This is a genomic window from Maribacter sp. MMG018 (assembly GCF_018100785.1).
GTDB lineage: Bacteria > Bacteroidota > Bacteroidia > Flavobacteriales > Flavobacteriaceae > Maribacter.
Window position 1 is genome coordinate 1384115 of record NZ_JAGJEC010000001.1, and the last position, 115343, is coordinate 1499457.

Consider the following 115343-nt stretch of genomic DNA (forward strand, 5'->3'; position numbering starts at 1 on the left):
TTTAATGTATCTGCCGCAGGGGTAAAGGGGGATGAGTTTATTTCTCGAAATGGAGATTATTGGGACGATAGTTGGAATCCTATTTGGTATACTGCCGCTAATATAGATGATGAAGGTTGGACGGCTGAAATGAAAATTCCCTTTAGTCAGTTGAAATTCGGTAAAAAGCAAGAACAGGTATGGGGGCTGCAATTAAATAGAAGATATTTTAGGGGTGAAGAGCGTTCGTTATGGCAGCCTATGCAAAGGGACGCCCCTGGGTGGGTAAGCGAATTCGGAATGTTGAAGGGGCTGATCGATATACAGCCACAAAAGCAGTTGGAGATTCAGCCATTTGTGGTAAATCAGTTCGATACCTATCCGGCGGAAGAAAATAATCCTTTTAGGGATGGTGATGATTTTCGGTTGAATGGAGGTTTAGATGCCAAAATAGGTATTACCAACGACCTTACGTTAGATTTGACCGTGAATCCCGATTTTGGACAGGTAGATGCCGACCCGGGAGCCATTGCTTTAGACGGGTTTCAAATTTTCTTTGAAGAAAGGCGCCCTTTTTTTATTGAGAACAAGAATATTTTCGATTACGAGTTCGCCGATGGTAACGATAATCTTTTTTATAGTAGACGAATTGGTAGGGATCCCCAAGGTTTTGTAGTTGGCAATGATGTTGGTTTTGTTGATCAACCCAAAAATTCCACTATTTTGGGTGCTGCCAAATTTTCGGGAAAAACAAAAAATGGATGGTCGTTAGGTTTGCTAGAAAGCGTAACGGGCAATATGTATGCGGAGGTACAAGATACTTTGGGGGGTAGAAGAAAGGAGTTGGTAGAGCCTTTGACCAATTATTTGGTGGGCAGGGTGCAGAAAGATTTTAACGACCGTAATTCTTTCGTTGGAGGCATTTTTACCGCTACCAATAGAAATTTGCCGGATAATTTAGACTTCTTAAGAAAGGAGGCTTATTCCGGCGGATTCGATTTTAGGCATAGTTGGAAAGAAAGAAATTATTATTTGGAAGGTAATTTGGTCGGAAGCCATATTGTTGGTAGTGAAGAAGCCATTGAACGAACACAAAAAAGCATAACCCATTTGTTTCAAAGGGTAGATGCCGGCCATGTGGAAGTTGATTCGAACAGAACGTCGCTTTCCGGTACCGGGGGCAAATTGGAAGCTGGCAAGGCCGGAGGGGGAAATTGGCGCTATAATGGAGGCGTTATTTGGCGTTCTCCGGAATTGGAACTCAACGATGTAGGTTTTTTGAGACAGGCCGATGAAATTAAGCAATATGCTAGTCTTAGGCGATTGTTTTTAAGGCCTACCAATTTTTTTAGAACGGCGCAAATGGAATTGGAGCAGTATACCACCTATGATTTTGAGGGGAACTATAATAGAATTCAATACGAGTTTCAGGGTTTTATAAACTATAAGAACAATTGGTGGACAGAGGTGGGTGCGGCCCATAAACCCAGAATATACTCTAATACGGTACTAAGGGGAGGACCTCGATGGCGATGGTCCGAAGAGAATTTTTGGTATTTGTTTTTTGGTTCCGATGCGAGAAAAAAATTCAATTTCACCCTTGGTTATGTAAATAGTCAAGCGGCGGAAGATAACTTTTCGTTGGTTCGTTATGTATTGCGTTTTAATTATCAGCCATTTGATGCTTTTAGTCTTTCTGTTTCTTCCGAGTATGAAGAGAATCCGAATAAGACCCAATATGTAATGGAGGCTAGTTTTAATAATACGCCAAGGTACGTTACGGCCAATATAGATCAGCGAACCTTTAATACTTCCATACGGTTCAATTATAGTTTAAACTCCAATCTGTCTATTCAGTATTATGGTGAACCATTTATATCAAGGGGAACCTATACCGATTTTAATTATGTGGAAGATCCTATTGCCGAAAAACTTAAAGACAGGGTCACGTTGTATTCCGATGGCCAAATCTCTAGAATAAATGGGGGAAGTTCATATATGGTCGATGAAGATATAGATGGTGTTACCGATTATGAAATAGAGGATCCTGATTTTTCATATGTTCAATTTAGGTCTAATTTGGTTTTAAGGTGGGAATATGTTCCCGGATCCGAGATTTTCTTGGTCTGGTCACAAGGCGTGGTCGGTTTCGGGGATCCTACAGAGACTTTGGGGAGAAATCTGGACAATCAGATTCTTGGGCAAAAAAAGGAGAACACCTTTCTTTTAAAGGCTACCTATCGTTTTATACTTTAAGCCTTCTTTACCTGTAATGGAAGCATGGTTTTATCATGATAGAATAATTGCATGGTGCGGTTCTAGAAAATATAACGGCTCTTTTTTCGTTGTATCTATTTAATAACCAAAACTTACGATTATGAAATTCAACATATTTTTGTTTTTAACGACGGTATTCTTTCTGAGTTCTTGTAGTTCTGATAAAGACGAAACCCCCGAGATAGATTCTTCTACACAAATTGAAGGAACTTGGGATGCGACCGCATTAAGAATAGACGAAGACAATGCTAGTGACGATGCAAAGTTCGGTCAGCAGATTCTTGAGTTTTTGACCAATAAAGATTGTTATATAATTACCCTTACCTTTAATGGGGATATGGCCGTTACAGCTGAAAATTCATCTAATTATTTAGAAATAAACGCTACCGATTCCGGTTTAGATGTTCCGTGCCCAACAGAATCGGACACAGAGTCCAGCGTCTACACTTATGATGGTAGTATATTGACTATTGTAGATGAAGATGGTGAAACTGTGGAAGTGAATGTTAGTATAGACGGTGATATTATGGTCGTTGATGCGGCAGATTTGGATATACCTAATTTTGACGATAGCGGAGAACTCATATTTATGAGAAGATAAGCGTTCTAGAGCGTTCCGACCCTTTTTAAGTCAAACTTTAAGTGTTTATTTTTTTATGAACTTTTTGCGTATAGATTGTTCCTCTGAATGGATGGTAAGCATATAAACACCGTTGTCTATATGGGCTATGGGTATGTTCAATGCATTGTTTTTTATTTCCCAATGATAATTTAAAATGGGTTTGCCGTAAGCATCTGAAATTAAAATGGAAGCTTTGGGGGTATTTTGAAGTCCCAGAACATTAATTACTGTGGTGGCAGGGTTCGGAAAAAGTTTTACGTTTTCTGTTAGGGTAGAATTGGATAGGGCTCCGTTGGATTGTGAATTGGCAAGCGTTATTATGCCAATCATAAAAACCACTAAGACCGTTATCTTTTTCATTGTATCTCACTTAACCGTAAAGGCTTATTAATACAACGTTGAGTTTTTTCGTTTTAGTCTGGCTTTGGCAACGATTTAACATTTTTCTGAAAAAATTGAGGAAAAATTTGGTTTCCGGCAAAAACAAAAAGGCACCTTTTTAGGTGCCTTTTTTAGGTTATGGAATGCTTAGTTTTTCTAATATTCAAATACCTTAAGGCTTGTAGAGGTATTGTTGTTATTGTCGCGAGAAATTACTTTAACGGTGTACTCGGTTCCGCTGGTTATAGCATAGCTATTAATGGACGTATCTTCCGTGTTTTCTAGTAAAAGCTCCAAGTTGTCACTTTTTCCGACATAAACATCGTAGTTTTTTAGGTCGTTGTCCAGATCTTCGGCCGTCCATGAAATCTTAACGGTATTATCGTTGTTGTCTTCAATGGTAATGTTGGCCGGAAAAGGAGCATAGTTGTCCACTGCGATACCCTCTGAGTAAAAATTCCATTGCTCGCTCTTTTTGCTCTGATCTCCGAAAATGGCGGTCACTGTCCATGAAAATTGTGTGTTCTTTGGCAGTGTTACCGTTTTTTCGGTGGTTGTACTAGAGGTGTTTATAACATTTCCTGAGTCCTGATTTGTAATCTGGATCTCGTAAGAGGTGGCATTTTTCGCTGTTGACCATAAAAACTCGATAGAGGTTTCACTGGTGCCTACGTCGGTGCCTTCCGTACAAACTAAGTTGTTATCGGGAAAAATAAGGTTAAAGTCGCCTAGCTCGTTTGTTCCATTGTTGGGTTCTGGAGAATCGCTATCGCTACCGCCACATGAACTTAACAAGATGAGGCCTATAAATAATTTTATCGCTGTTTTCATTTTTTGATAAGTTTTGTTTGAACGTCTTGTTCCTTAGATTTAATATTGATGTAGTAAAGGCCTGTGGGCAACTCTGTAACGGGTACTTTAAGACTTCCGTTTTCTATAGGAAGTGTAAGTGACTTCAATAGATTGCCGCCCGTATTGGTTATAGAAATAGTTGCTTTGTCAGAATTCTTCAGTCCGATAATATTGGCCTCGTCCGCAGTTACCGGGTTCGGGGAAACCATTGCATGGTTTAGAACGTACGTTTCTTCATATTCTCCTTGGCAACTTTTATCGGTTTTGGCAAGAATGGTATTCACTCCTTTTTCTAGTTCAAAGGTTAATTCATGAATACCCGTATCGTTAAAAGAGTAATTGAGTTCTTTATTGTTTACCCTAACGGTGTAATTTTTGCTTCCAGATACAACAAGCTTTGCAGTTTTGTTCTTTTCGTTTACAACTGCCTTACCAGAGGTAAAAGCTTCCGGACTATTTATATTTACCGAAGAGCAACGTTCAAAATTAGGAGTATTGGGCATGTAGACACATACGTTATAGGTGCCTTGGGCCAAGCCTGATATTTTAAGGCCTTCGGTGGTGTCAATGTCGGAGAAGGTCTCGTTAAAAGAATCTCCTTCGACTACAACTTGGTAATCATATGCCTTATCAAAAGAGATGGTTATTTCCCCGTTGTCGGTATCTTCACATGAAGTACTGGTAGTCAAAATCTGAATATCGTCGTTCTGTGAAACTAGAATGTTGACTGCGTTTGTTTCTAGGGTAAGCCCAGGCACATTAGGGTTGGTGATCGTGCATATGTACGATCCAGAATCATCTTCTGAAATATCGCTTAGGTTTAATGTGTTTGAATCTTGTCCGCTTAAAATGGACCCGTCTTTTTTCCATTGGTATATGTTATTTTCACTTTCGGTATTGGTAACCTGAAGTTGAAAATTTGACCCTTTGTCTACAATAAAAGATTCTCCTAGGTCTATATTTCTTTGTGGGTCATAATCTAAATCTACACTGTTTGTGTCGTAAGTGGCAATTACATTTTCAATGTTCTTAAAGTTGAAATTGTTACCATAGATATTTACGTCCGCCCCGGTGACACTGATCACGGGTATGTCTCCTGATAGATAGTTATAGCTTAGACCTAGAACAAGCAAGTTTGTTAGGCTTTCGAAAGACGCGGGTATCTGTCCGCTGATTTTATTGTCATGGGCCTGGAATATGGTAAGTTCTGTAAGAGCGTCAAAAACATCTGGAAGCGCCCCCGTAATATTCCCGTTTCTGGCTTCGAAAACCTTTAGTTTGGTCAGGTTTTGAATTTCTGTAGGTATAGGCCAAGGATCGAGTGATGTTAGTTTTTCTACTTTCAGGGTAGTTAAATTAGTAAGATTCCATATTTCGGAAGGAAACGAGCCACTGAAATCGTTAGAATCTAGATAAAGGGTTTTAAGATTCGTTAGATTTCCTATTTGCGATGAAATCTGTCCCGAAAATTCATTGTGGGATAGGGTTAAATTTTCCAAAGAAGTAATATCCCATAATACATCTGGCAGTTCTCCCGAAAAATTGTTGTAACCCAAACTTAAGGTTTTTAGATTGGTGAGTCCGCTGAAAGAACTGGGTATTGTGCCAGTAATATCATTGGATGATACGTTCAGTTCGTTCAATGTAAAAAGGTTTCCCAGCTCTTGGGGAATTTCACCTGAAATACTATTATTTGACAAGTTTATTGATTTGATAGATGCTAGATCCCCCAGTTCTTTTGGAATACTGCCATTAAGCTGATTGTCCCTAAGATTAATAGTTTCCAAGGTGTTTAAATTGCTTATCGAAGACGGAATGGATCCTGTAAACTGGTTGCCGTCAAGGAATATTTCTCTTATCGAGGTTAACTGATCTATGTTGTTGGAAATTTCTCCTGATAAATCGTTCTGTTTTAGATTGATGACCTCTAGGTTGGTTAATTCAAAAAGCGCTTCTGGAATCTCCCCCTCAATAGCATTTGCAGGAAGGTTAAAGTCTTCTAAATAAGTAAGGTCACCAATTTCGGATGGTATTGTTCCAGTAAGATTATTGTCTGGTAATACCAAATAGCGGACCCTGTTTTCTGAGTTTAGCGTTACACCGAACCAAGTGCTCATATCAGCGCTTAGGTCCCAAGGGGTAGTCCAATTGTCGCCGTTCGTAGCATTGTAAAATGCCACCAAGGCGTCTCTGTCCGTATTGGTACTGGTAGTTTTTTCGGTAATAACGGCATTGTCCAAAATAATCTCCGCACTTGCAGAAGCGCCTGTTATGGTAATGTCAAAATTATGGGTAGCGTCATAAGAGGATGTAAATTCATAGCTTAAAGTCAGCCATTCACCCGAATTTAAGTTAGATGCAAACTCTTCGTCTTCAAGATAAAAGTCATCTCTTAGAAGGGTTGCCTTAATTTTTGTGATCGATCCTGTTACAATCTTGTAATCAAATGAAATGGAGTAGGTTTTGTCCTTTTCAAAAGTAAGGTCGTTCGATGGTGTTGCGGCGCTCAATTGAGCAAAGTACCCACTACTACCACTTCTGTTGGTCTGTAGTTTTACCGCATAGTCGCCATCAGTGGCGTCTGTAACCTTGGCTCTGGTTGTTTGGTAATGAATATACCAATCATCAAAATTTTCTGAAGCAACCGTAAATGAGCTTTCAAAACTGGGATTCTTTAAAAGATTGGTCTGTGCGTAACCGAATAAAGAAAACAGTAAGAAAATTAGGGGAACTAAGTAAATTTTCTTCATAAAAAGTATGTTGTTGATTAAATTATGTGGGATAAATATAATTGGTCAAATAATTTTTTTAACAAAATTTTCGATGAAATTTAAAAAATTATTTGGTCTTGTTATTAATTTTTAAATACCAAGATCTATATTTAAAAAAGTGCTAAATACGTTGTTTTCTTATCCTAAAAGTTTGAAAATAGGTGGTAAAATAGTATGTGTAAAAAGATGGGGTGCCGACTTATGGCCCTTCGTTTTGTTCGCTGCCGTAAAACCTATTGAAGATGAGGCAGGCGGTTAGGTCTCCAGTGACGTTCACCGAAGTTCTGAACATTCCTAAAATGCGGTCTATACCTATGATGACGATGAGGCCGTCTACAGGAATTCCCGAGCTCTGTAGTACCGAGGCAAGAACAATGACCCCACCACCGGGAATGGCCGGTGTTCCTATAGAGGCCGCCACAACCGTAAAAGTAATCAGCAATAGGTTCATTATGGTCAGTTCTATGCCGTAGGCCTGGGCCATGAACAACGTGGTTACACATTGGAACAGGGCTGTGCCGTCCATATTTATAGTGGCACCGACGGGGATAACAAAATCGCGGATATGGGAAGAAATCCCTAATTTTTCATCTGCCGTTTTCATCGATAAGGGCATCACAGCGGCCGAACTGGCTGTGGAGAAGGCCAGTAGTTGGGGTTCTTTAATTGCTTTTAGAAACTTTAGTGGACTCTGTTTGCCGACTACCAAGACCATAAGCAAATAGAATAGCAATAAGAGTAACAACCCCAAGATTACAACGCCCATGTAGTATCCGAGTCCCAAAAATATTTCGAAACCCGTTCTGGACAATAAGGCGGCAATTAAACCAAAAACTGCATAAGGCACCAGTGCCATGGCCCATGACACGACGATCATACATATTTTCTGTACCGCTTCGGAAAAACGGATAATGGGCCTTGCGATGTCGTCTTGTAGTTGGGTAATGGCGACGCCGATTATAATGGTAAAGATCACTACGCCGAGCATCTCTCCCGTTAAAATGGACTCCAATGGATTGTTGGGGATGAGATTAGAGATGGTATTCGGAATATTATCCATAAGGTTGGTCTGTTCTACGGGGATGGTTCCGCTTTCATTGCTGTTTGGAAAACCGCCCAACGATAAAACATATTGGCCAGGTTTTAGTATTAGGGTTACGAACAAACCTAAGATTATGGCTACTGCCGTGGTGAAGATGAAATAGAGCAATAAACGAAGTCCGAAAGATTTTAGGTTTTCCGAGGTATTGCTTACGATTCCCGTCAATATCGATGTAAATATCAACGGAATCATGATCATCTGAACCAGACGCATGAAGATTTGGCCGGGCAGATCTAGCCAATCGGCCAACCGAAGACTGACTTCCTCCGTTAATAGTCCCGTTGACGGATTAAGTAATACACCGGCTCCCGCCCCCAAAACGAGTCCCACGATTACCTTGAGCCATAGTTGTCCCTTTATAAGACGGTCCAAGTGCTCAGATAAATGGTTGATAGGCCTAAATTCTATCATGACGTTTACGCTGTTTAAGACGTGGGTATATGATTAATGGGCCTCGAGCCAATTATGGCCTATGCCTACCTCTACATCCAAGGGGACCGATAGTTCAAAGGCATTTTGCATTTCAGACTGTATCATTGTCTTAAGTTCGTCCAGTTCGGGCTTAAAAATGTCAAAGACCAATTCATCATGTACTTGTAAGAGCATTTTAGATTTAAAGTTGCCCTCGCTAAGCTTTTTATGAATGTTGATCATAGCTATTTTTATGATGTCGGCGGCACTTCCTTGAATAGGGGCGTTGACGGCATTTCGTTCGGCCGCTCCGCGTACAATGGCATTGCTGCCGTTAATGTCCTTTAAATACCTGCGTCTGCCCAAAACCGTTTGCACATACCCATGTTCACGGGCAAAATCGATTTGCTCACTGATGTAGTTCCTCAGTTTGGGGTAGGTTTTGTAATAGGTGTCTATGAGTTCCTTGGCTTCCGAACGCGAGAGGTCGGTTTGGTTGCTGAGGCCAAAGGCCGAAACTCCGTAAATGATACCGAAATTAACGGTTTTGGCATTGCTTCGCTGTTCGCGGGTCACTTCCTCAAGGGGTACGTTGAATACTTTTGAGGCGGTAGAGGCGTGAATGTCCTCGCCATTTTTAAACGCCTCGATCATGGTAGTCTCCTCACTTAGGGCGGCAATGATCCGCAATTCTATCTGGGAGTAATCCGCGGCCAATAAAACATAGTTTTCATCCTTAGGTACAAAGGCCTTACGTACCTGTCTACCCCGTTCCGTTCGTATCGGAATGTTTTGAAGGTTGGGGTTGTTGCTGCTCAGACGGCCCGTTGCGGCAACGGTCTGCATGTAATCGGTATGTATGCGTCCGGTGGCCGGTTGTACCTGCTCCGGCAACGCATCTATATAGGTGCTCTTAAGTTTTGCCAGTCCCCGGTACTCCAATACGTCCCTAATGATCTCATGGTCTTTGGCCAAATACGAAAGTACGTCCTCTGAGGTAGAATACTGTCCGGTTTTGGTCTTCTTGGGTTTGTCCACCAATTTCATTTTGTTGAAGAGGATCTCTCCCAATTGTTTTGGAGACCCGATATTGAATTCCTCACCGGCGGCTTCGTAAATTTTTCCTTCTAGGTTTTTAATGTCATTGTTCAGGTCTTCGGACAGGGAGTTCAGAAACTTTTCGTCAAGTTTGATCCCCTCCAGTTCCATATCGGCAAGAACCCTCAGTAGCGGAATTTCTATAGTGTTGAAAAGGTCTTCCGTTTTTGCTTCGGCAAGTTCGGGTCTAAAATGTTCTGCCAATTGAAGGGTGATATCCGCATCTTCTACTGCATATTCGGTTTGTTGCTCCAAAGGAACATCGCGCATATTCAATTGGTTCTTTCCTTTTTTACCTATCAGCTCGGTAATGGAGACCGGTGTATAATTGAGGTAGGTTTCCGATAGCACATCCATATTGTGGCGCATATCGGGGTTGATCAAATAATGGGCCAACATGGTATCAAAGAGTTTTCCCTTAACCTGTATATTGTATTTGTGCAGTACCTTGATGTCGTACTTTAGGTTTTGTCCGATCTTTTCGATGTCCTCCGATTCAAAAAAAGGCCGTAGTTGCTCAATCAGTTGTTGGGCCTCTTCTTTGTCCTCTGGAAAAGGGAGGTAGAAACCTTTAGTGGCTTCCCAAGAAAAGGCAATACCGACCAATTGGGCTTCCAAAGGATTCAATGAAGTGGTTTCAGTGTCGAAACATACCGATGTTTGCTTCATTAAATTCTGAAGAAAAAGTTTCATGGCCATTCCCGGGGTCACACTTTGATAGGCGTGCGCTACGTCTTTAATCGTTTTTCTGCTAGAGCTGTCTTTCATGGTGGCAGGTGATGCCCCGTCGCCACCAAATAACGAAAACTGGCCACTACCAGCTGATGAAGACGATTTTTTTGGGGTCGGTGTGCCATTTTCTTGGGATGCGTCAGCTGCTGCTTCCTTTGAGAATAATTTTATGAATTGGTCCTTGAGTCTTCTAAATTCGAGCTCCTCAAAAATTTCCTGCACTTTTTCGGCGTCGGGTACAGACATTTCATAGTCTTTGGCGTCAAAGGTAACGTCGCATTCGGTACAGATGGTAGCCAGTTTTTTGGAAAGCAGACCGAGTTCTTTGTGTTCTTCCACCTTTTCCTTCATCTTGCCTTTTAGCTGGTCGGTATTTTCAAGAAGTCCTTCCATAGATCCGAACTGGGCAATGAATTTTTTGGCGGTCTTGTCCCCCACACCGGGTAACCCGGGAATGTTATCACTGGCGTCTCCCATCATGCCCAAATAGTCGATTACCTGCTCGGGGCGTTCCACTCCAAAACGCTTCTGGACTTCGGGAATACCCCAAATTTCAATACCATTGCCCATTCTTGCCGGGCGGTACATGAAAATATTCTCGGAGACCAACTGGCCAAAATCCTTATCAGGGGTTACCATATATACTTTATAATCTTCTTTCTCGGCCTGTTTGGCCAAAGTGCCTATGATGTCATCTGCTTCCCAGCCTTCCAATACCACCGAGGGAATATGCATGGCCTTGAGAATATCTTGAATGTAGGGCACCGCGATACGGATGGCGTCGGGTGTTTCGTCTCTGTTGGCCTTGTATTCGGGAAAAAGTTCGGTGCGTTCCGCACTGCCACCTTTGTCGAAACATACGGCGAGGTGATCGGGTTTTTCACGTCTGATCACATCAAAAAGAGAATTCATAAAACCCATAATGGCACTGGTGTCCATTCCTTTGGAATTTATTCTGGGGTTCTTAATAAGTGCGTAATATCCTCGGAAAATCAGTGCATATGCGTCTAGTAGAAAAAGTCTTTTTTGTTCTGCCATTTTTAATGATTAAAAGTGCGACGATAAAAGTACGAAGTTTGATTCGAAAGCGCGTAGAAATGCTCGAATTGTACTATGATCACCTATGTTTTTAAGCCTTTAAATAACTGTTCGCCGGATTGTTTGTATGTCCGTCATTAGTATAGGTGCGGTAAGAGAAGCCTGGGTGAATGCAATAAGCGCCCGTTTCGCCCTTTTTGTTTACTGCTATAAAGCCAATTTGAAAATCTTGTTTGTCCTTGTTCTTGGCAATGATTCTTTTTACACCTTCTTCACATGCTTCTTGTGGTGACTTGCCTTGTCTCATTAACTCTACGATCAAGAAACTGCCCACGGTCCGTACTACTTCTTCGCCAACACCGGTAGCGGTGGCACCGCCTACTTCATTGTCTACAAATAAACCGGCGCCTATTATTGGGGAGTCGCCAACTCTGCCGGCCATTTTGTACGCCATACCACTAGTAGTACAGGCCCCAGAAATATCTCCGTTTTTGTCAATGGCCAACATACCTATGGTGTCATGGTTTTCTATATTTATTATGGGTTTGTATTTCGATGTCTTTTTCCATTCCAACCATTCTTGTTTTGACTTTTCTGTCAGTAGGTCTGTCTTTTTAAATCCTTGTTCATAGGCAAACTGTTCGGCACCTTTTCCTACCAACATCACATGCGGTGTTTCTTCCATGACCTTTCTTGCTACCGATATGGGGTTGGCAATATTTTCAATGGCCAATACCGCACCGCAGTTGGCATCTTTGTCCATGATACAGGCGTCTAAGGTTACGTTGCCGTCCCTATCCGGCCTACCCCCGTTACCAACGGTTTGGTTGTCCAAATTGTTTTCTTCTACCATGACCCCTTGGTGAACGGCATCTAAAGAATTTCCACCTTCTTTTAGCACTTCCCAGGCCTTGGCCGTCGCATTCCCGAAATCCCAGGTGCAAATAGCTATCGGAATATTTTCTTTGTCGGTCTCCGGTTTGTCCGTTTTGCTGGGGGCGGTTTCATTGCAAGAAGCTAATATGGGGGCAGATAATATTCCTGCGGTTATGGTACTCGAATTTTTAAGAAATTTTCTTCTTTTCATAGACATGGTTCTTTACTTTTAATGAAATCTAAATATAATAATATGCTTGTAGAAGTATGTGCCAATTCTTTGGAATCTGCGTTGAATGCGCAAAAGGCCGGTGCTGATAGAATTGAACTTTGTTCAGAGCTGGCAGTGGGCGGTATTACCCCCTCTTACGGATTATTGAAATTGATAAGAGAGCAAATTTCTATACCTGTTCATGTTTTAATACGGCCAAGAAGTGGTGATTTTACCTATTCGGACCTTGAGTTTGAAATTATGATGAGAGATATTTCTTTGTGTGTAGAAATGGGGTTTGATGGTGTTGTTTCTGGAGTTTTACATAAAGATTATAGCTTGGATGGGAAGAGGACCGAGGATTTAGTGAGGGCTTCCGCTAATTTGAATTTTACGTTTCATAGGGCTTTTGATTGGGTGCGCCAACCATTGCATACGCTTCGTTCACTAGAGGATATGGGGGTGAGTTATGTGCTTACCTCTGGTCAAAAGAAATCGGCATTAGCAGGTATCGAATTGTTGCAAGAGCTCAATGGGCGTGCTTCTAATATTGTGGTCATGCCCGGAAGTGGAATTAACGATAACAATGCGGCAGTGTTTAAAGAAAAGGGCTTTAAGGCCGTGCATTTATCGGGAACCAAATTACAACAGACGTTGTTGGAGGATCCTTTGGTTTCAATGAATTCCTCTTCGTTTATGAACGATGATAAAATAGCGATAACCAGCACAGAAACTATTAAAGCTGTTGTAGATAAGGTTAAATAAAAACCAAAAGCAACGTATGGTAGCATTTCAAAAAATATCTTTGTAAAAAAAAGAAGTATGCTTCGTTGGATCATCTTTGTAGTAGTATATCTAGGGTTAAGTTTTTATATAGTGCAAGCACTTAGGTCTCTCTTTAGGCAGCCTTGGGTATATCTTTTATATATAGTGGTGTCACTTGCTATATTGATAAATTTTATATATCAATTTACAGCAGGCGAAGAGGCAGGTCGGGTATTAAGTAGACCTAAGAGTTATGCCTTTGGTCTATTATTGACGATGTTGTCCTTTAAAGTGGTAATTATCCTTTTTCTTTTTTCCGAAGACATTTTTAGAATTTTTACAGGAGCATATCATAAAATATTTGGAGCGGACAAGGAGTTCAGCCTACCGGAACGAAGACGTTTTTTAAGTATGATAGGTCTGGGCATCGCGGCTCTTCCCTTTGGTGCTTTATTGTATGGTATGTACAAGGGTAAGTACAATTATAAAGTATTGAAGTATACGTTGGAATTTGATGATTTGCCAGAGAGTTTTGACGGGTATCGTATAACCCAGATTTCTGATATACATAGTGGAAGTTTTGATAACCGTAAAAAGATAGAATACGGTGTAAAACTTATAAATAGACAAAATAGCGACTTGCTGCTTTTTACCGGGGACATGGTGAACAATAAGACGGAAGAGATGTTGCCTTGGGCAGAGCTTTTTAGTACATTAAAAGCAAAGGACGGTAAATTCTCCATTTTGGGAAATCATGATTATGGGGATTATATAGATTGGGAAACCGAAGAATTGAAGAGGCAGAATCTAGAAGACTTAAAAAAACTACAAAAAGATATGGGGTTCGATCTTTTGTTGAACGAGCATAGGTACCTTAAAAAGGGAGCGGATAAAATTGCCTTGGTTGGAGTTGAGAACTGGGGTAGGGGCGGTTTTAAAAAAGCTGGAGACCTTAAGAAGGCCATTTCGAATATTGCCAAGGACGATTTTACGATTTTAATGAGCCATGATCCGTCGCATTGGGAAGATGAAGTGTTGCATGATGATAAGCATTTTCATTTGACCTTGAGTGGTCATACACATGGTATGCAGTTTGGTATAGAAATACCGGGATGGGTTAAATGGAGTCCGATAAAATGGCGTTACAAGTATTGGGCCGGAGTATATAAAGAGTTGGGGCAATTTATTAATGTGAACAGGGGGTTTGGGTTTTTAGGCTATCCCGGTAGAGTAGGAATTTGGCCCGAAATAACCGTGATTACCTTAAAAAAGAAGTCGTTAACATGATTTTAACTCGTGTTGAACGCCACAATAATAAGCCCTTAGATTGTATTTTAACATTTTTTACTACATTTGGCGAATAACGTAAAGCCGATTATATGTCTAAATTTGGTGAACTTATAGATTTGAATGTGCCAGTACTCTTGGATTTTTATGCGGAGTGGAACGAGCAATCAACCGCTATGCATCCTGTATTAAGAGAGGTGGCTGCTGCTATTGGTGACAAGGGCAAGGTGATTAAAATAGATGTCGACAAGAATAAAGAACTGTCACAGGCATTACGTGTCAAAGGTTTGCCCACGCTAATGATCTACAAAAAAGGCGAGATGGTCTGGCGCCAAAGTGGTGAGCAAGACGCCAATACGCTTATAGGTATTCTGAACGAATATATATAAGCGCCTTAACTTTCTTTTGTTTTTTATGAAATAGGAGTGTTTTTATGACCTGTTTATGGTCGAACACTATCATTGCTGGTATTAATAGTGTCCGACATTGATACGGTGTCTACCATATCCGGATCGTTCTCCAATTCGGTTTCTGGCATTTCTAAACTGGCATCGTCTTTATAGAAGTGTTGAAACTTGTCTATATATTCGTTGAATATTAGGGTTTCTTTCTCTGCCATGTCCTTCTCATCATTGGCTATGACCATATCTATATTTCTTCTATATGCTTCCATATCTGCAATAATATCGTCAATATGGCCATACTGCTCATCTATGCTGGTAAGGGAGTAATACTCTAACCTTTCTTGGTATTTTTTCTTTAGAAGGCTAAAAAGTTCTCTTGCCTTTTCGGTTTCTCCTACTTTGTAATATCCATCTATAAATGGTTCTACCAATGAGTAATATCCAAATTTCTCTACAGGCATATTCTTCAGCGAAATTTCGATAATATCTTTTGCCTTGTCCATCTTGTTCTCTTTGATGAGAGCTTCCATCAATCGGGCCAAATTACCTCTAAAAGATACACTCTGTATTCTTGTTTGTGTGTCGTGATAGATGTCTCCACCGGCATTTCCCCAATCCCAGTTGGTGACAATATCGTACATCAAGTCGGTATCTATTCTTCCCATTTCAAAAGAATTGGGTCTTTCTGTTCTTATAGGGACCAGTTTATAGGCAAGACCATCCAATTGTAGGTAATCTTTCATCCAAATGTATTCCGCATCGTCGAAACTTCCTCCAGAAAAATATAAAGGCCTTTTCCAGTCATTATTGGCCAAAATATCCAACATCATCATACTTTTTTTGGTGATTGCACCAGGTAGGTCTATGTCTATATAATCTACGATGAGGGCAGAATCTTTTGGTTTTACCAGACCGCTTTCCAATACATTTTTCTTGTTAACGGGCACCCTTATTTTATTGGTAGGGTAGTACACTATGTTCTGGGTGTTTTCAGAATAAGCACTTAAATCCGCCCCCTGCTGTTCAAAAAGGTACTTTAATTTGGTCCTGGGCTTGTCGCTGTCGATCCAGTTGATAAAATCTTTTATGTTCCATCTGTTTTCTGTAATACCTTGGTGGTATAGCACATCGCGATTACCCCAGCGGTATTTCTCGTGCTCTATTTGAGAAGGTATAGGGTCGCTCTCGTAGGCTTTTTTCTTCATTTGATCTACATACCAGTCGGTCTCGAACAAACTGGTACAAACTATTCTTACATCTGTACGGTAGCCCTCTATTTCTTGTGCATACCAAAGGGGAAAGGTGTCGTTGTCGCCGATCGTAAACAAAATAGCTCCTGCATCTTCTTGGCAAGAATCCAAATATGCTTTGGCAGATGAATTTGCCGTAAAGCGGTTAGATCGGTCGTGGTCGTCCCAATTTTGTACCGCCATAACCGTAGGCACGGCTAAAAGGCAGATGACAACTACTACAGGGGCCAAGACTTTTGGGGTCAACCAATCTTTAAATCCGTCATAAAGACCGTAAACACCAATACCGATCCAAATGGCAAAAATGTAAAACGATCCTACCAAAGAATAATCTCTTTCCCTAGGCTGAAAAATACCGGGGTTGGTGTAAAACTGAATTGCCAGTCCCGTGAAAAGGAAGAACACCAGTAAGACCCAAAATTGTTTCGGGTTTTTTGATACTTGGAAAACAATACCGATAATACCCAATATTAAAGGTAAAAAGAAATAGGTATTGCGGCCTGGGTTGTTTTTTATGTCGCTTGGTAGGTTGTCTTGACTTCCCAACCTTGCGCTGTCGATAAAATTAATACCGCTTAACCAGTTTCCGTTATCGTTGTACCGTCCTTGTACGTCGTTCTGTTTGCCGACAAAATTCCACATAAAATAACGTAGGTACATGTAGTTGAACTGGAACTCCACCATGTATTTAATGTTATCCCATACAGATGGTGGCTCTACCTCTATGTAATCACTAAAGCGTTTTAGAAAACTAATGTATTGTTCCGCATCTATTTCTCCATTGGCGAAACCTGTTTTTACTTGATTGGCAGCTTCCCTGAGCTCTGCATTGGATTCTGTCAACCTAAAATCCAATGGACCAAAATAACGCATATAATTTGCTGCATTTTGCGAACTCCACATTCTTGGAAGAAAACCTTGGTGCTTAGGGTTGGGGCCCTGTTCCGATTTTTTGTATTTGTTTACGATGATGTATTTCCCCAGGGTATAGTCTTTTTCGTACTTGGGCTTACCGTCCCTGTCCTCTCCCGGAGGGGCGAACATGTCAGAGTAATAGGTTCCGTAAATTGGGCTGTCTACCCCAGGGTATTGTTCCCTGTTGTAGTAGGCCAATAGGGCACGGGCATCCTCAGGGTTGTTTTCGTTGATGACTACTTTGGCGTTCGCACGTATAGGTAACATTAACCATGAAGAAAATCCTAAAAACAAGAACATTAAACAAAGAACTATTGTGTTTCCTGTTTTGTAATTGTTTTTTCGGGTGTAGTTTAACCCGAAGTAAAAAGCCGCTATAAATAAAATACCTATAATAATGGATCCAGAATTAAAGGGAAGTCCGATACTATTGACAAAAAATACTTCTCCCCACCCGAATAATTTTAATACGTAGGTCAATGAGAATTTATAGACCAACATTAAAATGGCTATAACAGCGATGTTTGCCAATAAAAAGTTCTTTATGGTCGTTTTTTTATACGTTTTAAAGTAATAAAGTAGACCTACCGATGGGATAGCCAAAAAGCCCATAAATTGAACCCCGAAGGTTAAGCCTATTACGAAAGATATAAGTATGAGCCATCTGTTTCCTCTAGGGTCGTCTAGGTTATCCGTCCATTTTAATCCAAGCCATAACAATAATGCCATTATAAAACTTGCCATGGCGTATACCTCTGTTTCTACGGCATTGAACCAAAAACTGTCGGAATAGGTAAATGCCAAAGAACCTATTAAGCCACTTCCTAGAACGGCAATAGCTTTGCTATTGGTCAATTCACCTTCTTTGTCTATTAATTTTCGGGTAATATTGGTAATGGTCCAAAACATGAACAAGATTGTAAATGCACTGGAGACACCAGAAACAAGGTTTACCATCATCGCAACCTGACTGGGGTCGAAAGCGAACATGGCAAAAAAGGCTCCGATCATTTGTAGTAAAGGAGCTCCCGGTGGGTGGCCTACCTGAAGTTTGGCCGCCGTAGCGATATATTCACCGGCATCCCAAAAACTGTTGGTCGGTTCAACGGTTATGAAATATGTAACAAGTGCTATAAAAAATACGGCCCACCCAAGAAGGGTATTCCATTTGTTGAAGTTCTTTGAAAACATGTAACCTAGGTTAAAGCTATCTGGCGAATTTAATAATTTAAATATAGATCGCCCCATTATTTTTATAAACCTTTAACAGGTGATTTTGATCAATTTTAATTTTTGCTCAAAAAAATATTTGTGCAAACCAAACTTTGTTTTAAATTTGCACGCTCTTAGAGGTATTGGCCCATGGTGTAATGGTAACACTCCGGTTTTTGGTACCGTCATTCTAGGTTCGAGTCCTAGTGGGCCAACTAAGAAGTTTTAAAGCCCGGTCGTCTGATGATGACCGGGCTTTTTTGTTCGCTGCAGTTGATTAGGATTCACTGTTTTAGTCATTATGATAGTGTCTTTGTAAAATGTTATTTGTCGGAAGAATATCAATTTAAACGGAGATTTATCACTCTAAAAACCGATATTTTGTACATTGCCGGTCGAATGAGTTAAGGATTTAGTGAAAATAGTACTTGGTTCATTCGGGTCTCTGTTAGTTTTGCCCCCACTCTATAAACTAATTTAATATGAAGTTAACCGAAAAAAAATTAAAGATAATCTTGGTGGTTGTGCTGCTAGGTTTTGGAGTTGGATTTTATCTTCAAGATCTACAACATCAAAAAAGCACACAACATGCTTGGAAAGCGAATAGGTATAACCTTTCCAGGTTCGAAAAGATTACTGAATACAATAAGCAGATGAATTCCGGTAACTGGAGGGTGATGAGGGACAGTATTCAGGACCAATTGGATACCTTGATGATCTTAAGGTTTAGAAAAGAGGTTGACAGTATTAACTCTATAACGCAGAAAGAAGGCGGTGTTAACAAAGCTGGCTTTTTTAGCGATGAAATTTTAAGTGAACGCTAGTATGTCGTTCTTTATGGAATAGTATCCTCGTTGTCCGGGATCTTATCTTCCGTTGATTCGATGCCGTTCGAATTTATTTTTTCCTTTAGGATGTCTTCGGCGGTGTTTCTTTCTTCATATTGTTCGTCTATTTCATCCAATAAAGAACCTATTTTACGTTTATCCTTTATCATGGCCCAAGTCATAATTAAACTGGTCGCTATAATTACGAATAATAGTATGCCCGATTCAAATTCCGCTACCTGTGCTTCTTTAGGTATTGCGTAAAATAGTAAAATGGTGATGAGTCCTCTTGGGGCAATAAATAACTGGGGGAAAATATCTCTGCCGATCAACACTCTTAATATTAAAAAACGAATCAGGTATATAGATACAATGATAAGAAGGCTTATTAGGGTAACTTTAAAACTTAACAATGAGCTAAGTACAATGGTGATGCCGAATATGACGAAGAAAAATGTGCGTATTACAAAAGCCGTCTCCAAAGTTATTATATGGAGTTCGTGGTAGATCTGTTTTATTTTATCGGTATCTAGAAAAACTTTTGCCTTGCCAGGGAAAAACAAATGGGCATTTTTAACAATAAGTCCAAAGACGAGGATGATTATGAGCGACGATAAATGTAATTTTTTTCCAATGGCATACAATAATAGCAATACCGCTATTAGTAAAAATAATTTGGCTTGGCTCTTTATTTTTTGAAATATTAAAATTATGGCATAACTCGCTACAATGGCGATTGCTATGGTCAGGGCTATGTTTCCGATGAAGCCAACGGCACCTGCATCTTCGCTCGGATTCAGTCCTTCGATAAGGAAATAGAACATCATTATGCCCATTATATCGGAGAAGGTGCTTTCGTATATGTGGAACTCTTTCTTTTTTTCGGACAAACCCCCGACGCTCGGTATAATTATGGCGCTCGACAGTATGGATAGTGGTGTGGCGTAGATCAATGCCGATTGCATGCTCATTTCAGCAATAAACAGCTGAAGAATAAAGGCGGCCGTATAGGCGGATGCCAGTAACCCGATAAGCGCAATGGACATAGATTTTAATATAGGTACTATTTTGTCTTTCTTAAGTTCCAATTCCAATGCCGCTTCGAGAACGATCATGATCAACCCTACCGTTCCGAGTATTTTTAGGCTTTCAAGAAAATCAGGTACACTTCCGAAGAAATAACTAAGGGTCAGGTTCAGAAAGATACCTAAGACTATAAGCATAAGTACAGAGGGTATGTTGGTTCTTTTGCTGATGACATTGAACCAAAAGGAAATGATAACGATTATTGAGGCGGTGATGATAAAATCGTACGTGGTAAGTGCTTCCATAAATTTAAGTTCCAAGTTGCTAAAGGTAAAAAAAGAAGGGTGGTTTTAATTTTTGTTTTTTTAATTTTTTTTGAAAATGGTATAATTTTTGCTACCTTTTTGAAGGAAAAAGATTACGTTATTTAAATTTATTTTTATGAGAAAAGTTATACTCCCCGTTTTTATTGTTAGTTTTCTTTTGATAGGCTTTGCTCCTTATCCCTCAACATCTCCTGATCCTCAGAAGATCGATCAATTAATGCAGAAGCTTAAGTATTATGGTCTTTTGGCGAATGAACGTACTGTAATTCATACCGATAAGGATTATTATGAGAAAGGGGAAACTATTTGGTTTCGGGTTTATTTGACAAACGGTCTTAATAATGTGTTGAAGCCTTATAGTGGTGTCGTTTATGTAGAGGTTTTGGATGAAAAAGGTGATGTGGTAGAGAAGAGGAAATTGAGTGTGTCCGATTATGGTGCCTTTGGTGATTTGTCCATAAAGAATAATTGGGATTCTGGAAAATATTATATCAGGGCTTTTACAAAATTGATGTTGAACAATGATGAGCCTAGGGCACACGTGAAGTCTATTCTGGTTGAAAATTCTGGACAATCAAGCTTAAGAAACGAGATTGAAAGAGGTGTGAATGTTTCTCCGGATATTCAAATTGCACAAGAAGGAGGTTCTTATGTCGATGGTGTTATGGCTACCCTTGGTGTTAAGGCTGTTAATGGGCAGGGGGAAATGATTGGTCGTGTTGGGGAGATTGTTGATGATAGGAATAATGTTGTGACCAGTTTCGAATTTGTTTCGCCTGGGTATGGAAAGGCATATTTTACGCCACAGGCTGATCGTAAGTATAGGCTTAAAATTGACTCGGGTAGTAAGGTTTTTGAAAAAGAATTACCCGATGTGGAGAAGAAAGGGTATTCTCTGAATTTAAAAGAAAGACCAGATTATATAGTTGTAAGTATGGCCAATACAAATGAAGACGGTTTAAATGGTTGTGTTCTTTTGGCTCATTCTGGAGAAACGCCTCTGGCAGTTTATAACTTGGATGCCAAAGAAAAAGAGGTTTCTAAATTTATAAGAATCAATAAGGCTGAGCTTGGCGATGGTGTGGTCTCTTTTTCTCTTTTTGATCAAGCGGGTAATGCAAAATGTCAAAGATCATTGAGGTTGGGTGATGATGTAGCGTCTTTCGTTGGGTTGCAGGCTGATAAAGATGTGTATAAAAAAGGAGAGACCATTGTGTTGAAAATCAAGAATGGGAAAAATATAATGGGCGATGTTTCGATGTCTGTGGTGTCTAAGGAAAGAACCATTGGTGTTGATGGGCAAAAAGATTTTCTATTAGAAGGTGATGCTTTTGTGGGTTCTGCAATGCCTTTGGGGTTAAAGGATGAGAATTCCGTTAGAAGAAAAGAAATGCTGGATGCAATGATGATTTTGGACAGTGTTCATGTGGTGAATTGGGAAAAAATAAATCATTTTGAATTAGATGAAGTTGTTCATAAACCAGAATTGGGTATTATGGTTTCTGGTACTGTCGATCCTGAAAATAAAGGTAAGGCATCGGAAACAAGTGTTTTGATGACCGTTGGCGGAGGGCGGCCTTTTCAAGAAGCGACAAAAACAAACGATAAGGGTGGTTTTGAATTCGGTCCTTATGAATTCTACGACTCTTTGGATGTTTTGGTTCATGTGAAGAAAACTGGGGCAAGACAACTTTCTGAAGATGTTGATATTGATGTTTTTGACAAATGGCCCAAATTTGAGCAATCAGGGGCTGTAACTAATAAGAGAAATGTCAATGCTGTTTCTTCTTTAGGTGGCAAACAACTTTCTAAAAATGAGCTTTCTGGTCTAAGTGGAGAAGTAACCCTTTTGGACGAGGTAGTTGTACAATCGGAATTTGCGTCCGATATGGAAGTATTGAACAAAGAATTGGATAAGTTGACGCCGTATTATTCTTACAGCAAGCGCATAGTGGCCGATTCTTCAAAATTCAGGTCTGGGGCTATAAGTGCGATGGATTTGTTGGTGCAGACTCCGGGAGTGGTTGTCAATGGTGCTTATCCAAACCAAAGAGTATTGATTAGAGGTGTAGGTAGTATTAATGAGTCGATTGGTCCTCTTTTTCTTGTAAATGGAGCTCCTACTTCTGATGAAGTTGTAAAACAGATGATGGCCGATGAGGTTATGTTCGTGGACGTTATCAAGGGAGCTGGTGCTGCGGCTTTCGGGGCTAGAGGAGGTAACGGTGTGGTTGCTTTTTATACAAAAAGAGGAAATATGTCCAAGGTTGGTTCCAATGGTCCTGTAAATTGGGTCAACGCTACTATTCCGGGTTTTTCTAGAGCTCGTTCGTTTGAAGATTATGTGAAATCAAGCTTAAGTGAAGAGGGTGATAGCAATAGGTCGTTGTTGTATTGGAATCCTGCTATCGCTCTTGATGAGGATTCTATAGTTAGGGTGGATACCGAACAAGCTGTCGGAACTTACTCGGTGGTGTTAAAAGGTTTAGATAAAAATGGCGACCCGATACATGTTGAAAAAACCATTGAGATTATTGAATGATTGTCTTTGGAAATTAGGAGATTAATCTTAAAAAAGATATATTTGCATCACTGAAAGGATAGAAAGTATTCATGAGGGGACAATTTGTCCCCTCTTTTATTACTTCGTTTTTATGCTAAAGGATAAGGTTAGAGAGCTTCTGGAAATAGGATTGGCCGAGGATAAGACTCTTTTTTTAATAGATTTTACTGTTTCTACAGATAATAAGATCAAGGTGATCATAGATGGTGACAATGGTGTTACCGTAAGTGATTGTATTAAGATTAGTAGGGCCATTGAGCATAATTTAGATAGGGAAGAGCAAGATTTTTCCCTTGAGGTGGCCTCTGCTGGTGCTACGGAGCCTTTGGTGCTACCAAGACAATACAAAAAAAATATTGGTAGAAAATTGGCGGTTGAAACCGCAGACAAGTCTTATGAAGGTGGGCTGGTTGAAGTAAATGAAGACTGGATAGCATTGGAGTGGAAAGCACGAGAACCCAAGCCTGTTGGCAAAGGAAAGGTGACGGTGCAGAAAAGAAAGGAAATTAATTTTTCTGATATAAAAAAAGCAAAAGTTGTATTAAAATTTTAATAGTAGGTATAGATGGAAAATATTGCGTTAATAGAATCTTTCTCGGAATTTAAAGATGATAAATTCATTGACCGAGTAACGCTTATGGCAATTTTGGAGGATGTTTTCAGAAATGCTTTGAAAAAGAAGTTCGGGTCCGACGATAATTTTGATATTATTATCAACCCGGACAAAGGCGATTTGGAGATTTGGCGTAATCGAGTGGTGGTGGAAGATGGAGAGGTCGAAGAGCCCAACGAAGAAATTTCTTTGTCAGAGGCCCGTAAAATAGAACCGGATTTTGAAGTAGGTGAAGATGTTTCCGAAGAGGTTAAGCTGGTAGATTTGGGTAGAAGGGCAATTTTGGCACTTCGTCAAAACTTGATTTCGAAAATACACGAACACGACAATACCACTATTTACAAGCAATTTAAAGACTTGGAAGGAGAGATTTATACTGCTGAAGTACATCATATTCGTCATAAGGCGGTTATTTTGTTGGATGATGAGGGCAATGAGATCATACTTCCAAAAGATAGACAGATACCATCCGATTTCTTTAGAAAGGGTGATAATGTCAGGGGTATTATAGAAAGTGTGGAGTTGAAAGGTGCAAAACCAACGATTATCATGTCAAGAAGTTCCCCTAAGTTTTTAGAGCAGTTGTTCTTCCAGGAAATTCCAGAGGTTTTCGATGGTTTGATCACTATCAAAAAAGCAGTGAGAATACCTGGGGAAAAAGCGAAGGTTGCCGTTGATTCCTATGATGATAGAATTGATCCGGTAGGTGCTTGTGTTGGTATGAAAGGGTCTCGTATTCATGGTATCGTAAGAGAGTTGGGCAATGAGAATATAGATGTTATTAACTGGACCTCGAATCCTCAATTGTTAGTGACCAGGGCTTTAAGTCCGGCGAGAGTTTCTTCCGTAAAGTTGAACGATGAGAAAATGACCGCCCAGGTATATCTGAAACCAGAAGAGGTTTCGAAAGCTATTGGTCGTGGAGGACATAATATTCGTCTTGCTGGTCAATTAACTGGTTATGAGATAGATGTGTTCCGTGAGGGGGTAGAGGAAGATGTGGAGTTGACTGAATTTTCCGATGAAATAGACGGATGGATCATCGAAGAATTTAAGAAGATAGGTATGGATACGGCCAGAAGTGTATTGGAGCAAGATGTAAACGATCTAGTGAAACGTACAGATTTGGAAGAAGAAACAATTTTAGAAGTTGTACGTATCCTAAAAGAAGAATTAGAAGATTAGCTATATATTAGCACTTAAATAATAGAACGGGAATCAGTATTTATGGCAGATAATGCAAAAATAAGACTTAATAAAGTTCTTCGTGAGCTTAATATTTCCTTGGATAGGGCGGTAGACTACCTTAATAGTAAGGGGCATAATGTGGAGGCAAGGCCGACCACAAAAATTTCTGATGAGGTTTATCAGGTTTTGCTAGATGAGTTTCAGACAGATAAGAGTAAGAAAGTTGCGTCTAAGGAAGTCGGTGAGGAAAAACGTAAGGAGAAGGAAGCCATAAGGGTTCAACTGGAGCGAGAGCAAGAGGAGCGTCGTATTGCGCGTGAGAAAAGAAATGCTGCAATAGAGGAAACCAAGTTTGTGGGTAAGGTTGAATTGGCGGGGCCGAAAACTGTCGGTAAAATAGACCTGAACCCTAAGAAAAAAGCAGATCCTGCTCCCAAAAAAGAGGTAGTAGAGGAGAAGAAGCCAGAGGTAGTAGAGGAGAAAAAAGAAGTGGTTGAGCCACCTAAGGTTGATGTGCCGGTCAAGGAAGAGAAGAAGCCTGTAGAAAAGGAACCTGTTAAGGCGAAAGAAGAGGAGAAACCTGTCAAAGAAGAAAAACCCGTTGAAGTAAAAGAGGAAAAACCTGAAGAGCCGGCGACCATAGAGACCAAGTATAAAAAGTTGACTGGTCCTAAAATTACCGGAGATAAGATAGATCTTTCTAAATTTCAGAAACCTAAGAAAAAGAAAGAGGATAAAAAACCTGCAGAGAGTACAGATCGTAAAAAGCGTAGAAAACGTATCGTTAGCAAGAATACCTCTGGTCATGGTCAAAATTCTAGAGGGGGTAATTCATCTGACCGTAAAGGAAACAGGCGTTTTGCCGCTCCTAAGGTAGAGCCTACCGAAGAAGATGTTCAAAAGCAGGTAAGGGAAACCTTAGAGAAATTACAAGGTAAATCCAAAAAAGGAAAAGGTGCCAAGTATAGAAGAGACAAAAGGGATCAACACCGTCAGCAAACCGAGAAGGATCTAGAGCAACAACAGCTAGAGAGTAAAATACTTAAGGTTACAGAGTTTGTTACTGCCAGTGAGGTGGCAACGATGATGGAGGTTTCCACTACAGAGATTATATCTGCCTGTATGTCTTTGGGTATAATGGTGACCATGAACCAAAGGTTGGATGCCGAGACATTATCTATAGTTGCTGATGAATTTGGATATGAGGTAGAGTTTGTTACCGCAGATATTGAAGAAAGTATAGTTGAGCAAGAAGATGCTCCTGAAGATTTAGAGCCAAGAGCACCGATCGTTACCGTAATGGGGCATGTTGATCATGGTAAAACTTCGTTGCTGGATTATATCAGGCAAGAAAATGTAATTGCTGGTGAAAGCGGTGGTATTACCCAGCATATTGGGGCTTATGCCGTTACTTTGGATAATGGTCAGAAAATATCGTTTTTAGATACTCCGGGTCACGAGGCATTTACCGCCATGCGTGCAAGGGGGGCCCAGGTTACTGATATTGCGATAATCGTAATTGCTGCGGATGATGATATTATGCCTCAGACCAAAGAGGCGATTAGTCATGCCCAGGCAGCTGGAGTACCGATAGTTTTTGCGATAAACAAGATAGATAGGCCAACTGCAAACCCTGATAAGATCAAAGAGGGGCTGGCCCAGATGAATTTGCTTGTAGAAGATTGGGGAGGTAAGATACAGTCTCATGATATTTCTGCAAAGACAGGTGAAGGGGTGAAAGAGTTGTTGGAAAAAGTACTTTTAGAAGCGGAATTGCTTGAGCTGAAAGCGAATCCAAATAAATTGGCCACGGGTACTGTTGTAGAGGCATTCTTGGATAAAGGAAAAGGATATGTTTCCACAATTCTTGTTCAGGCCGGTACATTGTCGATCGGTGATTATGTGCTTGCAGGTACCACTAGTGGTAAGGTAAAGGCGATGCATGATGAGAGAGGCAATAATGTTGATAAGGTGGGGCCTTCTCAGCCGATATCCATTTTAGGGTTGGATGGTGCTCCGCAAGCCGGTGATAAGTTTCATGTTTTAGAGGATGAGAGAGAGGCGAAGCAAATTGCGGCAAGAAGAGCTCAACTGCAACGAGAGCAGTCTGTAAGAACGCAACGTCATATTACCTTGGATGAAATAGGTAGGCGTATAGCATTAGGAGAGTTCAAAGAACTGAATATTGTATTGAAAGGTGATGTGGATGGATCTGTAGAGGCGTTGACCGATTCTTTCCAGAAACTTTCAACCGATGAAATACAAGTGAATATTATCTATAAGGCTGTAGGGCCTATTACAGAGTCGGATGTATTGCTTGCTTCAGCGTCTGATGCGGTTATAATCGGATTTAATGTCAGGCCAATGGGTAATGCCAAGGCTATGGCGGAGAATGAGGAGATAGATATTAGAATGTATTCTATCATCTATGATGCCATCAATGATCTTAAGGATGCAATGGAAGGTATGCTTTCTCCAGAAATGAAAGAGGAGATTACCGGTACTGCTGAGATTAGGGAAACGTTCAAGATTTCTAAAATAGGAACGATTGCCGGTTGTATGGTAACCAGTGGTAAAATTTATAGGAACTCCAATATTCGTTTAATTAGGGATGGTGTGGTTATATATACCGGTGAGTTAGCTTCTTTGAAGAGGTTTAAGGATGATGTGAAAGAGGTGTCAAAAGGATACGATTGTGGTCTTCAGATTAAGAACTATAATGATATTCATGTGAATGACATTGTAGAGGCCTTCCAGGAGGTAGCTGTTAAGAAGAAACTTAAATAAACAGTTAAACGTTATAAGAAAAAAAAATCGACCTGATCAGGTCGATTTTTTTGGTTTTAAAAGCATTGCGTTCGGATACTTCTTTCGAACTTCGTTAAATTTCCGTTCGGCCTCTAGTTTAGATTTAAAACGCCCGACCCGTATTCTGTATGTGGGGGAGTCAAAATCTATTCTGGAAGGAAGTTCCGGAAAATCTATTTCTACATTGTTTTTTATTTCACGAGCTTTTCTGTCGTCGCTAACAAAGCCTACTTGTATTCTATAATATTCGGTTTTGTTCAAGGCTTTTTTGTACAGGTCCAGTAGTTGAGTTATTTGCTGGTCTTGTGAAATAGTGATTTTTCCTTCTTGAGCAACTAACGAATTGGTGCTATATATAATAAATAGGGTATAAATTATTTTTTTCATTTGAAAATAATAAGGTGAATATTCATGTTCTGCAAATGTAATTTTTTAAGGTATAAACGATTACAGATTTAACTTATTTAGAACAGATATAAATTATAAGTTATAAATACATTAACGTTTTTTCAAATAAAGTCTATGTCGTATTTTTGGCATCGATTTAAGGCATTGTTGTTGTTTTCTGTTTGTTTACAGGCCAAAATCATGCCAAGATTCCGATTGAAATATTCTATTATATGAAAAAGGTTCTATACCGCAATCAGTTTTCTAAAGTCTTTGTTTTTAGTTTAGTTTTAATGCTACTCTTCTCAGTTTCGCTTATGGCTCAAGATGCTGTTGCGGAATCTGGTGATGGTGCTGCTTCGGGAGGTGATGCCGCGGCAGGTAAAGCGTTGTTTAATCAGAATTGTGCTGCGTGTCACTCGTTGGATCGTAAGATGACCGGTCCTGCCTTGGCAAATGTTGAAAGTCGTTTGGCTGAAGACGAGGGTCTTGATAGGGAGTGGTTGTATGCATGGATTAAAAACAGTCCTGGTGTAATCAAGTCGGGTGATGCTTATGCTAATAAAATATATGCAGAGTATAACCAAGCGGCAATGACTCCGTTTCCGACCTTGACGAATGCTGACATCGATAATATCTTGGCGTACACCGCTGCACCGCCTCCGGCACCTGCAGCTGCTGCGGCAACCGATGCTTCGGCAGGCGATGCTTCTTCGGGAGGTTCTTCGGGTATATCCAATGAGGTTATCTTAGGTGCGTTGGTTTTGATCTTTGCCTTGTTGGTGGTGATGTTGTTCTTGGTGAACAGTACACTTCGTCGCATTGCAGAGGCTAACGGTATATCTATCGAGAAAGAGAATGCCGAGAAAAGAGTTCCTGTTTGGAAGGCTTTTGCCCAAAATCAGTTCTTGGTTTTGGTGACGGTTATTTTCTTGTTGCTCGGAAGTGCATATTTTGCCTATGGTTGGATGATGCAGGTGGGTGTTGATCAAGGGTATGCTCCAATACAGCCTATACATTATTCGCATAAAATTCATGCGGGTGATAATAAAATTGAATGTAAATACTGTCACTCTTCTGCAAGGGTATCCAAAACTTCGGGTATTCCATCATTGAATGTGTGTATGAACTGTCATAAATCTATTTATGAGTATAAAGGTAATCCAGAAGGTCCTTCTAAAGAAGATTTGGCCAATGGGTACACCAACGAGTTTTACACGAACGAAATAAAGAAATTATATAAAGCAGTTGGTTGGGACGAGGAAAACCAGAAGTATACTGGCGAGACTCAGCCTGTAGAGTGGGTAAGGGTTCATAATCTTCCTGACTTTGCTTACTTTAATCACTCTCAACATGTTTCTGTTGCAGGTGTCGAATGTCAGACTTGTCATGGGCCTGTAGAGGAGATGGAAGTTATGTATCAGTATTCTCCTTTAACAATGGGGTGGTGTGTAAATTGTCACCGTGAGACCAATGTTAAGGTAGAGGGTAACGAGTATTATGAAAAAATCCATGCAGAGCTTTCCAAAAAATATGGTGTGGAGAATTTGACGGCCGCTCAAATGGGTGGACTGGAATGTGGAAAGTGTCACTATTAATAATAATAAGAAGCTAATTACAGATAATACGTATGGCATCAAACAAGAAATATTGGAAAAGCGAGGCGGAGTTAAATCCTAACGATTCCATTGTTGAGGCGCTAAAACAAAACGAATTTGTAGAGGAGATTCCCGTGGATGATTTTTTGGGTGACAAGGAAACCTTGTCCTCGACAAATACCAATAGAAGGGATTTTCTTAAATATGTTGGTTTTAGTACGGCGGCGGCTTCTTTGGCGGCCTGTGAAGGACCTGTTGTAAAGTCTATTCCTTATGTGGTTCAGCCAGAAAACATTGTACCTGGTGTGGCTAATTACTATGCTACATCTATAGCAAATGGCTTTGACTTTGCCAGTATTCTTATAAAAACCCGTGAGGGTCGTCCTATCAAGGTTGAGAATAATAACTTGGCCAAGGTTGGGGGTAGTGCAAATGCAAGGGTTCAGGCTTCTGTGTTGTCTTTGTACGACAGTACAAGGTTGCAAGGGCCGATGGCAAATGGTGAGCCTGTTGAGTGGGATGCCCTTAATGCTGCGGTGAAGGCTAAAATGGGAAGTTTGGCCGGTTCTTCAAAAAAGATTGTTTTGTTGACCCAGACGTATGCGAGTCCTTCTACCAATAGATTGATTTCTGAGCTTAAGGAAGCCAACGAAAATGTTGAGCATGTTGTTTACGATGCTATTTCTGAAGATGCTGCTTTAACAGCTTTTGAGAAAATGTATGGTGAGCGTGCCTTGGCGGATTATGATTTTGAAAAAGCCGATTTGATCGTTTCTTTCGGTGCTGATTTCTTGTCAGATTGGCAAGGTGGTGGTTATGACAGTGGTTATGCGAAAGGAAGGGTGCCTAAGAACGGTAAAATGTCTAGGCATGTTCAGTTGGAGGCCAATATGTCTTTGACCGGAGCTAATGCCGATAAAAGATTTCCGTTGACGCCCAGTGCCCAAAAAGTTGTGTTGGCAAAATTATACGGAAAATTGAACGGTACCTCTGTAGGGGGTAACACTTCTGAGTATGATGCTATCGTGGATAAGGTAGCCGCTGAAATCAAAAAAGCCGGTTCAAATGCCGTTGTGGTTACCGGAATTGATGATGTGGATGCTCAAATGGTGGTTTTGGCTATTAATAAAATGTTGGGAAGTAAGGCATTTGATGTTGCTTCTCCTCGATATATTAGACAAGGGAATGTTAAGGCGTTAAAGGCGTTGATCTCGGATATGAATTCTGGAAGGGTCGGTGCTTTGATAATGGATGGTGTTAATCCTTTGTATTCATTACCTAATGCTTCCGATTTTAAAGAAGGGCTTGGTAAAGTTGATTTGTCGGTTGCTTTTACGACCAATTGGAACGAAACTGCGGAAGCGGTGCAGTATGTAGCTGCGGCTAATCATTATTTAGAGTCTTGGGGTGATGTAGAGTTTAAGAAAGGGCATTATAGTTTAATGCAGCCTACGATAAAAGAATTGTTTGATACCAAACAGTTTCAAGATGCAGTTCTTGACTGGATGGGTAGTGAGAGTTCTTACTATGATTATGTTAGAGAGACTTGGGCCAGTGGTATCTTGAACGGTGCAAGTTGGAACCAAGCGTTGCAGGATGGTGTGTTCGTTGTAAATAATTCTGGTGAAGAAGAAATTGCTGGTGTTAAGGTCGATGAAGGTGAATCTGGTGAAGATACGGTAAGTGTATCGATAGCTTCGGCTGTTCGTAACCTTGCCAATGTTACTGCTGGTGGAATGGAACTTACCCTGTATTCTAAAGTTGGAATGGGTGACGGGCAACAAGCTAGCAACCCATGGTTACAAGAGTTTCCTGATCCTATTACAAGGGTTTCTTGGGATAATTATGTCACCGTTTCTAGAGCTGATGCAGAGGCATTGGGTGTTAAGAACGTGAACGTTGCAAATGGTGGTATGGATGGTAATTATGTCAATGTTACCGTTGATGGAGTTACTATAGAAAAAGTGCCGGTTGTTGTTCAGCCAGGTCAGGCAAAAGGTTCTATTGGGCTTTCTTTTGGTTATGGAAAGAAGGTGGGGATGAAAGAAGCCATGCAAACAGGTGTTAACGCATTTGTTTTATATAAGGATTTTAACGCCAATCAGACCGTTAGTATAGAAAAGGCCGCCGGTAACCATGAGTTCGCCTGTGTGCAGTTGCACAAGACGTTAATGGGTAGAGGCGATATTATCAAAGAAACAACATTAGAGATATTCAATACCAAAGATCATGCGGAATGGAACCATGTTCCTCAGGTTTCGCTGAACCATCAGGAAGTTCCTGTAACTTCTGTGGACCTTTGGGATAGTTTTGATCGCTCTATAGGTCATCACTTTAATCTCTCTATCGATTTAAACGCCTGTACTGGTTGTGGGGCATGTGTTATAGCGTGTCATGCGGAAAATAACGTTCCTGTAGTAGGTAAGGCGGAAGTTAGAAAATCTAGGGATATGCACTGGTTGCGTATCGATAGGTATTACTCTTCGGAAGATACTTTTGAAGGGGATAATATCAAAAAAGATGAGTTTGACGGCCTTTGGGGTGAAAAAGGTTCTTTGGGAGGTTTTGGAGAAATGGAACATCCCGCCGATAATCCTCAAGTAGCTTTTCAACCTGTAATGTGCCAGCACTGTAACCATGCTCCATGTGAGACTGTTTGTCCGGTTGCGGCAACATCCCATGGTAGGCAAGGGCAAAACCAAATGGCTTACAACAGATGTGTGGGTACAAGATATTGTGCTAACAACTGTCCTTATAAAGTAAGAAGATTTAACTGGTTCTTATATAACAACAACGATGAGTTTGATTTCCATATGAACAATGATTTGGGCAAAATGGTATTAAACCCAGACGTTAATGTCCGATCAAGAGGTGTGATAGAAAAATGTTCTATGTGTATTCAGAAGACGCAAAAAACAATTCTTGACGCTAAGAGAGATGGAAGGGTTATCGAAGATGGAGAGTTCCAGACAGCTTGTTCTTCTGCATGTAGTTCAGGTGCCATGGTTTTTGGTGATGTGAACGATGAGAAGAGTAAAGTTTCAGAATTAAAAGAAAGTGACCGTATGTACCACTTGTTGGAGCATATAGGTACTCAACCAAATGTATTCTACCATGTAAAGGTTAGGAATACCAACGAAGCATAACAATACAAGAAAGTAATTATAACAGAAGTCTATGGCGTCGCATTACGAAGCACCTATACGAAAACCCCTAGTTGTTGGAGACAAAGGTTACCACGATGTAACAGTTGATATTGCCGCTCCTGTGGAAGGAAGGGCCAATAAGCATTGGTGGATTGTTTTCTCTATTGCCCTAGTGGCATTTCTTTGGGGATTAGGTTGTATAATTTATACGGTTTCTACCGGTATCGGAACATGGGGATTGAACAAGTCTGTTAACTGGGCTTGGGATATTACCAACTTTGTATGGTGGGTTGGTATTGGACACGCAGGAACACTTATTTCTGCCGTTCTATTACTATTCCGTCAAAAATGGAGAATGGCTATCAACCGTTCCGCAGAAGCAATGACAATCTTCTCGGTTGTGCAAGCGGGATTGTTCCCTATCATACACATGGGGAGACCTTGGTTGGCCTATTGGGTATTGCCTATACCTAACCAATTTGGTTCTTTGTGGGTAAACTTTAACTCACCGCTACTTTGGGATGTATTCGCGATATCTACTTATTTATCGGTATCATTGGTTTTCTGGTGGACAGGATTGTTGCCTGATTTTGCCATGATTCGTGATAGGGCGGTTCTTCCTTTTCAAAAGAAAATTTATAGTCTATTAAGCTTCGGATGGAGTGGTCGTGCCAAAGATTGGCAACGATTTGAAGAGGTGTCATTGGTATTGGCCGGTTTGGCAACACCATTGGTACTTTCAGTACACACGATCGTATCTTTTGACTTTGCCACATCGGTAATACCAGGATGGCATACAACAATATTTCCACCTTATTTTGTGGCAGGGGCGATTTTCTCTGGGTTTGCCATGGTGAACACGCTGTTGATCATAATGAGGAAGGTATGTAACTTGGAAGCTTATATCACAGTTCAGCATATAGAGTTGATGAACATCGTAATTATGCTTACAGGTTCTATCGTGGGCTGTGCGTATATTACAGAGTTGTTTATGGCATGGTACTCTGGTGTAGAGTACGAACAATATGCTTTCTTGAACAGGGCAACAGGGCCTTATTGGTGGGCTTACTGGTCAATGATGACCTGTAATGTGTTCTCTCCACAGTTTATGTGGTTCAAGAAATTACGTACCAGTATTATGTTCTCTTTCTTTATTTCTATTGTAGTGAACATAGGTATGTGGTTTGAGCGTTTTGTGATCATAGTTACATCGTTGCACAGAGATTATTTGCCATCTTCATGGACAATGTTCTCGCCAACATTTGTTGATATAGGAATATTTATAGGTACCATAGGGTTCTTCTTTGTTCTCTTCTTGTTGTACTCAAGAACATTCCCAGTAATTGCTCAGGCAGAGGTTAAGTCTATATTGAAATCCTCTGGTGAGCGTTATAAAAAACTTAGGGATGCCGGTCAGCCTTTATATCAGATTTCATCTGAAAGACCGGTGGTTAAAGAAGAGGTTTCCGATAACGCTGTTGTAGAGGAAGTGAAACCGATTAAGGATGGTGCCGGTGTAGACGAGCTGTTAAGTTCTATTGGTACTTTTGATGCGGCAAAGGAAAGCCCCGACGACTTAAAACAAGTTAAGGGTATAGGTCCGCAAATGGAGGCTACCTTAAATGAAATAGGTATTTACACTTTTGCCCAAGTAGCTAGAATGACGAAAAAGGAATATGATTTATTGGACTCAATTACAGGTTCTTTTCCTGGAAGGGCACAACGAGATGATTGGGCTGGTCAAGCAAAAGTATTAAACAACAAAAAGTAGATTATGGCATCTAAAGTTATACAAGCGTTTTATAATGATGATGACGTGCTGATGCATGCCGTAAAGAAGGTAAAGGCAGCCAAACATCATATTGAAGAGGTTTATTGTCCCTTTCCGGTTCACGGTTTGGATAAGGCTATGGGCTTGGCCCCTACAAGAATTGCGATTACGTCTTTCTTGTATGGTTGTGTGGGCTTAACGGTCGCAGTGGTTATGATGAACTATATCATGATCGAGGATTGGCCTCAGGATATCGGTGGTAAACCAAGTTTTAGTTACTTGGAGAATATGCCGGCCTTTGTTCCTATTATGTTTGAGCTTACCGTGTTTTTTGCAGCTCACTTAATGGTGATTACCTTTTACCTTAGAAGTAGGTTGTGGCCTTTTAAAAAAGCTGAAAATCCGGATGTAAGAACAACCGATGATCACTTTTTAATGGAGATAGAGATCCATGACAACGAGCAAGAATTGAAGGATTTATTGGCCGATACTGGAGCTGTGGAGATTAATATATCAGAAAAAAACAGTCATTAAATATGAACAGTTTTATTAAAATAGGAGTTGTAATATGTTTATTGGTGGTGGTGAGTGCTTGTCATGATAAAAACAAGCCCAATTACCAATATATGCCAAACATGTATGAGCCTGTAGGCTATGAGGCTTATGGCGAGGTAGATTTTTTACCCGCAGGTCAAGAGGCTATGGCGCCACCCGCGAATACAGTTAATAGAGGTTGGTTGCCTTACGAGTTCGAAAATACTCCAGAAGGTAAAGAATTAGCTAGGTTGAATACGAGTCCGTTAGATTCTATGGCACGTGATGAAAACTTGGCCAAAGGTGCAGAGTTGTACAATATTTATTGTGCTATTTGTCATGGTTCAAAAGGAGATGGCCAAGGTACTTTGGTAAAACGGGAGAAAATATTAGGTGTACCTAGTTATGCTGACCCTGCTCGTGATATTACTGTTGGAACTGCTTATCATACTCAAATATATGGATTGAATTCTATGGGGTCTTACGCATCTCAGATGAACAATACAGAGATGTGGCAAGTGGCCGAATATGTAATGAAGCTCAAAGAAGATTTAACCAAATAATTTAGGTAGACAATACTATGTATACGTTTTCAAATAGACTTAAGATAGGTTCCATTATTCTAATGGCAGTTGGGCTGTTGGGTATAATAGGTGGTTTTGTCATGGCGCCCGGAACTGTAGAGGAAGCAAAAGCTATGGTAGCTAGTCATGATGGTGGTCACGGTGAATCTGCAGATGCACATGCTGCAGTAGTGGAGCATGGCGATGGACACGACGCAGCCCATGATGAGCATTTATTACATCAATTACAAAATAAACCTTGGGCGGCACTTTATGTGGCGGCATTCTTTTTTATGATGATAGCTTTGGGCGTACTTGCTTTTTATGCTATACAACGAGCGGCACAGGCTGGCTGGTCTCCCTTGTTGTTTAGGGTGATGGAAGGTATTACGGCCTATTTGGTTCCAGGGGGGATAATAGTATTTGTTATCCTGCTTCTTTCGGTACTGCATATGAACCATCTTTTTGTATGGATGGATTCTGATGTAGTGGCCCATGATGCGCTGTTGCAGGGTAAATCAGGATATTTAAATCCAACATTTTTCTTAATACGCGCAGCGGTTTTCTTAGGAGGATGGATAGCGTATCGTGAGTATTCTAGAAAGTTGTCATTACAACAAGATGAATCTTCTGATAACTCTAAGTTTGTGTTGAACTTTAGAATATCTGCGGCCTTCTTGGTGTTTTACCTTATATCTGAATCTATTATGTCTTGGGACTGGATTATGAGTGTTGATCCACATTGGTTCAGTACCTTGTTCGGATGGTATATTTTTGCCAGTATGTTCGTATCTGGTATAACCGTTATTGCAATGGTGACCATTTATTTGAAATCAAAAGGCTTGTTGCCAGATGTAAATGATAGTCATATACATGATTTGGCCAAGTTTATGTTCGGTATCAGTATTTTTTGGACGTACCTATGGTTCTCGCAGTTCATGTTAATATGGTATTCTAATATACCTGAAGAGGTAACTTATTATGTGACCAGGATCGAGGATTATAAACTTCCGTTCTTTGGTATGATAGCCATGAATTTCGTGTTCCCGCTATTATTATTGATGAATAGTGATTTTAAACGGGTAAATTGGTTCGTCGTGTTGGCCGGTATCGTTATTTTGGCGGGTCATTATTTAGATATATTTAATGCCATTATGCCTGCAACGGTAGGTGACCAATGGTATATAGGATTGTCAGAGATAAGTTCTGTATTGTTTTTTGCAGGTTTCTTTATTTTCTGGGTCTTTAGGGCTCTTGCTACGGCACCATTACAGCCTAAGAGAAATCCTTTTATTGAGGAAAGTAAGCACTTCCATTATTAGTGAGTTTTAAAGTATAATATCAAATCATACAATGACTACATTATTGACTTTAGCTGTTTTAGTTCTCGTGGCAATTGCTATTTGGCAAATGACCAAAATATTTGAATTGTCACAGCTTAAAACAGATGTTTCTGAAATAGCAACCGATAAGGATAACAAGTATAACGGTTATCTGTTGTTCGCATTTCTGATCTTTATTTATGGTATAACTATATTTAGTTTTTATAACTATGGTAAGGCCTTATTGCCAGAAGCTGCTTCTGAGCACGGTGGTCAGTATGATAAATTGATGTTGGTTTCAATGGCCATCATCTTTTTTGTACAGACGATTACGCAAGCTCTTTTACATTATTTTGGTTTTAAATATAGAGGTGAAAAAGGAAAAAGGGCATTGTTCTATGCAGACAATGATCGATTGGAGTTTATTTGGACCATTATACCTGTAATTGTTTTGGCAGGTCTTATTTTATGGGGACTTTATTCGTGGACCAATATTATGGATGTTAATGATGAGGACGATCCTTTGGTTGTTGAGCTTTATGCACAACAGTTTAATTGGACCGCTAGATATGCCGGTGCCGATAATACCTTGGGAAATGCCAATGTTAGAATGATAGATATTGACAAAGCCAATGTTTTAGGTTTGGATGAATCCGATACTTACGCACACGATGATGTTATCGTAAAGGAACTTCACTTGCCTGTTGGTAGAAAGGTCAATTTTAAGATGCGAAGCCAAGATGTTTTGCATTCTGCCTATATGCCTCATTTTAGGGCTCAAATGAATTGTGTTCCAGGTATGATAACGGAGTTTTCTTTTACTCCAATCTATACCACAGAAGAAATGAGGCAAAATCCGGATGTTGCCGAAAAAGTAAAGCGTACCAATAAACTTAGAGCGGAAAAAGCTGCCGAAAGTGGAGAAACAATTGATCCATGGGAGTTTGATTATGTTTTGTTGTGTAACAAAATTTGTGGTAAGTCTCATTACAATATGCAGATGAAGATCATTGTAGAGACCGAAGAAGAGTTTAATGAATGGATGGCTAGCCAACAGACATTCAAGAATACGGTGATGGCAAGCGCTCAGTAATAAGCAGAAAAAGAAATTAAAAAAAACGAAATTCGATTATGTCATTAGCAACAGCACATGCACAGGTAGATGATCACTCACATGATGATCATGGACATCATCATAAAGAAACCTTTGTAACAAAATATATCTTTAGCCAAGACCATAAAATGATTTCAAAGCAGTACTTGATTACTGGTTTGATCATGGGGGTTATTGGTATTGCCATGTCATTATTGTTTAGAATGCAATTGGCTTGGCCAGGTGAATCAAATGCCATTTTTGGGGCTTTGTTGGGTAAATGGGCTCCTGATGGGGTTATGGATGCCGATGTGTATCTTGCATTGGTTACCATACACGGTACTTTGATGGTGTTTTTTGTACTTACCCAAGGATTGAGTGGTACTTTCAGTAACCTGTTAATTCCATTACAGATCGGTGCTAGGGATATGGCCTCTGGTTTTATGAACATGGTTTCTTACTGGATGTTCTTTGTGTCTAGTGTTATAATGATTATCTCTTTGTTCGTAGAAGCAGGTCCGGCAGCAGCCGGATGGACGGTCTATCCACCATTAAGTGCCTTACCGATGGCGCAGCCAGGTTCAGGAATGGGGATGACATTATGGTTGGTTTCAATGGCAATATTTATTGCTTCATCGCTTTTAGGTTCGTTGAACTATATCACTACCGTAATAAACTTAAGAACTAAAGGGATGTCTATGACTAGACTTCCATTGACTATTTGGGCGTTTTTTGTAACAGCCATTATCGGTGTTGTTTCTTTCCCTGTTTTATTATCTGCAGCATTGTTGTTGATAATGGATAGAAGTTTTGGTACATCGTTCTTTTTGTCAGATATATTTATTCAAGGTGAGGTATTACACTATCAAGGTGGTTCACCGGTACTATATGAGCATTTGTTCTGGTTCTTGGGTCACCCTGAGGTTTATATTGTAATTCTACCGGCTATGGGTATCGTATCCGAAGTCATGGCGGTAAATGCTAGAAAACCAATTTTTGGTTACAGGGCAATGATCGCTTCTATATTGGCGATTGCATTTTTATCTACGATAGTTTGGGGTCACCATATGTTCGTATCCGGTATGAATCCATTTTTAGGGTCTGTGTTTACATTTACAACCTTGTTGATCGCAATACCATCGGCGGTAAAAGCTTTTAACTGGATTACCACATTATGGAAGGGTAACCTGCAAATGAACCCGGGTATGTTGTTCTCTATTGGTATGGTATCTACCTTTATAACAGGTGGTCTTACGGGAATTATACTTGGAGACAGTACTTTGGATATTAACGTTCATGATACGTATTTTGTAGTAGCTCACTTCCATTTGGTAATGGGTATCTCGGCACTCTACGGAATGTTCGCTGGAATTTACCACTGGTTCCCTAAAATGTTCCATGGTAGAATGATGAACAAAAACTTAGGGTATGTACACTTTTGGATTACAGCTATAGGTTCTTATGGAATTTTCTTCCCAATGCATTTTGTGGGTATGGCCGGTGTTCCAAGAAGGTATTACGAGAACACGGCATTTCCAATGTTCGATGAGCTTACCGATGTTCAGGTGTTAATGACGGTGTTTGCTATTATCACTGCCGGCGCACAATTGTTCTTTGCCTTTAATTTTATAAGAAGTATTTTTTACGGAAAAAAAGGAGGACAAAACCCTTGGAAGGCAACCACATTGGAATGGACAACCCCAGAAGAGCATATTCACGGAAACTGGCCTGGTGCTATTCCTGAAGTACACAGATGGGCGTATGATTACAGTAAAGTTGATGAAAACAATGAGTATATTATTCCAGAGCAGGATTATATACAACAGCATACTCCTCTGTTTGACGGAGAAGAGGAACTTCAACACTAGTTCAGAATAATATTTGTAAAAAATGCCCAACTTACATAGTTGGGCATTTTTTTTGCTGTTATGTTTAAAATCACGTTGTTCTAATTTGTAATATCTTTGATTTATTGTTTAGAACACTACACTTTAATGAAATGAGAATGAAAAATATATTGATTCTGGGTCTTACATTGTTTATTGGATTACAAAGTTTTGCCCAAAGAAAACCTAAAATAAAAGGAAATAAGAATGTTGTAGAGGTTAAGGAAGAACTGCCACCCTTTTATGCTATTGATCTTGCGGATGATTTAGAAGTGGTGTTGGAAAAGGCCAACAAAGAGGGCTATGCTTTAGAAATAGACGATAATTTGATAGATGTATTGAAGTTTAAAGTAGAGGACAATACATTAAAAATATCTTCATTTTATAATATTACCTCTAAGAAAAAGTTGAATATAACCGTTTATTATACCGAACTGGCGGCCTTGTCTATGAGCAATGGGGAAATTAGTATGAAAGATGTTATATCTGGAGAACAGTTGGATGTGCATACCTCTGGCCCCTCACGATTAGAACTTAATGCCACTGCCGATGTTATTAATATAAATATGGATGGTATTAGTTCTGGAGATTTCAATGTAGCCAGTGATTCATTGGTTATGACCTTAAAAGATCGTATAGATGTAAAGGTGTACACGACTGTGGCAAATAGCTCTGTGTATATGTATAAGAACGCTTCGGCCAAAATGGAAGGGGCTACTGACTTTTTGATGGCAAAATTGTATGGTAATACCAACCTTAAGGCAGAAATGCTCGAGGCCAAGTCCACAATGCTTATTATGGAGGATTCTCCTCAGGCCAAGGTAAATGTATTAGAAGACTTTCAGTTATCGTCAAGGGGTTCTGCAAAAACTAGTCTGTACGGTAATCCAAAGATTAATATCATAGACTTTTTAGATACATCACAATTGGATAAGGAAAAGAACTAAGAGGCTATCGGGGCGGTCATACAATGTTCGGGTATGTCGAAACCATTTACCAATACATTCACATGTGGCCTAAGTTCTGTGCATAGTCTTTCTACACGCTGCCTGATTGCTTTCGATTTTGTGCTGCCTATATACCCCTGTTCAAGGTACCATGAGGCATCTTTTCTTATTTCTGATAGCGCATATAGGTTTCCTAACTTTTGAAATAGTAATTTGGTTTTATCGTCGGCAATGTTCTCTATAAAATCCATATAAGTGGAATAGGCGAGTTGTATGCTATATGCTTTGCCCAGTGCAAGTAAATGCGTCTGTACTTTTAAGAAAGCTTGGTAAGACGGTATCCCTTTTTTGATGTAATCCCTAATTCTCATGGCCAGTGTATACGTAAGGCGACGTGTTCTGTATTCAAAGGCATGTTTGTGAAATTTAGGATCGTAAAGATGTTCTGGGTCAATTTTATTCGAATATAAAGGGTTTACGGTGGCTAGCTTGTCGCTTAGTTGCTGGCTGAGGATTTTCAACACTGAAGAAAAGCCGGCGCTATTGAATTCTGATTTAAAATCCGACAAAACTCCCTTTGCCGCCAATTGAAGCAATACGTTATTGTCTCCTTCAAAAGTGGTAAATATATCTACGTCGCCCTTAAGGTCGGCAATACGGTTTTCTAGCAAATAACCTTTTCCTCCGCATGCTTCACGACATTCTTGAATAGTGTCATTTGCGTACCAAGTTATTATAGATTTTAAACCTGCCACTTGTGTTTCTACCTTGCGTTTGTCCGGTTGGGTTTCATCACAATAAACCGACATCATTTTTTCTAAGGTGGCATGGTAAACATAAGCACTCGCTATTAAGGGGATAAGGCGTAGTTGATGAGTCGGGTAATCCATCAACAGATCTTCCTGTATTTTTACGCTGTCATTGAACTGTCTTCTTTTCAAGGCGTGTTTTATGGCAATGGTCAAAGCCATTTTAGCACCGCCAAGTCCTGCCCTTGCCACACAGATACGACCACCTACCAATGTGCCCAACATTGTAAAAAAGCGTTTATTGGGGTTTTTAATTTCTGAAGCGTATGTGCCGTCGTCCATAATGGAGCCATACTTGTTCAATAGGTTGGTACGGGGAACTTTAACTTGGTTGAACCATATTTTTCCGTTATCTACGCCATTCAGTCCTAATTTGTATCCGTTGTCCTCAATTTTAATTCCTTCTAGTACTTCGTGGTCTTCATTTCTTAGGGGAACTAAAATTGCATGTACCCCCTCGTTTTTTCCGTTTACTATGAGTTGGGCAAAAACGGTTGCAATTTTAGAATGTAGGGCATTGCCTATATATTCTTTGTTATCGTTCTTTCCCGGGGTATGAATGGTTATGGTGTCGGTTTTTTTATCGTAAGTGGCCGTAGTTTTTATTCCTCTGACATTAGATCCATGTCCGGTTTCGGTCATGGCAAAACATCCCAATAGATTGGCTTGTCCTGCTTCAATTAGATACTTGTCATGATGTGGTTTCGTGCCTAATTTTTGAATACTACCGCCGAAGAGACCAAATTGAACGCCGAATTTTATGGCAAGGCTTCCGTCGACAAACATCAAGTTTTCGAAAATTGATGCATAGCCCCTCATATTGTCCGTGCCCCCATAAGCCTTTGGGTATGCCATGGCCCCATAACCATGTTCGGCTAAAAAAACAACCTGTCGCAAAACATTTTGTCTGTAATTCTCTTTGTCTCTATAAATGTCCCATTTGAAAATAGGGTCTTTTAATAGTTCTTGAAAATTATGTAGAACCTCGGAGTGTTCCCCTTTTAGAAGTGTCGATATTTCCTCTGAACTATATAGGTCCGACGATGGGCTGTGGTCTACTTCTACCTCGAACAGGTGGTTGTAGTGATTGGGCTGTATACCAAGGTTGATTTCAATGTGCTTTAAATGGTTGTTAAAGTCGCAATTGCCATAATAATGGGTAGCTACGTTTTGACTAAAAGTGGATAAAGGGTATGTTTCGCTTTCCACTAATTTTGCATGTGAGTTGTATATGGTTTGCTTCCATTTCTTAAACTCGTTATTTGTGGGTGGACGGTCTGCGATCAACCAAGATTTTAATAATTGTTTTTCTTGATCGTTTAAACTAGGGTCTAGTTGAATGGCCTTTTCTACAACGTTCACTTCAGAGGCGGAAACTAGATCATCTGACCAGATGACATAAAAAAAAGGAATGTATTGTAGAATTCCGACGGTATATGTATACTTTTTCATTATTTGAAATTACGAATTTATATCAGAAGAATTATGGGATAAACCGTGTGGAGAGTGAAAATAAATTACGTGTGTTTACCTATCTTTGTTAGTATATGAATGAGTATCTAGATCCATCCACAGAAGGTTTTTCCGATGCTGAGCTTGATATTGAGAAAGCGCTGAGGCCTGTTAGCTTTGACGATTTCACAGGTCAAGAGCAGGTTTTGGAAAATTTAAAGGTGTTTGTTGAAGCGGCCAACCAAAGAGGGGAGGCATTGGACCACACACTATTTCATGGCCCTCCAGGTCTTGGAAAAACTACCTTGGCAAATATTTTGGCCAATGAATTAGGGGTGGGTATCAAAATTACCTCAGGACCCGTGTTGGATAAGCCGGGAGATTTGGCGGGACTTTTGACCAATTTGGACGAACGGGATGTTTTGTTCATCGATGAGATCCATAGGCTTAGTCCGATAGTGGAAGAATACCTTTATTCGGCCATGGAGGATTATAAGATCGATATAATGATAGAGACCGGTCCGAATGCCAGAACGGTTCAGATCAACCTTAATCCGTTTACCCTGATCGGGGCTACAACGAGGTCAGGTCTATTGACCGCCCCTATGCGAGCGCGATTCGGAATACAGAGCCGATTGCAATATTATGATACAGAATTGCTTTCTACCATTGTGCAGCGTAGTGCCGATATTTTAAAAGTGCCTATTACCAATGAGGCCTCTATAGAAATTGCCGGTAGAAGTAGGGGAACCCCGAGAATTTGTAATGCGTTGTTAAGAAGGGTCCGTGATTTTGCTCAGATAAAAGGGAACGGGTCTATAGATATAGAAATTTCAAAATTTGCCCTTAAGGCGTTGAACGTGGATGCACATGGCCTTGATGAGATGGACAATAAAATACTTTCTACGATAATAGATAAGTTTAAAGGCGGTCCGGTAGGTATAACAACGTTGGCTACGGCCGTTTCGGAAAGCGCCGAGACTATAGAGGAGGTTTACGAACCGTTTTTGATCCAGCAAGGTTTTATTATGCGTACTCCTAGGGGGCGAGAAGTAACAGAGTTGGCCTATAAACATTTAGGCAGGGTAAAAGGAGGAATACAACCGGGATTGTTTTGAGTATTTCCAAAAAGATAAAATGGACGAACCTTGTTAAAACCGAAGCAAAACGCCTCGGTTTTTTATCATGTGGCATATCCAAGGCGGAGTTTTTGGAAGAAGAAGCTCCAAGGCTGGAGAAATGGCTCAAAAAAGAAATGCATGGAGAAATGGGGTATATGGAAAACCATTTCGATAAACGTTTGGATCCGCGTTTGTTGGTGGATGGCGCCAAGTCCGTTATTTCGTTGTTATTAAACTACTACCCAGAAAAAGAACAGGTTGGGGAAAGTTATAAAATCTCTAAATATGCTTACGGCCAAGATTACCATCATGTCATAAAGGCCAAATTACGGCAGCTGCAAGAGTTTATCTCAAACGAAATCGGAGAGGTCAATGGTCGCGCCTTTGTAGATTCCGCTCCTGTTTTGGATAAGGCGTGGGCTGCAAAAAGTGGATTGGGCTGGATCGGTAAAAACAGCAATTTGTTGACGCAACAAGTAGGGTCTTTCTACTTCATTGCAGAACTAATAGTGGATTTGGAATTTGAATACGATCATACGGTTACCGATCACTGCGGTACTTGTACTGCTTGTATAGATGCTTGCCCAACACAGGCCATTGTGGAACCTTACGTAGTGGATGGCAGTAAGTGTATTTCGTATTTTACCATAGAGTTAAAGAATGAGATCCCGGATGAATTTCAAGGTAAATTCGATGATTGGATGTTCGGTTGCGACGTATGTCAAGATGTGTGTCCGTGGAACAGATTTTCGAAGCCACATCAAGAACCTTTGTTACAACCCGTTCCAGAGCTGCTCTCGATGACAAAAAGTGATTGGGAAGAAATTACCGAGGAGGTCTTTAGAAAAGTGTTCAAAAAATCCGCTGTAAAAAGAACCAAATTTTCTGGTCTTACCCGTAATATAGAATTCTTAAAAAAATGATTGGGGAGTCGCCCCGTGTGTCATAACAATATCTATGTTGCCTTTGGTTCGATATTTTTGTTGGAACACGTAATTTCTTTGGATAAAACTTTGATCTTTTAATTGTGTTTTCAGGAATACGGTTAAATTTGTTTCCTTAAACTTGAGAATATGAGCAATGAAAAGCAAAGAAGAGAAGCCCTTGTATACCATGCAAAACCACAGCCTGGAAAAATAAAAATTGTTCCTACCAAGCCATATAGTACACAAAGAGATCTTGGTCTGGCATACTCGCCAGGTGTTGCCGAGCCTTGTTTGGAGATAGCAAAGGATAAGGACAATGCATATAAATACACCTCTAAAGGAAACATGGTGGCCATAATATCTAATGGTACTGCGGTGTTGGGTCTTGGTAATATTGGGCCAGAAGCTTCTAAGCCCGTGATGGAAGGTAAAGGTTTGTTGTTCAAGATTTTTGCAGATATAGACGGTATCGATATTGAGGTAGATACCGAAGATGTGGACAAGTTTATAGAAACCGTAAAAATGATAGCCCCTACTTTCGGGGGAATTAATCTTGAGGATATAAAAGCACCCGAAGCCTTTGAGATAGAAAGAAGGTTAAAAGAAGAACTTGATATTCCCGTGATGCACGATGATCAGCACGGAACGGCCATAATTTCTGCAGCGGCATTTTTAAATGCCCTCGAATTGGCCGATAAAAAGATAGAGGATGTAAAAATCGTGGTTAGTGGGGCCGGTGCCGCAGCTGTTTCCTGTACAAAGTTGTACAAGGCTTTTGGGGCGAAGGCAGAGAATATTGTAATGCTGGATAGTAAAGGTGTTATAAGAAAGGATGCAGAAAATTTGTCGGCTTCCAAACTTGAATTTGCTACAGATCGGAAAATAGATACATTGGAAGAAGCTTTAGACGGTGCAGATGTGTTTATAGGTCTTTCTGTGGCCAATATAGTTACGCCAGAGATGTTGAAGTCAATGGCCGATAATCCCATTGTATTTGCAATGGCCAATCCTGATCCCGAGATAAGTTACGAAACAGCCATCGCTACCCGTAAGGATATTATCATGGCCACCGGTAGGTCAGATCATCCTAACCAGGTAAATAATGTGCTCGGTTTTCCATTTATTTTTAGGGGAGCTCTGGATGTACGGGCTACATCTATCAACGAAGAGATGAAAATGGCGGCCGTTAAGGCGCTTGCAGAGCTAACAAAACAACCTGTACCTGAACAGGTGAACATCGCTTACGGAGAAACAAGGCTTACCTTTGGTAGAGATTATATTATTCCAAAACCTTTTGATCAGCGTTTGATCTATGAGATACCGCCAGCAGTGGCAAAGGCCGCAATGGATAGCGGTGTGGCAAAACTTCCGATAGAGGATTGGGACAAGTATAGGGAGGAATTGATGTTGCGTTCGGGCAACGACAATAAGGTCGTGCGATTGCTGCATAGTAGGGCGCGTTCCAATACCAAGCGTATCGTATTTGCGGAAGCCGACCATTTAGATGTTCTTAAAGCCGCTCAAATAGTATACGAAGAAGGTATTGCCGAGCCTATTTTGTTGGGAAGAAAGGACATTATATTGGAACTTAAGAAAGAGTTGGAATTTGATGCCGATATCCCCATAGTAGATCCTTTGTCGGGAGATTTTGATGAAAGGCATATTAGATATGCAACCAAATATTGGGAAAGTAGAAAACGTAAAGGAACTACTTTGTACAGTGCTAAAATAAAAATGCGCGAGCGTAATTATTTTGGTGCGATGATGGTTATGGAAGGTGACGCGGATGGTATGATATCTGGCTACTCACGAGCTTATCCAACGGTTGTAAAACCTATTTTGGAAGTAATTGGAAGGGCTAATGGGGTTAAAAAGGTAGCGACGGTGAATATAATGATCACCGAAAGAGGGCCATTGTTCTTGGCCGATACCTCTATTAATATCGACCCCAATGCTGAAGAAATAGCAGAAATAGCCCAGATGACGGCCAATGTTGCTTCTACCTTTGGTTTTGATCCCGTAATCGCTCTTTTGAGCTATGCTAATTTTGGGTCATCATCACACCCCCATGCAGTAAAAGTTAGAAAAGCTGTTGAGATTCTGCATGAGGTTAATCCAGAATTGGTAGTAGATGGTGAAATCCAAACCGATTTTGCCCTAAACAGAGAGTTGCATGAAAGTAATTTCCCTTTTTCTAGATTGGCGGGGAGAAAAGTGAATACATTGGTGTTCCCGAATTTGGAATCTGCAAACATTACCTATAAATTGTTGAAAGAATTGAATAAGGCCGATTCTATTGGTCCTATTATGATGGGGCTAAGAAAAGCTGTCCATATAATGCAATTGGGGGCAAGTGTAGATGAGATCGTGAACATGACGGCCGTTGCGGTTATAGATGCCCAAGAAAGGGAAAAACGTAAAAAGGCAAAAGGAGGAGCTTAAATTCGAAAAGAATTTTAGCTCCCTTCCCATTGTTGTCACAACTAAACGAAATTAATTTTATGATTCACCATCTTAAAGGTAAACTGATAGAGAAAAACCCCACCCACATTATTGTAGAATGTGGGGGTGTGGGATATTTTATAAATATATCGTTGCATACTTTTTCGAAACTGACAGATAGTGAATTGGTACATGTTTATACCCACCTTCAAATTAAAGAAGATTCCCATACACTTTTTGGGTTTGCCGAAAAATCGGAACGCGAAATATTTCGTCTTTTGTTGTCGGTTTCGGGTATAGGTTCTAGTACCGCAAGAACTATGCTTTCCTCAATGTCTCCTCTACAGATCAGGGACGCTATAGCAAATGATGATGTTCCCGCAATACAAGCCATAAAAGGTATAGGGGCCAAAACCGCCCAAAGGGTTATTTTGGATCTTCGAGATAAGGTTCTAAAAATTTATGATATTGACGAAGTTTCGACCCCTCCAAACAATACAAATAAAGATGAAGCGTTATCTGCTTTAGAGGTTCTAGGGTTTGCCAGAAAACAGGCCGAAAAAGTAGTTGATAAGGTTATTTCCCAAGACACCTCTTTAAGCGTGGAGAACATTATAAAACTAGCGCTCAAAAATTTGTAGCAAGTTTGAAACAAGGGGCATTTAGATTTCTTAAAAATTCTTTTAAGTACAATATTCTATTCATTGTTTTTTTAGGCTTCATGGACTATTCCATGGCCCAAGAAACAGATGAGCAGGAGATTGACTCGGTAAAGACAGGTTTTGATCTAGGACGGATAGTTCTGGAGAACCCAGATAGTATCGTGTCTAAATATATATATGATCCGGGCCTAGATCGGTATATCTATAATGAGAGTGTAGGTGATTTTAATATAGGGTATCCTATCATTCTTACTCCCGAACAGTATTACGACCTTATCAAAAAAGAGGGTATTAAATCTTACTTTAAAGAGAAGTCGGATGCATACTCGGGAAAAAAGGCGGGTAGTGAGGAAGCTAGAAAAAATCTGTTGCCCAACTTTTATGTCAATAACGACTTCTTTCAATCCATATTTGGGGGCAATACTATAGAGGTAATACCCCAGGGTTCTGTAGCCATGGATCTAGGTGTTATATGGCAGAAGAACGATAACCCTTCCTTATCCCCAAGAAATAGAACCAATTTGTCCTTTGATTTTGATCAACGTATTAGTCTTAGTATGTTGGGTAAGATTGGTGAAAGATTGCAGGTGACCGCGAATTATGATACGGAGGCCACTTTCGATTTTCAAAATATTGTTAAGTTGGATTATACGCCCACCGAGGATGATATACTCCAAAATATTGAAGTAGGTAATGTAAGTATGCCCTTAAATAGCTCTTTGATACAAGGTGCGCAAAGCCTATTTGGGGTAAAAACGCAACTACAGTTCGGAAAAACAAAAGTAACCGCCGTTTTTTCAGAACAACGTTCGCAAAGCAATACGGTCGTAGCCCAAGGTGGGGGTACGGTAAATGAGTTCAATATTACTGCGCTGGACTATGATGAAGATAGGCATTTCTTTTTATCACAATACTTTAGGGACAATTACGATCAAGCCCTATCTAGTTATCCGTATATACAAAGCCAAGTTCAGATTACGAGACTGGAGGTTTGGATAACCAATAGAACCCAACAAACGCTCAATGTTAGAAATGTTGTGGCGTTACAGGATTTGGGGGAAGCGGATGCCTCTAAAACCAGAATAGGTCAAAATGGAGGTGATGCCGCTGGTTTCTTTAATAACCCTGGAGATTTAAGACCGCGTAACAATGCCAATGACCTTGATCCGTCATTAATAGGTAGTGGAGGCGCCCTGACAGAAAATATTAGGGAAATAGCTACTGTAGAGAGTGGGTTCGATGCATCAAAGTTCACCCCTGGTTATACTCTTAACCAAGGGTTTGATTATGCAATCTTGGAGAATGCGAGAAAACTGACCGAAGGTACCGACTATACATATAATTCTCAATTGGGTTATATCTCTTTAAATCAGAGTTTAAGTAATGACGAAGTGTTGGCCGTGGCCTATCAATATACGTATCAAGGAGAAGTGTTTCAGGTAGGGGAGTTTGCCAATGGGGGAATTGATGCCACTACGGTGTCGCAAGATGTTAACCCCGTTGTAGAGAACAATACTTTGGTGTTAAAGCTATTAAAAAGTAATATAACGAATATCAATGACCCTATTTGGGACTTGATGATGAAGAATATTTACTCCACTGGGGCATATAATTTAAGTGAGGACGACTTTAAGATGAATATTCTCTATTCGGATCCTACCTCACGAAATTATATTACTCCTGTTGACGATGGTCCGGGTAGTGGATGGCCAGAAGGTTTGGAAGAAAGAATTCTGCTGGATGTGTTTAATTTGGACAGGTTAAATATATATAATGATGTTCAGCCTGGGGGTGACGGTTTCTTTGATTTTTATTCGGGAATAACTGTGGACACCCAATCTGGACGCATAATTTTTACAACGGTAGAGCCTTTTGGAGAGTATCTTTATGAGATTTTGGAAAACGGAAATTCTGGAGGGTACGATAATGAATCGGTCTATAACGAGAACCAAAAGAAATATGTATTCAGGGATATGTATGCCCTTACCAAAGCTGCAGCTTTACAAGAATCTGAAAAAAATAAGTTTCTATTAAAGGGTAGTTATAAATCTGAAAGTAGCAATGGTATTTCTATTGGGGCCTTTAATGTGCCACAGGGTTCTGTTGTTGTTACGGCCGGGGGAAGGCAATTGCAGGAGGGTATCGATTATACGGTAAATTATCAAGCCGGAACAGTACAGATACTGGATCCAAGTTTGGAAGCTTCCAATACCCCCATCAATATTTCTGTAGAAAACAATGCCGTGTTCGGGCAACAAACAAAACGTTTTGCGGGTGTTAACGTTGAACATCAATTGAACAAGAACTTTGTTTTAGGAGGTACTTTTTTGAATCTTAATGAACGTCCGTTGACACAAAAATCAAATTATGGGGTAGAGCCCGTGAACAATACCATTTTTGGTTTAAACGGTAATTTCTCTACAGAAGTGCCATGGTTGACCAGAATGGTGAACAAACTGCCGAACATTGATACGGATGTACCTTCAAACTTATCGCTTAGGGCCGAGGTGGCATGGTTGAAGCCAAATTCTCCTAAAAATGCTGATTTTGAAGGGGAAACAACAACGTATTTGGATGATTTTGAAGGGGCGCAAGCCTTGATAGATATCAGTGGGTATTTAGGTTGGTCATTGGCGAGTACTCCTTTAGAGTTTATGCCAGGGGGGCAATTGGCCGGTGGTTCTCCAGACGATCCCACCAATCTAGAAAATGGTTATGGAAGGGCAAAGGTTGCATGGTATACCATAGATCCTATTTTCTACACCAATCAAAGACCGTCGACTATCAGCGATAACGATGTGTCTACAAATGCTACGCGTAGGGTGTATGTAGACGAAGTTTTTCCTCAAACCGATATTGCGCAAGGTCAAACAACCGTACAGTCAACGTTGGATTTAGCATACTATCCCAATTTAAAAGGGCCTTATAACAACAACCCGAATTTTGAGACCGAACAGCCCGAAGAAAAATGGGCAGGTATCATGAGGTCATTGAGTAGTACCGATTTTGAGCAGTCAAATGTGGAGTTTGTTCAGTTTTGGGTATTGGACCCATATGTAGACGGAGAAGCAACAACATCAGGAGAACTGGTGCTTAACCTAGGTAATATATCGGAGGATATATTAAAGGATGGTAAAAAGCAATATGAGAATGGTTTACCGGGTGTAGATAGTAATGATTTTGTTTCCGAAACTTCTTGGGGACAAGTGCCCGCCACCCAATCTTTGGTATATGCCTTTGATGCAAGTGAAGAAAACAGAACGTTGCAGGATCTTGGGTTTGATGGGTTGACAGATGAGGCCGAGGCGGCTATTTACGATGCCAATCCAAGTGATGACCCAGCTTTGGATAACTATCAATATTATTTGAATAGGGATGGTGGAATTTTAGAGCGTTATTTAGATTTTAATAACCCGCAAGGTAACTCGCCCGTAGAGGTGACAAATACCAATAGGGGGTCTACCACTTTACCCGATGTAGAGGATATAGATCGTGATCTTACCATGAATACGGTAAATAGTTATTATGAGTACCGTATTCCTATTAAGCCCAATACAACAATAGACGATAAATATGTAACCGATATACAAGAAGGGGTAACGCCAGAATTGCCAAATGGCGATCAGTTGAACAGAAGATGGATCCAGTATAAGATTCCTTTAAGTGATTTCTCCGATGCCGTCGGTGGCATTACAGATTTTAGGTCCATTAGTTTTATGCGTATGTACATGACCGGTTTTTCTTCTCCTACGGTATTGCGTTTTGCGACTTTAGATCTTGTGAGGGGAGACTGGCGTACCTATACCAAGAATTTGCAAGACGAGGACCTTGACAGTGATCCTTCGGACGATGGAACAACGGTAGATGTGAACACTGTGAATATTGAGGAAAATAGTAGTAGACTTCCGATTCCGTATGTGTTACCTCCAGGGGTTGTTAGGGAGCAGTTGAACAATAACAATACTATTATTAGGCAAAATGAACAATCGCTCTCTTTGTTGATCGAAGGTCTGGAGTCTAAAGATTCTAGAGGGGTTTATAAAAATTTGAATATTGATATTAGGCAATACGAGAAAATAAAAATGTTCATGCATGCCGAAAAGATAGCCGACGGTGATTATGGGGACAATGAAACCCCCTTGGTCGGTTTCTTGCGAATCGGAACTGATTTTACCCAAAATTACTATCAGCTAGAACTTCCTTTGCAGTTTACACCATTTTCAGCGGTATCGGATACCGAAATCTGGCCAGAGGATAATCAGTTGGAAATTGCTCTCAGTGATCTGAACAAAGTAAAATCTTCATGGATCCAAGGGGATGATTTAAGCGAGATGCGCTTCTTTGAAGTGGTAAACGGCGAAGTAATCGGGGTTAATGAATTTGATGAAAGAACACCGGGTAGGGTTCGTATAGGTATAAAAGGTAACCCTTCGTTAGGAAGTATAAGAAGTATGATGGTCGGGGTAAAGAATCAAGATGATTTACCTGCAAGGGGAGAGGTTTGGTTCAATGAACTTCGTCTGGCCGGACTGGAAAATAGTGGAGGTTGGGCCGCCACAGGGGCGCTAGATGCCAATATTGCGGATTTTGCTAACATATCCGCCACCGGTAGCACCAGTACATCCGGGTTTGGTACCATAGATCAAACACCTACCGAAAGGTCTATGGAAGATGCCATTTCCTATGATGTGGTGACCAATGTAAATGCCGGACAGTTACTGCCTAAACAGTGGAACATACAATTGCCATTTAATTATAGTGTATCCGAAGAACTGATAACACCAGAGTTCGATCCTGTTTATGACGATTTAAGATTAGATGACCTAATTGCGGCAGCTCCTACCAAAGAGGCCGCGGACAATATAAAGGAACAGGCCGAAGATTATACAAAAAGAACCAGTATTAACTTGATCGGGGTTCGAAAGAATAGGGGAGAGGAAGCCGATGCCAATTTCTACGACATAGAGAATTTTACATTTAACTATTCCTATAACGAAACAGAACATCGAGATTTTGAAATTGCCGAGCTAAGAGATCAAACGGTAAATACAGGTTTTGTCTATAACCATAGTTTTGACCCGGTGGAGGTAGCACCATTTGCCAAAAAAGATTCACTTTTCAATGGTGCATACTGGAAATGGTTGAAAGACCTGAACTTAAATCTACTGCCGGCAAGTGTATCTTTAAACTCTAATATAAATAGGCAGTTTAACGCTCAGCGATTTAGGGATGTGTACGAAGAGGGTGAAGATCGTTTAGATCTTCCCGAATTGCAGCAACGTAATTACTTGTTTAACTGGCAATATGCCGTTAATTATAATTTGACCAAATCGTTGCGTTTGAACTTTACGGGTTCTAACAATAATATTGTGCGTAATTATTATAACGAGGATGAACCTGTGAATTCTGCCGATGCCATAAATAAGGCACTTGATGTTTGGGATGGTTTCTTTGATATCGGTGAACCAAATAGGCATTCACAGCAAATGCAGTTAAATTACGAGATACCCTTTAATAAGATTCCCGCACTCGACTTTATAAACGCACAGTATAGTTATACCAGTAACTTTGATTGGCAACGTGGAGGTGATGCCTTGGCTGAGGTTGCGCAGGTTGCTTTAAATGACCCCAATGCACAGATAAATACCATTCAAAATGCCAATACACATGCTCTTACGGCTTCGTTGACCATGCAAAAATTCTATGATTTGATAGGGTTAAAGAAACGCGAATCTGCCGGTAAGGCTAACAATTCTCCTGTACGTAGAGACAAGGCTGGGGTAGCTGCTGGTAAAGATGAAAAAGTGAAGCCGAAGACAAGTGGACTGTTCAATGCCTTTGTTGATGTGGCCACTATGGTGAAAAGGGTAAACGTAAACTATAATGAGAACAATGGTACCGTATTGCCAGGGTATACACAATCGGTCGGGTTTATCGGTACCACCAGACCATCTGTTGGGTTCATTTTTGGTAGTCAGTCAGATGTACGGTACGAAGCGGCGAAAAATGGTTGGTTGACGCCTTACTCCGATTTTAACGATCAGTTTATAAAGAGAAATAATAAGCAGTTGAGTATTACGGCAACAGCTCAGCCAACAAAAGATTTCACCATAGATTTAACTGCAGATAGGCAGTATTCTAGCAGTGTACAGGAAAATTACGATCTAGAGGCTTTGTTGGATAATAGAAACGGTCTTCAGAACCAATATGGTAGCTTTAGTATTTCTACTGTTATGATCGGTACCGCTTTTGGTAAAAGTGACGAGTTCGATTCAGAAACTTTTGCCAAGTTTAAAGAAAATAGAATTACCGTTGCCAATAGGTTGGAAGCCGATAGGGGGTATCAGTCTCTAGGCGAAGTTGACGAAGATGGTTATCCACAGCGTTATAGCAAAACCCAACCAGAGGTATTGTTGCCTGCTTTTTTTGCGGCATATACCGGCCAAGATGTTAACCGTGTAAATTTAGATGCTTTTAGAAAAATTCCGATTCCCAATTGGAATATTAAGTATACGGGGCTTATGAGGAACAAGTGGTTTAAAAAGAAATTTAAGCGTTTTTCTTTAAGCCATGGTTATAGGGCCTCCTATAGTATCAATTCATTTCAGACGAATCTGGAAAAAGAAAATGGGCAATTTGATGAAAACGGAGACATATTGCCAGATCTGATATTGAACAATGTGGTTCTTACGGATCAATTTAATCCGTTGTTGCGCGTAGATTTTGAAATGAAAAATTCATTGAGCGTTTTGGCGGAAGTTCGTACAGATAGGGCGTTGTCGTTAAGTTTTGATAACAACCTGTTGACGGAGATCAATGGAAAGGAATATACCGTAGGTCTGGGGTATCGTATTAAAGATGTAAAGTTGGTTACCAATATTGGCGGCAATAAAACTAGATTAAAAGGTGATTTGAACCTTAAGGCAGATGTAAGCTTAAGGGATAATGTTACTATAATTAGGTATTTGGATTTGGATAACAACCAAGTTACTTCTGGTCAAAACCTTTTGTCTATTAAGTTTACGGCGGATTATGCGTTGAGCAAACAATTGAACGCATTGTTTTTCTACGATCATTCGTTCTCAAAATTTGCCGTTTCTACCGCATATCCTCAGACTACTATAAATGCCGGATTTACCCTGCGTTATAACTTTGGTAACTAATAAAATCTATTTTTATATAAGTTGAAGATATTTTTTGAATTCCGTTCAAGAATAATTTACATTTGCCTCTATCAAAAACAATGAAATGAATATACCATCAGAATTAAAGTATACAAAAGACCACGAGTGGGTAAAAATTGAAGGAGATGTAGCTACTGTTGGCATTACCGATTTTGCACAAGGCGAGTTGGGTGATATTGTCTATGTAGAGGTAGATACCCTAGATGAAAGCTTGGACAAGGAAGAGGTTTTTGGAACGGTAGAAGCCGTAAAGACCGTTTCCGATTTATTTTTGCCATTGTCGGGTGAGATTATAGAGTTCAACGAATCGTTGGAGGATGAACCCGAAAAGGTGAACACAGATCCCTATGGTGAAGGTTGGATGGTAAAGGTTAAGTTAAGCAATTTGGATGAAATAGCCGAGTTGTTGAGCGATTCGGATTACAAAACATTAGTGGGTGCCTAAATCCATTTTTTTTAGAATATCTTTTATAAGCTGGATAGTGCTCGTCACTTTTTCCAGCTTATTTTCGTTTTCAGAGGTAGATACCGGAGGTATCGATATTCCCCATTTTGATAAAATCGTTCATTTTGCATTTTACTTTGGTATGGTGGTCTTGGGGGTACTTGCTTCCAGAGAACAGCTAAAGCAACGTTTTGTGCTGAAAAAGGCGCTTTTGGGTGTTCTGGTGTTCGCTGTATTGTATGGTATGATTATTGAGGTGTTACAATATAGTATTACGGTCGATAGGGAAGGTGATATTTTAGACGTTTTCGCTAATACATTCGGTGCTCTTGTAGGAATGTTTTTAGTTAGATGGCTTGTTTATCGCATTTGGCCGTTAAAATGAAAATTTTAATTGCGTATTTAAGTATTTATTATTTAAATTAGCAAACAACTAAATTGAATAGATATGGAACCGAAAAAGAATCCAAAGGCGGATTTAACCAAAAACAGTAGCCTCTATTTTGTTATAGGGTTGTTCGCTGTGATGCTGCTCACGTATTTCGCATTTGAATGGAAAACGTATGACGAGGTAAATGATTATGACATCTCCATGAATGTGGATGATATGTTGGATGAAGAAGTTCCTATGACGGAGCAAATTAAAACGCCACCGCCACCACCGCCACCAGCTGCACCTGAAATCATAGAAGTTGTAGAGGATGAGGTAGAGGTAGAGGAAACTGTAATCGAGTCTACGGAAACTAGTCAGGAAGAGGAAATAATCGAGGTAGAGGATGTTGTAGTTGAAGAAGAGGTAGAAGATGTTGACGTTCCTTTTGCGGTAATTGAAGATGTTCCGGTTTTTCCAGGTTGTGAAAACGAAAGTGATAAGAGGGCTTGTTTTAACAAGATGATGCAAAAGCATATTAGTAAGAACTTCCGTTACCCAGAAATTGCCCAAGAAATGGGTGTGCAAGGTAGGGTAAGTGTAATGTTCGTAATTCAAAAAGATGGTAGCATCGGTAACGTTAGAATGCGTGGTCCGGATAAGAACTTGGAAAAAGAGGCTGCAAGAATTATCAGTAAACTTCCTAAAATGATACCAGGGAAGCAAAGAGGTAGAGCGGTACGTGTTCCTTTTAGTATTCCAATTACATTTAAATTGCAATAATATATATTCCAATAATATTTTAGTAAGCCCGAATAGTGATATTCGGGCTTTTTTGTGCCGTTAATTTAGGTTCTTTAACATAGAAAGTAGGTTTTACTTATGTCGGTTATTCATTATGACTATAAATAAAACCGTTTTGGTTGCAGAAATATGGGCTGAGGGTTATCTTTGCATCCCAATTTTGAGTAAAGATGAAGACCGCGGTTGGTATGGCAAAAGACAACATAGTAGCATTGATTTTTGCTGATTTTAAGGAAATTACCAAAGCAAGACTTGCGGTCAGTGTTGTTTTCTCTTCCATTGCGGGCTATCTTCTAGGAGCTTACGAGATCAATCCTTCTTCCATTTTATTATTGGCTTTTGGCGGTTACTGTATGGTAGGGGCCAGTAATGCATATAATCAGGTAATAGAAAAAGACTTGGATGCGTTGATGAAACGTACCCAGAATAGGCCTATACCTTCTGGTAGAATGACGGTGCGTACTGCTATGACCATCGCAATACTCTTAACTGTTTTAGGGGTTGTTGCCTTGTATTTGTTGAATCCAAAGACGGCCATGTTCGGTGCTATCTCAATTTTTTTGTACACGAGTGTTTATACGCCGTTAAAGACAAAAACACCATTGTCGGTGTTTGTAGGGGCCTTTCCTGGAGCAATTCCTTTTATGCTTGGTTGGGTTGCCGCGACCAATGAGTTTGGCATAGAACCCGGCACCCTGTTCATGATTCAGTTTTTTTGGCAATTCCCCCATTTTTGGGCTTTGGGGTGGATGTTGGACGATGATTATAAAAGGGGAGGTTTTAAAATGTTGCCTACCGGTAAAAAGGATGCAGGTACGGCATTGCAAATAATAATGTACACCATTTGGATGATGGCTGTTTCGATAATACCCGTTTTTGGCATAACGGGCAGGTTAGAGCTTTCTGTTCCTGCCGCAGTGGTAATTTTGCTAATGGGTGCGGTAATGTTGTTTTTTGCTTTTAGGTTGTACTCGGAAAGAAGCAATGTTACGGCCAGAAAATTAATGTTGGCAAGTGTAAGTTATATTACATTAATGCAAGTTGTTTATGTGGTTGACAAATATATTTAAAGAAGAATGGATTTAACACAAGGTACTGAAAAAGAAAAAATAGACAGGTCGAAGAAGATGATTCTTTGGTTTGGTATTGTTAGTCTGTTAATGGGCTTTGCCGGGTGGACAAGTGCATATATTGTAAGTAGTACGAGAGAAGATTGGGTGAGTGATATTAACTTGCCAAACTCCTTTTATATAAGTACCGCCGTTATCATTATTAGTAGTATAACCTATATTTTGGCTAAAAAGGCCATAAAGGAAGGTAATCATAAACTTTGTACTACTTGGTTGTGGACAACCATGGGGCTTGGTTTGCTGTTTGTAGCGTTGCAGTTCAATGGTTTTTCGCAAATGGTGAACGAGGGCTTTTATTTTACAGGACCTACCAGTAATATAAAAACATCTTATGTGTTTTTAATAGCAATGGTGCATATAATACATGTTGTGGCCGGTTTGCTATCGTTATCATTGGTGCTCTTTAACCATAGTAGAAGAAAATATACGAAAGAAGATTATTTAGGGGTGACATTAGGAGCCACATTTTGGCACTTTTTGGATCTTTTATGGGTCTATTTGTTATTGTTTATGACCTTTGTTAAATAATAATATCGAACAAAAATAGTTTTGAATAAATTCAGCTTTCATATAGTTGAAAAAAATGTAAATTTGCTAAAGTTTTATTAAAGAGATAAATTAATCTATGGATACGACGGTTACAACGGGAGTAAAAGAAAACGTTTGGGGGGGTGGAAACAGACCTTTAGGCGCTAGCTATGGTAAATTAATGATGTGGTTTTTCCTTGTTTCGGATGCCCTGACTTTTTCAGGTTTTTTGGCTGCTTATGGTTTTTCCAGGTTTAAGTTTATGGATATATGGCCTATTGCGGATGAGGTTTTTACTCACGTGCCTTTTTTTCATGGAAATTATCCGATGATATATGTGGCCTTTATGACCTTTATTTTGATCATGTCTTCGGTTACTATGGTATTGGCGGTTGATGCCGGTCATAAAATGAAACAAAAAGCGGTTATTTGGTATATGTTCGCTACCATTATTGGTGGTGCTATATTCGTTGGTTCTCAGGCATGGGAATGGGCTACTTTTATAAAGGGTGATTATGGTGCTATTGAGACAAAAGGTGGAAGAATATTGCAGTTTGTAAATGCGGAGACAGGAGAAAGGGTTGCATTGGCCGATTTTGCCAAAACTATACCCAGCGAAAGGGTTGATCATGAAAGAAAAAATGGAATTTGGTTCTATGGGGAAACAGCTTTACCTAGCTTCTCTGTTAATGAAGTGGTAGCTGGCTTTAAGGCCAATCCCGATATATTGATCAGAACGGAAACCATTGGTGAGGATGGTCATAAAACCTTGTTGACGAGACAAGAGTCCTTAGATAAACTTTCAGATGCAAGTCAGGTTGTTGAAGGGGCAAACCTTATACATAATGAATACGGAAGCCGTCTTTTTGCTGACTTTTTCTTTTTTATAACAGGGTTTCACGGTTTTCACGTGTTTTCTGGTGTGGTGATCAACTTAATTATTTTCTTTAATGTTGTATTAGGAACTTATGAGAAAAGAGGTCACTACGAAATGGTAGAAAAAGTAGGGCTATATTGGCACTTTGTAGATTTAGTGTGGGTATTCGTATTTACCTTCTTCTATTTGGTATAAGGTTAATCAAGTTTAAATTTCTTTAAGAATAAAGATTAGATAATATATATTATGGCAGACGGACATAAATTAGAGATTTTTAGAGGGCTAGTAAAGTTTAAATCAAACACCCAAAAGATTTGGGGCGTTTTGGCCTTTCTGACATTTGTAACGGCAATAGAGGTAGTTTTGGGTATCTATAAACCAGCTGGGCTTGTAGAGACACATGTGCTAGGTATGAAATTGTTAAATTGGATTTTTATCATATTAACGCTGGTAAAGGCCTATTATATTGCTTGGGACTTTATGCACCTTCGTGACGAAAAAAGTTCATTGAGAAGAGCTATCGTATGGACACCGGTATTTTTGGTCATATACCTTTCTTTTATACTTCTTGTGGAAGGGGACTATATTTATAATGTCTATAAAGATGGTTTTATGGCCTGGAATTTTTAATAGCTTATAAGGTAGAATTAACAGAATTAAAAGACGGTTTAAACACCGTCTTTTTTATTTTTGTAAGGTACGGTCAAGTACGGTATATGGGCTTTTCATATTTTTTGAATAACCTATGTTTTATAAGGAGAAAATATTAAAATGAAAAAAACTTTTGTACTGGTAGTTTTGTTTGTATTGCCTATTGTGGCCTACTTGTTCTTTGCATCGGGAGTAAATAACTTTGGCAAGTTGCCGGTACTTACAGAAGGGGTGAACGAACTGGATGTAGAGGGCGATAATGTACTGTTCCAAAATAATATTACCGTTCTTGGTTTTCTTGGAAACGATGTAGAGCATAAGAAGGGGAACACTTTTAATTTGAACCAAAAAATATACAAACGGTTTTATGGGTTCAAAGACTTTCAGTGTGTGATGGTCTTACCGATCGGAACCGAGCAAAAAGTAGATGAATTGGAAAAAGAACTTGCTAACCTTGCGGATACCGGTAAGTGGAAGTTTCTTTTCATGGAGGAAACCGATATCAAAAACTTATTTAATAGTCTTAAGACAGATATTAAGTTAGGGTCGGATCTAGGAACACCATATGTTTTTATAATCGATAAAGAAGGAAACCTCAGAGGTAGGGACAATGACGAGGATGAAGGTACCAAATATGGTTTTAACACCAATTCTGTGGCAGAGCTCAATAATAAGATGGTAGACGATGTTAAGATTATATTGGCGGAATATAGATTGGCACTGAAAAAAAACAACAATAGAAATACCGATTAATGAATAAAAAATATACATACGTATGGGTGTCCCTGATCGTACTGATATTCGGTATCATCGTAATACCTATGATAGTAGAAAAAATTACTAAGGGTGAAGTTGTAGATAAGGATAGGATGGTGCCATATTCCGAAAGAGACAGCTTGGCCTACATCACCATTAACGGTAACAAAAGAAAAGTGCCTTCTTTTGAGTTTATAGACCAAGACAGTTTGGTAGTTACCGATAAGGATTATCTGGGAAAAGTTTTTGTGGTAGAATTTTTCTTTACTTCCTGCCCAAGTATATGCCCTATCATGACAGAAAATTTGGTCGTATTGCAAAATGAGTTTGCTGATGAGGATTTTGGTATAGCCTCTTTTACGATAACACCACAATATGATACACCGTCCGTTTTAAAGAAATATGCCGAAGATAAAGGGGTGACCGATATGGATTGGCATTTAATGACTGGAGATAGGGACGTAATATATGAGTTGGCAAATTCCGGATTTAATATTTTTGCCGCGGAAGTGCCGGATGCCCCGGGAGGATTTGAACACTCTGGGTTATTTGCCTTGGTAGACAAACAAGGGTATATAAGATCAAGAAAAGATGAATTTGGAAACCCTATTGTATACTATCGAGGGGCCATTACACAAGAGATGGGGGTGAATAGCGAAGGAGAAAAAGAACAGATAAGTATATTAAAGGAGGATATCAGAAAATTATTGCAAGAGTAGTATGGAAGAAAGTACACTGACAAAGGAAAAACGTTTTAGTAAACTGATTACTGTAGTTTCGGTGATTATTCCCGTGGTAGTGGCTATATTGTTTGGCGTTAAAATTCCGAACGTGGCGCCGTTGTCTTTTTTGCCACCTATCTACGCGACTATAAATGGACTGACCGCTATTTTATTGTTGGTGGCCGTGTGGGCCATTAAGAATGGAAATGAATCGTTGCATAAAAAACTTATGACAACGAACATTGTTCTGTCCTTGTTGTTTTTGGTAATGTATATTGCCTATCATATGACATCCGATTCAACTCCGTTTGGTGGAGATGGTGTAATACGATATGTTTATTACTTTATATTGATAACACATATTATCTTGTCCATAGCATTGATACCTCTAGTTCTTAGAACCTATGCAAGGGCTTATCTCAAGGATTATGTAGGCCATAGGGCCTTGGCAAGGTATACTTTTCCTATTTGGCTATATGTAGCCGTAACGGGAGTCGTAGTTTATATAATGATAGCACCCTATTATGCACACTAAAATAAAATTAAAAAAACACCTGAATAGTTTAATCGGCTTTTTATGGCCAAAAAGGATAAGCCCAAAATTCTTAATAGGTTTATTGGTCATGGGTTTAATGCTAATGCCATCCTTATCAAATGCACAATGTGCCATGTGTAGGGCCGTTTTAGAGAGTGAGGCGTCCGGCAATGCTGCTGAGGGTATAAATAATGGTATTGTTTACCTTATGTCCATACCGTACATTTTAGTGGCAGGTCTTTTCTATTTTATATATAGAAGAATGCGTTCTTAACACAATTTTATAGATTTAACACTTTTTTTCTATTGATTTTGTAACATTATAGATAATGCATAGTCTTATCTACAAGTAATACTTGTATTGCATTCATCAATCAAAATCAATCAACATGTTCGACCTAGAACGATGGCAAGAAATTTTCGATACTATTCGAAAAAATAAATTGCGAACTTTCCTTACCGGGCTTTCCGTTGCTTCGGGGATTTTTATTTTGGTAATCTTATTGGGTTTTGGTCAAGGAATGCAGAATGGTATTGCCAATGAATTTGAAGAAGATGCGGCTACCAGTGTTTGGGTTTGGCCGGGTGTGACCACCAAAGAGTACAAAGGTTTAAACCCTGGTCGACGTATTCAATTAAGAAACGAAAACTACGAATTTGCAGCAAATCTGTTGGGGGATAAAATAGAGAACAAGTCCCCGAGATACTTTGTGCGTAATGTGCAGGTAAATTATGGGAAAGAATCGTTGGCTTATGGCATACAGGGCGTGTCTTCCCAGTTTCAGTTTATTGAGAACGAGTATATGTCCAAAGGTCGCTTTCTAAACTACTCCGATGAGAAAGAAAAGGCCAAGGTGGCGGTCATCGGTAACAAAATCAAAAGAGACATTTTTAAAGATACATCTGATCCCGTAGGTCAGTTTATAGATATATCCGGTATCCCGTTTAAAATTATTGGGGTATATGGCGATGTGGGCGGAGAACGAGAAGAGGAAAGAATCTTTATTCCTGTTTCTACGGCACAGCAGGTTTTCAATGGTGCGGATCATATAAACAATATGGCCTATACACTTCCTCCGGCCGATGATTTTGAGACTGCGGTGGCCCAATCCATTCAATTTACCAATCAACTACGATCTTATTTGCTTCAGGCCCACACGGTAGCCCCGGACGATACGAGTGCCATTCAAATTTGGAATCCTATGGAAGAGGCAAAACGCTTTTATACTCTAATGTCCGGTATAAAGTTTTTCTTTTGGTTTGTAGGTGTGTGCACCATTATAGCCGGCGTGGTGGGTGTCAGCAATATTATGTTGATCGTGGTAAAGGAGCGTACTAGGGAAATAGGAATTAGAAAAGCTTTGGGAGCCAAACCATGGTCCATTGTGGGGATGATACTGCACGAATCTATTTTTGTAACCGCCATTGCCGGGTTTGCCGGACTCATATTCAGTATGGGGTTATTGGAATTGGTGGGACCACATATAGAGGTGGATTATATAATGAATCCGTCCGTAGACTTCAATGTTGCCGTTACCACCGTATTCGTGCTCATTTTTGCTGGGGCCGTAGCGGGTTTTTTTCCGGCTTGGCGGGCAGCAAGGGTTCATGTAATTAAAGCTTTGAAAGATGAATAGGGGTATAATAACTTTCTTAATCGCGAAGTATGCTAAATAAGGATCGTTGGAAAGAGATTATAGAGGTGTTGTCTCGTAATGTGTTCCGCACATTGGCTACGGCGTTCGGGGTAGGTTGGGGTATTTTTATTCTGATCATTCTTTTGGCCGCTGGAAAGGGACTGGAAAATGGTATCCGTGCTGATTTTGGGGATATTGCCACCAATACCATGTTCATGTGGTCTAGAAGCACAACCAAGGCATATAAAGGGTTGCCCAAGGGTAGGCGTTATAATTTTAAATTAGAAGACGTACAAGCTATAAATGACAAAGTGCCCAATCTCCGGTTTATATCACCAAGAAACCAATTGGGAGGCTTTGGTGGGGGCAATAATGTCGTTAGGGGGCTGAAAACGGGAGCTTTTAATGTATATGGTGATTATCCTGAAATAATAAAGCAAGAGCCAATGACCATTACCCAAGGTAGGTTCATAAACCACAACGATATTGAGGCGAAAAGAAAAGTAGCCATAATTGGAGAAGGGGTAAAAAATGAACTCTATGATAAAGGTGAACCTATTTTAGGTACCTATATTAAAATTCAGGGGGTGAATTTTATGGTCGTAGGTAGTTATAAAAAGAAAAATAATGATGGAGATGGTGAAGAGGGGCAAAAAGAAATATTTATTCCCTTTACTTCTTTTTCTCAGGCATTTAATATGGGCAATAATGTTGGTTGGATGGCGATTACCGCCAAAGATGGAAGTTCTATATCCAATCTAAAGGAACGAATAGTAAATGTTGTAAAGGAAAATAGAAAGATACACCCCGAAGATAAAAGAGCCGTTGGTTACTTTGATCTATACGAACAGTTCAATAGGGTAGAGAGCTTGTTCGGGGCTTTGCGTTGGGTTGCCTATTTTGTTGGTATTTTGGTCCTGCTCTCCGGTATAATAGGCGTAAGTAATATTATGCTGATCGTTATTAAGGAAAGGACAAAGGAAATTGGAATCCGTAGGGCATTGGGCGAAAATCCGTGGTCCATAAAAAAGCAAATTTTAATGGAATCCATTTTTTTGACCATAATTTCCGGCATGACAGGAATAATTTTTGGTGCGGCCTTTATCTATGGCATCAATGCAGTTCTCGACTCTGTAGGGCCGGTAGATATGTTCGTTAACCCGAGTGTGGGCATAGGGGTGGTAGCGGTCGCTTTAATGATATTGATAGTATCCGGATTATTGGCAGGTTTTATTCCGGCACAAAGTGCTATAAAGGTAAGGCCCATAGAAGCATTAAGAACAGAATAAGATTCATCGATTATAAAAATTAAATCAATCAAAAAAATGAAAAAGTCAGGAACGGTCATCATCTTACTGGTCATAGTTTTAGCCTTTGGGGGGTCTATGTATTACTTGTATCAAAAAAATGAGGAAGACCCAGTGGTCTATCAGACGGAACAGCCGTCAAAGCAAACGATCATAAAAAAAACCATGGCAACGGGTAGTATTCTTCCTTTGGAAGAAGTATTGATAAAGCCCAATATTTCAGGGGTTATAGAGGAAATATATGTGGAAGGTGGCGATTTTGTAAAGTCGGGAGATTTGATCTGTAAGATAAAGGTAGTGCCCAACTTAAGTGCTCTAAACGATGCGAGAAACAATATAGAAGAGGCGAAAATTGGATTGGACGATCAAATAAGAAACCTACAACGACAGAAATCACTTTTTGAAAAAGGGGTTATCTCACAGGTGGATCTAGAACGGGCCCAAGTGAGTCACGATCAAGCAAAACAGTCGTATGCGGCAGCCAATAAGAGGTACGATATTGTAAAGACCGGAACCACAAAGGGGTATGGAAACGCTGCCAATACCCAAATTCGTGCTACGGTAAGCGGAATGGTCTTAGAGGTGCCGGTGGAAGTGGGTAATCAGGTAATAGAGAGCAACAACTTTAATGAAGGTACTACCATAGCAGCCATTGCCGATGTAGAGAAAATGATATTCGAGGGAAAGGTAGACGAGTCGGAAGTAGGTAAGATCAAAGAGAATCTTCCTTTAGAGATCACGGTCGGTGCTATAGAAGATCAAGTTTTTGATGCTGTTCTTGATTATATAGCCCCAAAGGGAAAAGAGGAGAACGGTGCCATTCAGTTCGAGATCAAAGGCACCTTGAAAAAACAGGACAGTGTATTTATACGGGCAGGATTAAGCGCCAACGCATCCATTATTCTGGCCAAGGCCGACAGTGTTCTTGCGTTGAAGGAAGCGCTGGTACAGTTTGATAGTGAAACTAAAAAGCCATATGTAGAAATCGAAACCGCAGATCAAGAATTTGAACGAAGGGATATCGAACTCGGTATTAGTGACGGAATTTATGTGGAGGTTAAATCGGGAATCGCTGAAAATGAAAGAGTTAAAGTCTGGAACGAAGTAAAACCGGACGAATTGGCGCAGAACTAAAAAAATATCTGTGATTTGATGTAACAATTTAAAAAGATCATAGTCTAACACATAGGCATTACAAGTTAATTGTCTAAAACAACAACCAACATGATTGAAATTAAGAATCTTCATAAGTCCTATCAAATGGGCAAAAATTCCTTACATGTACTAAAAGGAATTAATTTTTCTGTAGAGGAAGGAGAATTGGTAGCTATAATGGGGTCTTCTGGCTCCGGAAAATCTACATTGCTTAACATTCTGGGAATGTTGGATGAATTGGATGAAGGGAGCTATACTTTAGATGGTGTACCAATTAAAAATTTAAACGAAACAAAAGCGGCGCAGTACCGAAATAAGTTCTTAGGTTTTATTTTTCAGTCGTTTAACTTGATCAATTATAAGACCGCCGCAGAGAATGTTGCTTTGCCCTTGTATTACCAAAGGGTAGGTAGAAAAGAACGCCAAGAAAAGGCCTTAAAATATCTGGAGCAAGTGGGACTTAAGGAATGGGCTACCCATTTACCCAGCGAGCTTTCCGGGGGGCAGAAACAAAGGGTTGCCATTGCCCGTGCAATGGCCGCAGAGCCTAAGGTATTATTAGCTGATGAGCCCACCGGGGCATTGGATAGTAAAACATCGTATGAGGTAATGGATTTGATCCAAAAGATCAATGATCAAGGAAATACCATTTTGTTGGTGACCCATGAAGAGGATATTGCGCATATGTGTAAACGAATTGTGCACCTTAAAGATGGGGTGATCGTAGAGGATAAAAAAGTGGATCAAGTAAGGGCGGAACAATATGTTTAGTAGAGATAGTTGGAAGGAGATATTCGAAACTATTCAAAAAAATAAGTTAAGGACTTTCCTTTCTGGTTTTACGGTAGCGCTCGGTATCTTGATATTTGTTGTATTATATGGTTTTGGCAATGGCCTCATCAATACTTTCAGCGAATTTTTTGAAGACGACGCCACCAATACATTCTTTGTTTTTCCAGGTAGAACCTCAAAACCCTTTAAAGGCTATAAGTCTAACAGACAAATAGAATTCGATAATTCAGATTTGGCCGATATAGAAGAGAGCTTCCCGCTGTTCTTGGAATATATTTCCCCAAGGGTAGATAGAAGCGGATTGGTAAAATATAAGAACGAATCCAATAATTATACGACAAGGGGTGTTAGCGAGGCGTATCAGTTTGCCGAAAAGACCATTATAATGAAGGGGCGGTACCTGAACAAACAAGACATTAAAGACAAAACAAAATATGCCGTTATCGGTAGACTTGTAGAGAAAGACCTTTTTAAGAACGAGGACGCCCTTGGTAAGTATATAGATATTACGGGCAGTGTATTTAAGGTTATAGGAGTTTTTCAAGACGAGGCCGGTGACGATGAGGAACGTAGAATTTACATCCCATATACGACAAGGCAGCTGATCGAGAAAAATACCGATAAGATCAATCAGATCGTAATCGGTTTTAAACCGGAAATAGGATATGCCGGGGCAATGGCTTTCGAAAGAAAGTTGGGAGATTTTATTAGGGAGAAAAAATATATAGACCCCAATGACCAACGTGGGTTTTTTATCCGAAATGTTGCGGATCAGTTAAAGCAGAACCAACAGTTTGCAGGGGTATTGCAAATTATTGTGGGCTTTGTGGCATTCGGGACCATTATTGCCGGAATCATCGGTATTAGCAATATTATGGTTTTTGTGGTGAAGGAACGAACCAAAGAGATCGGCATACGTAAAGCCTTGGGGGCAACACCTAAATCCGTAATTAGTACCATACTTTTAGAATCTGTTTTTATTACAACGGTTTCTGGTATTGTAGGTATGGTCTTGGGGGTAGCAATGCTAAGTTCTTTAGGTGATTCTTTAAAGGACTACTTTATTACCAATCCTTTTATAAATATGGGCACCGCCATTTTTGCAACGGTAGTGTTGATATTCTTTGGCGGTTTAGCCGGATATATACCCGCACGTAGGGCGGCAAGAATAAAACCAATTGTAGCTTTAAGAGACGAATGATATGAAATTTATTTTTGATAGAAATACATGGCAAGAGATATTCGGTTCTATAAGTAAGAATAAGACCAGAACCATTATAACCATTGTAGGGGTGCTTTGGGGAATCTTTATATATATAGCCTTGTCAGGTGCTGCAAAGGGCATGGACAACGGTTTTGAAAAGGTTTTTGAAAGCGTATCAATGAACAGTATGTTCGTTTGGGGGCAGAGTACAAGTATGCCTTATGAAGGTTTTAAAACGGGCCGTCCCATGCAGTTAAAATTGAGTGATGTTACTACTTTGGAAAATAGAATTCCTGAAATACAGAATATCGCGCCCCGTATTACATTGGGCAATTTTGGTTCTGATCCCGTCTTTACCGTAAGAGGACAAAAATCTGGATCTTATCCCGTAAATGGGGACTATCCGGTTTATACGAGAATAGCCACCAAGAAAATATTCGATGGTGGACGGTTTATCAACGATGAGGATATCGCCCAGGCAAGAAAAGTGTGCGTGATCGGTGAAAGAAATCTGCAAGAGCTTTTTGAAAAGGATGAAGACCCTATAGGTCAGTTTATACGAATAGGTGATGTGTATTTTCAGGTGGTCGGGGTTCATAAACTGTCTCAAGGTGTCAGTTTCGACAATGATAACGCCATTTTTATTCCTTTTACCACCTTTCGGAAATTATACAATACGGGAGAGAACGTAGATTACTTTTGTATTGCCGCTTATGATGATGTTGATGTAGTACAGGTAGAAAAGGATGTAAAATCCCTATTAAGAAATATTCACCGCGTAAACCCTGAAGATGAAAGGGCATTTGGATCTTTCAACCTAGGTGAAATGTTCACTAAGGTTTCTGGTTTTGCAAAGGGTATGACCTTTTTAAGTTTGGTGGTAGGTATCGCCACGATTTTGGCAGGGGTCATTGGTATCGGTAATATTTTATTGATATCGGTCAAAGAACGTACCAAGGAACTGGGGGTAAGAAGGGCTTTGGGAGCCACACCAAAAGAGGTGCGGTCACAGATTATTTTAGAATCTGTCTTTTTAACCATGATTGCCGGGGTTATGGGAATTATATTGGGTGCGGGCGTATTGTCCATTATCAATAGCTTGACCAAAGATCTCGATTTTCCGTATACCAATCCAACTGTGCCCATACCCTATGTGTTGGGAGCACTTTTAATTATGGTAGTATTGGGCACTTTGATAGGGTTGATACCTGCACAAAGAGCCGTAAGCATAAAACCTATTGACGCATTAAGAGAAGAGTAACAACCAATTTAATAAACATTTAAAATGAATAAGATCGTAAAGTATATTTTAATAGGAGTACTGGTGCTAGGAGCACTATGGGCAGCTGTGTTCTTTATAAAATCAAACAGTAAATCTGCTATTACGTACGAAACAAGTCAACCTTTTATATCTAGTATAGAAAAGAAAACAGTGGCCACTGGTAAGGTTGTTCCAGAGGACGAGATAGAGATAAAACCTCAGATTTCAGGTATCATAGAAAAGATTTATTTAGAAGAGGGTGCAAAGGTAAAGGCCGGAGACTTGATCGCCGTTATTAAAGTGGTGCCTAACGAGCAATCATTAAACCAGGCGAGCGGTCGTGTAAGAAATGCCGAATTGGCCCTTAACAATGCCAAAATTGAATTTGATAGAAACAAAAAATTGTTTGATAAAGGAGTAATATCGAGTCAAGATTTTAACAATATTCAGTTGACCTACAATCAAGCAGAACAAGAGCTTAAAAACGCGAAGGCCGATTATCAGATTATTAAAAGAGGTTCTGCCGGCGGTTCTACTAGTGCCAATACCAATATTAGGGCTACCGTAGATGGTACTATTTTAGAAATCCCTGTAGAAGAAGGTTTTCAGGTAATACAAAGTAACAACTTTAATGATGGTACTACGATCGCAACTATTGCAGATTTGAGTAAAATGATATTCGAAGGAAAAGTGGATGAAGGCGAAGTTGGAAAACTTAAGGTCGGTACACCTTTAAAGATAAGTTTAGGTGCTATGGAAGGGGTAGAGTTAGATGCTAAACTAAGGTTTATAGCACCAAAGGGTATTGAGGAGACCGGTGCCGTACAATTCAAGATAGAGGCTGATGTTGAGGTAACCGACGATATTTTTATTCGTGCCGGATATAGTGCAAACGCTTCTATGGTCTTAGAAAAGAAAGAGGATATATTGGTAATACCAGAAGCCTTATTGCAGTTTGACAGAGAAACAGATAAGCCCTATGTAGAAGTGGCCGTTGGGTCTGTAGATGAACAAAAGTTTGAGAGAAGAGATGTAGAAACGGGTATTTCCGATGGTGTAAACGTTGAGATTATTTCTGGTCTTTCAGAAGAAGACAAAGTAAAGCATTGGAATAAAACGGAGCCCATTAAAAAAGGTGACGAAGAAACAGAGGAAGAATAATCATCATCAATCAAAATAAATAAAACATGAAACTTAAGATAACCATAATGTTACTGCTATTTGCAGTTGGCACTACACTGGCCCAAAATAAGAAGTGGACTTTGGAAGAATGTGTTAACTACGCGGTGGAAAACAACCTATCGGTTGAGCAGTATGAGCTGGACCTAGAAAGTGTAAAGATAGATGAGAAGGATGCTTTTGGCGATCTTTTACCGAATCTTAATGCCACTGCGTCGGTTTCCAGTAATACCGGTTTTTCTATAAACCCTACCAATAACTTGCCTACGAACAGTACGGCGAACAATGTGAATGCAGGGTTTTCCTCTAACGTTACGTTGTTCGATGGTTTACGAAATATAAAAAGGTTGCAAAGGGCAAAATTGGCGACATTATCCAATCAATATCGTTTAGATGACCTTAAAGATGATATTCGACTGAACGTGGTAAATGCCTATTTGCAAATACTTTCGAACAAAGAGGCGTTAAAAGTATCAAAGGCCCAATATGCCGTTACGGAACAGGATTTAAAAAGAACCAAGGAGTTGGTGGAGTCCGGAGTGGTGCCAAGGGGAGACTTATTGGAAATAGAAGCTACTGCGGCAAATCAAGAACAACAAATCGTAAACAATGAGGGCTTGGTGTTGATCTCTAGAATTAATCTTGCCCAATTATTGCAGATTACGGATTATGAAAATTTTGATATTGCGGACGAGTCCTTTGATGTGCCATTATCCGATGTTTTGAACAACACACCAAAAACCATTTTTTCAAAAGCGCTGGAATTTAGAAATGATATCAAGTTTTCCGAGTCAAATGTAGACTTGGCGGAAAAAGATCTGGAAATTGCAAAAGGTGCTTATGCACCAACACTTTCGGCATTTTTTCAATATGGTACCAGATATTCTGACGTAACACAGATCCCTGATGCTACCGGCATGCCTTATACTCCCAGTTTCACGGATCAAATGTGGATTTTTGATGGTATATCCTATGGTGCGCAGCTTAACATACCAATATTCAATGGTTGGAGTACGCGCAACAATGTTAAACGTTCGCAGATCAGTTTAGAGAAGTCAAAATTACAGTTAGAACAAGATAAACTTGCCTTGGAGTCAACAGTGAACCAAGCTTATATAGATGTTACTACATTTCGTAAATCTTATGAGGCGGCAGAAAAAACACTGGAGGCAAGAAAACTGGCGTATGAATATTCTAAAGAAAGGTTTGATGTGGGCTTAATGAATTCTTTTGATTTTAGTCAGGCGCAGGCTAGGGTAGATGATGCCGCCGCCCAAGTGATAAGAACTAAATATGAATATATTTTTAGATTAAAGTTGTTGGAGTTCTATTTCGGAATTCCAATTACCTTAGATTAGTTTTAATAGGTGTAATTAAAAACCTGCAAATATATATTTGCAGGTTTTTTTATGGCTATTCAATACCTTTGAACCATGGGATTGATTTTAAACTTAGAAACGGCAACTACCAATTGTTCCGTTAGCCTTGCTCTTAATGGTGTTATTATTGCTATTAGGGAAAACGATACGCCGAATTACTCGCATGCCGAACAGTTGCATGTGTTTATACAAGAATGTCTAGAAGAGGCCGGAAAATCGCCCGGTGATCTAGATGCAGTTGCGGTGAGCAAGGGGCCAGGGTCTTATACGGGTTTGCGTATAGGTGTATCGGCGGCAAAAGGGTTGTGTTTTGCTTTAGGGGTTCCGCTGATTTCCATTGCGACGCTAAAGAGCATGGCTTCGCAATTGAACATTGAAAAGGATGCTGTTGTCGTTCCTGTGTTGGATGCCAGGAGAATGGAGGTGTATTCGGCGGTATTTGATGCCCAATTAAATGAGATAAGGGAGACACGTGCAGAGATTATAGACGAAGATTCTTTTAAAGAATATACTTCGGGCGGTACCATTTATTTTATTGGTAGTGGAGCGCAAAAAATAGAATCGACTTTAGAGGGTGATAATTTGGTTTTTAAGACCAAGGCGGTACCTTCTTCAAAAGAAATGGCAGTGTTGTCATATCAAAAATTCTCTTCAAAAGATTTTGAGGACGTAGCCTATTTTGAGCCTTATTATCTAAAAGATTTTTTAGTTACCAAGAAAAAAGGGTAGACTTACTTTTTAACGATAAGAAAAACCCCTTAGGTGTTAACCTAAAGGGGTTTTTGTTTTTTGAGCTTAGGTGTTATTCTTTCCCTTGGTGCACAACTCTTTGTGGAAAGGGAATTTCAATACCTTCGGCATCGAACCTGTATTTAATTTCTTCCATTACGTAAAAATGGGCTTTCCAAAAGGTGTCGTTATGGGCCCAAAACCTAAGGGTCAGGTTTACGGAACTATCCGCCAATTCGCCCACATATACTTCGGGCGCCGGATCTTTGTATATGTCCTTCTGGTCGTTACAAATTTGAAGTAGAATGTCTTTCGCCTTTTTGATGTTGGAATCATAGCCTATACCTACGTCAATTTTGTCTCTTCTAGAGTCTTCGGCATTATAGTTAATAATATTGTTGTTCGACAGTTGTCCGTTTGGAATTATAGCTATTTGGTTGCCAAAGGTTTTTAACTTAGTAGTGAATATGGATATTTCCTTCACCGTCCCATCTACCCCTTGTGCAGAAATAAAGTCACCGACCTTAAAGGGTTTAAAAAGTAATATAAGCACACCCCCTGCAAAATTGGCCAAAGAGCCTTGTAGGGCCAGGCCAACAGCAAGACCTGCGGCACCTATTATGGCAACTAACGATGATGACTGTACCCCCAATTGGGTTATTACCAGCACAAAAAGTAAGATTTTAAGTGCTATGGATATTAAGCTCTGCAAGAACGTTTCTAAAGAGGGGTCGTAGTCCTTTTTAGCAAAGAACTTGCGTATCAATTTGTTTATGACCCTTATAATATACGTGCCCACTACTAATAATAAAATAGCCAATAATAAATTTGGTAGGGCGTCCCAGAACCATTTAATGGCTTTGTCTACATGTTCTTGATAGTTCATTATCTCTTCCATAAATATGATTGAATTTTAAGGGGCGAACTTATATGTTCTGAATACTTTGAACAAGTATATTTATTTAAACAATTGTTAATGCGGGCTATTTTTAAGTAGTTGCGTCAAAGCTTTGCTCGTATGAGTCAAAGGCAACTGGCAGGCGCCATGGCTACAGATGTATATTTGGGTGCTATTTTCAATATATCTATCCTTTAATAAAGAGATGTTTCCCTCTTTTTTTGTTCCACAAATAACGGTATTAGGTAGATAGTTTTTATTGATTTCCACGGCTTTTTCTACATAGTCGTCGCCAACAATGGCAATTTCGTAAAAAGGCAATTGTTCGTTTAGTACCAGATCTAACCAATTGGCATAGCTCTGTGTATTTTGCGAAAAATTATCCTGCACGTTTTTTAGCATTTTCATATAAATGTCCTTATAACCCAGTTCGGGGTAATACTTGGATAATTTCAGCAGGTTTTTTGCCATTATGGAATTGGAAGAGGGTATGACGTTGTCGGCAACTTCTAAGGTTCTTCGTATTACATAGCTGTCTTTTTTTGAGGTAAAGAAGAACAGTCCACTTTCCTCATCCATAAAATTGGAGAGACAATAAGATGTTAAATTACTGGCCTGTTGGATCCAATGTTCGTTAAAGGTTGTTTCGTATAGGCCAATAAAGGCATCTATAACGGCCGCATAGTCCTCAAGGTATCCATTAATGGAACTTTTTCCATTTTTATGATTGTGGTACAATTCACCGTCTTTTCTAAAGATATTCTTGATTAGAAAGTTGGCGTTTTTTAAGGCAAGGTCTAAATAGACCTCTTTTTGTATATACCTGTAAGCGTCTGTAAGGCCCTTTAGCATTAAACCGTTCCAAGAGGTTAATATCTTATCGTCCAACCTTGGTTTGGGTCTTTTGTTTCTTTCCTTTTTTAAAGTGGTTAGACATCGTTTTAAAAGGGTTTCCAGTTCTTCTTGGGACAATGAATGCTTTTTTATGAAGTCTTCATCTGCGGTGTCCCGTATCAAAACATAGTTGCCTTCTTCCCAATGTCCGTAAGAATTTATATTGTAGTACTCTTTAAATAGTTTATAGTCTTTTTTTAGAAGTGATCGCAACTCCTGTTCTTTCCAGACATAGTAGGCCCCTTCTTCCAATACTCCTTTTTCGTTCAGGCTGTCGGCATCTAAAGAAGAATAGAAGGCATGGTCCTTAGACATGAGCTCATCGGTTACAAATGCAATGGTCTTTTCTACGGTTTGTTTATAAAGCTTGTTTTTTGTCGCGGCATATGCTTTTGCATATAGGCTTGTTAAGAGGCCGTTGTCGTATAACATTTTTTCAAAATGGGGTACATGCCATTTTGTGTCAACCGCGTACCTAGAGAATCCTCCCCCAACATGGTCAAAAATACCTCCGTAGGCCATTCTGGTCAAAGTGGTGTTCACGTAATCCATTAGGGTTTCGTCTTTTAACGATGTTGCATAATGAAGTAAAAACTCCATGTTTACAGGCATCATAAACTTTGGTGCCCTTTTGTAACCTCCTAAGAAAGTATCAAAGTAACCGGACCAATTTTGTGTATCTTCCTTTAGGTTTTCAATAGAATAGTTAAACGAGTCTTGTTGATCTTCAATAATGTTTATTTGTTGTATTCCTTCGGCCATTCGCTGGGCATAGCCCAATACTTTCTCGGTATCGGATCTGTATAGGTCCGATAGGTCTTTAAGTACTTTAGTCCAGTCTTCTTTTCGTAGGTAGGTGGCTCCCCAAAAAGGACGTCCATCGGGTAGGGCGACCATATTAAGTGGCCAACCGCCACTACCGGTCATCATCTGAAGGGCATCCATGTATATATGATCAATATCCGGACGCTCTTCACGATCTATTTTAATATTTACATAGTGTTGGTTCATTACTTTGGCCACCTCTTCGTCTTCAAAGCATTCATGTTCCATTACATGGCACCAATGGCAGGCCGCGTAGCCAATACTGATTAAGATCAGTTTGTTTTGCTCTTTTGCCATTTCCAAGGTCTGGGGATTCCAAGCATGCCAGTTAACGGGGTTATGGGCATGCTGTAATAAATATGGGCTTGTTTCTTTTATGAGGTCGTTCGTGAATTTTGGGGCCATATCATATTTGGTTTAAAACCGTAATTGTTGTTTTGCGGAGCGCATTCTTTCTCAAAGATAATCTTTGGTACTTAGTAATAAAAAAAGCACCCTAGGGGTGCTTTTCTTAAACTTATTTCAAAATAAGGTTTATTTAACCTCAAATGTAATTTTTACATTAACGCGGTAATTTACCATTTTGCCATCCTCGACCATTGCACTCTGCTCGTTGATGTAGACAGAACGAATGTTCTTAACTGATTTTGATGCTTGTTCTACCGCATTTTTTGCGGCATCTTCCCAACTTTTGTCGGAATTAGCCAATACTTCTATAACTTTTAATACTGCCATAATTAGTGTTTTTAATGTTCTCTACAATTTAACGAATAATCATGGCTTCTTTGACTGATTTGCAATTTTTTTTAGCCGTTCAGCGCAACCACTTCATTTATCTTATCGCCCATCATGTTCTTTAACATGGTTTCTATACCATTCTTTAATGTAAATGTAGAAGAAGGACATCCGCTACAGGCACCTTGCAGAATTACGTTTACAGTGCGACTTTCCGCGTTATACGATTTAAAAAGAATGTTTCCGCCGTCACTGGCCACAGCAGGCTTCACATACTCTTCTAAGATATCTATTATTTCTAAAGAGGTATCGTCTAGGTCCTCTGGTATTTCGTTATTGGTAACATTAGGGGCTGGGGCGCCACCTACCGGTTTCGCATTGTCGTTTACGATTTCTTTTCCTTCGGCAATAAAGTTTCTTATCAGCTCTCTTAGCTCAATGGTAATATCTTCCCATTCGGCCACTTCGTATTTGGAAATGGAAACATAATTTTCATCGATAAAAACTTCCTTTACGAACGGAAACTGGAACAACTCCATAGCCAAAGGTGACTCTCTGGCCTCGTCAATGTTTTTAAACTCAAAAGTAGATCCCACAATTTTTTTACTGGCCACAAATTTCATGGTGGCAGGGTTCGGGGTTACTTCAGCGTAGACCGTTACGGCTATTGGCTTGTCGCTATCTTCTTCTATAACAATAGGCTCTCCGGCATTTAAATACTCCACTAATTGTTGTGCCACTTCATCTTTTACGTCTTGCCATTCTACAATATCATATCTTTCCAAACCGATAAAATTACCGGAGATATAAACCGTTTTTATAAACGGAAGGTGAAAAAGTTGTTGTGCCAGAGGTGAATTTTTGGCCTCATCAATATTTTTGTACTCGTAGTTTTTGCGTTTTACGAGCATATGGTTAGATTCGAACTTTAGTATGGTAGGGTTATTCGTTTTTACTACAGTGATAGAATACTCTTTCATCTCATTTTAATTTGTATGCAAAAATACAAAGGAAATCTAAGTTAAGGGCTATATAATAATGTTACCTATATATCGTTATACTATATATTTAAAGCAATTTGAACCTATACCCTCATTTCCCGCAGATGAAATTTAAGCTGATACTTTTGTTTTCTTTCCTGGTTTTTGGAATGAAATCCAATGCTCAGGAAGGAATACCTGTTTATTTTGATTATTTATCTGATAACTATTATTTGGTTTTTCCATCGATGGCAGGTATTAGTCAGGGAGGAAAAATCAGGGCAACCGTAAGGAAGCAATGGTTCGATGTGGACGATGCGCCTAACTTGCAGACCATAAATGCCCATTTTAGATTGGGCGATAGTCCTAGTGGTATCGGGGCGATCGTTTTTAACGATGCAAACGGTTACCACTCTCAAACGGGACTCAAAACAACGTATGCCCATCATCTAAGAATGGGTAGCCAAGATATAAGGGTGCTGAACCAATTGTCTTTTGGTCTTAGTGCTACGGTATTGCAAAGTAGCTTGGATGAGACCGAATTTAGGTCCGCTACTCCCGACCCGGCCATTTCCGGTATAAAATTGAGTTCTACCTATTTTAACGTAGACCTTGGGGTGTCTTATAGTTATCAAGAATTCTATGCTCATTTTGCGGTTACCAATGCCCTTACGGGTAGTAAAAGAAATGTTTATTATAGAGACAGGCAAGATAATCCGGATGCATTGGTAATAGATAACATTAGAAGATTTTTGATCTCTACGGGGTATGTATTCGGTAAAAGCGAATGGCAGGTAGAGCCTTCGGTACTTTTTCAATTGACCGATTTTACCAAGGAAAAAACAATGGATGTAAACGCCAAAGTATATAAAGATGTAGATTTTGGACGTATTTGGGGAGGGCTTTCCTATAGAAGAAGTTTTGATGGGGCGCAATTTCAAACGACCGATAGTTTTGGGGAGCAGCGTTTACAGTTGATTACTCCTATTATTGGTGCCAACATCAAAAATTTCTTGGTCTCCTATAATTATTCGTATCAAATGGGAGATATCCGTTTTGATAATGGCGGGTTTCACCAAATTACCTTAGGGTACGATTTTGGGCAAAAAGAACGCAAGTACGATTGTTACTGCCCTGCGGCCAACTAATTGTTAAGAGGCCTTTTCGTTATAAGAAAAGACCCCTTTTTATAAATTACTCCCAAGTATAATTTTTTACGGAGGCTTGTCTTTTGATAGCTTTTAACATAGCGCTTTCCAGCTCGCCGTTATTTTTGTCATCCTGTTTTTCTGAAATATAGAGTTCCCTTTTTTTGTTGAGCTCGGCAATCTCATTTTGTATGTTTTCCCGCTCGGCTTGTTTGTCTTTGATATAAGCTTCTATTTCTTTTTTAGATTTGTCTTGTAGGTGTTCGGGTAGTTCGTTCTTCGGTAGCTTCTCAAGTTCAAATTCTTCGTCTGCATAGGCATCTACCAGGTCCCATTTTTTATTATTGTACAATCTAGAACTTTTACTGACGGCCCTTTTTACGGCCACCGTTTCTTCCATGGCCATTGCGTTTTGGTCTTGGGTGCGTTGCATTTCCATTTTAGAAGCCCCCAAACTACCATAAGAAATATAGGTCTTGTTCAGTTTTGAGTTTAATCGTATAATGATGTCGTCATAGGGGGTTTTAATGTGTACCACTTCTCTATTGTGGTCAATGGCCATATATTCTCCCCCTGTCAAAACAGCCCCGTTTTTCCATTTGGTCCGGATGCCTTGTTCGTAATTGCCACAGAAAATAGTGTTTACTACAATGTCCTTTTCCTTGGCATTGGTAACTGCATCCTTATAATTTAATTTACCTTGTGTAAAGGGTTCGTTACCGGCAATGAATATCATTTTTAGGTTATCCGGATTTTTGCCCCATTCCAATTGTTTTATAGAGGTTTGTATCACTTCTCCACAGAATTCTTCACCCCCGTTGGTGCTCAGTGAGAATAATTTTTCCGAAATCTCATCTAGGTCGTTACTGAAATTCAATACTTGTTGTATGTATCCTTCCCTAGAGGAGAGATTATCGTTGCCGTATTGATAAATGGCAATTTGAAGTTCTGGTCGCGTTTCGTTTCCGCATCTGGCATGGGTGAATTCGTTGACAATGTCCCAAAGTTGCGATTTGGCCTGGTTTATTAAACCGTCCATACTATTGCTGGTATCTAATAGCAATGCTATTTTGACCGTATTTTTATCAGCAGTTTTTGTTGATGGTGTAGCTTGAGCCAATAACACTTTTTTGTTGGTGTCCTTTCTCGTCTCACACCCATAACCCATGGCCATTGTTAAGACCAGGAAACTTAGAACACCTATTTTTTGATACTTTTTCATAACATGTTTTTAAAGGTTTATGAGATAAATCTATAGGGAAACTTTAGGTTAAAATAGGGGCTGTGAGCGAAACGGCCGTTTAAATGAGTAAAGTGTGGCTTTGCCTGCGTAAAGGCCTTAAAAGCGTTTCGATTAACAGGTAATATGAAACATACCGATTTTTTAGTGCGCTATAAATCAGCTAAGTTTACGGTAATTATAAACGATGCATAAACAGGGTTTTTACATAGTAGTTTTATTTCTTTTGGTAGGCTTCACCGGTTTGTCGCAGCAGGGTCAGGTACCCCGTTTTACCATTAAGGGCAGCGTGGAAGCCAAAGCGACCCATGATCCTATTTCGGGGGTGTCGGTTACTACCAGTGCCGGTGCGCAGACCTTTACCAATGCATTGGGAGAGTTTAAGATCGTTACGGCCATCGGCGAAGAATTGGTTATTGAGCATTCCGGTTTTCAAACAGTGAGGTATCGTATTACGGGCAAAGACGATATTAAGGTGCAGGTAGAGGGGTATGCGAACAGGCAGAAAAGAAGTTCCGATACCCAATACTCTTCTAGAAAATCTGTAGCAAATAGCTCATATTTAGATTCGGCACAGGTTTATAAAAAAAATGACATTGCCAAGAGTATCGATTATGTGGCCAGATATATAGAAAGTCTGGGCAGTAATGGTAGTAGGCGAGAATTGGCCAAGTCGTTGACGACCTTGGGCGAGATTTATCTTTTTCATAAACAGTACGATCTGGCCATCGATAATTTTGAAGATGCTTTGGAAGCCAATAAAACCATAGCTACTTCTTTGCTTTTGGCGGAGACCTATATGTTCACGGATCAATTGGAAAAGGCCGAAGAGACCCTAAAACCGATACAGGAAATTCGTAGTATGGTGCCTTTTCAAAGAGTTGAGCTCTACGAAATACTGGGCGATATCAAAAAGAAAAAGAATGATATAGATACGGCCGTAAAATTTTATGACGAAGGATTAACAGTGGCCACCAAAAATCAGATTACCCCCAAAATGACGGATTTGACCTCTAAGATCGCAGATGCCTATGCTCAGGGCAATCAGTTAAGGGAGGCGGAGGCCTATTATGACAACTCTGTAGAACTTGCCTCTAAAATGGCGCCGAAAAGGGCCCTGCAAGAAAAAGAGAAAGTGGCTGATTTCTACAATAAAAAAAGTGAATATCAAGAGGAGATAGCCATTCGTAAAAACAGCTTGGCCGAATTGGACAAAATAAATAAAGTACAAGGGCAAACTTCAGAAGTTGGAGCGGGCGATACCATTACCGCTCAAAGAATAAACTATAAAATCGCCAATGCCTACATTGCCCAGGACAAGTATACCGAAGCGATTCCCTATTTGGAAAAAAGTATCGTTGAGGCAGATTCCAGCAATGATCTGGTGGTGCAAAAAGATGCAACTAAAAAACTATCGGAAGTATATGGGTATAGGGGAGATTACAACAAGGCGTTGGAAACCTATCAAACGTACGTTGCCCTGGTAGACACCTTGTACAAGCGTAAAGAGCAGGAAATTTCAAGGGCGGCACGTTTTAATAGAGAGATAGCAAGTACTCAAAGTAGAATTACCGGGCTGGAGCAAGAAAGGGAGCTTTCGCAGAGTAAATATGATTTGGCATTGACCCAACAAGAGTTGGCGGAGGAAAGTTATAAAAGGCAACGTTGGATTATCTATTCGCTCATATTTGGGTTGTTACTAACAATTTTGGCTGCTTTCTTTTTTTATAGAAGCAACCAACAACAAAAACTGGCCAACAACCTATTGGCATTAAAATCTTTGCGTTCGCAAATGAATCCCCATTTTATTTTTAATGCCCTTAACTCTGTCAATAACTATATCTCAAAAAGTGATGAACGTAGCGCTAATAGGTATTTGAGCGATTTTTCTAAACTGATGCGTTCCGTTTTGGAAAACTCGGAGGAAGATTTTATTCCCCTGACCAAAGAGCTAGAGCTTTTGGAGTTGTATATAAAGTTGGAGCATTCCCGTTTTCCCGATAAGTTCGACTATACCATAACGGTAGACGAACATTTGGATGTCTCCTCCTTCCAAATTCCTCCCATGTTATTACAGCCCTATATCGAAAATGCAATTTGGCACGGACTTAGATACAAAGAGGAGAAAGGCCTCTTGGAGGTAAAAGTAGGTTCTGGTAACGAAAAGGAATTGAAGATCGTTATTACGGATAACGGTATCGGACGTACAAAATCGGCAGCCTTAAAGACCAAGAACCAAAAGAATCAGAAATCTAAGGGAATGGGGAATATAAAACAACGATTGGCGATTTTAAACGATATGTACAAAGACAAGGTCGATGTCTCCATTTCCGATGTAACCGCTAATGGTGAAGGAACAAAGGTTGTCTTCACGCTAAAAAAAGATAAATGAAATTAAAGGCCATTTTAATAGAGGACGAAGCCAACAGCCGAGAGATTTTAAGGAATTATCTTAAGAAATATTGCGCCAACGTTGAGCTTTTAGCAGAGGCAGCCTCGATAAAGGAAGGGTTGGGGTTAATAGAAAAAAATAAACCGGACCTTGTTTTTTTAGATGTGGAAATGCCTTTTGGAAATGCCTTTGATCTGTTGGACCAAGTGCCCGATCGTACTTTCGAAACCGTTTTCGTTACCGCTTATGACCATTACGCCAAAGATGCCCTAAACCATCATGCGGCATATTATTTAACCAAACCCATCAATATAGATGAGTTGATAATGGCGGTGGAATATGTAGGGGAGATCAAGGCCAAAGAAGATAACTTACAGGAGAAAGTTTTAAATACAAATTCAAAAAATATACAGGGTAAGTTAACTTTGCCACAGCAAGACGGTTTTCAGGTCTTGAATGTGGAAGATATTCTGTATTGTAAGGCAGATGATAATTACACAGAGATATATCTAGAGAACAAAAAGATATTGGTGAGCAAGACCCTTAAGTATTTTGAGGATGCCCTGATTGATTTTCCGTTCGCACGTATCCATAAATCATATTTGGTAAACGTAAACGAAGTGGTCAAATATAAAAAGGGAAAAGGAGGTAGCGTAGTGGTCTCAAACGGAAAGGAACTGCTTGTTTCGGCCTCCAAAAAGAAAGAGTTTCTTTCGTTTTTTGATTAAGTCGAGTTTAATAGAGAATAAAAGCATAATGATTAAAGAAGTTAGGGGCAAAATGCCCAAGATCGGTGAAGATTGTTTTATTGCCGAAAATGCGACCATAGTAGGGGAAGTTGTTATGGGCGATCAATGTAGTGTATGGTTCAATGCTGTTTTAAGGGGAGATGTGCATTACATAAAAATGGGTGATAAGGTGAATGTGCAAGACGGTGCTGTCATACATTGTACCTATAAAAAATCACCCACGAATATTGGTGACAATGTTTCTATAGGGCACAATGCCATTGTACACGGTTGTACCATAAAAGACAATGTACTTATAGGTATGGGAAGTATCGTGATGGACGATTGCGTGGTAGAGAGCAATAGCATCATAGCGGCAGGTGCCGTACTTACCAAAGGCACACATGTGCCTTCGGGCAGTGTATTTGCAGGAACACCGGCAAAAAAAATCAAGGATATTAGTCCAGAGTTGAGCTCGGGCGAAATAAATAGGATCGCAGAGGCGTATACCATGTATTCTGGATGGTTTAAAGAAAATGATTAACCTGTTCCGATAACGTAAATTGCGCTTACATTCAATATTATTACTTTTGCACACTTAAAATTTAGAAAATATGAACGCATATATATTTCCCGGACAAGGGGCTCAGTTTGTAGGTATGGGGTTGGATCTTTACGAAAAATATCCAATTGCCAAAGAGATGTTCGAAAAGGCCAATGATATTCTTGGCTTTAAGATTACCGATATTATGTTCAATGGCACCAAAGAGGGCTTAAAGGAAACCAAGGTAACCCAGCCCGCTATATTTTTACACTCCGTAATATTGGGCAAGGTAATGGGCGATAGCTTTAGGCCAGATATGGTCGCAGGCCATTCTTTAGGTGAATTTTCTGCTTTGGTCGCCAACGGCACCTTGAATTTTGAAGATGGTCTTAAGTTGGTTTCAAAGAGAGCCTTGGCCATGCAAAAGGCCTGTGAAATACAATCGAGCACCATGGCCGCCGTATTGGGCTTGGACGATGCCGTGGTAGAAAAAATATGTGAAGAGACCGAAGGTATCGTGGTAGCCGCAAATTATAATTGTCCCGGGCAATTGGTTATTTCGGGAGAGGTGGAAGCGATAAACACCGCTTGTGAGAAATTAAAGGAAGCAGGTGCCAGAAGAGCTTTGGTACTGCCCGTTGGTGGTGCTTTCCATTCACCGTTAATGGAACCTGCCCGTGAAGAGTTGGCTTCCGCTATTGAGAATACGGTATTTGCAGAACCTAGTTGTCCCGTTTATCAAAATGTGACTACGACACCTGTGAAGGATTCTACCGAGATAAAGAAAAATTTGATGCTGCAATTGACGGCTCCCGTAAAATGGACACAAAGTGTTAAGAACATGGTGGCCGACGGAGCTACCATATTTACCGAAATAGGGCCTGGAAAGGTATTACAGGGCTTGGTCAGGAAAATAGATTCTAGTGTTGAAACACAACAGCCTACATTATAATGTAGGTATTTTCGGCACAACCGGTATTTTATCAGGAAAATATTCTTTTTAATCTGTTAATTAAGAGATTAGGAATATTTTTTTAGTATTATTGACCCCCATTTATCCATGGTGCCTTTAGTGTGCGTAGAACACCGCTAGAGTGCTTTTAAAGGGAATGCTATGAAGTTGAAAAATTATCCTGTATTGCTTAGTGGTTTGCAAAAAAGCAACGTAAAAAAATCGCTATCGGTTTTTGTGTTTTTGTTTTTTGCGGTTACACTGTTCGGTGTTTATGGTCAGACCGTTTCCATTTCGGCATCCCAACCCAATGCCGATGAAAATGGCCCTGTTGATGGCGAATATACTATAGCGGTCACAGGAGGAGGTGGGGTTACTGGTACAATTGATGTTTTCTTAGCTGTTAGTGGTGGAAGTGCGGATTCAGGTGATGATTTTACGCCGTTACCAACTATTGTTACCGTTGGTTTGTTTTTGGGTGATGGTACAGCAGCCGTACCGCTTGAGGTTATCGATGATAATTTTGTAGAAACTACGGAAAATGTAGAATGGTCTATCGTTAATAATGTAGGTTATACAGTTGTACCGGGCAGTGGTACTGCAGTCGTTACCATCGCCGATAATGATGTCGCTGGGGTAAATGTAAGTGCCATAAGCGGTAATACTACCGAAGCAGGTGGTACGGCCACGTTTAATGTATCCCTTACCAGCCAACCTACCGCAGCTGTTACGATGGTACTTTCTAGTAGTGATCCTAATGAAGGTACCGTTCCAGGGTCTGTGACCATACCTGTAGCAAGTTGGAATATAGGGGTACCGGTTACCGTAACGGGGGCAAACGACAATATTATTGATGGAAATCAAACTTATAATATCGTAACAGGAAATGTAACTTCTGGCGATCCTAATTACAATGCTTTGAACGGTGGGGCAGTGGCCAATGTTACGGGCATAATCAACGAAGATGATGATGTCGCCGGGGTAAATGTAAGTGCCATAAGCGGTAATACCACCGAAGATGGTGGTGCGGCCACATTTAATGTATCGCTTACCAGCCAACCTACCGCAGCTGTCACGATAGCCCTTTCTAGCAGTGATACAAGTGAAGGTACCGTTCCGCCGAATGTAACCATACCTGTCGCCAATTGGAATACGGGAGTGGACGTTACCGTAACCGGTGCGGATGATGCTATAGCCGATGGTGATCAAACATATAATATTATAACAGGAAATGTAACTTCATCAGATCCCAATTACAATGCTTTGAACGGTGGGGCGGTTGCTAATGTGGTGGGCATAATAAATGAAGATAATGAGTTTACGGCAACCATTACGGCTAGTGACGGGGCTGCGGCAGAGACCGCCGCAGGTAATAACAACGGAATCTTTACTGTTAGTCTAGATGAGGTAAATACCACGGGTGGCGGTGTGGTCGTAGATTATGACATTACAGGTACGGCAGATAATGGGGTAGATTATACGACCATTGGTACTAGTGTCACTATACCCAACAACCAACAGAGCGCTACTATTACCATTGCACCTATAGATGATGTAATCCAAGAAGAAACAGAGACCGTAATAGTTACTTTGAACGCAGGTACGAACTATGGTCTGGGAGCACCTGCAACAAGGTCGGCGACCGTAAATATTACAGATAATGACCAAGCAAGTTTAAGTGTTGCGGATCAAGCGGTCAATGAAAATGTTGCTTCAGGGAATATGCAGTTCGATGTTGTATTGGATATTGCCGTGGACGGCGGTACTTCGGTAGGCTATTCCTTTTCTGATGATACTGCCACCGGTGGAGGGGTAGATTATACCGCTACTAACGGAACCCTTAATTTTAATGGTACCGCCAATGAGGTGCAAACCATTACGGTAGGTATTGTAAATGACCAAATTTTAGAAGATACCGAAACCTTTACAGTGCAATTGGCAACACCTTCAAATAATGTGAATCTGACCAATGGGGGCACGGCCAAGGGTACTATAAACGATGATGACAATTGTGTAGCGGCTCCTATTTTAAATACAGATATAGAGACTGTTTTTTGTGGCGCCCCAGGTGATCCTATTTTCGCAAATAGTTCTGTAACCAGTCTAAACGATTATACCGATTCTACGCCACCCGCCGGAACAACATTGATGTGGAGTAGGGATTCCGACCCGTTAAATGAAGGTTCTTATTTAGAGCCTGCGGAGCTGTCAGATCCGGGAAATACAGGGTCTTATTTTGGATTTTTCTTGGATGATAATGGTACACCGGACGATTATTCAGATGACTGTGCCAGTAGTGTAATAGAAGTGGAGTTGGTGTTGAATATAACTCCCGATAATCCCGAAGCGGAAGACGTTGAGCGTTGTGGTCCGGGAACGGTACTTTTGTCCGCTACCAGTACAAGCCCTACGGCTACGATCAATTGGTATGCTTCAGAAGATGCCGATACGCCATTAGGGTCGGGTAGTAATTTTACGACCCCTAGTCTAAATGCTACTACTTCTTTTTATGTGGAAGCTGTGGAGAACGATTGCCCTTCCGAAAGGGTCGAGGTGGTTGCGAATATAGCTTTTCAGCCTTCGGCCGGTACCGCGACCGATATTTCTTTATGTAGCACGGCATTAGATGCCGGTTCTGCCATTTTAGATTTGGACGACAGGTTAACAGGGCAAGATGAAGGGGTGTGGACCATTAAGACAGATCCTTCCAATTCTATTGAAATAAATGATGAAAATGAAGTCGATTTCTCGGGGCTACAAGATGGCAACTATGTATTTACCTATACCACGGTAGGGGCCGAAGCATCTTGTGTAAACGAATCTGTAGATGTGACGGTTTTATTGAATACCAGTGAGACCGATGATGATAACGATGGTCTTACCGGTTGTGAGGAAGCCACAATAGGTACGGATCCAAATGAAGCCGATAGCGATGGTGATGGTATTGACGATGGTGATGAGGTTGGGGATGATGTTACTGACCCGTTGGATGAGGATGGTGACGGAATTATAGATGCCTTGGATTCTAATACTTTAGATTCTGATGGAGACGGGGTGAACGATCAACAAGACCCTGCCAATTTAAATTCGTGTATTCCCGATAATTCCAGTCCCGATTGCCCTGTGGATCTAGCGATTACAAAAGATGCTGATTTGTTTGATGCCACACCTGGTGATACGGTAGTGTTTACCGTTACGGTCAGTAATTTAACCGATAAGGTGACCGACGAAGCTACGATCGGTGAGCTTTTAGAAACAGGTTTTGCATATATATCACATACGGAGTCTTTGGGTACGTATGATAATGAAACAGGTATATGGACCATTGAGGACCTACCGGCGTTAGGGGAGGCGACCTTGGAAATTACCGTAGAGGTACTGGATGATGGGGTGTATACCAACACCGCAGAATTGTTGAGCTCCACGCCGTTGGATGAAAATCCGGATAATGATACTGCCACGGTAACCATAGAAACCGAAGTGCCAGAGGGTATTGATATTGCCATAATCAAAAAAGCAAGTTCTGAGGCTCCGCTTGTGGGTGAAACGATAACGTTTACCATAACGGCCGTCAACAACTCACAAGATGATTATGTATTGTCGAACATAGTTATCGCAGATTCTATTCCCAACGGGGTAAATGCCGGTTTTGTATACCAAAGCCATGAGGCTAGCGTAGGTGCCTATGACCCCAATACCGGATTGTGGACCATAGAGTCTTTAGCGACAGGTGAAGCTAATGCCGCTACCTTAAAAATAACGGTGCAGGTGCCTGTAGAAGGGGAGTTTACGAATACGGCAAGCTTAGTGCGCTCCTCACCTAGAGATAACACTAATTTAGATGATAACGAAGATTCTGTTACGGTAACCGTAAGTGCCCCAACAAAGGCAGATCCTGGCTTTTTGTACAATCAGTTTTCGCCGAATGGAGATGGTACGAACGATGTGCTTAGGATAAACATGACCAATTTTGATTTGGATGAAACAGTATCTGTAAGCTATAATATTAAAATATTCGATAGGTATGGCAATAAGGTATTTGAAGCTAAAAAAGTAAACGATCCTAATATTTGGGACGGTACCTATGAAGGAAAAGAGGCGCCTAGGGGAACGTATTTCTACTTACTTAACTACAGTGTCAACGGAGGAGAGCCAATATTGGATAAAGGATGGATTCAGTTGATTAGATAAAACAGGTATGAGTTACAAAATATTCAAATTGAAAACATATATAGGCCTTTCTTTTATGATGTTGGCTACTGTTTATTTTAGCGTTGTTTACGGCCAAAAAGAACCGCAGTATACCCAATATATGTATAATATAGGAAGTTTTAATCCTGGTTATGTGGGGTCTGTAGAGACGCCGGAGATCATAGGGTTGTATAGGGCACAGTGGATAGATATTCCCGGAGCACCAAGAACGATCCGTTTTGGTGCGAATTTGCCCTTTAAGAACGAAAAGATGGGTATGGGCCTTAACGTCGTCAACGACCAATTGGGGCCTTCGTCACAGACCTATGTGGATGTATCGTATTCATACCAAATAAATATTTCAGATGAGACCCTGTTATCTTTTGGGATGGACGCTGGAGGTTCTTTTTTAAACGTCGATTTTTCTAAAGGTACTTTTGAAAATCCTGGAGAGCCGCTTAATGAAGAGATGATCAACAAGTTTTATCCAACAATAGGGGCAGGATTGTTCTTATATAGCGATAATTGGTACTTTGGAACATCGATTCCCAATTTTTTGACAGAAGGTATTTATAATGACGATGTTGCCTCTATAGTCGAGGATAAATTGCAGTTTAATTTTATAGGGGGCTATGTGTTCGAACTCTCCGATAAGCTTAAATTTAAACCTGCGTTTTTAATAAATTCATTGAAAGGGGCTCCGGTTAATATCAATGTTTCCACAAATTTTTTAATTTCAGATGTGTTTACGGCAGGTGTTTCTTACCGAGTGGATAATGCATTTAGCGGTCTGGCAGGTTTTCAGGTTTCGAACAGCACGTTTATAGGTTATTCTTACGATTATAATACCAATATATTGGGAGAATATAATAATGGCTCCCATGAGATAATATTGAAGTTTTTCTTAGGAAAGGGTAGTGGTAAAAGCTCCAAGGATTCGAAAGACAAAAATGCAAAGGGAAAACCAAAACAAATTGATACACCAAGATTTTTCTAAAGCGGACATGTATGAAATTTAAAGTATTCGTCTTATTTCTTCTAATGGTACCATCGCTGATGCTGTCTCAGGATAAAAAATCCAAGGGCGATATTTATTTCTATGGGTATCAATACGAGAAGGCCATAGAACAATATAGAAAAGAGATGGCGAAAGGTCCGTTGACCAATCGTCAGCTTTTAAACCTGGCCGATTCTTATTTTAAAGTAGGTAGCTACAGCGATGCTTCCGAACTTTATATGGAAGTAAATAAGAACGACACCATAATGTCTGTTCATCAGTTTAATAAACTGTTGCAAAGTCTATCCAAAAGTATGAAAGAAGAAAGGGTAGAGAGCTTTTTGCGCTCCAAGTCATCTTTGTTGTCAAAAGAACTTATGGAGAATGCTGAGTTTAACTATAAACTTTTAAAAGAACATGGTGCTTCTGGTACTACCATAGTAAAAAATCTTTCAGTGAACACCCCACAGGCCGATTTTTCTCCGGCATTTTATAAAAACAAAATTCTTTTTAGTAGTAGTAGACCGCTAAAATCAAAAGAATTATACGAGCCATCCGGGGAATCGTATTTAGATATTTTTGAAGCTACGGTAGATAAAAACGGAAACCTTTCAAATGCAACGGTTTTTAGTAAGATTCCAGATTCGAAATTTCATAAATCTACACCATTCTATTCGAGCAAGTTAAACAGGTTCTTTTATATTTTATCGAATACGGAAGAAGGTAATCTGGCATTTGACGATAATGGTAAAAATGCATTGGCCGTGGGAATGTTGTATGATTCGGGCCAGTTTAGGTTTCTCTTAAAAGATTTAAGTACCTCTTTTTACTATCCCTTTTTTGATGAGAATACCGATAGGTTATATTTTTCCGCAAATTTTGATGATAGTTATGGCGGTACCGATCTGTACTATGTTATGACCAATAACGGGCAAATTATGTCCGCACCAATAAATTTAGGGCCAAGGATCAATTCTCCCGGAAATGAAATAGCTCCATATATATTCAACAATAGTCTTTACTTTTCTTCCGATGTTTTTTATGGTCTTGGTGGTATGGATGTTTACAAATCCAATATACTAGGTAACAACAGCTATAGTATACCTGTAAATATTGGGGAAGGAATAAATTCTGAAGATGATGATTTCGGTTTTATCATTAAAGAAAATGAAGGGAATGAATACATTGGTTTTTTCGCATCTAACAGAAGTGGGGGAAAAGGGGGCGATGATCTATACAGTTTTAAAATGAACAAACTTCCGGGTCTAAAAACCTTTATTTTAAAAGGAAGTGTTGTTAACTTGTCTTCAAAGACTAGTATTTCTAAAGCACAGGTTTTATTATTGAATGCTAAGGGAGAAGTTTTAAAAGAGGTGTACGCATCGGAAGATGGGTCTTTTTCGGCAGAGATACCTTGGGAAGAACAAATAACGGTCAAGGCGACAAAAGAGTCCTTTTCCATTTTTTCAAAGACCTATTCGGAAAAGGAAATGGAAGAGGTTCAAAAATCTACCTACGATATAGGGTTGGTGCTATTAGACGATCTGGTAGAGGAGGTAGAAGGCAAGCGTGTGCTAAAATTGAGAAAATTCTATTTTGATAAAAACAAAAGCGAGGTAACCGAATCTGTTGCTTCTGAATTGAAAAAAGTAATAGAGGCCGTTGCCAGTTTTCCAGATCTTAGGCTTAGAATAGAAACACATACCAACAGTAAAGGTAGCAGTGCATATAACAAAAAGCTATCGCAGCAAAGATCCGACGCCATTAAAAGTTACCTTCTTAAGAACGGCTTGTCTTCAGAAAATATATTGGAAGCTGTTGGCTATGGAGAAGAAAAGATAATAAACAATTGTACCAACGGTGTTTATTGTCTAGACTTTTTGCATAAGCAGAACGAGCGTACTTTAATAGAGGTCGTAAATAGGTGAAATTCTATCTGGTAAGAATGCATTTGTGGCAATCTTTTGTTTTACCGTAATAGGTTTCCCTATACTTATGTAAGGTTTTAATAGGTAGGCCCAACACTGTTTTCCTGATATAGGTGACATTGGTATAGAGAATCCCCATTTTTTTGGCATACCTTTTTTCTTTTTTGGTTTTTCTTTCAACAGTAATCAATTTCATAGAACCCTTTTTTGTTTGTGCAAAGATTTATAACACAGAAACCAATCACAAATTGAAACTGTTAAGTATAATATAAAGTCCTTTTTTTTGTGTTTTTATTTAAAAATAACGATCCAGAAATAGTAGATAGAAAACAGGGATAAAAAAATAATGCCTAAATAAGTAAGTATCTGTAGGTTGGTTTTAGGTCTATAGGATGGAGGAATATCCTCGCTCATTACATTCTTTAAATTCATGTATCCTATAATCGGTGCAACTACAAAAGAGACAAAGGTCGCAAGGGCTACCAAATCTCCCATATTGGCAGAAAATAATGCAATTACCAAATAGTTAATGACCGCGAGTAGCAGAACTATGACCGCAAAATTAAATTTTGTCTGTCTTGTGGTGTTCGATGGAAATAATAGGTCAATGATGTCTAGACTCACTCGGCTTATGGCGTCATGGGCCGTCATACAGGTGCTGAACATGGTGGCAAAGGCAGAAACGGCAATAAAAACATAGGCCCAAGAACCAATGTGAGTGGTAAATAGGGTTACTACCTGATCGGCAAAACTAACGGCATTGTTACTGAGTTCCGTATTGGTGCCGTAGAGGGTAAACAGGCCAATAAGCATAAAAAAAATGGCCAACAGGCCGGTTATGAAATAACCGATCTTAAATTCTTGTAACGACTCTTTTAAGGTAGGTTTCTTTTTCGTTTTCCATTTTTCTATACTCCATAGGCTTACCCAACTAGAAGCTTCTACGGTCGTAGGCATCCAACCCATAAGGCCAATTAAAAAAAGGATGCCTACTTCGTTAAAAACGGAAGGTGCTTCAAAATTGTCTACCGGAGCTGTAGGACCTTGAAGCAATACCAATGCGGTGGTGACCAATAAGGCGATGAATAGAATACTGACCACAAATTTTAGGCTAATTTCCAAAAACCTATATTTTCCCACGATCAGTAACATACTGATCAAGACAAAAAGCCAAAGAGTAATCGTGCTAATGGATGTTCCCGTTATATTGAACAGGTTAATAAAAAGACCTGCGGTGACGGTATAGAGGGCCGCCAATATGGTAAAGGTCGAAAATAGGGTTATAAATGCGTAAAACCATAGATAGCCCTTTCCCCTATTTAAATAACCTTCAATAAGCGTTTTGTTCGTAACACTGGTATACCTGACCCCAAATTCAAAAAAAGGATATTTAAGTATGTTCGCCAGTACAATGGGTATGATCATGAGCCAACCGTATTGGGCGCCGGCCTTGGTAGAAAGTACTAGATGTGATGTGCCTATGGCCATACTGGCAAAAAGTAATCCAGGGCCCAGATTTTTGAACAATATTTTTAGTTTGGTCATGGTCGGTGGTCATAAAGACTTCATTGACACTAAAATAATCATTCAATTTTAATTTTGTCACCTATAAATTTCGGGCGTGTTTTAAGTATCAGGTCGATAAAAACTTTGACCCTGGCAAAATATTCCCTGAATTGCACCTTTAAGCCCGATTCCAATGATATGTCCTCTGCATTAAAACCAATTGCTTTAAGGTCGTTTTTGTAGGCAAGGTATATGGCCCGTTCGTTATGGAATTTTTGGGATATCACCGTTAGTTCGTTCAGGCCGAACACCTCTTTTGCCCTTACCATAGAATCTAAAGTTCTAAAGCCCGCATAATCTAGAAAGATCTTTTCAGAAGGTATGCCTTGATCTACAAGGTCGTTTTTGATAGTGGTGGGCTCGTTGTAGTAAATGCTGCCATTATCGCCACTTACCAGAATATAGTCTATTTTACCAGCTTTGTACAGGGCAACGGTGGCCGTAATTCTATTGGCATAATAAGGGTTGGAAGCCCCTCCCTTTATTTTTTTTGCCGTGCCCAAAATCAACCCCACTTTGTTCTTCGGTACCTCTTGTACAGAACTATATGTTTTTCCTTCACCAAAAGAATTTATTATATAGTTGCATAGTATCAAAGCCAATAAAGGAAAGCTTAGTGCTACGATCGTAAATTTTAATATTTTACTTTTCATTGTAGAGAGCTGGTCCTTTAGGTTTCTAACGATATATAATTTGTGTCATATGGGTAAGGATATGACAGTCGGGTTACGGAAGAATCTAACCACATCACCTGCTGAAAACACTTCTTCTGTCTCCTTTCAAAAATAGTCAATCTTTTTTATTGGTCTTTGTTTTATCGCTAGAACTGGGCGTGAATTTTAAGGTGCGATGTATGGTATTGATATACTGCAAATTAGAATGTGTAAGGTGAATCGTGTAATAGGTCGTTGGTCATGTAAGTGAAAATAAAGGCACTTAATTTGCGGACAAAACAAAAAGGAAAGCCTAATGCCTTCCTTTTTGTTTAGATCGTTTTTTATGATAATTGGGAAATTTAACGGCTATATATACCGCCCAAAAATAAAAATAGATTTATGGGTTGTTATATATCTTATCCAATAGCTCGTAACGGGCATCGTTTTGTGCCTCTATCAGCTTGCTTTGGGTGTCTATGACCATTACAGGTGGAGTTTTGTCCTTAGAACTGGCGGGATCCCATGTCGGTAGGCCTTCACCATTAGGGTTTCCTGTTTTTATAAAATTGGCAAAATAGGTCATCATGTCTTTTGATACTTTGTAGTCATCGGTGGTCCAAGCATAATCTTTTACCAAATGAAGGTTGCCCATACAATATTCGATCTCACAAGCATGTGGGGCTCCGATGGGTTCTGGCATTTTTGGTGCTTCGGAACCCTTTTCTATGGTGCCTCCGGCAAGACCCGAAGCTAAGGAGTTATCTACTAGGGGAGGCCTGAGTTTACTGTATAGATAGCGATAAACAGGTTGGTCGCTATTTTTTCTGTGTAGATCAAACCATTTCCAGGTACTATACGATATAAAGCGATCGGAAGCTAGATCGGTAGCGGATCTTTCAATTTCTTTTGTAGACCCATAAGGGTATAGCTTTAAAATTTTATCGTGGTATTGAGGAAATGCTTCTTTTACCTTTTCAACGTAGTTTTCTTTGGTATAGGGACCTTGGGTAAAGGCCATGCCCGGAATTTCGGCCGAGTTCCAACCTAGTAACAGGGGAACCATGGCCTGTTCTTTGTTCTCGAAAATTTCTGGAAGATTTTTCGGTAAAAAGTAACCGTCTAAAACGGCAGGGAAACCAAATCTTTTAGATTCGTTATATATTTCGTATACATCCCTTGTGCTTAATTTTCTTAGTTCGGCCAACGATGTATATCCTGCCTTTTTGGCAAATTCCAATCCTATACTTTCCGCTTCTTTTAAGCTAACCGCGGCCATAGTTGGGTTAATGGCAGCGCCACTTTCACCTATTGCCCCTGAAATTAAATCTTTCGATAAAGGAGATGCCATCTGTTGGCTTACTCCTATGGATCCGGCGGACTCGCCCGCAATGGTTACCTTTTTTGGGTCGCCACCGAAGGCCGTTATATTTTCGTTTACCCATTTAAGGGCGGCATTTTGGTCTAACAAGCCATAATTGCCGGAAGCTTTGTACGGGGCTTCGGCACTTAATTCAGGATGCGCAAAAAAACCAAAGATATTAAGGCGATAGTTTGCGGTTACAACAACAATACCTTCTTTGGCCATGCTTTCGCCATCATAGCGGGGCTCCGATGCATCACCTGCAACATTGCCGCCACCATAAAAATATACGAGAACGGGTAGGTCTTTGGTGTTTCTTTTTGCCGGAGTCCAAACATTAAGATAAAGGCAATCTTCACTGACCCCGTTGGATCTAGATTTCATGTCCCCAAAGACTATGGTTTGCATAGGTCTAGGACCAAAGGCCTTTGTTTCTTTAATGCCATCCCAATTGGCAACAGGTTGGGGAGCTTTCCAACGTAGTTCACCGACTGGAGGTTGTGCAAATGGAATACCAAAGTACTTTTGAATACCGGTATGTGTATCATAATTACCCTCTATGGTTCCATTTTTGATGGTTACCTGTACGGGGAAAGAGTTCGTTTCTTGGGCATGACCGTTATATTGTGATAATATCAATAGGGAAAGTATAATTTTTAATATTTTCATTTTATGTATTATTGTCTCAATTTGTGACAATAATACAATATTTTTTTGAATTTTGACAATATGATAAATGTTGCAGGTTAAAAAAGTGTAATCTTAAAAAATTTACAGTTTTGGGTGTAGAAATGAAAAACATGTTATGAGGAGTATCGGGTCGCTTTTGTAAAAGCGATTCCCTTGTTGTCCGGAAGTTTATTATTGGGTCAGGTGTTTTGGTAAATCTTCGACACGTTCGCAACAAAGTTGGTCCATAACCTGTTTAAACTGGGTCTTTAGCATGCTGATGGTATGATCGCCTCCCTTGTTTCCCAGAGCTCCTACACCATACATGAAAGATCTGCCCATAAAAGTGAATTTTGCGCCACTGGCCATGGTTCTTGCTATGTCTGGACCCGAACGCAACCCGCTATCGATCATAATTTCTATTTGGTCGCCATACTTTTGTGCTATATTTTGAAGTGTGGCAATAGTGGATTGTGCAGCATCCAACTGTCTGCCTCCATGGTTGGATAGGATAATGCCGTCGAAACCCATTTTTATGGCATCTTGTGTGTCTTTTTCAGAGGCGACTCCCTTCAGTACCAATTTGCCTTTCCATTTATCCCTTATCGGTTTTATTTTCTCTTCGTTCAACCTACCGGAAAAAGTCCTGTCCATAAAAGCACCCAGTTGCTTTAGGTTCAATCCTTCTGGGGTGTAGGGCTTTAGGTTTTCAAATGTGGGTTGGCCATATTTAAGGGTGTTGTACGCCCAGGTTGGTTTTCCTAAAATTTGTAAAATGTTGGACATTGTCATTTTTGGGGGCAAGGCCAATCCGTTTTTAAAATCTCTTGGTCTAAACCCGAATGTGGGAACATCGCAAAGTAAAACCAGTACAGGGCATTCAGCTGCATCGGCTCTTTCTATGATATTATCGCGAATACTATCGTCCGCAGGATTGTATAGTTGAAACCATGCATTGCCTTTCGTTAGTTCGCAGGCCTTTTCGATATTCATAGTGGTGACCGTGCTAAGAATAAAGGGGATATTGTGTTTATGGGACGCTTTTGCAAGAATAGCGGGAGAATTGGGCCACATTAGTCCTTGCAATCCTACTGGGGCAATGCCGAACGGTGCATCGAATTCCATACCCAAAATTTTTGTCTTGGTCGTACTGGTGCCGTAATTCTGAAGGTACCGGGGCTCTAGCTGTACCTTTCTAATGTCTTCCGTATTTCTGGTAAGGCTTACATCTTCATTACATCCGCCATCGAGGTATTCAAATGCAAATCGTGGCATTCTTGATTTGGCCTTTTTTCTTAGGTCTTCTACAGAAGGGTAATTCGTGTTAAATTGTTGCATTGAAAGGAAATGTTTGGTAACAAAAGGTACATATTTTTTTTGCAAAAAAACCTTGGTTTTTGACTGGTTTGTTGTGGCTACTATCGCGCATAGGTAAAATATGGCAAACCACGATTGTTCAAAAGAAGAACGATCACCTTGCCTACATACCTAACTGGCTTTTATGATCAATGAGATGGGGGTATTCTCATTATTGGTCACTTCCCTTAGATCTATTATGTGTAGACCTGCTACGTTAATTACTTTTGTCCAATCCTCAAATGTACGGGCGTACCAATCATGGCCATCCGTAAAATTTCCGGGGAGGCCTTTCCATGAATCCGATATTGATCTACTTTGATAATTTCCTCCGTTGGCTATTAAAAAATAGGGGTGAAGTGTCTGTATTATAATTGTACCATTGGACGTTAGAAGTTCTTTTACCTTCTTTAGCAGTGTTTCAAGTCCTTTTTCTTGGTACAGGCTAAAGTTGAAAATGGCCGTATCAAACGGTGCAAGTGGGTGGGCCTTTCCATTTACGATTTCATCATAGGTTATATTGTAATATTCTTCACTACCTTTTTTTCGGGCATTTTTCAATAATGCTTCCGTGGCGTCGAAACCAACGGCATGTTTGCCCATATTCGAAATGCTTCGTGTTAGCCAACCTTCTCCACAACCTATATCCAAAATTTTTTCGCCACTATCTTTTTCTATTGCTTTGATGATGGCTTTATTCGTAAAGACTCTTGAAGGTATTTTGTCATTATCGATAATTTTGATCCATTCTTCTGCGTTTTTGTTCCATGAATCTAAAATGGGTTTGTCCATAGGGCTATTGATTACTTTTGATATACAATTAAAAAAGGCCTGTCAATAAATATAACAAGCCTTTTTTTTAGTTTAAAATCACTTACGCTTTTTTATATGCTAGGGTCATCGGGAGTGTTAGGGTTACTATTTCTCTCCGTATCGGGATAGGGATAAAAATTCCTGTTCCTCTCCTCGTCGTAATTCATAGAGGCGCCGCTTGGCTCCGGTCTTCCAAATCTTCTACTGTCCTCTAAACTTAGGCCAGAAAGAAAAAGTTCCGCCCTTCTGTTCTTGTACGTTTCCAGAAGCAATGCTTCTACGGTACTGGCTCCACTATAAGCGGCTGAATTGGCGTTGATGCCGAATACATCGTCCGTATCTGTCAAGACATCGTTTAAAGCGTTTGTGGCCGCTGTTATATCCGGACTGCTTTTTCTAAGATTGGCTTCGGCCAAGATCAAATTCATTTCGTCGGGAATGTATAATGGAATAGAGCCTGTATTAACATCAAAGAATCCGGCAAGATCTTCGATCGGCAATCCGTTCTGGTTGGTCTCGTCAAGAGGAACCAGGTAAAATGCGAATCTACCGTCGGTAGGGTCAAAAACAAACTCGGAAGGAAGGCCAAAATTATCCCTTGGCTTAAAATTGGGGGCATTGTTTAAAAAGACCCTGTTCCATATTGGGTTTAAGTTCTGTAGGTCGTATGCAAAAATAGAGGTCGAGGTTGCATCAACAGCGTTTGCAGCAGTAATGGCGGCCTCATAGTTGCCCGCAAATAGGTTATATCTTGCCAAGTATGCATTAACCGTATTGTTGAGGTCTATATTGCCCAAAGTAACCGCAGTGGTAAATTCAGATGATATAGGTGTGGCCTCTATAGTACTTTTTGCTTCGTTCAATAAAGAAATAGCCGTTTCATAACCTTGGATACGAGAAACAAATTCGGCCATGTTATCATTATTGGTCTCAACTACTATTTGTTCAAAATTCTGGGCCAAACTTCCAATGGCCATAGCCTTAAAAAGCTTTGCATGTGCAATAAGACCAGCTTGGGTACCTGCTTCCAAATCTATATTCAATGCATTGGTCTCAATATCCTCTGCTATTTTAATTACCCGTAACATAGTGGACCATAGCCCTTGTACATTTGAGTTGAAGTTAGGTAGGGCGGTGCCTCCATCCTCTAGCTCTATCATGTTTTGGTAGGTAGTGGTAATTGCACCTTCTCTTGTTGTAATGGCAGGTGTTTCAACGACCCATCTAATACCTGTGGTAGAGTAGAGTTGTTGTAGACCTACGGCAGAGGCCAAAATACCTTCTCTAGTAGAGAATGTTTCTTCGGCCGTTGCCGCATTCGGATTGTCAAAATCAGTTTCGCAAGAAGCCAATAGTAGAATTGACATAAGCGCGAAAATCGTTTTATTTAATTTATATGTTTTCATCATGTTCTTTTTTAGAAGTTGACATTAATACCAAGTTGATAGGTGCGTGGAATCGGAACACCCGCGAAATCGAATCCTCTTACACCGTTACTTTGACCTGCTGTGTTAATCTCAGGGTCCCAACCGCTATAATCGTCCCAAGAAATCAGGTTTCTACCAATTAGACTAAATTTTATGTTGTCAACACCGTTAAAAGGAGTCTTTAGGTTATACGATAGTGCCAACTCCCTTAGTTTAACGAAAGACCCGTCTTCTACGAATTCTTCGAAGATATTGGCTTGGGCCCCACCATATCCTTTAGGTTGGTTGCCCAAAAGTTCTTGACCTACATTATATCCGCCTCCAAAGATCACATTGTCCATAAGTCTACGGTTCCAGTTAAAGACATCAAATCCTTGTACTGCATCAAATTGAATTCTAAGGGCAAAATCCTTATAGGTGAATTCATTGATAAGAGAACCGAACCAGTCTGGGTTAGGGTCACCGATTACTTTTGATGAAGTGCCATCTTCGTTTGTGCCGGCATATGGGTAACCATCGGCATCCAGTGCAATGCTGCCATCCGCTTCCCTGGCATAGAACTGACGGTAGAAAACACCTAGTGGTTCTCCTTCTATTACATAATTTGTAGAGAAGCTACCGGCCAAGGCAAATTGTCCACCTCCGGCAACATCGGTTACCACATTGTCATTTTTAGAGAATGTAGCAGTCGCTTCCCAAGTAAAATCGTTTGATTTGATAGGGCTACCTTTAAGTAGTATTTCCAAACCTTTGTTTTCAAGGTTACCAACATTTTCTATTCTAGAGGAAAATCCTGAAGAAGGAGCTAGTTCTCTTGGAAGTAAAAGATCGGAAACTTTTTGTTTGTAGTAGGTAAACTCAAGGCCCAATCTGTTGTTTAAGAATCCGGCATCGAACCCAAATTCAAACTCGTCCTGTCTCTCGGGTGCTATGTCCAAATCTCCTTGTTGCGTGTCAGGTATTAGGCTTGTAGATCCGTTTATGGCGGAAGGGCTTAACAAGGTATAGCGTTGAAAAGCGGATAAGGCGGTAAGGTTACCGGCCTGTCCCCAAGAAGCTCTTACTTTAAATGTTGGAAAAGCGTCTCCAAACGTATCTTCCCAAAAATCCTCTTCGGATATTACATAAGAAGCACTTGCCTTTGCATAAAGCTGGTTTCTTTGATCTTCCCCAAAAGTAGAGGCTCCATCTACACGAATGGCCCCGTTTACATATAGTTTGTTCTTATAGCTAAAGGATTGTTGCAAGAAAGAACCCCAGTATGAAATCTGTGACCTACTCTCGCCTTGGGCAAGAATACTGCCACTTTCGGCTGTTTCTACAATTGGTGGCAAACCGTCGGCACTAATACCTACTCTATCGAACTCTTCGTATTGCCATGATCCACCTAAGGTGGTCGTAGATGAAATATCTTCGTTTAAATCAGTTCTGTAGGTAAGGTTAAGGTCGCTGTTATATTGAAAATTATTGATATCCGACCTTCTGGCAAATCCGTTTGCATTGGTAGAAGTATTGTTGATAGGGATAAAGGCCGTGGCCGATTGGTTAAAGTAATCTACCCCTAAGGTGTAATTGGCGCTCAGGTGCTCGGTAATTTTGGCATCTAAGCCTATGTTCGAAATAATACGATTTATTTTTTGTCCGAAATCAAATCTGTTTACCGCTTCTAACGGATTGGTTCTTGGAACTAAAAGAGAGGTAACAGGATAAACACCAGATTCGTTAGGTGAGGGGTCTATAGAGTTGTCGCTGAAGACAAAACCTGTGATGGCACCATATGCAGAGTTGATACCACCATTGGGTACGTCGTTACTTTGACTGCGAACATAGTTTAAACCGGCATTGATGGTAAGCCAATCTGTTGCTTTTTGTGTAATATTCACTTTAAAACCTAGCCTTTGAAAATCAGAATTTTTTATAATTCCTTCATTATCAAGATGAGATGCGGATAAAAAATAAGATGTTTTATCGTTACCTCCGTTTACAGATAGGTAATTCTCTATACCAAAACCTGTTTCGAAGAAGGTGTCTTGTAGATTATAACGTGTTGCCGGTACCGTATTCAAATTGGTACGGTCAAAAGGATCTTCCCACGCCAATGGTACGGTATTATAATCGATTTCCTTTCTTAGTTCGTTTACTTTTATGTTGGTAGAAAAACTGAATCTGGGTTCACCTGATTTACCTTTTTTTGTAAATATCTGAACAACACCGTTACTGGCCCTTGAACCATAAATGGCCGCAGCTGCAGCTCCTTTTATTATTTCAATTCTTTCTACATCGTTGGGGTTAAGGTCCGCCAGACGGTTTTGGGCATTACCACCAAGGTCGATCAGCTCGTTACTGGAGTTGCTGAAAATAATACCGTCAACAATATACAATGGATCAGAGCTACCTAAAACAGTACTGGGACCTCTAAGTCTAATGCTTATTCCGCCTGCAGGATCACCAGAGTTCTGTTGTACCAAAGCACCTGTAGTCTTACCTGAGATGGCCTGGTCTACCGCAGTAGCTCCGTTGTTTACCAAGTCTTCGGCACTTACAGAAGATATGGCGTTACCCAAGGTTCTTTTGTTTACACCTACAGTGTTACCTGTTACGATAACCTCGTCAAGACTTAAAAGATCCTCGCTCATCGATACATCGGTAACAATAACAGTGCTTGATCCTAAGTTAATTGGTGTTTGCTTGGTAGAGTATCCTAAATAACTTGTGGTAAGTAGGTACTCTCCTTCTTGTAAATTGACGGTGAGTACATAATTACCGTCAAAATCTGTAACCGCACCAAAAGAGGTGCCTTTCAAGAATACCGATGCGCCAGGTATGGGCTGGTCGTTGTTGGCATCCGTAACGGTTCCCTTCAGGGAATACTCCGTTGTTTGTCCAAAGGAGAAAGCGCTATAAAGCATGAGTAGCATAAGCGCTAGTCTAGAGGCGATTTGCTCTAGTTTTAATCTGCATTTTTTCATAGAGTATAGAGTTAGTTAAATAAACGGGATGTCTTTTTCAGTGTTTTCCAAAAGAGACATTAATAGTGAATAAAAATACTAAAAAAAATATATCTTGCAGTTTTATGCAGTTTTAATTTGCAAAATATCGAAATTTTAAAAGAAATATGACTTTGTTTTTTAATTTGGTCATACTTTTGTTAAAATTCTGAGAATAAAATTATAGGTAGTGTTAAAGGCAGAAAGACATCGGGTTATTTTAAATGAGGTGGCGATTCACAACAGAATATTACTGACCGATATTTCCGAGGTCTTAAATGTTTCGGTAGATACGGTTAGGCGTGATGTGACTCAGTTAGATGCCGAGAAAAAACTACAAAAAGTCCATGGAGGGGCTGTAGCCCTTGGTTATGTCAACAATACGGGCGAACATGATAAGGTGTACGCTCTTAATGAAAAGGGACAGATCGCGAAGAAGGCCTTGGGGCTTCTTGAAAATGGAAATGTTATTATTATACATGGGGGAACTACCTGTTTGGAATTGGCAAGAATGATACCCTCCAACATAAGTCTCACCTGTTTTACGTTAAGTTTGCCCGTAGCGGTTGAGCTTTGTAAAAAACCAAAGTTAGAAGTGATAATGATAGGGGGCACAATGGCTAAGGAGTCACAGATAGCTTCCGGTGGTAGTGCAATTCACGATTTAATGAATATTAAGGTAGACTACAGTTTTATCGGTACCGGGTACGTTGATGTAAATTTTGGACTTACGGAGTTCGACTACGAAAGTGTGCAGGTGAAAAGGGCCGTGGTAAATGCTTCCAAAACACCCGTGCTACTGACAATATCGGAAAAATTAAATTCTAGAAATCGTTATAAGACCTGTGAGCTGAGCGATATTGATGTAATGATTACCGAGCTAGACCCCTCAGATGAAAAATTAAGGGAGTTTAAAGATTCTGGAATAAAAATCTATTGATCTACTCTCGTTACCTATCCGTGGTGTTTATATAACCGCCTCCTTCTTTTTTAAGGGTTTGTACTTTGGTTTAATTACCTAAAAATACCTGTAGTTTCTCTTTTGTAAAAGAGGGAAGTGTAGTGCATTTTTGTTATATGTACTATTATTGTCTCATATTGTTACAATAATACTTTGTTTTCTTCTTGTTTTGTCAGTTCTTTGATAAAACAAAAATTTTAAAACGTAAAAATTGAAGAGTAAGCTTAAAAAGGGTGATTATATTCAAAATATCTCATATGATTCGGTCATATTTGGGTTTAACGGGGCGCAGCTCAAAATTTTGGTTTTAGAATATCACAATACTGGATTGTATGCACTTCCAGGTGGTTTTATCAGAATGGACGAAGATTTGGACGAGGCGGTCAAGAACGGCGTCTCTAAAAGAACCGGGTTAGAGGACATTTACTTAGAACAGTACCACACTTTTGGAAGCTTGTCTCGTTCCGATTCGGCTGCAATGAAAAGAATTATCATGGAGAGTGGTTCTGATCTGATGGATTGTGAGTGGATGTTCGGTAGGTTTATATCTGTTGGGTATTATGCTCTTATAAATTATGAGGAGGTATCGCCAAAGCCCGACGAACTATCGGATAGCATTAATTGGTATCCTATAGATGAGTTGCCTACGCTTATGATGGATCATGAGGAAATGGTGACCAAAGCGCTTCAGGTGCTAAGGGCAAACTTTGAAAACAAATTGATAGGAATGAATCTTTTGCCAGCAAAGTTCACAATGAAACAATTGCAACAAGTACATGAGGCCATTCTAGGGGAAAAATTAAGACGAACTACGTTTCAAAGAAAAATGCTTTCCAAGGATATTCTGGTAAGACATGAAAAACTTTTTCAGGGCAAAGCCCATAAGGCTCCTTATTTATACAGTTTTAAATAGACAAAACAATTAATACTTAATTCTTTAACAATGAAAAAAACAACTCAAAAATCAATATTTCAAATAGCTTTTGTAGGCCTTCTTCTTATATGTGCCACTTCTATATATGCGCAAGATAAATTTGGAGGTCTGGCCTTGTATACCGTCCGTGACGATATGGGTACGAATGCGAAAGCAACATTACAGGCGGTTGCCGATGCAGGTTATAAGAACATTGAAGCGGCCGGATATGAAGATGGTAAGTTTTATGGTATGAGTCCGAAAGAATTCAAATCTATGGTAAAATCTATGGGGTTGAAACCTGTTAGTACACACCAGGGAACCGTTACCATGGAGAATGCCGATAAGATGATGGCAGATGTTAAGGCGGCAGGTTTCAAGTACTTTGTTATTCCTGTTCCTCCAATGGGTATGTTCGAGTTTAATATGGAGGAGAGAACGATGAATATGAAGGGCAGTGCGGCCGAATTGGCAGAAATTTTAGATGTCTTAGGGGAAAAAGCTCATAAAGCAGGGTTAAAATTATTATATCACAACCATAATTTTGAATTTGAAAAGAATGCGCAAGGTATTGTGACCATCGATTATTTGTTGGAGAACTGTAATCCTAAGTATGTCAATTTTCAAATGGACCTTTATTGGGTGACAAAGGCCGGTGCAGATCCCGTGGCCTATTTTGAGAAATACCCTGGTAGATTTAAGATTTGGCATGTAAAGGATATGGACGAACAAGGTAGGTTTGCTCCCGTTGGTAATGGAAGTATTGATTTCAAACGCATTTTGGATAACAAAAAATTATCCGGAATGAAATATTACATGGTCGAACAAGATATGACCTTCGACGGGTTAAAGCCATTGGAAGCTATAAAAATCAGTCATGACGGATTAAAAAAGTTCGGCTTTCATTAATAGGTCGAGCTAGGTATATACCTAGCCATGTTGTGTTTGAATATACACATGGTGTTTTGGTCGATTTAAATATTTATATATAATCAAACTAATTAGTAAGCCGATGAAAAATAGATTTTCAAAAATTTGTTTGATCATTAGCCTTGTTACGGTGTTGCCGGTTTGTTCGCAAGAAATACAAACGGGAAGCGATGTCGCGGTTACCGATACCGAATCGGGCAAGGTGCGTGGTTACATAGAGAATGGGGTGTACATTTATAAAGGTATTCCCTATGCAAAGGCAAAACGATTTGAGGCAGCTGTAAAACCAGATGCTTGGCAGGGTGTTCGCAGTTCTACAATGTATGGCCCAGTGGCACCTTTGTTGACCCCGACCACATCTGTACAAGATGAGATCGAGTTCGTTTTTGATCACGATTGGGGGTATACCAATGAGGACTGTTTAAACTTGAATGTATGGACTCCCAGTATATCCGACAATAAGAAGAGACCTGTGATGGTTTGGATTCATGGTGGTGGTTTTACGGCAGGATCCAGTCACGAACTGCCTTCCTATGATGGTCTCAATATTAGTAAAAAAGGTGACGTAGTAGTGGTGTCCATTAACCATCGTCTTAATGTCTTGGGCTTTTTGGACTTATCCGCTTATGGAGAAAAGTACCGTCATGCGGCCAATAATAGTATTTTGGATATCGTAATGGCATTAGATTGGGTAAAAAAGAATATTTCCAATTTTGGGGGCGATCCCAATAATGTGACCATTTTTGGACAATCGGGAGGAGGTGCCAAAGTGAATACCTTGATGGCGATGCCAAAGGCAAAAGGTTTGTTCCATAAGGCAATTAATCAGAGTGGCTCTTTTAGGACTGCTATACTAGAGAAGGAGGATACGCAAGCTATAGCTTCCGAGACTTTGTCAATATTGGGTTTAGATGCCTCTTCGGTAGATAGTATTCAGAAAATACCATTTGAGATGTTGGTGGATGCAAGTTCAAGGGCATTAAAAATAGTTGAGAAGAAAATGAGGGAACAAGGCAAACCGGTCATTGGTTTTGGTCTTGATTGGGGGCCAAGTAGAGATGGCGAAGATCTGCCGTATCAGGTAAGCTCAAACGAGGCTTTGGCTCTTTCTAAGCATATACCTTTGTTGATAGGGACTACAAAGAATGAATTTACCCCTTTTACCAATATGAAATTTGCCAATGCTTCGGAAGCGGAGGTAATGGCCCATATTAAAAATCGGTATAAAGAAAAAGCCGATGATTATGTAAAAGCTGTAAAAAAAGCCTATCCAAACGATACGGATCCAAAAGACTTGTTGTATGTGGATACCATGTTCAGGCCAGGTGCTGTAGAGCAGGCAAATGCCAAATCTAGCTTAAAGGACGGGGCAGATGTTTTTATGTATCTGTTTACATGGCAATCTCCTGTTTTTGATGGTAAATACAAGGCGGTACATTGTATGGAATTGCCCTTTGTTTTTGATAATGTCGATTTGGCCAATCATATGACAGGGGGTGGGGTAGAGGCTCACTCGCTTGCCGAAAAAATGAGTTCGGCCTGGATAAATTTTGCCAAGACAGGAAATCCGAACACCGAGGGTTTGCCAGAATGGCCAAGTTATAATCAAAGTAACACGGCTACTATGCATTTTGATGTAAAATGTGAGGTAAAGCCGCAGTTGGATAAAGAATTGTTTGAAATAGTAATTGGAAATTAAAATAAACCGATGTTAGGAAGAGAAAAACTAATGATAGGATGTGTGCTCTTGTTGGGAAGTGCACTGGTGAGCAGTTGTGGAAATAAATTCACAACAGAACAGAAACAGGATTATATAAGTGTTATAAATGAGGAGGGAGCTGTCCTAGGGTATCATCCAGAATCTGGAGTGAAACTGCTAACGGTCGATGGATTTGCGTTCAAGGATTTGAACAAAAACGGAACGCTTGATGTTTATGAGGATTGGAGATTGTCTGCAGAAAAACGTGCCAATGACCTGGCAGCAAAGTTAAGTTTAGAAGATATAGCCGGCCTCATGTTATACAGTTCGCATCAGTCAATTCCCGGAGCTATTCAAGGGTTTGGAGCTTCCAAATATGGGGGTAAACCTTTTAATGAGAGTGGGGCCGTCGCCAGTGATTTGTCGGATGAGCAAAAAGAGTTCTTGAAAGATGATTATTTAAGACATGTGTTGATTACAAAGGTGGAAACACCGGCGATTGCCGCAAAATGGAATAATAATGCGCAAGCATATGTAGAGGCCATTGGTTTCGGAATTCCTGTAAATACAAGTTCCGATCCCCGTCATGGTAGCGATTCCTATGCAGAGTTTAATGCCGGTGCCGGTGGTGCTATATCAATGTGGCCCGGTACTTTGGGTATTGCGGCTTCTTTTGATCCGTCCCTTATGCAACAGTTTGGTGAAATAGGGTCTATAGAGTATAGGGCTTTGGGTATTGCGACGGCTTTGTCTCCGCAAATTGATTTGGGAACAGAGCCCAGATGGAGCCGTTTTGATGGTACCATGGGGGAAGATCCCGATTTGGCAACCGATATGGCTAGGGCGTATGTAGATGGTTTTCAATCTACTAAAGATGAAGGCTGGGGCTTTGAGAGTGTCAATGCTATGGTAAAACACTGGCCGGGGGGTGGACCCGAAGAAGGAGGACGTGATGGTCATTTTGGATATGGGGCCTATGCCGTTTATCCAGGTAAAAATATAAAGGACCATATGAAAACGTTTACGGAAGGTGCTTTTAAGCTAAATGGCAAGACAAAAATGGCCTCTGCCGTAATGCCCTATTATACAATTTCAAATGGAGAGGGAGAGGCTGTTGGTAACGGATTCAATAAATACTTGATTACCGATGTTTTACGTGGTGAATATGGGTATGATGGAGTGGTTTGTACCGATTGGGCCATAACAAAAGATGTTTCTGCAGTGGATAAGTTTGAAGGAAAAAGTTGGGGTGTAGAAACCTTGTCAGTAGCCGAACGCCATTATAAGGCAATTGAGGCTGGTGTAGATCAATTTGGTGGCAACAATGAAATGGGACCTATTCTTGAAGCGTATAAATTGGGTGTAGCGGAACATGGCGAGGAATATATGCGTAAGCGTTTTGAGGCTTCCGCGGTTCGTTTGCTAAAAAATATTTTTAGGGTAGGGCTTTTTGAAAATCCTTATTTAGATGTTTCCGAAACTGAGAAAATAGTTGGAAATTCTGAATATATGAAGGCTGGATATGAAGCTCAGTTACGGTCTATAGTAATGCTTAAAAACCATAACAATACGCTACCCGTAAAAGAGAGGAAGAAAATGTATGTGCCGCAGAGGTATATAGCGCCAAGTACCAATTGGTGGGGGATAGTTACGCCCGCAAGAACCGAATCGCCGTTTAATATGGATCTAATATCAAAGTATTTCGAGGTAGTGGACAATCCAGCAGATGCAGATTTTGCCTTGGTGGGAATAAAGAGTCCTGACGGTGGTGTAGGTTATGATAGGGCCGATTTAGAAAAGGGAGGTAACGGATATATTCCAATAAGCCTTCAATATAGTACCTATACCGCTAATAATGCCAGAGAAACAAGTTTGGCCGGCGGTAGTGTGTTCGAAGATTTTACAAATAGGTCCTATAAAGGTAAAAGTGTGATGACCAATAATGTTACCGATATGACCTTAGTAAACGAAACAAAGGCTAAAATGGGGGATAAACCTGTTATTGTAGTTGTACATGTGTCAAAGCCTATGGTGTTTTCGGAAATTGAGGCCAGTGCTTCGGCTATTCTGATTCACATGGGGGTTCAAGATCAGGCATTGATGGATATTATCTCTGGCAAAGTTGAACCTTCTGCTTTATTGCCTTTTCAAATGCCTGCGGATATGTTGACGGTAGAAACTCAATTTGAAGATGTACCAAGGGACATGAAGGTGTATATGGATGAAGATGGAAACTCCTATGATTTTGCCTTTGGGTTAAACTGGAGCGGTGTTATAGAGGATGCCCGTGTAAATAAATACAGGTAGTAATAAACCAACATTGTAGTAAAGGCCTTGACAATAGTAATTGTCAGGGCTTTTTTGTTTGTATTCTGTGTTATTTAAGCAAAGAACTGTAATTTCTGACTATACCGTCTAAAAACGAAAAAACCCCCTATAATTAGGGGGTTTAAGTACTCGAGGCGGGACTTGAACCCGCACGGCCCAAAGGCCACAGGATTTTAAGTCCGGCGTGTCTACCAATTCCACCACTCGAGCCTAAATACCTATCGATGGTATTGGACTAAAAAAAAACGCTGTAACCAGCGTTTTTTGAGCGAAAAACGGGATTCGAACCCGCGACCTCCACCTTGGCAAGGTGGCGCTCTACCAGCTGAGCTATTTTCGCAAGTTTAAAGAACGTGCATCTATATCTAAAGATGCGGGTGCAAATTTAATATAATTCTATAAATTCCAAAGCAAAATTCGAAAAAAGAAATATAATTATGAGGTCGCTTTCTTCTTCTTTGATAATAAGCGTTTTATTTCATTGAGCTTCATTAATGCCTCTACCGGAGTTAGCGTATCAATGTCTAAATGCAATATTTCTTCTTTTATTTCTTCTAAAAGTGGGTCGTCTAGATTAAAGAAACTCAATTGCATTTCGTCTTGGGCCGAGTTGAGCTTATCGGTCAACTCTTCATTGGAATGCGATTTCTCCAGTTTCTTTAATATTTTATGGGCTTTGGCGATTACCTGTTGTGGCATGCCGGCCATTTTAGCTACGTGTATACCAAAACTATGCTCGCTTCCGCCCGGTGTAAGCTTTCTGAGAAACAATACGTTGTCCTTCAGTTCTTTTACCGAAACATTGAAATTTTTAATACGCTCAAAAGTGGCGGACATCTCATTAAGTTCATGGTAATGGGTGGCGAACAACGTTTTGGCTCTTGCAGGGTGTTCGTGTAAGTATTCTGAGATGGCCCATGCAATGGATATACCGTCGTACGTACTGGTACCTCGCCCTATTTCGTCTAAGAGTACCAAACTTCTTTCGCTGAGATTATTCAGTATAGAAGCGGTTTCGTTCATCTCTACCATAAAAGTAGATTCGCCCATAGAGATGTTGTCACTGGCGCCCACTCGAGTAAATATTTTATCTACGTAGCCTATTTTAGCAGCTTCGGCAGGAACAAAACTTCCCATTTGGGCCAATAGTACTATGAGTGCGGTTTGCCTTAGAATGGCCGATTTACCGCTCATATTGGGCCCGGTTATCATTACTATCTGTTGGTTGTTGCGGTCCAGGGCTACATCATTGGCTATATAGGCTTCTCCAATGGGCAATTGTTTTTCAATGACAGGGTGTCTGCCGTTTATGATGGATATATCCGTAGAGTCGTTAAGCTCGGGGGCGACATAATTGTTTTCCTTTGCCAATTGTGTAAAGCCGCATAAACAGTCTAATTGGGCAATAAGTTGGGCATTGTTCTGTACCGGTTGAATGTATTCTTGCATCCAAACCACCAATTGTGAGAACAACTGCTGCTCCATGGCCAGTATGCGTTCTTCGGCCCCCAGTATTTTAGACTCGTATTCTTTGAGCTCTTCGGTGATGTAACGCTCCGCATTGACCAAGGTCTGTTTTCTGATCCAAGTTTCCGGAACTTTGTCTTTATGGGTGTTTCTGACCTCTATGTAGTAGCCGAAAACATTGTTGGAGGCAATCTTTAATGATGTGATGCCCGTTGCTTCGGTTTCACGCTCCAGCATTTTGTCCAAATAGTCTTTGCCCGAGGTGGCTAAGCCTCTAAGCTCGTCCAATTCTTCTGAGAACCCTTGGGCTATAACATTTCCTTTTAAAATATTCACGGGCGCCTCCTCGTTGAGCATTTCTTTGATCTTTGTTCTTAACAGATCACAAGATTGTAGTTGATCGCCGATTAGGGCCAATGCCTCGTTTTTGGAACTGGAAGCCAGTTGTTTAATGGGGATGATGGCTTCTATCGAATTTTTTAGTTGTACTACCTCTTTTGGATTTACTTTTCCGGTAGAAACTTTTGATATAAGACGCTCCAAATCGCCCATTTGCTTTATATGGGACTGAAACTTATGGAGTATGTCCTCATTTTCGGATAGATGGGATACCACCTCATGCCTACCCTTTATTTTTTGAACGTTTTTTAGTGGTAAGGCCAACCATCTTTTTATCATTCGGCCTCCCATTGGTGAAATGGTCTTGTCGATAACATCGAGAAGGGTAACCGCGTTTTCGTTGTAAGAATGGTATAGTTCCAAGTTTTTGATGGTAAAACGGTCCATCCAAATATATTCGTCCTCGGCAATGCGTTGTAAGGTGTTTATGTGCTGCAATTGCCTATGTTGTGTTTCCGATAGGTAATGCAATACTACACCAGAGGCTATGATGCCATCCTTTAAATGATCTACTCCAAATCCTTTCAAGGTTTTGGTCTTAAAGTGGTTGGTGAGGTTTTCCAGTGCATAATCTTCTTGAAAAACCCAATCCTCAACAAAAAAGGTATGGAATTGTACCCCGAATACCTCTAAGAATTCTTTTTTATGGGCCTTTGATATCAATACTTCATTGGGAGCGAAATTCTGTAGAAGTTTGTCGATTTGCTCTTCGCTTCCCTCGGAGGTCAAAAATTCTCCTGTAGAAATATCAACAAAGGCAACACCTATTTTTTTTCTGCCAAAATGTACGGCACATAAGAAGTTGTTGCTCTTCGCACTTAATATATCGTCATTAAGTGCAACGCCCGGGGTAACCAGTTCGGTAACCCCTCTTTTTACAATGGTCTTGGTCTGCTTTGGGTCTTCCAATTGGTCGCAAATAGCAACTCTTTGGCCGGCTTTTACAAGTTTTGGCAAGTAGGTATTTAACGAGTGGTGCGGAAAACCTGCTAATTCTGTACGGTCCCCACCATTGTTTCTATGAGTGAGGATAATTCCAAGGATCTTAGAGGCCTTAACAGCGTCTTCTCCGAATGTTTCGTAAAAATCACCAACACGAAACAGCAACATGGCATCAGGATACTTGGTCTTGATGGTGTTGTACTGCTTCATCAAAGGGGTTACCTTTTTTGTCTTTACTTTTTTGTCCGCCACTTCTTTTATCTACCTATTTTTGTTGTAAAAAGACGAATATATAGCATTCTCTATGCTATTTGAATTTTTGTTGATATTTAAGGTCTATAAGTTGAAAAGTATCTAGATGAGAAAATTAAAGAACGAAGAACTGGGAAGGTTGAATGTTGATCAGTTTAAAAAAACGGTGAAAATACCGGTTAGCATTGTTTTGGACAATATTAGAAGTTTAAACAATATAGGGTCGGTTTTTAGAACGGCCGATGCCTTTCTTATCAAGAAAATATATCTCTGTGGAATAACGGCTAAACCGCCACATAAAGATATTCATAAAACGGCCCTTGGTGCTACGGATAGTGTGGAGTGGGAGTATGTGGAAGATATTATGGTGCTGTTGGAAAGATTTAAGGGGAACAAAGTCAAGACCATCGCAATAGAACAAGCGGAAGGGGCAGAAATGCTTCATGAGTTTAAGCCCGTATCAAATAATTCATATGCTTTAATATTTGGTAATGAAGTAAAAGGGGTGCAGCAAAAAGTTGTGGATAGTTGCGATTCGGTATTGGAAATTCCGCAATTCGGAACCAAGCATTCTCTGAATATATCTGTAAGTGCCGGGGTGGTTATTTGGGATTTTTGGTCAAAATTAAACGCATAAAAAAAGCCCAGCGAATGCTGGGCTTGAGGTATAGTTTGAGTTAGTTAGTTTCTCGTTAGAGTTACACAAGAAAGCAAAATCATTTCTATTGTGCAAGAAATTTACTAAAATTATGTTAATCGTATTTTGATAATGCGAAATCCTGAATGTTTTCTAAAATGGTTTCGTAATCTTCTCTTTTGTTAACAAAATCTAACGACGAAACATCTATAATTAATTGATTTTCTGGCGGATATGTTTTTAAAAAATCTAGATATCCCCTGTTGATATTTTCAAGATATTGGCTGTCAATACTTTGTTCGTAATCCCTGCCCCTTTTTTTAATTTGCTCCAATAATCTTTCAGGTGTTTGGTACAGATAAACGTAGATTTTTGGCTTTTTCACCTCCTTGTACATGAAATTGAAAATCTTTCGATATAGGTCAAATTCATCTTTTTGAAGGGTTACATTGGCAAAAATCAAGGATTTAAAAATATCGTAATCACTCACCATAAAGTTCTTGAAAAGGTCGAATTGTTTGGTGTCGTCCATATACTGTTGGTATCGGTCTGCCAAAAAGGACATTTCCAAAGGAAAGGCATAACGGGCCTGGTCTTTATAGAAATTTGGTAAAAACGGATTGTCGGCAAATCTTTCCAGAATTAATTTGGCATTAAAATCTTCGGATATTTTTGTTGCCAAACTTGTTTTTCCCGCTCCAATATTCCCTTCGATAGCAATAAACTGCGTTTCAGAGAATAGACTTGTGCGATTAGGGAAAAGCTTTTCCTTTAATTTGGTCAATTTGCTTTTGTCCCTACATTCTTGTAACAGGTTTCGCGTGTCTTTATTAAAGATAGGATGGTAAAATTGTGGGGCGACATCTGCCAATGGCTTTAGTACAAACCTTCTTTCCTGTAATCTTGGATGAGGAATTGTTAAATTGTCGTTGTTGATAATTTCATAGCCGTAATAGATAATGTCTAAATCTATGATCCTACTTTCATAACCATCACTATTTTTTCTCTCCCTTCCCATGTTTTTTTCGATAAGCATCAGCTTATCCAATAAGGGCTCGGGCTTCAATGCGGATTCTACCTTTACACAGGCATTAAAAAAGTCATCGGATTCAAAGCCCCAAGAAGGAGTATTGTATATGGGCGATAATGCCGTAATTTCTCCGATATGCTTTTCAATTGAAAAAACTGCATGCTGAAGATTCTGTCTTTTGTTTCCTAGATTGCTTCCGATGGAAATATATACGGTTGTTGTTCTTGTCATAATCTGACAGCAAAATAAGTAAAACAATTTCACATTAGTTATCTTTGTCGGCTAATAAAAATTGCTATCGCATGAACTTTTTGAGAAATTTTTTAGCATCGATTCTCGGCACTTTGTTTGCTTTTGGGATCCTCTTTGTTATGTTTTTGGTACTGGTAAGTCTATTGGGTAGCGGTGAAGATGCGGTAGTGGTGAAAGATAATTCTGTGTTGGAAATACAGTTGCAACGTCCGATTTCAGATTATACCGGTAGCGGTGAAGCAGACCCGTTTTCTGGAATATTCGAGGAGTCTCAGGGGTTGGATGAAATTCTACATGCCATAAAGGTGGCCAAGAACGATAAACGTATCAAGGGCATAAGTATCAATAATAATTTTATTCTAGCCGGTCTATCACAAACCCAGAGCTTACGAAAGGTCTTAAAAGATTTTAAGGCATCTGGCAAGTTCGTATATGCCTATGGTGACTTTTATTCACAAAAAGACTACTATTTGGCAAGTGTTGCGGATTCTGTTTTTTTGAATCCAGTAGGAGTGATGGATTTTAAAGGGTTGTCATCTGAGGTGTTGTACTATAAGGATCTTCAAGAAAAAACAGGTATTAAAATGGAAGTGGTACGCCATGGTAAGTATAAAAGTGCCGTAGAACCTTATTTGGAAAATGAAATGAGCGATGCAAATAGGACCCAGATCAAAGAGTTGATACAGTCTTTGTGGAATTCTATGCTTTCCGATATTTCTGAAGATAGAGGTATTGCCGAGCAAGACCTAAATGTTATCGCGGATACCTTGGGGGCTAGATTGCCAAAGTATGCCAAAGAAAATGGGTTGATAGACAATATTCTTTTTTATGATGAATATGAAGGTACAATCGCCAGTATGCTGTCCGCCGAAGAAAATAAGGATGTAAATTATATCGCTTTAGACGATTATGCGAAATACGCTAACGGTAAGAAGCTTAAGGCCGGAAGTGATAAAATTGCCGTAATCTTTGCGCAGGGAGAGATTTTGTATGGTGAAGGAGGTCCTGATATAATAGGTCAGGGTTTAATAAACGAAGCGCTTATAAAGGCAAAAGAAGATGATGGGGTAAAAGCGATAGTTTTAAGGGTAAATTCGCCGGGTGGTAGTGCGCTAACTTCCGATATAATTTGGAGGGAAGTAGAACTGGCCAAGGAGAAGAAACCTGTAGTGGTATCTATGGGTGATGTAGCTGCATCTGGTGGGTATTATATCGCGGCAGGTGCCGATAAGATATTTGCAGAGCCTACTACTATTACTGGATCTATTGGTGTTTTTGGTACCGTGCCGAATATCAATGGTCTTGCAACGGATATAGGTATCAATGCAGAGCAGGTGGGTACCAATAAGAACTCTGTAGATTATTCTTTATTCGAACCTATGAGCGATTCTTTTAGAAACCAGGTGCAA

At 39.9% G+C, this 115343-nt stretch carries 84 protein-coding genes and 3 tRNA genes (2 of these 87 running past the window's edge); 60 read left to right on the forward strand and 27 right to left on the reverse strand.

Features of this window, described 5'->3' with window-relative positions; genetic code table 11:
- Nucleotides 1-2235 carry the 3' portion of a DUF5916 domain-containing protein gene (locus J8L85_RS05935; RefSeq protein ID WP_211015493.1) on the forward strand. It extends 396 nt beyond the left edge of the window, so only the last 2235 of its 2631 coding nucleotides appear in the window; its start codon lies beyond the left edge, outside the window; it ends in the stop codon at nucleotides 2233-2235.
- A 121-nt stretch (nucleotides 2236-2356) separates the two neighbouring features.
- Complete coding sequence (locus J8L85_RS05940) at nucleotides 2357-2857, forward strand: lipocalin family protein (RefSeq protein ID WP_211015495.1); 501 nt, start codon at nucleotides 2357-2359, stop codon at nucleotides 2855-2857.
- 45 nt (nucleotides 2858-2902) lie between these two features.
- On the opposite strand, the gene J8L85_RS05945 is transcribed toward J8L85_RS05940, so the two are convergent.
- The 6 genes from J8L85_RS05945 to J8L85_RS05970 form a co-directional block, all read right to left on the reverse strand.
- Nucleotides 2903-3238, reverse strand: a complete 336-nt coding sequence (locus J8L85_RS05945; protein WP_211015497.1) for a T9SS type A sorting domain-containing protein — start codon at nucleotides 3236-3238, stop codon at nucleotides 2903-2905.
- Between the two features lie 177 nt (nucleotides 3239-3415).
- Nucleotides 3416-4090: a fibronectin type III domain-containing protein gene (locus J8L85_RS05950; RefSeq protein WP_211015499.1), complete on the reverse strand. Its 675-nt coding sequence runs from the start codon at nucleotides 4088-4090 to the stop codon at nucleotides 3416-3418.
- Nucleotides 4087-6861, reverse strand: coding sequence for a T9SS type A sorting domain-containing protein (locus J8L85_RS05955; protein ID WP_211015502.1), 2775 nt, complete (start codon nucleotides 6859-6861; stop codon nucleotides 4087-4089). Before J8L85_RS05955 ends, J8L85_RS05950 begins: the two co-directional genes overlap by 4 nt.
- A 220-nt stretch (nucleotides 6862-7081) precedes the next feature.
- On the reverse strand, nucleotides 7082-8395 hold the full coding sequence (locus J8L85_RS05960) for a dicarboxylate/amino acid:cation symporter (RefSeq protein WP_211015505.1): 1314 nt from the start codon (nucleotides 8393-8395) through the stop codon (nucleotides 7082-7084).
- A 33-nt stretch (nucleotides 8396-8428) separates the two neighbouring features.
- Nucleotides 8429-11263: a DNA polymerase I gene (gene polA / locus J8L85_RS05965; RefSeq protein WP_211015507.1), complete on the reverse strand. Its 2835-nt coding sequence runs from the start codon at nucleotides 11261-11263 to the stop codon at nucleotides 8429-8431.
- Between the two features lie 91 nt (nucleotides 11264-11354).
- Nucleotides 11355-12350: a N(4)-(beta-N-acetylglucosaminyl)-L-asparaginase gene (locus J8L85_RS05970; protein ID WP_211015509.1), complete on the reverse strand. Its 996-nt coding sequence runs from the start codon at nucleotides 12348-12350 to the stop codon at nucleotides 11355-11357.
- 42 nt (nucleotides 12351-12392) lie between these two features.
- Between J8L85_RS05970 and J8L85_RS05975 the strand changes: the two genes are divergently transcribed.
- The 3 genes from J8L85_RS05975 (at nucleotide 12393) to J8L85_RS05985 (ending at nucleotide 14791) form a co-directional block, all read left to right on the forward strand.
- Complete coding sequence (locus tag J8L85_RS05975) at nucleotides 12393-13115, forward strand: copper homeostasis protein CutC (protein ID WP_211015511.1); 723 nt, start codon at nucleotides 12393-12395, stop codon at nucleotides 13113-13115.
- 57 nt (nucleotides 13116-13172) lie between these two features.
- Nucleotides 13173-14402, forward strand: coding sequence for a metallophosphoesterase (locus J8L85_RS05980; protein ID WP_211015513.1), 1230 nt, complete (start codon nucleotides 13173-13175; stop codon nucleotides 14400-14402).
- 92 nt (nucleotides 14403-14494) lie between these two features.
- On the forward strand, nucleotides 14495-14791 hold the full coding sequence (locus J8L85_RS05985) for a thioredoxin family protein (RefSeq protein ID WP_047246386.1): 297 nt from the start codon (nucleotides 14495-14497) through the stop codon (nucleotides 14789-14791).
- Nucleotides 14792-14844: 53 nt separating this feature from the next.
- Here the strand turns inward: J8L85_RS05985 and J8L85_RS05990 are convergent, their stop codons facing one another.
- Entirely contained in the window at nucleotides 14845-18162 is a 3318-nt protein-coding gene (locus J8L85_RS05990) for a DUF2723 domain-containing protein (RefSeq protein WP_211015515.1), read from the reverse strand.
- Between the two features lie 165 nt (nucleotides 18163-18327).
- Between J8L85_RS05990 and J8L85_RS05995 the strand changes: the two genes are divergently transcribed.
- Nucleotides 18328-18398, forward strand: a tRNA-Gln gene (locus J8L85_RS05995).
- A gap of 267 nt (nucleotides 18399-18665) precedes the next feature.
- Nucleotides 18666-19007 carry a hypothetical protein gene (locus J8L85_RS06000; RefSeq protein ID WP_211015517.1) on the forward strand — a complete coding sequence of 114 codons (342 nt, stop codon included), beginning with the start codon at nucleotides 18666-18668 and terminating at the stop codon, nucleotides 19005-19007.
- A gap of 11 nt (nucleotides 19008-19018) precedes the next feature.
- On the opposite strand, the gene J8L85_RS06005 is transcribed toward J8L85_RS06000, so the two are convergent.
- Nucleotides 19019-20356, reverse strand: a complete 1338-nt coding sequence (locus tag J8L85_RS06005; RefSeq protein ID WP_348771729.1) for a cation:proton antiporter — start codon at nucleotides 20354-20356, stop codon at nucleotides 19019-19021.
- A gap of 121 nt (nucleotides 20357-20477) precedes the next feature.
- Between J8L85_RS06005 and J8L85_RS06010 the strand changes: the two genes are divergently transcribed.
- From J8L85_RS06010 to infB, 4 genes are all read left to right on the forward strand, one after another.
- A complete protein-coding gene (locus J8L85_RS06010) occupies nucleotides 20478-22904 on the forward strand; it encodes a TonB-dependent receptor plug domain-containing protein (protein ID WP_211015519.1) in 2427 nt (808 codons plus the stop codon).
- A gap of 112 nt (nucleotides 22905-23016) precedes the next feature.
- Nucleotides 23017-23478 (forward strand): ribosome assembly cofactor RimP, encoded by a 462-nt coding sequence (gene rimP / locus J8L85_RS06015; RefSeq protein ID WP_211015522.1) that lies wholly within the window; start codon nucleotides 23017-23019, stop codon nucleotides 23476-23478.
- A gap of 12 nt (nucleotides 23479-23490) precedes the next feature.
- Nucleotides 23491-24723, forward strand: a complete 1233-nt coding sequence (nusA, locus tag J8L85_RS06020; protein WP_211015524.1) for a transcription termination factor NusA — start codon at nucleotides 23491-23493, stop codon at nucleotides 24721-24723.
- A 42-nt stretch (nucleotides 24724-24765) separates the two neighbouring features.
- A complete protein-coding gene (gene infB, locus J8L85_RS06025) occupies nucleotides 24766-27513 on the forward strand; it encodes a translation initiation factor IF-2 (protein WP_211015525.1) in 2748 nt (915 codons plus the stop codon).
- Nucleotides 27514-27549: 36 nt separating this feature from the next.
- Here the strand turns inward: infB and J8L85_RS06030 are convergent, their stop codons facing one another.
- Entirely contained in the window at nucleotides 27550-27921 is a 372-nt protein-coding gene (locus J8L85_RS06030) for an SPOR domain-containing protein (protein ID WP_211015527.1), read from the reverse strand.
- A 233-nt stretch (nucleotides 27922-28154) separates the two neighbouring features.
- Between J8L85_RS06030 and J8L85_RS06035 the strand changes: the two genes are divergently transcribed.
- From J8L85_RS06035 to J8L85_RS06075, 9 genes are all read left to right on the forward strand, one after another.
- Complete coding sequence (locus J8L85_RS06035; protein WP_211015529.1) at nucleotides 28155-29519, forward strand: c-type cytochrome; 1365 nt, start codon at nucleotides 28155-28157, stop codon at nucleotides 29517-29519.
- Between the two features lie 32 nt (nucleotides 29520-29551).
- Nucleotides 29552-32665, forward strand: a complete 3114-nt coding sequence (locus J8L85_RS06040; RefSeq protein WP_211015531.1) for a TAT-variant-translocated molybdopterin oxidoreductase — start codon at nucleotides 29552-29554, stop codon at nucleotides 32663-32665.
- A gap of 31 nt (nucleotides 32666-32696) precedes the next feature.
- Nucleotides 32697-34436: an NrfD/PsrC family molybdoenzyme membrane anchor subunit gene (nrfD, locus tag J8L85_RS06045; protein WP_211015534.1), complete on the forward strand. Its 1740-nt coding sequence runs from the start codon at nucleotides 32697-32699 to the stop codon at nucleotides 34434-34436.
- Between the two features lie 3 nt (nucleotides 34437-34439).
- Nucleotides 34440-34970 (forward strand): DUF3341 domain-containing protein, encoded by a 531-nt coding sequence (locus tag J8L85_RS06050; protein WP_211015536.1) that lies wholly within the window; start codon nucleotides 34440-34442, stop codon nucleotides 34968-34970.
- A 2-nt stretch (nucleotides 34971-34972) separates the two neighbouring features.
- Nucleotides 34973-35533, forward strand: coding sequence for a cytochrome c (locus J8L85_RS06055; protein WP_211015538.1), 561 nt, complete (start codon nucleotides 34973-34975; stop codon nucleotides 35531-35533).
- A 17-nt stretch (nucleotides 35534-35550) separates the two neighbouring features.
- Complete coding sequence (locus J8L85_RS06060; RefSeq protein ID WP_211015540.1) at nucleotides 35551-36855, forward strand: quinol:cytochrome C oxidoreductase; 1305 nt, start codon at nucleotides 35551-35553, stop codon at nucleotides 36853-36855.
- A 31-nt stretch (nucleotides 36856-36886) separates the two neighbouring features.
- On the forward strand, nucleotides 36887-37948 hold the full coding sequence (locus J8L85_RS06065) for a cytochrome c oxidase subunit II (protein WP_211015542.1): 1062 nt from the start codon (nucleotides 36887-36889) through the stop codon (nucleotides 37946-37948).
- Nucleotides 37949-37986: 38 nt separating this feature from the next.
- Nucleotides 37987-39816 carry a cbb3-type cytochrome c oxidase subunit I gene (locus tag J8L85_RS06070; RefSeq protein WP_211015544.1) on the forward strand — a complete coding sequence of 610 codons (1830 nt, stop codon included), beginning with the start codon at nucleotides 37987-37989 and terminating at the stop codon, nucleotides 39814-39816.
- Nucleotides 39817-39953: 137 nt separating this feature from the next.
- Nucleotides 39954-40781, forward strand: coding sequence for a DUF2807 domain-containing protein (locus tag J8L85_RS06075; RefSeq protein ID WP_247656563.1), 828 nt, complete (start codon nucleotides 39954-39956; stop codon nucleotides 40779-40781).
- Here the strand turns inward: J8L85_RS06075 and J8L85_RS06080 are convergent.
- Nucleotides 40778-43042, reverse strand: coding sequence for an acyl-CoA dehydrogenase (locus J8L85_RS06080; protein WP_211015548.1), 2265 nt, complete (start codon nucleotides 43040-43042; stop codon nucleotides 40778-40780). The two genes, J8L85_RS06075 and J8L85_RS06080, sit on opposite strands and share 4 nt — an antisense overlap.
- A gap of 95 nt (nucleotides 43043-43137) precedes the next feature.
- Between J8L85_RS06080 and ruvB the strand changes: the two genes are divergently transcribed.
- The 25 genes from ruvB (at nucleotide 43138) to tsaB (ending at nucleotide 72838) form a co-directional block, all read left to right on the forward strand.
- Entirely contained in the window at nucleotides 43138-44160 is a 1023-nt protein-coding gene (ruvB, locus tag J8L85_RS06085; protein ID WP_211015550.1) for a Holliday junction branch migration DNA helicase RuvB, read from the forward strand.
- A gap of 2 nt (nucleotides 44161-44162) precedes the next feature.
- Entirely contained in the window at nucleotides 44163-45086 is a 924-nt protein-coding gene (gene queG, locus J8L85_RS06090; protein WP_211016319.1) for a tRNA epoxyqueuosine(34) reductase QueG, read from the forward strand.
- 150 nt (nucleotides 45087-45236) lie between these two features.
- Nucleotides 45237-47531 carry an NADP-dependent malic enzyme gene (locus tag J8L85_RS06095; RefSeq protein ID WP_211015553.1) on the forward strand — a complete coding sequence of 765 codons (2295 nt, stop codon included), beginning with the start codon at nucleotides 45237-45239 and terminating at the stop codon, nucleotides 47529-47531.
- Between the two features lie 59 nt (nucleotides 47532-47590).
- Nucleotides 47591-48172, forward strand: coding sequence for a Holliday junction branch migration protein RuvA (gene ruvA / locus J8L85_RS06100; protein ID WP_211015555.1), 582 nt, complete (start codon nucleotides 47591-47593; stop codon nucleotides 48170-48172).
- Between the two features lie 5 nt (nucleotides 48173-48177).
- Entirely contained in the window at nucleotides 48178-55356 is a 7179-nt protein-coding gene (gene sprA / locus J8L85_RS06105) for a cell surface protein SprA (protein WP_211015557.1), read from the forward strand.
- 85 nt (nucleotides 55357-55441) lie between these two features.
- Nucleotides 55442-55822 carry a glycine cleavage system protein GcvH gene (gene gcvH, locus J8L85_RS06110; protein WP_211015559.1) on the forward strand — a complete coding sequence of 127 codons (381 nt, stop codon included), beginning with the start codon at nucleotides 55442-55444 and terminating at the stop codon, nucleotides 55820-55822.
- The gene (locus J8L85_RS06115) at nucleotides 55815-56207 is read left to right on the forward strand and encodes a VanZ family protein (protein WP_211015561.1); all 393 of its coding nucleotides are present in this window, start codon (nucleotides 55815-55817) and stop codon (nucleotides 56205-56207) included. The genes gcvH and J8L85_RS06115 overlap by 8 nt, the downstream gene beginning before the upstream one ends.
- A 63-nt stretch (nucleotides 56208-56270) precedes the next feature.
- Nucleotides 56271-56975, forward strand: coding sequence for an energy transducer TonB (locus J8L85_RS06120; RefSeq protein WP_211015563.1), 705 nt, complete (start codon nucleotides 56271-56273; stop codon nucleotides 56973-56975).
- A gap of 191 nt (nucleotides 56976-57166) precedes the next feature.
- Nucleotides 57167-58066 (forward strand): heme o synthase, encoded by a 900-nt coding sequence (gene cyoE / locus J8L85_RS06125; protein WP_211015565.1) that lies wholly within the window; start codon nucleotides 57167-57169, stop codon nucleotides 58064-58066.
- A 6-nt stretch (nucleotides 58067-58072) separates the two neighbouring features.
- Complete coding sequence (locus tag J8L85_RS06130; protein WP_211015568.1) at nucleotides 58073-58654, forward strand: cytochrome c oxidase subunit 3; 582 nt, start codon at nucleotides 58073-58075, stop codon at nucleotides 58652-58654.
- 97 nt (nucleotides 58655-58751) lie between these two features.
- Nucleotides 58752-59726 carry a cytochrome c oxidase subunit 3 gene (locus J8L85_RS06135; RefSeq protein WP_211015570.1) on the forward strand — a complete coding sequence of 325 codons (975 nt, stop codon included), beginning with the start codon at nucleotides 58752-58754 and terminating at the stop codon, nucleotides 59724-59726.
- Between the two features lie 51 nt (nucleotides 59727-59777).
- Nucleotides 59778-60161, forward strand: a complete 384-nt coding sequence (locus J8L85_RS06140) for a cytochrome C oxidase subunit IV family protein (protein ID WP_211015572.1) — start codon at nucleotides 59778-59780, stop codon at nucleotides 60159-60161.
- 141 nt (nucleotides 60162-60302) lie between these two features.
- Nucleotides 60303-60935 carry a hypothetical protein gene (locus J8L85_RS06145; RefSeq protein ID WP_211015574.1) on the forward strand — a complete coding sequence of 211 codons (633 nt, stop codon included), beginning with the start codon at nucleotides 60303-60305 and terminating at the stop codon, nucleotides 60933-60935.
- Nucleotides 60935-61657, forward strand: coding sequence for an SCO family protein (locus J8L85_RS06150; protein WP_211015576.1), 723 nt, complete (start codon nucleotides 60935-60937; stop codon nucleotides 61655-61657). The genes J8L85_RS06145 and J8L85_RS06150 overlap by 1 nt, the downstream gene beginning before the upstream one ends.
- Before the next feature lies 1 nt (nucleotide 61658).
- Entirely contained in the window at nucleotides 61659-62195 is a 537-nt protein-coding gene (locus tag J8L85_RS06155; RefSeq protein ID WP_211015578.1) for a DUF420 domain-containing protein, read from the forward strand.
- Nucleotides 62185-62469, forward strand: a complete 285-nt coding sequence (locus tag J8L85_RS06160; RefSeq protein ID WP_348771730.1) for a hypothetical protein — start codon at nucleotides 62185-62187, stop codon at nucleotides 62467-62469. The genes J8L85_RS06155 and J8L85_RS06160 overlap by 11 nt, the downstream gene beginning before the upstream one ends.
- Before the next feature lie 115 nt (nucleotides 62470-62584).
- Nucleotides 62585-63832 carry an ABC transporter permease gene (locus tag J8L85_RS06165; protein WP_211015580.1) on the forward strand — a complete coding sequence of 416 codons (1248 nt, stop codon included), beginning with the start codon at nucleotides 62585-62587 and terminating at the stop codon, nucleotides 63830-63832.
- Between the two features lie 29 nt (nucleotides 63833-63861).
- Complete coding sequence (locus J8L85_RS06170) at nucleotides 63862-65121, forward strand: ABC transporter permease (RefSeq protein ID WP_211015583.1); 1260 nt, start codon at nucleotides 63862-63864, stop codon at nucleotides 65119-65121.
- Between the two features lie 36 nt (nucleotides 65122-65157).
- Nucleotides 65158-66273: an efflux RND transporter periplasmic adaptor subunit gene (locus J8L85_RS06175; protein WP_211015585.1), complete on the forward strand. Its 1116-nt coding sequence runs from the start codon at nucleotides 65158-65160 to the stop codon at nucleotides 66271-66273.
- A gap of 90 nt (nucleotides 66274-66363) precedes the next feature.
- Nucleotides 66364-67065 (forward strand): ABC transporter ATP-binding protein, encoded by a 702-nt coding sequence (locus J8L85_RS06180; protein WP_211015587.1) that lies wholly within the window; start codon nucleotides 66364-66366, stop codon nucleotides 67063-67065.
- Nucleotides 67058-68287, forward strand: a complete 1230-nt coding sequence (locus tag J8L85_RS06185) for an ABC transporter permease (protein WP_211015588.1) — start codon at nucleotides 67058-67060, stop codon at nucleotides 68285-68287. The genes J8L85_RS06180 and J8L85_RS06185 overlap by 8 nt, the downstream gene beginning before the upstream one ends.
- 1 nt (nucleotide 68288) lies before the next feature.
- On the forward strand, nucleotides 68289-69551 hold the full coding sequence (locus J8L85_RS06190) for an ABC transporter permease (protein WP_047246353.1): 1263 nt from the start codon (nucleotides 68289-68291) through the stop codon (nucleotides 69549-69551).
- Between the two features lie 24 nt (nucleotides 69552-69575).
- Nucleotides 69576-70712, forward strand: a complete 1137-nt coding sequence (locus tag J8L85_RS06195; protein WP_211015590.1) for an efflux RND transporter periplasmic adaptor subunit — start codon at nucleotides 69576-69578, stop codon at nucleotides 70710-70712.
- Between the two features lie 26 nt (nucleotides 70713-70738).
- Nucleotides 70739-72088, forward strand: coding sequence for a TolC family protein (locus J8L85_RS06200; protein ID WP_211015592.1), 1350 nt, complete (start codon nucleotides 70739-70741; stop codon nucleotides 72086-72088).
- A gap of 75 nt (nucleotides 72089-72163) precedes the next feature.
- Nucleotides 72164-72838, forward strand: coding sequence for a tRNA (adenosine(37)-N6)-threonylcarbamoyltransferase complex dimerization subunit type 1 TsaB (gene tsaB / locus J8L85_RS06205; RefSeq protein ID WP_211015594.1), 675 nt, complete (start codon nucleotides 72164-72166; stop codon nucleotides 72836-72838).
- 73 nt (nucleotides 72839-72911) lie between these two features.
- Here tsaB and J8L85_RS06210 read toward each other — a convergent pair whose 3' ends face one another.
- The 4 genes from J8L85_RS06210 to J8L85_RS06225 all read right to left on the reverse strand — a co-directional run bounded on the left by J8L85_RS06210 (nucleotide 72912) and on the right by J8L85_RS06225 (nucleotide 77170).
- A complete protein-coding gene (locus tag J8L85_RS06210) occupies nucleotides 72912-73736 on the reverse strand; it encodes a mechanosensitive ion channel domain-containing protein (RefSeq protein ID WP_211015596.1) in 825 nt (274 codons plus the stop codon).
- Nucleotides 73737-73811: 75 nt separating this feature from the next.
- A complete protein-coding gene (locus J8L85_RS06215) occupies nucleotides 73812-75860 on the reverse strand; it encodes a thioredoxin domain-containing protein (RefSeq protein ID WP_211015599.1) in 2049 nt (682 codons plus the stop codon).
- A gap of 129 nt (nucleotides 75861-75989) precedes the next feature.
- Nucleotides 75990-76190 carry a dodecin family protein gene (locus J8L85_RS06220; RefSeq protein WP_211015601.1) on the reverse strand — a complete coding sequence of 67 codons (201 nt, stop codon included), beginning with the start codon at nucleotides 76188-76190 and terminating at the stop codon, nucleotides 75990-75992.
- A 71-nt stretch (nucleotides 76191-76261) separates the two neighbouring features.
- Entirely contained in the window at nucleotides 76262-77170 is a 909-nt protein-coding gene (locus J8L85_RS06225) for a NifU family protein (RefSeq protein WP_211015603.1), read from the reverse strand.
- Nucleotides 77171-77295: 125 nt separating this feature from the next.
- Here J8L85_RS06225 and J8L85_RS06230 point away from each other — a divergent pair, with 125 nt between their 5' ends.
- Nucleotides 77296-78318 carry a type IX secretion system membrane protein PorP/SprF gene (locus J8L85_RS06230; protein ID WP_211015605.1) on the forward strand — a complete coding sequence of 341 codons (1023 nt, stop codon included), beginning with the start codon at nucleotides 77296-77298 and terminating at the stop codon, nucleotides 78316-78318.
- Between the two features lie 46 nt (nucleotides 78319-78364).
- On the opposite strand, the gene J8L85_RS06235 is transcribed toward J8L85_RS06230, so the two are convergent.
- On the reverse strand, nucleotides 78365-79540 hold the full coding sequence (locus tag J8L85_RS06235) for a vWA domain-containing protein (protein ID WP_211015607.1): 1176 nt from the start codon (nucleotides 79538-79540) through the stop codon (nucleotides 78365-78367).
- Nucleotides 79541-79745: 205 nt separating this feature from the next.
- Here J8L85_RS06235 and J8L85_RS06240 point away from each other — a divergent pair, with 205 nt between their 5' ends.
- From J8L85_RS06240 to J8L85_RS06270, 7 genes are all read left to right on the forward strand, one after another.
- Entirely contained in the window at nucleotides 79746-81950 is a 2205-nt protein-coding gene (locus tag J8L85_RS06240; protein ID WP_211015609.1) for a histidine kinase, read from the forward strand.
- Nucleotides 81947-82678, forward strand: a complete 732-nt coding sequence (locus J8L85_RS06245) for a LytTR family DNA-binding domain-containing protein (protein ID WP_211015611.1) — start codon at nucleotides 81947-81949, stop codon at nucleotides 82676-82678. Before J8L85_RS06240 ends, J8L85_RS06245 begins: the two co-directional genes overlap by 4 nt.
- 10 nt (nucleotides 82679-82688) lie before the next feature.
- Nucleotides 82689-83222, forward strand: coding sequence for a gamma carbonic anhydrase family protein (locus tag J8L85_RS06250; protein ID WP_348771741.1), 534 nt, complete (start codon nucleotides 82689-82691; stop codon nucleotides 83220-83222).
- A 70-nt stretch (nucleotides 83223-83292) separates the two neighbouring features.
- A complete protein-coding gene (gene fabD / locus J8L85_RS06255) occupies nucleotides 83293-84174 on the forward strand; it encodes an ACP S-malonyltransferase (protein WP_211015613.1) in 882 nt (293 codons plus the stop codon).
- Nucleotides 84175-84336: 162 nt separating this feature from the next.
- Nucleotides 84337-88365, forward strand: coding sequence for a Calx-beta domain-containing protein (locus J8L85_RS06260; RefSeq protein ID WP_211015615.1), 4029 nt, complete (start codon nucleotides 84337-84339; stop codon nucleotides 88363-88365).
- A gap of 28 nt (nucleotides 88366-88393) precedes the next feature.
- The gene (locus J8L85_RS06265) at nucleotides 88394-89362 is read left to right on the forward strand and encodes a type IX secretion system membrane protein PorP/SprF (RefSeq protein WP_348771731.1); all 969 of its coding nucleotides are present in this window, start codon (nucleotides 88394-88396) and stop codon (nucleotides 89360-89362) included.
- A gap of 11 nt (nucleotides 89363-89373) precedes the next feature.
- Nucleotides 89374-91290: an OmpA family protein gene (locus tag J8L85_RS06270; RefSeq protein WP_211015619.1), complete on the forward strand. Its 1917-nt coding sequence runs from the start codon at nucleotides 89374-89376 to the stop codon at nucleotides 91288-91290.
- Between the two features lie 4 nt (nucleotides 91291-91294).
- On the opposite strand, the gene J8L85_RS06275 is transcribed toward J8L85_RS06270, so the two are convergent.
- From J8L85_RS06275 to J8L85_RS06310, 8 genes are all read right to left on the reverse strand, one after another.
- Nucleotides 91295-91486: a hypothetical protein gene (locus tag J8L85_RS06275; protein ID WP_211015621.1), complete on the reverse strand. Its 192-nt coding sequence runs from the start codon at nucleotides 91484-91486 to the stop codon at nucleotides 91295-91297.
- A 95-nt stretch (nucleotides 91487-91581) separates the two neighbouring features.
- Entirely contained in the window at nucleotides 91582-92835 is a 1254-nt protein-coding gene (locus tag J8L85_RS06280; protein ID WP_211015624.1) for a divalent metal cation transporter, read from the reverse strand.
- A gap of 38 nt (nucleotides 92836-92873) precedes the next feature.
- Complete coding sequence (locus tag J8L85_RS06285) at nucleotides 92874-93509, reverse strand: ElyC/SanA/YdcF family protein (protein WP_211015626.1); 636 nt, start codon at nucleotides 93507-93509, stop codon at nucleotides 92874-92876.
- Nucleotides 93510-93909: 400 nt separating this feature from the next.
- Nucleotides 93910-95541 (reverse strand): carboxylesterase family protein, encoded by a 1632-nt coding sequence (locus J8L85_RS06290; RefSeq protein WP_211015628.1) that lies wholly within the window; start codon nucleotides 95539-95541, stop codon nucleotides 93910-93912.
- Nucleotides 95542-95733: 192 nt separating this feature from the next.
- Nucleotides 95734-96879 (reverse strand): alpha-hydroxy acid oxidase, encoded by a 1146-nt coding sequence (locus tag J8L85_RS06295; RefSeq protein WP_211015630.1) that lies wholly within the window; start codon nucleotides 96877-96879, stop codon nucleotides 95734-95736.
- Between the two features lie 150 nt (nucleotides 96880-97029).
- Entirely contained in the window at nucleotides 97030-97689 is a 660-nt protein-coding gene (locus J8L85_RS06300; RefSeq protein ID WP_211015633.1) for a class I SAM-dependent methyltransferase, read from the reverse strand.
- Between the two features lie 92 nt (nucleotides 97690-97781).
- A complete protein-coding gene (locus J8L85_RS06305; protein WP_211015635.1) occupies nucleotides 97782-99077 on the reverse strand; it encodes a RagB/SusD family nutrient uptake outer membrane protein in 1296 nt (431 codons plus the stop codon).
- A gap of 50 nt (nucleotides 99078-99127) precedes the next feature.
- A complete protein-coding gene (locus J8L85_RS06310; RefSeq protein ID WP_211015637.1) occupies nucleotides 99128-102106 on the reverse strand; it encodes a SusC/RagA family TonB-linked outer membrane protein in 2979 nt (992 codons plus the stop codon).
- A gap of 208 nt (nucleotides 102107-102314) precedes the next feature.
- Between J8L85_RS06310 and J8L85_RS06315 the strand changes: the two genes are divergently transcribed.
- The 5 genes from J8L85_RS06315 (at nucleotide 102315) to J8L85_RS06335 (ending at nucleotide 108934) form a co-directional block, all read left to right on the forward strand.
- A complete protein-coding gene (locus J8L85_RS06315) occupies nucleotides 102315-103064 on the forward strand; it encodes a DeoR/GlpR family DNA-binding transcription regulator (RefSeq protein ID WP_211015639.1) in 750 nt (249 codons plus the stop codon).
- Nucleotides 103065-103296: 232 nt separating this feature from the next.
- Entirely contained in the window at nucleotides 103297-103998 is a 702-nt protein-coding gene (locus tag J8L85_RS06320; RefSeq protein ID WP_211015641.1) for an NUDIX hydrolase, read from the forward strand.
- A 30-nt stretch (nucleotides 103999-104028) separates the two neighbouring features.
- Entirely contained in the window at nucleotides 104029-104907 is an 879-nt protein-coding gene (locus J8L85_RS06325; RefSeq protein WP_211015643.1) for a sugar phosphate isomerase/epimerase, read from the forward strand.
- Nucleotides 104908-105010: 103 nt separating this feature from the next.
- Nucleotides 105011-106627 (forward strand): carboxylesterase/lipase family protein, encoded by a 1617-nt coding sequence (locus tag J8L85_RS06330; protein ID WP_211015645.1) that lies wholly within the window; start codon nucleotides 105011-105013, stop codon nucleotides 106625-106627.
- A 9-nt stretch (nucleotides 106628-106636) separates the two neighbouring features.
- Nucleotides 106637-108934 (forward strand): glycoside hydrolase family 3 N-terminal domain-containing protein, encoded by a 2298-nt coding sequence (locus tag J8L85_RS06335; protein ID WP_247656566.1) that lies wholly within the window; start codon nucleotides 106637-106639, stop codon nucleotides 108932-108934.
- A 147-nt stretch (nucleotides 108935-109081) separates the two neighbouring features.
- Here the strand turns inward: J8L85_RS06335 and J8L85_RS06340 are convergent.
- From J8L85_RS06340 to mutS, 3 genes are all read right to left on the reverse strand, one after another.
- Nucleotides 109082-109165 (reverse strand) — tRNA-Leu (locus J8L85_RS06340).
- Between the two features lie 57 nt (nucleotides 109166-109222).
- Nucleotides 109223-109295, reverse strand: a tRNA-Gly gene (locus J8L85_RS06345).
- A gap of 95 nt (nucleotides 109296-109390) precedes the next feature.
- Entirely contained in the window at nucleotides 109391-111973 is a 2583-nt protein-coding gene (gene mutS, locus J8L85_RS06350; RefSeq protein WP_211016328.1) for a DNA mismatch repair protein MutS, read from the reverse strand.
- A gap of 148 nt (nucleotides 111974-112121) precedes the next feature.
- On the opposite strand from mutS, the gene J8L85_RS06355 reads away from it, so the two are divergent.
- A complete protein-coding gene (locus tag J8L85_RS06355) occupies nucleotides 112122-112652 on the forward strand; it encodes an RNA methyltransferase (RefSeq protein WP_211015647.1) in 531 nt (176 codons plus the stop codon).
- A 115-nt stretch (nucleotides 112653-112767) separates the two neighbouring features.
- Here J8L85_RS06355 and folK read toward each other — a convergent pair whose 3' ends face one another.
- Nucleotides 112768-113913, reverse strand: a complete 1146-nt coding sequence (folK, locus tag J8L85_RS06360; RefSeq protein WP_211015649.1) for a 2-amino-4-hydroxy-6-hydroxymethyldihydropteridine diphosphokinase — start codon at nucleotides 113911-113913, stop codon at nucleotides 112768-112770.
- 71 nt (nucleotides 113914-113984) lie between these two features.
- Between folK and sppA the strand changes: the two genes are divergently transcribed.
- A protein-coding gene (sppA, locus tag J8L85_RS06365; protein WP_211015651.1) for a signal peptide peptidase SppA crosses the window boundary here: on the forward strand, nucleotides 113985-115343 show its 5' portion. 402 nt of this gene lie beyond the right edge of the window; the window shows 1359 of its 1761 coding nt (coding positions 1-1359); its start codon is at nucleotides 113985-113987; its stop codon lies off the right edge, out of view.

What these genes read in the sequence shown, in the direction of transcription:
- J8L85_RS06130 (WP_211015568.1), top strand. Translation starts at nt 58,073, where the DNA reads ATGGATTTAACACAAGGTACTGAAAAAGAAAAAATAGACAGGTCGAAG.
- nusA (WP_211015524.1), top strand. Translation starts at nt 23,491, where the DNA reads ATGGAAAATATTGCGTTAATAGAATCTTTCTCGGAATTTAAAGATGAT.
- J8L85_RS06175 (WP_211015585.1), top strand. Translation starts at nt 65,158, where the DNA reads ATGAAAAAGTCAGGAACGGTCATCATCTTACTGGTCATAGTTTTAGCC.
- J8L85_RS06095 (WP_211015553.1), top strand. Translation starts at nt 45,237, where the DNA reads ATGAGCAATGAAAAGCAAAGAAGAGAAGCCCTTGTATACCATGCAAAA.
- folK (WP_211015649.1), bottom strand. Translation starts at nt 113,913, where the DNA reads ATGACAAGAACAACAACCGTATATATTTCCATCGGAAGCAATCTAGGA.
- nrfD (WP_211015534.1), top strand. Translation starts at nt 32,697, where the DNA reads ATGGCGTCGCATTACGAAGCACCTATACGAAAACCCCTAGTTGTTGGA.
- J8L85_RS06080 (WP_211015548.1), bottom strand. Translation starts at nt 43,042, where the DNA reads ATGAAAAAGTATACATATACCGTCGGAATTCTACAATACATTCCTTTT.
- rimP (WP_211015522.1), top strand. Translation starts at nt 23,017, where the DNA reads ATGCTAAAGGATAAGGTTAGAGAGCTTCTGGAAATAGGATTGGCCGAG.
- J8L85_RS06300 (WP_211015633.1), bottom strand. Translation starts at nt 97,689, where the DNA reads ATGGACAAACCCATTTTAGATTCATGGAACAAAAACGCAGAAGAATGG.
- J8L85_RS05960 (WP_211015505.1), bottom strand. Translation starts at nt 8,395, where the DNA reads ATGATAGAATTTAGGCCTATCAACCATTTATCTGAGCACTTGGACCGT.
- J8L85_RS06170 (WP_211015583.1), top strand. Translation starts at nt 63,862, where the DNA reads ATGCTAAATAAGGATCGTTGGAAAGAGATTATAGAGGTGTTGTCTCGT.
- J8L85_RS06240 (WP_211015609.1), top strand. Translation starts at nt 79,746, where the DNA reads ATGCATAAACAGGGTTTTTACATAGTAGTTTTATTTCTTTTGGTAGGC.
- J8L85_RS06215 (WP_211015599.1), bottom strand. Translation starts at nt 75,860, where the DNA reads ATGGCCCCAAAATTCACGAACGACCTCATAAAAGAAACAAGCCCATAT.
- tsaB (WP_211015594.1), top strand. Translation starts at nt 72,164, where the DNA reads ATGGGATTGATTTTAAACTTAGAAACGGCAACTACCAATTGTTCCGTT.
- J8L85_RS06030 (WP_211015527.1), bottom strand. Translation starts at nt 27,921, where the DNA reads ATGAAAAAAATAATTTATACCCTATTTATTATATATAGCACCAATTCG.
- J8L85_RS05940 (WP_211015495.1), top strand. Translation starts at nt 2,357, where the DNA reads ATGAAATTCAACATATTTTTGTTTTTAACGACGGTATTCTTTCTGAGT.
- J8L85_RS06050 (WP_211015536.1), top strand. Translation starts at nt 34,440, where the DNA reads ATGGCATCTAAAGTTATACAAGCGTTTTATAATGATGATGACGTGCTG.
- J8L85_RS06185 (WP_211015588.1), top strand. Translation starts at nt 67,058, where the DNA reads ATGTTTAGTAGAGATAGTTGGAAGGAGATATTCGAAACTATTCAAAAA.
- J8L85_RS05970 (WP_211015509.1), bottom strand. Translation starts at nt 12,350, where the DNA reads ATGAAAAGAAGAAAATTTCTTAAAAATTCGAGTACCATAACCGCAGGA.
- J8L85_RS06210 (WP_211015596.1), bottom strand. Translation starts at nt 73,736, where the DNA reads ATGGAAGAGATAATGAACTATCAAGAACATGTAGACAAAGCCATTAAA.
- J8L85_RS05945 (WP_211015497.1), bottom strand. Translation starts at nt 3,238, where the DNA reads ATGAAAAAGATAACGGTCTTAGTGGTTTTTATGATTGGCATAATAACG.
- J8L85_RS06180 (WP_211015587.1), top strand. Translation starts at nt 66,364, where the DNA reads ATGATTGAAATTAAGAATCTTCATAAGTCCTATCAAATGGGCAAAAAT.
- J8L85_RS06195 (WP_211015590.1), top strand. Translation starts at nt 69,576, where the DNA reads ATGAATAAGATCGTAAAGTATATTTTAATAGGAGTACTGGTGCTAGGA.
- J8L85_RS05955 (WP_211015502.1), bottom strand. Translation starts at nt 6,861, where the DNA reads ATGAAGAAAATTTACTTAGTTCCCCTAATTTTCTTACTGTTTTCTTTA.
- J8L85_RS06295 (WP_211015630.1), bottom strand. Translation starts at nt 96,879, where the DNA reads ATGCAACAATTTAACACGAATTACCCTTCTGTAGAAGACCTAAGAAAA.
- J8L85_RS06120 (WP_211015563.1), top strand. Translation starts at nt 56,271, where the DNA reads ATGGAACCGAAAAAGAATCCAAAGGCGGATTTAACCAAAAACAGTAGC.
- J8L85_RS06335 (WP_247656566.1), top strand. Translation starts at nt 106,637, where the DNA reads ATGTTAGGAAGAGAAAAACTAATGATAGGATGTGTGCTCTTGTTGGGA.
- ruvA (WP_211015555.1), top strand. Translation starts at nt 47,591, where the DNA reads ATGATTCACCATCTTAAAGGTAAACTGATAGAGAAAAACCCCACCCAC.
- J8L85_RS06305 (WP_211015635.1), bottom strand. Translation starts at nt 99,077, where the DNA reads ATGTCAATTCTACTATTGGCTTCTTGCGAAACTGATTTTGACAATCCG.
- J8L85_RS06285 (WP_211015626.1), bottom strand. Translation starts at nt 93,509, where the DNA reads ATGAAAAGTAAAATATTAAAATTTACGATCGTAGCACTAAGCTTTCCT.
- J8L85_RS06070 (WP_211015544.1), top strand. Translation starts at nt 37,987, where the DNA reads ATGTCATTAGCAACAGCACATGCACAGGTAGATGATCACTCACATGAT.
- J8L85_RS06220 (WP_211015601.1), bottom strand. Translation starts at nt 76,190, where the DNA reads ATGGCAGTATTAAAAGTTATAGAAGTATTGGCTAATTCCGACAAAAGT.
- J8L85_RS06275 (WP_211015621.1), bottom strand. Translation starts at nt 91,486, where the DNA reads ATGAAATTGATTACTGTTGAAAGAAAAACCAAAAAAGAAAAAAGGTAT.
- J8L85_RS06200 (WP_211015592.1), top strand. Translation starts at nt 70,739, where the DNA reads ATGAAACTTAAGATAACCATAATGTTACTGCTATTTGCAGTTGGCACT.
- J8L85_RS06355 (WP_211015647.1), top strand. Translation starts at nt 112,122, where the DNA reads ATGAGAAAATTAAAGAACGAAGAACTGGGAAGGTTGAATGTTGATCAG.
- polA (WP_211015507.1), bottom strand. Translation starts at nt 11,263, where the DNA reads ATGGCAGAACAAAAAAGACTTTTTCTACTAGACGCATATGCACTGATT.
- J8L85_RS06075 (WP_247656563.1), top strand. Translation starts at nt 39,954, where the DNA reads ATGAAAAATATATTGATTCTGGGTCTTACATTGTTTATTGGATTACAA.
- J8L85_RS06065 (WP_211015542.1), top strand. Translation starts at nt 36,887, where the DNA reads ATGACTACATTATTGACTTTAGCTGTTTTAGTTCTCGTGGCAATTGCT.
- infB (WP_211015525.1), top strand. Translation starts at nt 24,766, where the DNA reads ATGGCAGATAATGCAAAAATAAGACTTAATAAAGTTCTTCGTGAGCTT.
- J8L85_RS06310 (WP_211015637.1), bottom strand. Translation starts at nt 102,106, where the DNA reads ATGAAAAAATGCAGATTAAAACTAGAGCAAATCGCCTCTAGACTAGCG.
- J8L85_RS06150 (WP_211015576.1), top strand. Translation starts at nt 60,935, where the DNA reads ATGAATAAAAAATATACATACGTATGGGTGTCCCTGATCGTACTGATA.
- J8L85_RS06000 (WP_211015517.1), top strand. Translation starts at nt 18,666, where the DNA reads ATGAAGTTAACCGAAAAAAAATTAAAGATAATCTTGGTGGTTGTGCTG.
- J8L85_RS06235 (WP_211015607.1), bottom strand. Translation starts at nt 79,540, where the DNA reads ATGAAAAAGTATCAAAAAATAGGTGTTCTAAGTTTCCTGGTCTTAACA.
- J8L85_RS06230 (WP_211015605.1), top strand. Translation starts at nt 77,296, where the DNA reads ATGAAATTTAAGCTGATACTTTTGTTTTCTTTCCTGGTTTTTGGAATG.
- J8L85_RS06165 (WP_211015580.1), top strand. Translation starts at nt 62,585, where the DNA reads ATGTTCGACCTAGAACGATGGCAAGAAATTTTCGATACTATTCGAAAA.
- J8L85_RS05975 (WP_211015511.1), top strand. Translation starts at nt 12,393, where the DNA reads ATGCTTGTAGAAGTATGTGCCAATTCTTTGGAATCTGCGTTGAATGCG.
- J8L85_RS06060 (WP_211015540.1), top strand. Translation starts at nt 35,551, where the DNA reads ATGTATACGTTTTCAAATAGACTTAAGATAGGTTCCATTATTCTAATG.
- J8L85_RS05950 (WP_211015499.1), bottom strand. Translation starts at nt 4,090, where the DNA reads ATGAAAACAGCGATAAAATTATTTATAGGCCTCATCTTGTTAAGTTCA.
- J8L85_RS06145 (WP_211015574.1), top strand. Translation starts at nt 60,303, where the DNA reads ATGAAAAAAACTTTTGTACTGGTAGTTTTGTTTGTATTGCCTATTGTG.
- J8L85_RS06280 (WP_211015624.1), bottom strand. Translation starts at nt 92,835, where the DNA reads ATGACCAAACTAAAAATATTGTTCAAAAATCTGGGCCCTGGATTACTT.
- J8L85_RS06225 (WP_211015603.1), bottom strand. Translation starts at nt 77,170, where the DNA reads ATGAAAGAGTATTCTATCACTGTAGTAAAAACGAATAACCCTACCATA.
- J8L85_RS05990 (WP_211015515.1), bottom strand. Translation starts at nt 18,162, where the DNA reads ATGTTTTCAAAGAACTTCAACAAATGGAATACCCTTCTTGGGTGGGCC.
- J8L85_RS06055 (WP_211015538.1), top strand. Translation starts at nt 34,973, where the DNA reads ATGAACAGTTTTATTAAAATAGGAGTTGTAATATGTTTATTGGTGGTG.
- ruvB (WP_211015550.1), top strand. Translation starts at nt 43,138, where the DNA reads ATGAATGAGTATCTAGATCCATCCACAGAAGGTTTTTCCGATGCTGAG.
- J8L85_RS05980 (WP_211015513.1), top strand. Translation starts at nt 13,173, where the DNA reads ATGCTTCGTTGGATCATCTTTGTAGTAGTATATCTAGGGTTAAGTTTT.
- J8L85_RS06245 (WP_211015611.1), top strand. Translation starts at nt 81,947, where the DNA reads ATGAAATTAAAGGCCATTTTAATAGAGGACGAAGCCAACAGCCGAGAG.
- J8L85_RS06135 (WP_211015570.1), top strand. Translation starts at nt 58,752, where the DNA reads ATGGATACGACGGTTACAACGGGAGTAAAAGAAAACGTTTGGGGGGGT.
- J8L85_RS05985 (WP_047246386.1), top strand. Translation starts at nt 14,495, where the DNA reads ATGTCTAAATTTGGTGAACTTATAGATTTGAATGTGCCAGTACTCTTG.
- fabD (WP_211015613.1), top strand. Translation starts at nt 83,293, where the DNA reads ATGAACGCATATATATTTCCCGGACAAGGGGCTCAGTTTGTAGGTATG.
- J8L85_RS06325 (WP_211015643.1), top strand. Translation starts at nt 104,029, where the DNA reads ATGAAAAAAACAACTCAAAAATCAATATTTCAAATAGCTTTTGTAGGC.
- J8L85_RS06260 (WP_211015615.1), top strand. Translation starts at nt 84,337, where the DNA reads ATGAAGTTGAAAAATTATCCTGTATTGCTTAGTGGTTTGCAAAAAAGC.
- cyoE (WP_211015565.1), top strand. Translation starts at nt 57,167, where the DNA reads ATGAAGACCGCGGTTGGTATGGCAAAAGACAACATAGTAGCATTGATT.
- J8L85_RS06035 (WP_211015529.1), top strand. Translation starts at nt 28,155, where the DNA reads ATGAAAAAGGTTCTATACCGCAATCAGTTTTCTAAAGTCTTTGTTTTT.
- J8L85_RS06270 (WP_211015619.1), top strand. Translation starts at nt 89,374, where the DNA reads ATGAAATTTAAAGTATTCGTCTTATTTCTTCTAATGGTACCATCGCTG.
- J8L85_RS06155 (WP_211015578.1), top strand. Translation starts at nt 61,659, where the DNA reads ATGGAAGAAAGTACACTGACAAAGGAAAAACGTTTTAGTAAACTGATT.
- J8L85_RS06190 (WP_047246353.1), top strand. Translation starts at nt 68,289, where the DNA reads ATGAAATTTATTTTTGATAGAAATACATGGCAAGAGATATTCGGTTCT.
- J8L85_RS06040 (WP_211015531.1), top strand. Translation starts at nt 29,552, where the DNA reads ATGGCATCAAACAAGAAATATTGGAAAAGCGAGGCGGAGTTAAATCCT.
- J8L85_RS06290 (WP_211015628.1), bottom strand. Translation starts at nt 95,541, where the DNA reads ATGAAAATATTAAAAATTATACTTTCCCTATTGATATTATCACAATAT.
- J8L85_RS06160 (WP_348771730.1), top strand. Translation starts at nt 62,185, where the DNA reads ATGCACACTAAAATAAAATTAAAAAAACACCTGAATAGTTTAATCGGC.
- gcvH (WP_211015559.1), top strand. Translation starts at nt 55,442, where the DNA reads ATGAATATACCATCAGAATTAAAGTATACAAAAGACCACGAGTGGGTA.
- J8L85_RS06010 (WP_211015519.1), top strand. Translation starts at nt 20,478, where the DNA reads ATGAGAAAAGTTATACTCCCCGTTTTTATTGTTAGTTTTCTTTTGATA.
- J8L85_RS06330 (WP_211015645.1), top strand. Translation starts at nt 105,011, where the DNA reads ATGAAAAATAGATTTTCAAAAATTTGTTTGATCATTAGCCTTGTTACG.
- mutS (WP_211016328.1), bottom strand. Translation starts at nt 111,973, where the DNA reads ATGAAGCAGTACAACACCATCAAGACCAAGTATCCTGATGCCATGTTG.
- J8L85_RS06140 (WP_211015572.1), top strand. Translation starts at nt 59,778, where the DNA reads ATGGCAGACGGACATAAATTAGAGATTTTTAGAGGGCTAGTAAAGTTT.